This window comes from Streptomyces ficellus (assembly GCF_030406405.1).
Classification (GTDB): Bacteria; Actinomycetota; Actinomycetes; order Streptomycetales; family Streptomycetaceae; genus Streptomyces; species Streptomyces ficellus_B.
This window is the reverse complement of the sequence record NZ_JAUEPL010000008.1, coordinates 1-115,343: the sequence shown is the minus strand read 5'-3', so window position 1 is coordinate 115,343 and position 115,343 is coordinate 1. Positions and strand designations below refer to the sequence as shown.

Genomic DNA, 115,343 nt, shown 5'->3' with positions numbered 1-115,343 from the left:
ACCGACGACGCCCGTGAATCCGTCCGCGTTCGCCGCCTCGATCACCTTGCTGCTCGGGTCGACGATGACGATCTGGTCCTTCTTCAGGCCGGTGGCGCACAGCGTCTGGACCGCCGACCTGCCCTTCGTACCGAAGCCGATGATGACGGTGTGGTCGCGCAAGGTGGTCCTCCAGCGTTTCAGCCGCCACTCTTCGCGGGTGCGCTCGGTGAGGACCTCGAGAGTGGTACCGACCAGGATGATCAGGAACAGCACGCGCAGCGGTGTCACCAACAGCACATTGACGAGCCGGGCACTGTCGCTGTGCGGAACGATGTCGCCGTAGCCCGTGGTCGACAGGGTCACGGTCGCGTAGTAGATGGCGTCGAGGAAGTCGACTTCTTCGTCCGCGTTGTCGTGGTAGCCGGCGCGGTCGAGCATGACGATGAGGACGGTCAGTGCCAGCACGCCGAGGGCCATCAGCAACCGCTTGAGCACCTGCTGAAGGGGTCGCTGGACGATGGGGTTGGGGAGCCTGATGCGGCCGCCGACCACATGCTCCTCTGCATTGCGGGCCATGACGTCCTGGCCGGGAAGTTTCACGTGAAACACCCCTCGGTGGTCGGTGCCCAGGGCAGGTCCAGGATCTCCAGTTCGTCACCGGGCCCGGCGCCGCCCGGAGGGACGACCGCCAGCCCGTCCGCCGCCGCGATCCCGCGCAGCATGGCCGGGCCGTTGTAGTGCAGCGGTACGACGTGCGGGCCGCCGTGCACCACCGGCACGAGGCGGGTGTCGTACGGGTGGCCGTGCACCTCGTCGCGGACGGGGGCCCGGTAGGGCGCCGGGGCGCGGCGCCCCGCGAGGCCCCGCAGCAGGGGTTCCGCGAGGGTGAGGAGCCCGGAGACCGCGGCCAGCGGATTGCCGGGCAGTCCGACCAGGTGCTTGGCCGGGGTGAGCCGGGCCAGCAGCATCGGATGACCGGGGCGGACCTTCACGCCGTCGACCAGCAGTTCGGCGCCCGCCTTGTGCAGGACGGGGTGTACGTGATCGACCGGCCCGGAGGCGGTACCGCCGGTGGTGATCACCACGTCCGCCTCGGAGTCGCTCACCGCCGCGTAGAGCGCCTCGGCGTCGTCCCCGATGCGCCGGGTCACGGCGACGTCCGCGCCCAGGGCGCGCAGCCACGGCGCGAGCATCGGGCCGAGGGCGTCCCGGATGAGCCCGTCGTGCGGAAGTCCCGCCGTGAGCAGTTCGTCGCCGAGGACCAGAACCTCCACGCGGGGCGGTTCGACGGTGTGCAGCTCGTCGTACCCGGCGGCCGCGGCCAGTCCGAGGACGGCGGGCGTGACGGGCGTTCCGGCGGGCAGCAGCTGGTCACCGGACCGGCATTCCTGGCCGCGCGGCCGGATGTCCTGCCCGTGGGTCACCGCTCGCTGGGCGTGCAGATGGCCCGTGGTGTCCGTACGGGAGTGCTCGCTGCGGATCACGGCGGTGGCACCGGAGGGGATACGGGCGCCGGTGGCGATCCGTACCGCCTCGCCGTCCGGCAGCGGGGGCGTCTGCGCATGACCGGCCAGGACGGATTCGCTCTCGTGGACCTCCCACGGGCCGGGGCCCGCGACGGCCCACCCGTCCATGGCGGAGGTGTCGAACGGCGGCAGATCGGTGAGGGCGGCCAGCGGTTCGGCGAGCACACGGCCGAGCGCCTGGCCCAGCTCCACCCGCCGCGTCCGTGCCGGGCGACCCGCCCCGGCCCGCGCGGCGACGGAGCGGGCGTCGCCCCAGGGCGTGGCCCGGTGCGGCTCGGGCTTGCGGGCCGGCGGCCCGACCAGCGCGAGTGCTTCGTCGACGCCGTCGACCTCCGGATCCGTCATGGCGCGCCGGCCCCGCTCCCGGTACGCGGCCCGTCGCCGTCCCCTGCCTCGTTCGCCCAGCGGTCGGCGAGCGCGGCGGCCTTGCGGGCGGCGTCGGCGACGGCGTCCGCGACGGCCCCGGGGTTGCTCCCGGCGGCCTTGGCGGCCGCGTACCCGACCAGGAAGGTGGTGAGCGGTGCGGCCGGTCTCGCCACGCCGTGCGCGGCGTCGCGGGCCAGGTCGAGCAGGACGCCGGTGTCGACCTCCAGGTCGATACCGAGCTCGTCCTTGACTGCGGTGATCCATTCGTCCAGCACGTTCCCATGCTCTCTGATCCTGGCGCGGGCCGCGGCGATGTCTTCCCAGGTGTCGCAGTCGAAGGAGGCGAGGGGCCCGGCCGGTATCCGTACCAGGTTCAGCTCGTTCATGAGCAGCCGCAGCGGCAAGCCGATCAGATTGCCGTGCTCGGCCGCCAGCAGAGCGATCTCGCGGCGCAGTGGCTCGGTACGGTACGCGGCGACCAGCGGCTGGTCCCGCCCGTCGGGGTCCACGGACAGCACGCCCTCGGCGCTCGACCCCGCGAGCGCCTCGACCAACTTCCGTACGCTGCCGTCCCCGAGGAACGGCAGGTCGCCACTGAGGACGACCACGGTGTCGGCCTCCACATGCCGGAGCCCCGCGGAGAGCGCCGCGAGCGGCCCGCTCCCGGGCGGCTCCTCCCGCGCCCACACCACCGGCCGGGACGTGGCCCGCCGGCCGCCCACGACAACGGCGCGGTCGGCCTCCCGACAGGCCAGCAGCACCCGATCGAGCAGGGCCCGCCCGCCGACGCTCACCCCTGGTTTGTCCACCCCACCGAGCCGCTGGGCGGCACCCCCGGCGAGTACGACGACGTCAAATCGGGTCACCCCACCAGTATCCCCGGGCCCGCCCGCTCCCCCACGGCCGGGGCACCGGGGCACAGCCCGCCGCCGCCCCGGCGCGCTCCTACAGCGTGCGCAGCAGCACCGCCGGGTGCTCGACGCAGTCCGCCACGTACCGCAGGAAGCCGCCCGCCGTGCCTCCGTCGCACACCCGGTGGTCGAAGGTCAGCGACAGCTGGACGACCTGCCGGACGGCCAGCTCGCCCTGGTGCACCCACGGCTTGGGCACGATCCGCCCCACGCCGAGCATCGCCGCCTCGGGGTGGTTGATGATCGGCGTGGAGCCGTCGACCCCGAACACCCCGTAGTTGTTCAGGGTGAACGTCCCGCCGGTCAGGTCCGCCGGGGTCAGCGTCCCGGTCCGCGCGGCCTCCGTCAGCCGGGCGAACTCCGCCGTCAGGGACTCGGCCGTACGCGTGTGCGCGTCCCGGACGACGGGCACGACCAGGCCCCGGTCGGTCTGGGCGGCGAAGCCCATGTGCACCGCGGGCAGGCGCACGATTTCCCGCGCAACCGTGTCCACCGTGGAGTTGAGCTCCGGGTAGCGCGCGAGCGCGGCGGTGCAGATGCGGGCGAGCAGCGCCAGCAGGGAGATCTTGGGTCCCCCCGCCGCGTTCATCGCGGCACGCGCGGCCATCAGCTCGGTCGCGTCCGCGTCGACCCAGCACGTGGCGTCGGGGATCTCGTGCCGGCTGCGCGACAGCTTGTCCGCGACCGCGCCGCGTACGCCGCGCAGCGGCACGCGTTCCCCGGCGTGCTGCCCGGCGGCGGCTGGTGCCGTGACCGGCGCGGCAGCCGGTGCGGGAGCCGCCGCGGCTGCCGCCGCCCGCTCCACATCGGCCCGAAGGATCAGCCCATCGGGCCCGGAGCCCGGCAACTGCCGCAGATCGACACCCTTTTCGCGGGCGAGCTTGCGCACGAGCGGGGAGATGACCGGCACCGGCCCATCGGAAGGGGCGGCAGCCGCCGGCCTCGCCGTGGGCGCCGCCGCCGGCGCCACTGCCGACGCCGCTGCCGGTGACTCCCGCCGTACCCGGCGCCTCCGCGCCGCCGGGGCGCCCGTGCCATACCCCACAAGCACGTTCCCCGAGCCCTCGCCGGAAGAACCGGAAGAAGCAGCCGGCGCGGCAGCCGTCCCGGAAGCGGGCGCGGGGGCGGACGCGGATGCGGACGCAGGGGCGGAAGCGGACGCGGGCGGCGCCGACGCCGACGTTTCGCCGACCGCGACCGTCAACAGCGGGGCGCCGACCGGAAGTTCCGTGCCCTCCTCGCCGAACCGGGCGGTCACCACACCCCCGTACGGGCACGGCACCTCGACCATCGCCTTGGCCGTCTCCACCTCCACGACCGGCTGGTCGATGGCGACGACGTCCCCGACGTCCACCAGCCACCGCACGATCTCCGCCTCGGTGAGGCCCTCGCCGAGGTCCGGCAGTTTGAACTCCAGCACCTGGGCCATCAGCTCTCCGCCTCCCACTGCAGTCGCGCGACCGCGTCCAGCACCCGGTCGACGCCGGGCAGATGGTGCCGCTCCAGCATCGGCGGCGGGTAGGGGATGTCGAACCCGGACACCCGCAGCACGGGGGCCTCCAGGTGGTGGAAGCACCGCTCGGTGACCCGCGCGGCGATCTCCCCGCCCGGCCCGCCGAAGCCGGCCGACTCATGGACGACGACCGCGCGCCCCGTGCGCCGTACCGACGCGCAGACCGTCTCGTCGTCGAACGGCACCAGCGACCGCAGGTCGACCACCTCGAGCTCCCAGCCCTCCGCCCGCGCGGCCTCGGCGGCCTCCAGGCAGACCGGCAGGGACGGCCCGTAGGTGATGAGCGTCGCGCTGCGCCCGGCCCGCCGCACCACCGCGCGGCCGATCGGCTCAACGGCCTCGGGCCTGTCCGGTGACCAGTCGGCCTTCGACCAGTAGAGCCGCTTGGGCTCCAGGAAGACGACCGGGTCGTCGGAGGCGATGGCGGCCCGCAGCAGCCCGTACGCGTCGGCGACCGTCGCGGGCGTGACGACATGGAGCCCCGGAGTCGCCATGTAGTACGCCTCGGACGAGTCGCTGTGGTGCTCGACGCCGCCGATCCCGCCGCCGTAGGGCACGCGGACCACCAGCGGCATCGGCATCGCGCCCCGCGTCCGGTTCCGCATCCGCGAGACATGGCTGATCAGCTGCTCGAACGCCGGGTAGGCGAAGGCGTCGAACTGCATCTCGACGACCGGCCGCAGCCCGTACATCGCCATGCCGACGGCCGTGCCCAGGATGCCCGCCTCGGCGAGGGGGGTGTCCGTGCAGCGGTCCTCGCCGAACTCCTTGGCGAGTCCGTCGGTGACCCTGAAGACGCCACCGAGCGTGCCGACGTCCTCGCCCAGCACATGGACGGACGGGTCCTCGGCCATCGCGTCGCGCATCGCGCGCTGAAGCGCCTGCGCCATGGTGGCGGGCTTGGCTGCCACGGTGGTCATCGGCCGTCACCTTCCGCTTCCGCCGCCAGCTCGGCACGCAACTGCTCGGCCTGCTCGCGCAGTTGTGCCGTCTGCTCGGCGTACACGTGCGCGAAGAGGTCCATCGGGTCCAGTTCCGGATCCGCGTTCATGCGTTCGCGCAGCCGCGCGGCCATCGCCTCGGCGGCCTCGGCGGCCTGTCGTATGCCGGTCTCGTCGAGGAGGCCGCGCTCGGTCAGCTCCTGTTCCAGCAGCCGGATCGGGTCGTGTTCCCGCCATGCCTGGACCTCGCTGTCGCCGCGGTAGCGCGTCGCGTCGTCGGCGTTGGTGTGGGCCTCGATGCGGTAGGTCACCGCCTCCACGAGCGTCGGTCCGCCGCCCCTACGGGCCCGGGCCACCGCCTCGGAGAGCACATGGTGCACGGCGGCCGCGTCGTTGCCGTCGACGAGCCGGCCCGGCATTCCGTACCCGACGGCCTTGTGGGCCAGGGAGGGCGCCGCGGTCTGCTTGGCGAGCGGCACGGAGATGGCGAAGCCGTTGTTCTGTACGAGGAAGACGACCGGTGCCTGCCATACGGCCGCGAAGTTCAGCGCCTCGTGGAAGTCGCCCTCACTGGTGCCGCCGTCGCCGACCATGGCCAGTGCCACCACGTCATCGCCCTTGAGGCGGGCGGCGTGGGCCAGGCCCACGGCGTGCGGCAGCTGGGTGGCGAGCGGCGTGCACAGCGGCGCCACGCGGTGCTCGTGCGGGTCGTAGCCGGTGTGCCAGTCGCCGCGCAGCAGCGTCAGGGCCTGTACGGGGTCGAGGCCGCGAGCCACGGCGGCGAGCGTGTCGCGGTACGACGGGAAGAGCCAGTCCCGGTCCTCCAGCACCAGGGCGGCGGCGACCTCGCACGCCTCCTGGCCGGTGCTCGACGGGTACACCGCGAGCCTGCCCTGCTTGGTGAGGGCCGTCGCCTGCGCGTTGTACCGGCGGCCGCGCACCAGCTCGGCGTACAGCCGGCGCAGCAGCTCGGGTGAGAAACCGGCGGCGGCGTCCGTGCCCAGCACCCGGTACGGCTCGGGGTCCGGGAGCAGCGGTGCGGGGTCGGTGCGCGGCTTCCACGCCGGGGGCGGGGTGGGCCGGTAGGGCGCGGCACCGGGCAGCTCTTGGACCGTCATGACAGCACCTCCTCGTGGGGAGCGGGCATAAGACCCGAAGGGGGCGCGACTGTGACGCGCCTCACCTACCGATTGTTCGGTCGTGGCGGCATTTTGGCTACAGGCACCTTCAGCCTGTGGACAAACGGTTCTCCACAGCCTGGGATGGAGGCAGGTCGTCCATGGAGGAGAGGCGGGGGGACATGGCAGCTGAACAAATGGCCGACAGCGGGGACCAGCGGCCGGCGAGCGGCGAGCCCGATCCGGCGCCGCGCCCGCTCGACGCGATCGACCGCGACATCCTCCGCATCCTCCAAACGGATGGCCGCGCCTCGATACGCTCCGTGGCCGACCGGGTCCATGTCTCGCGCGCCAACGCCTACGCGCGGATCAACCGGCTCATCGAGGACGGGGTGATCCGCGGCTTCACGGCCCGGGTGAACCATGAGCGGGCGGGCCAGGGAGCCTCCGCGTACATCACCCTCAAGATCGTGCAGAACTCCTGGCGCACGGTGCGCGAGCAGCTGCAAGCGCTGCCGGGCGCGGCCCACATCGCCCTGGTCAGCGGCGATTTCGATGTGCTGCTGCTGGTCCACACGCCCGACAACCGCACGCTGCGCGAGCTGGTCCTGACCAAGCTCCAGTCGATTCCGGAGGTGCTCTCCACGCGCACGCTGCTCGTCTTCGAGGAGACGGACCTGAATCGCCGGGTCCTGACGGACGAGTTCTGACGGATGCTGACGGACGAGTTCCCACGGACGAGTTCCGACGGACGAGTTCCGACGGACGCGTCCTGACAGTGCCGGAGCGCGGCTGTCAGCGACTCGTGCGAAGCCCGTCGAAGGCCAGGTGGACGACGGTGTCGATGACCTGCTGACGCTCGCCGTCCCCGCCGGGCTGGGGCCGGTACCACTCGACAAGCGAGTTGATCATGCCGAACAGCAGCCGGGTGGCCAGCCGTATGTCCACGTCGTCACGGAGGTCGCCGTCCGCGGCGGCCGCCTTCAGCAGGTCGGCGACCCGGTGGTCGAACTCGCGGCGCCGCTCCAGCGCCCACCGCTCGGTCGTCGTATTGCCGCGTACGCGCAGCAGCAGGGTCACGTACGGCAGCTCGTCCATCAGCACCTCGACGGTGCGCCGGGTGACGTACTCGACCCGCTCGATCGCCCGTCCGCGCGCGGCTCCGGGCTCGTCGAGCACCGCGAAGAGCCCGTCGAGCGCCCGGCTGACGGCGCGCCGCAGCAGTTCCTCCTTGCCCGCGACGTGGTGGTAGATCGAGGATTTGGAGATACCGGCCGCCTTGGAGAGGTGCTCCATGGAGGTGCCGTCGTAGCCGCGCTCGTTGAAGACGCGGACGGCGACGGAGAGCAGCGTCTCGGGCGTGTACGTATCACGCTTGGCGGTGGTCATCGGCTGTCCTGGTCCTTCATCGCGGCCCTCTCCTCGTACCCACGGCGGACGACGCCGAGGCAGGGGGCATATCGGCCGGTCGGGTGGAGCACGTGCATCTGGGCGAGGAACTCGGACACGTACGTGTAGCCGAGCAGGGCACCCCACTCCAGGGGACCGGCGGGATAGTTGACGCCGAGGCGCATGGCCGTGTCGACATCCTCGGCGGAGGCGATACCGCGCTCGACGGCGTCCACGGCGAGGTCGACGATCATGGCGACCGTCCGGGCGACGATCATGCCGGGGACGTCGCCGATCACCGTGACGTCCTTGCCGAGCGCCTGGAAGAGGCCGATGGCCTCCCTGAGGGTGTCGGACGAGGTGGCCGGGGCGGTGGCGAGGGCGATCCGGGTGGCGGTCGTGTAGTCGTGGGCGAGGTCGAAGTAGATGTCCCCGCCGCGCCCGCCGCAGAGGACGTCACCGTCGGCGAGCCGGAGCTCGCCGCCACCGGGCAGGGTGAGGTGCCGGCCGTGCTTCCTGCGGCGGACCTTGATGCCGGCACCCTCGATCATGCGGACGAGCGGTTCGGCGTGGCCCAGGTGTCCATGGACGGTGACCGCCTCGGGCGCGGGTGCGGGCTCTTCGGTACGGGGGCGGGGACGCTCGGCGCCTTCGGTGTACGCGTACCAGCCCTGGCCCGTCTTGCGGCCCAGGCGCCCGGACTCGACCAGGCGCCGCTGGGCGAGCGACGGGGTGAACTTCGGGTCCTGGTGGAACGCCTCCCAGACGGACCGGGTGACGGCCTCGTTGACGTCCTGTCCGATCAGGTCGGTCAGCTCGAAGGGGCCCATCGCGAAGCCGCCGCACTCGCGCAGGACGGCGTCGATGGTGGCCGGGTCGGCCGCCCTCTCCTCGTACAGCCGCAGCGCCTCGGCGTAGAAGGGGCGGGCGATGCGGTTGACGAGGAAGCCGGGGGTGTCGGCGCAGCGCACCGGTGTCTTGCCCCATGCCTTGGCGGTGGCGTACGCGCGCGTGGCGGCGGTTTCGTCGGTGGCGAAGCCGCTGACCACCTCGACCAGCGGGAGCAGCGGGGCGGGGTTGAAGAAGTGCAGGCCGACGAAGCGGCCGGGCAGCCGCAGGGCCCCGGCGATGGCGGTGACGGAGAGGGAGGAGGTGTTGGTGGCGAGCAGACAGTCGTCGGTGACGATCTTCTCCAGGTCGGCGAACAGCTCCCGCTTGGCCGTGAGCTGCTCGGCGATCGCCTCGACGACGAGGGCGGCGTCGGCGAGGGCGTCGAGGCTGTCCGCCGCGTGCAGGCGTGCGGCGGCCGCGTCCCGCTCCTCGGCCGCCAGGCGGCCCTTCTCGACCAGCCGGTCGAGCCGCCCGGTGATGGTGGCGGCGGCCTGCTGGGCACGGCCGGGCGCGGCGTCGTAGAGGCGCACGGGGTGGCCGGCGACCAGGGCGACCTGGGCGATGCCCTGGCCCATGGTGCCGGTACCGACGACGGCGACGGTACGGCTCCGCTCGATGGCCTGGTTGTCGGTCATGACAGTGATCCTCCCCGATGAGTTGTCCACAGGTTCGGGAGGCCCCCTTGTCCCGACCGATCGTTCGGTTACTCTAGCCCTGTCCGCCTGTCCCTGCCCAGCTCGACGAGGAGTTGGTCCGTCATGGCCGCCGCTCAGCTCACCACCGACCACCTGTCCCAGAAGCACCGGCCCACGCTGGACCAAGCCCTTGAGGCGATCCGCACCCGGGCCTACTGGTCCCCGCACCCCGAGCACCCCAAGGCGTACGGGGAGAACGGCTCGCTGAGCGCCGCCGACGGCCTCGAAGCACACAAGGCCACCCTCGGCACCCGCTTCGAGCTGGACCAGCCCGGCACGGACGGCTGGACGGGCGGCGAGGTGTCGCCGTACGGGCCGGAGCTGGGCGTGGAGTATCCGCACGCCGACCTGGATGTGCTGCTGCCCGCGATGCGGGCCGGGCTGGCGGCCTGGCGGGACGCCGGCCCCGAGACCCGCGCGCTGGTCTGCCTGGAGATCCTGGCGCGGATCAGCGCCCGCACGCATGAGTTCGCGCACGCGGTGATGCACACCAGCGGGCAGGCGTTCATGATGGCGTTCCAGGCGGGCGGGCCCCACGCGCAGGACCGCGGCCTGGAGGCGGTGGCGTACGCGTACGCCGAGCAGGTGCGCACGCCCCTGGTCGCCGACTGGTCCAAGCCGCAGGGCAAGCGGGACCCGCTGGAGCTGCGCAAGACGTTCACTCCGGTGGGACGCGGCATCTCCCTGCTGATCGGCTGCAACACCTTCCCGACCTGGAACGGCTACCCGGGCCTGTTCGCCTCCCTGGCGACCGGTAACCCCGTCCTGGTCAAGCCGCACCCGCGAGCCGTCCTCCCCCTGGCCCTGACGGTACGGGTGGCCCGTGAGGTGCTCGCGGAGGCGGGCTTCGACCCGAATCTGGTCGCGCTGGCCGCCGAGCGGCCGGGCGAGGGCATCGCCAAGGACCTCGCGCTCCGCCCCGAGATCCGGATCATCGACTACACCGGCTCCACCTCGTTCGGCGACTGGCTGGAGGCCAACGCCCGCCAGGCGCAGGTCTACACGGAGAAGGCAGGGGTCAACACCGTCGTCATCGACTCCACGGACGACTACAAGGGGATGCTGTCGAACCTGGCCTTCTCCCTGTCCCTGTACAGCGGCCAGATGTGCACCACGCCCCAGAACCTCCTCATCCCGCGCGACGGCATCACGACGGAGGCCGGGCCCAAGACGTACGACGAGGTGGTCGCCGACCTGGCGGCGGCGGTGAGCGGCCTGCTGGGCGACGACGCCCGGGCGAACGCCCTGCTGGGCGCCATCGTCAACCCGGATGTGAAGGCCCGCCTGGAAGCGGCCGCCGGTCTCGGCGAGGTCGCGCTGCCCTCGCGCGAGGTCGCCAACCCCGACTTCCCGGACGCCGTCGTCCGTACGCCCGTCATCGTCAAGCTCGACGGCTCCAAGCCGGATGCCGAGGCGGCGTACATGTCGGAGTGCTTCGGCCCGGTCGCCTTCGCCGTCTCCGTCGACTCGACCGCCGACGCGCTGGAGCTGCTGCGGCGCACGGTGCGGGAGAAGGGTGCGATGACGGTCGGCGCGTACACGATCTCGCAGGAGGTCGAGCGGGCGGTCGAGGAGGTCTGCCTGGAGGAGTCGGCGCAGCTCTCGCTGAACCTGACGGGCGGGGTGTATGTGAACCAGACGGCGGCGTTCTCCGACTTCCACGGCTCCGGCGGCAACCCGGCGGCGAACGCCGCGCTGTGCGACGGCGCGTTCGTGGCCAACCGCTTCCGGGTGGTGGAAGTCCGCCGCCAGGCGTAAGAGGCCGCTGCGGTCAGGGAGTGGGGCCGGTGATCTCCGCGTACCGCTGCACCCAGGCGTGCATGGCGATCGCCGCGGCGGCACCCGCGTTGATCGAGCGGGTCGAGCCGAACTGGGCGATCGAGCAGACCATCGACGCGTGCGTGCGGGCCTCTTCCGTGAGGCCCGGCCCCTCCTGCCCGAACAGCAGCACACAGCGGCGCGGCAGCTCGGTCCGCTCCAGGGGCACGGCCCCGGGGAGGTTGTCGATCCCGATGATCGGCACCCCCTCGGAGGCCGCCCAGGCGGTCAGCGCCTCGGTGTCCGGGTGGTGGCGCACATGCTGGTACCGGTCGGTGACCATCGCACCGCGCCGGTTCCAGCGTTTGCGGCCCACGATGTGGACCTCCTTGGCCAGGAAGGCGTTGGCGGTCCGTACGACGGAACCGATGTTGAAATCGTGGCCCCAGTTCTCGACGGCGACATGGAAGTCATGGCGCCGGGTGTCCAGGTCGGCGACGATCGCCTCGCGCGTCCAGTACCGGTACCGGTCGACGACATTGCGCCGGTCCCCGCCGGCGAGCAGCTCGGGGTCGTACCGCTCGTCCTCCGGCCACGGCCGGGGGTGCGGGCCGACCCCGATCTCGGGGCCGTATCCGTCGTCGTACTGAAGCGGCTCGTCCACAGGGGCGGCCGTCCGGGTCTCGCTGGTCACCCCACGAGAGTACGGGGGGTCCGGTCCTCGGGGACGGGCCGCTGCTCCGGCACCGTCCCGGTGCGCGGCAGCAGCCGCTCACGGACGCGGCGCACACGGCCACCCAGCCAGACGAGGAAGACCGTCGGCAGGAAGACGGCATCGGCGGCGATCATCGCGAGCGAGAAGAACGGCAGCCCGAGCAGCAGCGCGATGCCCGCGTGCTCCAGCATCATCACCACGAGCAGAACGTTCTTGACCCGCCGGTTGAACAGGGTGAACGGGAAGGCCACCTGCACGATGACCGTGCCGTACGTCAGGAGCATGACCATCACGCCGCTCGCGGCGAGTATGTCCGACAGGGCCGGCCAGGGGGTGAAGTACTCCAGGTTGAGCGGGTAGTACAGCGCGGTGCCGTCCTGCCACCGCGAGCCCTGGACCTTGTACCAGCCGGCGGTGGCGTAGATCAGACATACCTCGGCCATGATCACGACGAGCGTGGCGTTGTGTACGAGGTTGGCGAGGACGTCGAGCAGGACGCGCGGCTGGTCGGGCGCGTACCGGCACACCAGCCACCACAGCCCCTGCGCCGCCCACAGCAGCCACAGCAGCACCAGCAGCCATGTCTCGCCGGTCCTGTCGATGAACAGGGTCGCCGCTACGAGCCCGGGCGCGACCGCCACCCACAGCATCGGCCCGACCACGTCACGCTGGGCGCCGGAGCGCGCCGCACGGCGGGCGTCCAGGGACCAGACCTGGCCGCAGCGGGTCAGGACCAGGTAGATGGCCATCAGGTGGATGACGTTGTCGCCGCCGTCACCCATGAAGATGGAGCGGTTCTGCAGTGACAGCACACCCACCATGAAGAGCACCGACATGGTGCGCGTGCGCCAGCCGACCAGCAGCATGACGCCGGACAGCACGGCGACGGCGTACACGATCTCGAACCAGAGGGTGCTGTCCGACCACATCAGCACCGTGAATGAGTGGTTGTTGGCGATGAGCTGCTGCGCCATGTCCCAGGACCAGGGGCCGTGGGGTCCGTACATCTCATGGCGGTGGGGAAATTCGCGCAGCAGGAAGAGCAGCCAGGCGGCAGCGAACCCGATGCGTACGACGGCGGCCTGGTACGGGCCGAGGGCCGTGGCGGTGACGCGCTGGATGGCGCGGGCGAGCCGGCGGTCGACGGGCTCGGCGACGGGGGAGTCGGGGGTGCGTGCCGTCGGGTTCACTTCGCCGCCTCCGTACGGCCGCCGCTGACGCCGATGGGCAGGTCCGCGGCGGTCACGGTCCACCAGGGAAGCACGCGGTAATAGGGCCGGGTATCGGTCTTCTCGTCGCTCCAGGCAGGAGCCTGGACGCCCTGGGTGGCGGAGCGCAGCTGTATCCGCTCGATCTTCCCGCCGAACCGGTGCTCTTCGAGCCGGAGCATGGCGATGCGGCGGATGTAGAGCTCCGAGAGCCGGCCGCGCAGCCCGTTGGGGCGGTTGTCGTCGGTGTGCGAGTTCACGTAGAAGTCCCAGCCGCGGCGCAGTTCGTTCTGGTTCACGTGGCTGGGGAGGGGGTTGCCACGGATCGCTTCGGCGTCGTCGGCCGAGAGGTCGATCCAGCCGGTGGTCCGGCGCGCGCCATCGGCGCCGACGACTTGGGCGCGGACGTGGACGGCGATGTTCTGCTGGAGCGGGTTGGGCGCGAAGAGCTTCCAGTTCTGCTCGAACTCGGGGAAGACCCAGTCGTCCACCGCCTTGCCGTGCTGCTTGGTCAGCGTGTTCGAGGGCGCGACGTGCAGAAACACCATGGCGAGGTGGACACAGGCGAGGACCCCGACGACGGCGAGCGAGACGGCGGCCACGACCTGGTACGGCAGCGACAGCGCGGCTATGCCGCCGCGGCCGGACCCCCCAGCGGCCCCGGAGGCCTCGGAACCCTCGGCCGAGTCGGCCGACTCGGAGGCCTCGGACGCCTCGGACGACTCGGACGCCTCGGACGGGGGCGAGACCGGGGCCCCCGGCAGCGCTCGGTCGGCCCCCTCACCGCGCGCCGAACCCCACGCGGCCGCAGCACGCCGCCGGGGGACGGAACCGGACGCGGGGGCGGACGCCGGGTTGGTGCCGGACCCGGGCGCGGGCGCGGAGGCGGGCGCCGAGGCCGGACCGGGCCCCGGCTTGACGTCCGCACCGGGCTCCGGCTTGACGTCTGCACCGGGCTCCGAGGCCGGCGACGTCACCCGATTGGCGTCACGGCCGACTGCGGGCCCTGGGACGGTGGCCGGCGGGGTGGCGGCCAGAGGATTCGCCGGGCCCGTGGCGGCGGCTTCCGTGTCGCTGGGGCGCTCGGCGCGCCCGCCGCCCTCCCTGTCGTACGAGTCCATCCCGCCCCGTTCCCGTCCCCATTGATCCACCGGAGTTATCCACAGGGTTGACACCATACGGGCCGCCGACTCACCATTGAAGTCATTCAACCGAACGATCGGTCGGTAGGGGGCCCGATGACGGCAGTGACTGCGGAAACGCAGGAGGCCAATGAGGCGTACGAGGCGGCGTTCGACGCGGCCGTCGCCGCCGACGAGCGGATCGAGCCGCGCGACTGGATGCCTGAGGCGTACCGCGCCACGCTCGTCCGGCAGATCGCCCAGCACGCCCACTCCGAGATCATCGGCATGCAGCCCGAGGCGAACTGGATCACCCGCGCGCCCTCGCTGCGCCGCAAGGCGATCCTGATGGCCAAGGTGCAGGACGAGGCGGGGCACGGGCTGTATCTCTACAGCGCCGCCGAAACCCTCGGCACCGGCCGTGACGAGCTGCTCGACAAGCTCCACACCGGCCGCCAGAAGTACTCGTCGATCTTCAACTACCCCACGCTCACCTGGGCCGACGTCGGCGCCATCGGCTGGCTCGTGGACGGCGCCGCGATCACCAACCAAGTGCCGCTGTGCCGCTGCTCCTACGGTCCGTACGCCCGCGCGATGGTCCGCATCTGCAAGGAGGAGTCCTTCCACCAGCGCCAGGGGTACGAGTCGCTGCTCGCCCTCTCGCGCGGCACACCCGAGCAGCACGCGATGGCCCAGGACGCGGTGAACCGCTGGTGGTGGCCGTCGCTGATGATGTTCGGCCCGCCGGACGACGAGTCGGCGCACTCGGCGCAGTCCATGGCCTGGAAGATCAAGCGGCACTCCAATGACGAGCTGCGTCAGCGCTTCGTCGACATATGCGTCCCGCAGGCGGAGACCCTGGGCCTCACCCTCCCCGACCCGGACCTGCGGTGGAACGAGGAACGCGGGCACTACGACTTCGGCCCGATCGACTGGACCGAGTTCTGGGAGGTCCTCAAGGGCAACGGTCCCTGCAACGAACAACGCATCACCCAGCGCCGGCGCGCACATGAAGAAGGCGCCTGGGTCAGGGAGGCCGCGGCGGCGTACGCGGCCAAGCACGGGGAGGCGACGGCATGACGAGCAGCGACTGGCCGCTGTGGGAGGTGTTCGTGCGCTCGCGGCGCGGGCTGTCCCACACGCACGCGGGAAGCCTGCACGCACCGGACGCCCAGATGGCACTGCGCAACGCCCGTGACCTCTACACGCGGCGCAACGAGGGCGTCTCCATCTGGGTGGTGCCGTCCGTCGCCGTCACCGCCTCGTCGCCCGACGAGCGGGACCCGTTCTTCGAGTCGGCCGCCGACAAGCCCTACCGGCACCCGACCTTCTACGAGATCCCGGAGGGGGTGCAGCACCTGTGACATCCACGGTGAACGCCGCGGCACTGGCCCTCGGCGACGACGCGCTGGTGCTGTCGCACCGGCTGGGCGAGTGGGCAGGCCACGCGCCTGTCCTGGAGGAGGAGGTCGCGCTCGCCAACATCGCGCTCGACCTGCTCGGCCAGGCCCGGGTGCTGCTGTCCATGGTCGGCGACGAGGACGAGCTGGCCTATCTGCGCGAGGAGCGGGCCTTCCGCAACGTCCAGCTGGTGGAGCAGCCGAACGGCGACTTCGCCCACACCATCGCCCGCCAGCTGTACTTCTCCACCTATCAGCGGCTGCTGTACGGACGGCTGGCGGCCACGGGCGACGGTGACTTCGCGGGGCTGGCGGCGAAGGCCGTCAAGGAGGTCGCCTACCACCAGGACCACGCCGAGCAGTGGACGCTGCGGCTCGGTGACGGCACGGCCGAGAGCCATGAGCGGATGCGGCGGGCCTGCGCCGCGCTGTGGCGGTTCACCGGCGAGCTGTTCCAGCCGGTGGAGGGCCTGGACGTCGACTGGCGGGAACTGGAGGCCGACTGGCTGGCGTCGGTGACGGCGGTCCTGGAGCGGGCGACGATCACCGTGCCGGACGGCCCGCGGACCGGCGCGTGGAGCGCGGGTGCGGGACGGCAGGGCCTGCACACCGAGTCGTTCGGCCGGATGCTCGCCGAGATGCAGCATCTGCACCGCAGCCACCCGGGGGCGACATGGTGACCGGGGCGACGGCCATGACGCCGCTCGAGGAGGAGCTGAGCCGGCTGGCCGGCTCGGTCCCCGACCCCGAGCTGCCCGTACTGACGCTGGAGGAGCTCGGTGTGCTGCGCGGTGTGCACGTCCTCTCTTCCGGCCGCGTGGAGGTGGAGCTGACCCCCACGTACACCGGATGCCCCGCCATCGAGGCCATGTCCTCGGACATCGAGCGGGTGCTGCGCGAGCACGGCGTCGCCGAGGTATCGGTCGTCACGGTCCTCTCCCCTGCCTGGTCGACCGACGACATCAGCGCGGAAGGGCGCCGCAAGCTCGCCGAGTTCGGCATAGCGCCGCCCCGCCCGCAGGGCGGCACGGGGCCGGTGCCGGTCACGCTGGCCATTCGCTGCCCGCGCTGCGGCTCGACCGACACCGAGCTGCTGAGCCGGTTCTCCTCCACCGCCTGCAAGGCGCTGCGCCGCTGCACCTCTTGCCGTGAACCGTTCGACCACTTCAAGGAGTTGTAGATGTTCCATCCGCTCCGGGTGAGCGAGGTCGAGCGGCTCACGGACGACTCGGTCGCCGTCACCTTCGCGGTGCCGCCCGACCTGCACGCCGCCTTCCGCCACACCCCCGGTCAGCACCTCACTCTGCGCCGGACCACGACGGACGGCGAAGAGATCCGGCGTACGTACTCGATCTGCTCCCCCGCCACCCCCGAGGGCGAGGCGCCGGTGCTGCGGGTGGGCATCCGGCTGGTGGAGGGCGGCGAGTTCTCGACGTACGCGCTCAAGGAGCTCGCGGTCGGCGACACCGTCGAGGTCATGGAGCCGATGGGCCGCTTTGTGCTGGCGCCGCGCGCCGGGCACTTCGCGGCGATCGTGGGCGGCAGTGGGGTCACCCCCGTGCTGTCGATCGCCTCGACGCTGCTCGCCCGGGAACCGGAGTCCCGGTTCTGTCTGATACGCAGCGACCGCACCGCGGCCTCCACGATGTTCCTGGACGAGGTCGCCGATCTGAAGGACCGCTTCCCCGACCGCTTCCAGCTGGTCACCGTGCTGTCCCGGGAGGAGCAGCAGGCCGGGCTGCCGTCCGGCCGGCTCGACCAGGCACGGCTGACCGGACTGCTGCCCCAGCTGCTTCCGGTCGACGAGGTGGACGGGTGGTATCTGTGCGGGCCCTTCGGGCTGGTGCGGGGTGCCGAACGTGCGCTGCGCGGGCTCGGTGTGGAGCGCAACCGTATCCACCAGGAGATCTTCCACGTGGACGACGGCTCGGCGGCCGCCGCCGTCCGCGCGGCCGCGGTGCCCGCCCACGCCACGCTCACCGCGACGCTGGACGGCCGGTCCGGCACCTGGCCGGTGCGGGAGGCGGAATCACTGCTGGAGACAGTGCTGCGCGCCCGCGCGGATGCCCCCTACGCGTGCAAGGGCGGCGTCTGCGGGACCTGCCGTGCGTTCCTGGTCCGCGGCGAGGTCCGGATGGACCGCAACTACGCCCTGGAGAGCGAGGAGACGGACGCGGGGTACGTCCTGGCGTGCCAATCGCACCCGGTGACACCGGAAGTGGAGCTGGACTTCGACCGCTGACGATCCGTCAGCGGGTGGCAGGTCGCTGTGGACGGCACACGGCGCACGGCGGAGGGCCGTGCGTTGCTCGCCCTGGGGCCACGCGTCCGGAGGGGGCCGGGCCGTCCCCACAAGTAACTCACCCTCGCCGAAGCACTCGCCGAGGGTGAGGCAGCCTCTGGGCTGAGCGGGCCGTTACAGGACGACAGCCGGGCTGCCGTTGTCGGTGACCATGGGCCGTCCGGCGCCTTCCCAGGCGAGCATGCCGCCGTCCACGTTCACCGCGTCGATGCCCTGCTGCACCAGGTACTGGGTCACCTGCGCCGACCGGCCGCCGACCCGGCACATCACATAGGCGGTCCGTCCGCCCGAGACCGCCTCGGTCACCTCACCGAACCGCGCCACGAAGTCGCTCATCGGCACGTGCAGCGCGCCCTCGACATGCCCGGCCGCCCACTCGTCGTCCTCGCGGACGTCCAGCACCAGTCCGTCCGCCGGCACCGACGCGGCGTCCACCGTGGGCAGCGGTGCGAAGTTCATGGGTCAGGCCTTCTCTCGTCCGTAGGAGGTTCACTTCCGAACCTACTGCACCAGCGCGGCCAGCTCCGCCTCACGCTCGGCGACCTGAGCGAGCAGCTGCTCGGCGATCTCGTCCAGCAGCCGGTCCGGATCGTCCGGCGCCATCCGCAGCATCGCGCCGATCGCGCTCTCCTCCAGCTCGCGCGCCACCACGGTGAGCAGTTCCTTGCGCTGCGCCAGCCATTCCAGCCGGGCGTAGAGCTCCTCGCTCGCACTCCGCTCGGGAGCCGCCGGCGCCGGCCCGGCCGCCCACTCCTCGGACAGCTCGCGCAGCAGCGCCTCGTCCCCTCGCCCGTACGCGGCGTTGACCCGCGTGATGAACTCCTCGCGCCGCTTCCGCTCCGTCTCCTCCCGCGCGAGGTCCGGGTGCGCCTTACGGGCCAGCTCGCGGTAGAGCTTGCGCGCCTCATCGCTCGGCCGGACCCGCTTGGGCGGCTGCACCGGCCGGTCGGTGAGCATCGCGGCGGCCTCGGCGGACAGGCCGTCGGAGTCGATCCAGTCGTCGAAGAGCTCCTCGACGCCCGGCATGGGCATCACCAGCGCCCGCGCCTCGCGGGCCCTGCGGACATCCTCCGGATCGCCGGTCCGGGCAGCCCTCGCCTCCGCGATCAGCGCGTCGAGCTCGTCCAGCCGCGAGTACATCGGGCCGAGCTTCTGGTGGTGCAGCCGGGAGAAGTTCTCCACCTCCACCCGGAAGGTCTCGACGGCGATCTCGAACTCGATCAGTGCCTGTTCCGCCGCGAGCACCGCCCGCTCCAGCCGCGCCTCGGGCCGCTCACCCTGCGCGTTCCCACCGGCCGCAGCACCGGCCGCATCGGCGGCACCCGCCGCACCGGCGGGAGCCTCGGCGGCGTCGTCCGGCACGTCGGAGGCAGCGTGGGCGGAACTGGCGCCCGGGTCACCGGTCACGTATCCGTTCCCGCCGGTCACGCCATCGGTCACGTCGTCGCTGGGGGTCGTCACCCGACCAGCGTACGGGCGTCGGGCCCTCCCCTGTCACACGCCCAGCTCGGCGGCTATGCGCCCGCTCCTGACCGCCGCGACCAGATCCGCGTGATCCGCTTCCGTCCGGTCCGCGTACGCCACGGCGAACCGCGCCACCGCCTCGTCCAGCTCATCGCCCTTGCCGCAGTACCCGGCGATCAGCCTGGGATCGGCGCTGTGGGCGTGGGCCCGCGCCAGCAGCGCCCCGGTCATCCGCCCGTAGTCGTCGATCTGGTCGGCCGAGAGCGCCGCCGGGTCCACGCTGCCCTTGCGGTTGCGGAACTGCCGCACTTGATACGGCCTGCCCTCGACCGTCGTCCAGCCCAGCAGGCTGTCGCTGACGACCTGCATGCGCTTCTGCCCCGAGACCACACGCCGCCCCTCGTGCGCCACCTCCGCCACAGGGAAGCCCACGCGCGGCAGGTACGGCACCAGCGCCGAGGGCCGCGCCTCCTTGACCTGCAACACGAGCGGCTCGCTCCGGTGATCGAGCAGCAGCACCACATACGAACGCGTCCCCACGCTGCCGGTGCCCACCACCCGGAACGCCACGTCCTGGATCGCGTACCGCGCGAGCAGCGGAAGCCGGTCCTCCGGCAGCGTTTCCGTGTACGCGCCGAGCGAGGCGGCGACCGCCGCGGCCTCGGCGTCCGGCACCCGGCGCAGCACCGGCGGAGCGTCCACGAACCGCCGTCCGCCGCACGGGCACTCCTCCGTGGCCTTGGCGGCGAACCGGGCACTGGTGTTGTTCCGCGCCTTCTCCGAGACCCGCTCCAGCGTGCCGACCAGATCCCGGGCGTCCGTGTGCGAGACCAGTTCCTCGTCGGCGATGGCGTTCCACGCGTCCAGCACCGGCATCCTGGCGAGCAGCCGCATGGTCCGCCGGTAGGCGCCCACCGTGCCGAAGGCCGCGGCCCGGCACACGTCCTCGTCCGCGCCCGCCTCCCGCCCGGCGAGCACCAGTGAGGTCGCGAGCCGCTTGACGTCCCACTCCCAGGGGCCGACCACGGTCTCGTCGAAGTCGTTCAGGTCGATGACGAGCCCACCGCGCGCGTCGCCGTACAGCCCGAAGTTGGCCGCGTGCGCGTCGCCGCATATCTGCGCGCCCACCCCCGTGACCGGCGTACCCGCCAGGTCGTGCGCCATCAGCCCCGCCGCACCGCGCAGGAACGCGAACGGCGTGGCGGCCATCCTGCCCACCCGTATCGGCGCCAGCGCGGCCACCCGGCCCCGGCTCGACTCCTCCACCGCCCGCACGGCGTCCGGCCGCCCCGCCGCGAGCTCCAGCCGCCCGTGCGACGACCGGGGCACACGCCCTCGCAACGCCTTGCCGCGCTCCTTGGGGGACGCCTCGGCGGAGCCCGCCGCCCCACGGTCCACGACGGCGAACCCGGGCACGACCGGTATGCGCCCGCTACCGCACGTCCCGCGCTGCGCCGGCACCGCCGTCCGGATCTCACCCATGAGCCCCCCATTCCCCGCCACACCGATGGCCGCCGGCGAGCAGCCGTCAACCGCCCCTGACGGTACCTCCGCAGCCCGCCACCCGTCCCGGCCTGTGGATAACCGACCCCTGTGGATAACCGACCGCGACATGACCCGGCGCACCCGCGGTACCCGTACCGGCGACGACACGACGGAGGTGACCCACACATGCCAGGCGGACGCGAGGAGTCGGTCGACACCATTCAGCGCGAGCTGACGGCCTTCGCCCGCCGCGCCCGCGCGGCGGCCGCGCGGCTCCACCCCGAGCTGTCGTTCGTCTCGTACGCCCTGCTGTCGCACATCGACGAGCGGCACGGCTGCCGGGCCACGGACCTCGCGACCCACTACATGCTCGACAAGTCGACCGTCAGCCGCCAGGTCGCCGCCCTCGAAAAGCTGGGCCTGGTCGAGCGCCGCCCCGACCCGGCGGACCACCGCGTCCACGTACTGCACCCCACGGAGGCCGGCACCCGCGCCCTGTCCGCCACCCACGCCAGCCGCCGCGCCGCCTACCAGGAGCGCCTCGCCGACTGGTCCACCGAGGACCTCGCCCGCTTCGCCGCCTACCTCCTGCGCTACAACCGCAACACCTGACACACCGCGGTCGGGGCTGGACCGACCGGCGGCGATGGTGCTCCGGCTCAATGTTCCCCTGGGGTCGCGCCACGCCCTGACATCGCGTCACTCGCCTGAGGCAGGCAGCCCGGCCGATGTGGCGGCCACCGGGCAACACGCGCCGCCGCTCCCTGAGAGCTTCCTCACACAGTGGGGCCGGACCCGGCCCCAGAAGGACCCCCGAAGGACACGGAAGGACACGGACACAGAAGAACGGGTGGCATCGTGATCGATGCCACCCGTTCTCGGTGGTGCGCGAGGGGGGAGTTGAACCCCCACGCCCTTTCGGGCACTGGAACCTGAATCCAGCGCGTCTGCCTATTCCGCCACCCGCGCATTGGGTGTTGCCGCTTGGTTTCCCTCACCGTTTCCGGTGGGAGCCCCTGGCGACATCTGAAGATTAGCACGCCGCCGGAGGTGGATTCACATCCGTTTGTTTCGGGGATCCGGAGGCGAACGAAGGGGGGAGAAGGGGAAGGAGGGGGGAGCCCCAGGAAGGCGGGGAGGCGCCCGAGGAAGGCGGAAGGAGGGGAGGAGGTGTCGGCCGCCATGGACCGGACACACGACGCACACGCCACCCACCCCGCCCGCAGACCACCCGCCACCCCGCCCGGCACCCCGCGTTCCCCCACCCCCACCAACCACCCGACACCCCGTACACCCCACCCGCCACCCCGCCCGGCAACCCCCGCTCACCCCACCCCCACCAACCCCCCCGGCACCCCCGCTCACCCACCCCCACCAACCACCCGCCCACCCCCTCAACCGGAACAGGGAACGGACTCGCGTCGTACCCACTCCTCCAAGGTGCGCCTCTGGTGCGGGACACTGTCTGGAGGGCGGCTCTACGATCCCTGTGAGAGGTGACACTCGTCCACAGGGCAGAGAAGGGGAACCAGCCGATTTCCCGACGCGTGGATACGATCAGTAAGCAGTACCAGGACGGCAACGACGGAGGAGGTGCCCCATGGGAGTCCTGAAGCGTTTCGAGCAGCGTCTCGAAGGTCTGGTCAACGGCACCTTCGCCAAGGTTTTCAAGTCCGAGGTCCAGCCCGTCGAGATCGCGGGTGCCCTTCAGCGCGAGTGCGACAACAACGCCTCGATCTGGAACCGCGACCGTACGGTCGTCCCCAATGACTTCATCGTGGAGCTGAGCGCGCCGGACCACGAGCGCCTCAGCCCCTACTCGGGCCAGCTCGGCGACGAGCTCGCGGGCCTGGTCCGCGACTACGCCAAGCAGCAGCGGTACACGTTCATGGGCCCCATCAAGGTCCACCTGGAAAAGGCGGACGACCTCGACACGGGGTTGTACCGGGTGCGCAGCCGCACGCTCGCGTCGAGTACGTCACAGTCCGCGGAGCCGTCCCAGGGCCCGGCCGGCCTCGGTGCGGCGGGCCGCCCCGGCGGCTATGGCTACCCTCCCCCCGCGTACGGGGCGGGCACCCCCGGCGGCGTCCCTCCGATGCCGGCGGCCCCGCCGCCCGGTATGGCGCCCGGCACGAACCGTCCGCCCGCAGCGAGCCGGCCACCGGCCGCCGCGGGCCCCCTGTCCGGCGCCCAGGTGCGCCGCTGGATCGAGATCAACGGCACCCGCCACCAGATCTCCCGCCCGACGCTGGTGCTGGGCCGCAGCACCGAAGCCGACGTGCGGATCGACGACCCCGGCGTATCACGCCGCCACTGCGAGATCCGGACCGGAACGCCCTCGACGATCCAGGATCTGGGGTCCACCAACGGCATCGTGGTGGACGGGCAGCACACCACCCGCGCTACGCTCCGCGACGGCTCGCGGATCGTCGTGGGCAGTACCACCATCGTTTACCGGCAAGCCGAAGGGTGAAGCGGGGGCAATGTCAGAGCTGACCCTCACGGTCATGCGGTTGGGTTTCCTCGCCGTACTGTGGCTGTTCGTCATCGTGGCCGTACAGGTCATCCGCAGCGACCTCTTCGGTACGCGCGTCACGCAGCGCGGTTCGCGCCGCGACGCCGCACGGCCGCAGCAGGTCGCCCGGCAGACCGCCGCGCCACCGCAGCAGCGCCAGCAGTCCGGCCGTCAGCGCCGCGGGGCACCGACCAAACTGGTCGTCACCGAGGGCACCCTCACGGGCACCACGGTCGCCCTCCAGGGCCAGACGATCACCCTGGGCCGCGCGCACGACTCCACGATCGTGCTGGACGACGACTACGCCTCCAGCAGGCATGCCAGGATCTACCCGGACCGTGACGGCCAGTGGATCGTCGAGGATCTCGGGTCCACCAACGGCACGTATCTCGACCGGACCCGACTCACCACCCCGACACCGATTCCGCTGGGCGCGCCGATCCGCATCGGCAAGACCGTCATCGAGCTGCGGAAGTAGTACGACAATGAGCGAGCGGAGCGAGCGAGCCGCAGCGGTGCCCTCAGGTGACCGGCACAGGCTCCCGACCGGAGGGTGGGCAGTGTGGCTCGAGACCGGCTGTACCCGGAGGCGTCGGAGTCGACAGGGCAGGTGCGCATGAGTCTGTCACTGCGTTTCGCCGCCGGATCGCACAAGGGCATGATCCGCGAGGGCAACGAGGACTCCGGATACGCCGGTCCCCGCCTGCTCGCGATCGCCGACGGCATGGGAGGCCAGGCCGCCGGTGAGGTGGCCTCCTCCGAGGTGATCTCCACGCTCGTCACGCTCGACGACGACGTACCCGGCTCCGACCTGCTCACCTCGCTCGGTACGGCGGTCCAGCGCGCCAACGACCAGCTGCGGATGATGGTCGAGGAGGACCCGCAGCTCGAAGGCATGGGGACCACCCTGACCGCGCTGCTGTGGACGGGCCAGCGACTGGGCCTGGTCCACGTCGGCGACTCCCGCGCGTACCTGCTGCGCGACGGCGTACTGACGCAGATCACCCAGGACCACACCTGGGTGCAGCGGCTGGTCGACGAGGGCCGCATCACCGAGGAAGAGGCCACCACCCACCCGCAGCGCTCGCTCCTCATGCGCGCGCTGGGCAGCGGCGACCACGTCGAGCCGGACCTGTCCATCCGTGAGGTCCGGGCCGGCGACCGGTATCTGATCTGCTCCGACGGCCTGTCCGGCGTCGTCTCCCACCAGACGATGGAGGAGACCCTCGCCAGCTACCACGGCCCCCAGGAGACCGTCCAGGAGCTGATCCAGCTCGCGCTGCGCGGCGGCGGCCCCGACAACATCACCGTGATCGTCGCGGACGTCCTCGACGTCGACGGCGGCGACACCCTGGCCGGGCAGCTCAGCGACACCCCCGTCATCGTGGGCGCGGTCGCCGAGAACCAGACGCAGCTGAACGACGGCGGCGCCATGGAGACCCCCGCGGGGCGCGCCGCCGGTCTCGGCCGGCAGGCACCGCGGCCGCCCGGCGGCGGCTTCGGCCCGCCCGGCAGCGGCGACGACCTCGGGTACGGCGGGATGCCGCCGCAGGGCGGCTTCGGGGCGTACAGCGACGAGGACTTCACCAAGCCCCGTACCGGCCGCACATGGCTGAAGAGATCCTTCTTCATCGTCCTCGCCCTGGCCGTGGTGGGCGGCGCGCTCTACGGCGGTTACCGCTGGACGCAGACGCAGTACTACGTCGGCCCCAAGGACGAGCACGTCGCCCTCTACCGCGGCATCAGCCAGAAGCTGGCGTGGGTCTCGCTCTCGGAGGTGGAGAAGGACCACCCCGAGATCGAACTCAAGTACCTCCCCGACTACCAGCGCAAGCAGGTCGAGGAGACCATCGCCGGCGGCAGCCTCGGCAAGGCCCAGGACAAGATCGACGAGCTGGCCGCCCAGGCGTCCGCCTGCAAGAAGCAGGAGGAGCGCCGCCAGGCGGCCGACCGCGCGAGCGCACCGCCTCCTGCCGACAGCCAGGCCGCCGGTCCCCCCGGCACCCCGACCGAACCCACGCCCACCGCCACCGCAGCCGCTCCCACTCCGGGCCCCACCCTCTCGGAGGAGGAGCAGAAGCTGGCCTCGAACTGCGGCAAGCAGTAAGCACCCGTAGGGGGGCCTTTCACCACCATGAGCGTTGTCACCAACACGACCACCATCGGCGCGATCGATCTGCCGAGCCGCCGCAACACCGAGCTGGCGCTGCTCGGCTTCGCCGTCGCCATCCCGGTCTTCGCCTACCTCAATGTCGGCCTCGCCCTCGACGGCGAGGTCCCGGCGGGCATGCTGGGCTACGGCATCGGGCTGGGCCTGCTGGCCGGCATCGCGCACCTGCTGGTGCGGAGGTTCGCGAAGTACGCCGACCCGATCCTGCTGCCGCTGGCAACGCTGCTCAACGGCCTGGGACTGGTGCTGATCTGGCGCCTGGACCAGTCGCCGCGCATCATCTCCCGGTACGCCACCTTCAGCCCCGACGCGCCCAAGCAGCTGATGTACTCGGCGATCGGCGTCGCGCTGTTCCTGCTGGTGCTGATCTTCCTGAAGGACCACCGCGTCCTTCAGCGGTACACATACATCTCCATGGTGGCGGCGATCATCCTGCTGCTGCTTCCCCTGGTCCCGGGTCTCGGCTCGGACGTCTTCGGCGCCAAGATCTGGATCAAGGTCGGTCCGTTCTCCATCCAGCCCGGTGAGTTCGCCAAGATCGTCATCGCGGTGTTCTTCTCGGGTTACCTGATGGTCAAGCGGGACGCCCTCGCCCTGGCCAGCCGCCGCTTCATGGGGCTCTACCTGCCCCGGGGCCGTGACCTCGGCCCGATCCTCACCATCTGGGCCGTCAGCCTGCTCATCCTGGTCTTCGAGAACGACCTCGGTACGTCGCTGCTGTTCTTCGGCATGTTCGTGATCATGCTGTACGTGGCCACCGAGCGGACCAGCTGGATCATCATGGGTCTGCTGATGGCCGTGGGCGGCGCGGTCGTCGTCGGCTCGTTCGCCACCCACGTCCAGTCCCGCGTCGCCGCGTGGCTCGACCCCTTCGGGTGTCTCAAGACGGCCCCCGAGGGCTCCAACATGGCCGCCGCCTGTGACCAGATGTCCCAGGTGCTGATGTCCTTCGGCTCCGGCGGCACCCTCGGCACCGGTCTGGGCCAGGGCAATTCCGACCTGATCGGCTTCGCCGCCAACTCCGACTTCATCTTCGCGACCGTCGGCGAGGAGCTCGGGCTGGCCGGTGTCATGGCCTTCCTGCTCCTGTACGGCCTGATCGTCGAGCGGGGCATCCGCACCGCGCTCGCCGCCCGCGACCCGTTCGGCAAGCTGCTGGCGACCGGCCTGTCCGGGGCCTTCGCCCTCCAGATCTTCGTCGTCGCCGGCGGCGTCATGGGCCTCATCCCGCTGACCGGTATGACCATGCCGTTCCTCGCGTACGGCGGTTCCTCCGTGATCGCCAACTGGGCGCTGATCGCCATCCTGCTCCGGATCAGCGACACCGCCCGCCGTCCCGCGCCGGCTCCCGCCCCGTCCCCCGACGCCGAGATGACCCAGGTGGTCCGACCGTGAACAAGCCCCTGCGCCATATCGCGATCTTCTGCGGCCTGCTGGTGCTGGCCCTGCTGATCAGGGACAACTGGATCCAGTACGTCCGCGCCGGCGAGCTCAGCTCGCACGAGCGCAACAAGCGGGTCACGATCGAGCGGTACGCCAATGTGCGCGGCAACATCATCGTCGACGGCAAGCCGATCACCGGCTCCGTCGACTCCAAGGACCCGTACTACAAGTACAAGCGCACCTACGTCGACGGCCCGATGTGGGCGCCGGTGACGGGTTACGCCTCGCAGGCGTTCGACGCCAACCAGCTGGAGAAGCTCCACGACGGCATCCTCACCGGCAACGACGACCGGCTCTTCTTCGACCGCACCCTGTCGATGTTCACCGGCGAGAAGAAGAAGGGCGGTGACGTGATCACCACCCTCAGCGGTGCCGCGCAGAAGGCCGCCTTCGAGAAGCTCGGCGACAAGAAGGGCGCCGTCGCCGCCATCGAGCCGTCGACCGGCAAGATCCTCGCGCTGGCGTCGACCCCTTCGTACGACCCGTCTTCCTTCGCCGGCTACCACGACAAGGACGCCAAGGCCTGGCAGGCGCTGGAGAAGGACAAGGACAAGCCGAAGCTGAACCGCGCGCTGCGCGAGATCTACCCGCCCGGCTCCACGTTCAAGGTGCTCACCGCCGCCGCCGCGCTGGAGTACGGCAAGGTCACCGACATCAACGCGCCGACCGATACGCCCGAGCCGTACATCCTGCCCCACACCCGCACACCCATGGTCAACCATGCCCCGGGCTGCGAGAACGCCACCCTGAACCGGGCGCTGGAGGTGTCCTGCAACTCGGTCTTCGCCAAGCTCGGTGACGAGGTCGGCCGCGACAACATGGTGAAGATGGCCGAGAAGTTCGGTTTCAACAACGCCGAGATCGACACCCCGGTCCGCGCCTCCATGTCGGTCTACGACCGCGACATGGACCGTCCGCAGAACGCGCTGTCCTCCATCGGCCAGTACAACACCGCCACCACCCCCCTCCAGATGGCCATGGTCGCCGCGGCCATCGCCAACGACGGCAAGCTGATGAAGCCGTACATGGTGGAGGAGCTGCGCTCGCCGGACCTCGACGTGCTGGAGAAGCACGAGCCGGAGGAGATGAGCCGCCCGATGTCCCCGGAGACGGCGCAGCTGGTGCAGCAGATGATGGAGAACGTCGTCGAGAAAGGCACCGGCGGCAAGGCCAGGATCGACGGCGTGAAAGTCGGCGGCAAGACCGGTACGGCTCAGCACGGCGAGCTGAACAAGGCCCGCCCCTACGCCTGGTTCATCTCGTACGCCAAGACCGACAGCGGCTCCCCGGTCGCCGTCGCCGTGGTCGTCGAGGACTCCGACGCCACCCGTGACGACATCAGCGGTGGCGGCCTGGCCGGACCGATCGCACGCGATGTGATGAAGGCGGTACTCGACAGCAAGAAGTGACGGCCGTGGCTGTGTACCGGTCGCGTATCAGGTGGCGGTCGCGGTCTGATCGGCTTCCCGTGGCCGGTAGCGTATGCCCGAACAGCACACCGCCGGACCACACAGAGGGGTGCGGTCGGGACTGACGGAGAGGGCTGGAACAGTTATGGAAGAGCCGCGTCGCCTCGGCGGCCGGTACGAGCTGGGCTCGGTGCTCGGCCGCGGTGGCATGGCGGAGGTCTACCTCGCGCACGACACCCGGCTCGGCCGCACCGTCGCCGTGAAGACGCTGCGGGCCGACCTCGCCCGCGACCCGTCCTTCCAGGCCCGGTTCCGCCGTGAGGCCCAGTCGGCCGCCTCGCTCAACCACCCGGCGATCGTCGCGGTCTACGACACCGGCGAGGACTACGTCGACAACATCTCCATCCCGTACATCGTGATGGAGTACGTCGACGGGTCCACCCTGCGTGAGCTGCTGCACTCCGGGCGCAAGCTGCTGCCCGAGCGGACGCTGGAGATGACCGTCGGCATCCTCCAGGCGCTGGAGTACTCGCACCGGGCGGGCATCGTCCACCGCGACATCAAGCCGGCGAACGTCATGTTGACGCGCACCGGTCAGGTCAAGGTCATGGACTTCGGCATCGCGCGTGCCATGGGCGACGCGGGCATGACCATGACGCAGACGGCGGCCGTGATCGGCACCGCCCAGTACCTCTCCCCGGAGCAGGCCAAGGGCGAGCAGGTCGACGCCCGCTCCGACCTGTACTCCACCGGCTGCCTGCTGTACGAGCTCCTCACCGTCCGTCCCCCCTTCGTCGGCGACTCCCCGGTGGCCGTGGCCTATCAGCACGTACGGGAAGAGCCGCAGCCGCCCAGCAACTTCGACCCCGAGATCACGCCCGAGATGGACGCGATCGTCCTGAAGGCGCTGGTCAAGGACCCGGACTACCGCTACCAGTCGGCCGACGAGATGCGTGCCGACATCGAGGCGTGCCTCGACGGCCAGCCGGTCGCCGCGACGGCGGCGATGAGCGCGGCCGGGTACGGGGGGTACGCCCCGGACGACCAGCCGACCACCGCGATGCACCAGGCGTCCCCGGCCGGGCAGACGTCGATGCTGCCGCCGATGAACCCGGACGACGGCGGGTACGGCTACGACGACCGTCCGGACCGCCGCCGGCAGAAGAAGTCGAACATCTCGACGATCCTGCTGATCCTGGCGGGCATCCTGGTGCTGGTCGGGGCCATCCTGATCGGCAAGTCGGTCTTCGGCGCCAACGACGACCCCCCGGCCACGGTCGACGTACCGAAGCTGGTCGGCAAGAACATGGCCGAGGCCAAGGACATCGCCAAGGAACTCGGCGTGCTGGTCGCGCAGGCCGGCACGGAGCGGTGCGACCAGCCGAAGAACACCATCTGCAGCCAGACTCCCGAGTCCGGGACGATGAAGGAGGGCGAGACCGTCTCGGTCAAGGTCTCCGAGGGTGCTCCGAAGGTCGAGGTGCCCAATGTGATGGAGCAGTCCGAGGAGACGGCGACGGCGTCCCTGAAGGACAAGGGCTTCGAGGTCAAGGTCGAGTACAAGGAGTCCGACAAGGACCCCGGCGAGGTCATCGAGCAGAACCCGTCGGCCGGCACCGAGGCCGAGAAGGGCACCGAGGTCACCATCACGGTGTCCAAGCAGGAGCAGCAGACCGTGGCGCCGGTCGTCGGTTCGCAGTTCGACGCCGCCAAGCAGCAGCTGGAGACGCTCGAATTCAAGGTCACCAGGGTCGACGTCGACTCGGACCAGCCCGCCGGCACCGTCATCGAGCAGAACCCGGCAGGCAACTCCAAGGCCCCCAAGGGCAGCGAGGTCACCCTGAAGGTCTCCAAGGGCCCGCAGCAGCAGGTGCCGGTGCCCAACCTGTTCGGCCAGCCCCTCGGCCAGGCCAAGCAGCTGCTCGCCCAGTCCGGTCTCCAGCTCGGCAACGTCGACGGCCCGAACGACGACAATGCCCGCGTCATCGAGCAGGACCCGGCGGCCAACACCCCGGTGCAGCCGAACCAGCCGGTCAATGTGAAGACCTTCGGCGGCAACGGCGGCGGTGGCGACGGGAACGGCAACGGCAACAACGGCGACGGTGACAACGACGGCGGCTTCTTCGGCGGCCCGTCCGGGATCGCCTTCCGCCAGGAGAACGACTGACCGGACCCAGGACCGTACGTACGGCAAAGGCCCCGGCGCCCTGTGAGGGTGCCGGGGCCTTTGCCTGTGGTGGCCTACTGAGCGGCGAGCTCGGCCGGGGGCGTGCGCTCGGCGTCGACCTTCTCCATGCGCTCCAGCTCGCCCCACACGATGAAGCGGTAGTCCGAGGTGTACATCGGCGTGCAGGTCGTCAGCGTGATGTAACGGCCCGGCTTGGTCCTGCCGGATTCCTTCGGGACCGGCTTGAGGACGTCCACGTTGTACTTCGACGTCTCCGGCAGCGTCTTGTAGACCTTGTAGACGTACCAGGTGTCCTTGGTCTCGAAGACGATCGCGTCGCCGTTCTTCAGCTTGTGGATGTTGTGGAACTTCGCCCCGTGCCCGTCGCGGTGCGCGGCCAGCGTGAAGTTGCCCTGCTTGTCGGCGGGGAGCGCGGACTTGACCGGCTCGGTGTAGTAGCCGGCGACGCCGTTGTTGAGGGTCGCGGGGTCGGTGCCCTTCTTGACCAGCACCTCGCCGTTCTTCATCGCCGGTACGTGGAGGAAGCCGATGCCGTCCTTGGTGTCGAGGGCTCCCGGGCCGGACGCCGCCCAGTGGTCGCGCACCTCGTTGCCCTGTTTGTCGGCCTCGCGGTCGGCCAGGACGTTGGTCCACCACAGCGAGTAGACGACGAAGAGGCCCATGAGCACCCCAGCGGTGATCAACAGCTCGCCGAAGACACTGATGACGCCGGCGATCCGGCTGCGCGCACGTGCCACTACATCTGTCCCGTCTGGAAGTCGCTAGCCTACGAGCGCGTCCGGTTTCCCCTTGCTGCGCGGGCGTTCGTCGACCATCTTGCCCCACACGATCATGCGATAGGTACTGGTGAACTCGGGCGTGCAGGTCGTCAGGGTGATGTACCTGCCCGGCCTGGTGAAACCGGAGCCCTCCGGCACCGGCTGGATCACCGAGACGTTCGAGGGCGGGGTCTGCTCCAGGATGCTCGCCATCTCGTACGTGTAGTACGCGTCCTGTGTCTCGACGACGATCGGGTCGCCCGGCTGAAGCTGGTTGATGTAGCGGAACGGCTCCCCGTGGGTGTTGCGGTGGCCGGCGACCGCGAAGTTGCCCTGCTTGTCGGAGGGCATCGCCGTCTTGAGCTGCCCCTCCGCGTAGTGGCCGACCATGCCGCGGTCGAGGACCTTCGACTTGTCGATGCCCTCGGCGATCGGTACGACGACGTCCAGCTTGGGGATGTACATGATCGCGAAGCCCTGGCCGGGCTCGAACGCGCCCGGCTTGCGGCCCTCCGCCCAGGCGTCCTCGATGCCCTGCTTCGCCTTGTCGGCCTCCAGGCCGGCCTGGACGTTGGTCCACCACAGCTGGTACGTGACGAAGAGCAGCATCACGACGCCGAAGGTGATGAAGAGCTCGCCGACGACACGGCTGGCGACGACGCCGACGCTGTCCTTGCGGGCCCGGGCGGCGCGCCGGGCCTCGACGCGCGTGAGCGGCCTGCCGGGGCCGGGGGACGCCGCCGGCTGCGGGGTGGCGGGTGCGGTTCCGCGGCGACGGCCGCGCGCCTTGGCGGCCTTGCGACGCTCGGCCCGGCCGCCGGTCGGCCGCTCGGGTGCGGGTGCGGGTGCGGGTGCGCTTATTCGGGGGGTGACGTCCTCGGTGCGCAGCGCCATCGTCTCGTCGGCGGGTGCGTACGCGTAGCCGGGTCCGTACGCGTTGCCTTCTCCGTACGCGTTGCCGGGTCCGGGTCCGTACGCGTTGCCTTGTCCGTACTCCTGGGCAGGCGCTTTTGGCTCCGGCGGGTCGGTCGCCCGGAACCAGGGCGAACCCTGCTCGCCCTCCCCCGCCCCCGCGTCGTGCTCCGGGCGCACGGCGGTCACGCGACGGCCTTGCCCACCACCGGCGCGAGGCCTGCCGACCGGCCTACCGCTCCGGTGTCGCCGCACTGCTCCAGCCAGTTGGCGAGCATCAGGTGCCCGTGCTCGGTGAGCACCGACTCGGGGTGGAACTGCACGCCCTCCACGGCGAAGTCACGGTGGCGCAGCCCCATGATGATGCCGTCCTCGGTGCGCGCGGTGACCTCCAGCACGTCCGGAAGGTCCGCCGGCTCGGCGGCCAGCGAGTGGTAGCGGGTCGCGGTGAACGGCGACGGCAGTCCGGTGAAGACGCCCCGCCCCTCGTGCACGACCGGTGAGGTCTTGCCGTGCAGCAGCTCGGGGGCGCGGTCCACGACACCGCCGTACGCCACCGCCATCGACTGCATGCCCAGGCACACGCCGAAGACCGGGACGCCGGTGTCGGCGCAGTGCCGCACCATGTCGACGCAGACCCCGGCCTCCTCGGGCGTACCCGGACCGGGCGAGAGCAGGACGCCGTCGAAGCCGTCCTGGGCGTGGCTCAGCTCGACCTGGTCGTTGCGCCGGACCTCGCACTCGGCACCGAGCTGGTACAGGTACTGGACCAGGTTGAAGACGAAGCTGTCGTAGTTGTCAACGACGAGGATGCGTGCGCTCACTGACCGTCCACCGTCACATCGTTGAACGGAAGCAGAGGTTCCGCCCAGGGGAACACGTACTGGAAGAGCACATAGACCACCGCGAGGACCAGCACGAGCGAGATGAGTGCCCGCATCCACGCGTTGCCCGGCAGATGCCGCCAGATCCAGCCGTACATGACGTCTGCTGGTCCTTCCGTCGTCCCTCGAATGCCCTTCGATACCGCACCAGAGTACGGGGCGACGCACCCGCGGTGGGTCAGCTGTGGAAAGCCGGGGGCTTGCCCTGCGTCACAGCGCGCGTGGCGGCCGGCAGAGGCGGTCCCCCGCCGTCGCGCTAGCCGACGGGCTCCGCGTAGTGGAGGTCCACTGTGCCGGAGTAACCCGGCAGCGTCAGCGCGTCGTGCTCGTGGACTTTCCAGCCGAGCCCGTACGCCTTCACGTACAGCAGGTAGTTCTGGATCGCGGTCGAGTCGTTCAGCGCCCGCTGGAGCTTCCCGGTGTCACCGACGGCGGTGATCTTGTACGGCGGCGAGTAGACGCGGCCCTGGAGGATCAGGGTGTTGCCGACGCAGCGGACCGCGCTGGTGGAGATCAGCCGCTGGTCCATGACCCGGATGCCCTTGGCGCCACCCTTCCACAGGGCGTTGACGACGGCCTGGAGGTCTTGCTGGTGAATGACCAGGTCATTGGCCTGCGGTTCGGGGTAGCCGGGGGCGGCCCTGGCGTCGGGCGGGGCGTCGTTGAGGGTGACGGTCAGGCCCTGGCCGGCGACCTTCGTGGTGCCGGCGGCCTTCTCCAGGGCGCCGAGCTTGGCGTCCTCGGCCTTGGTGGAGCCGTCGTCGCGGCGGGCGAGGGCGTCGACCTGGTCGCGTACGGCCGCGGTGGACTCATCGAGCAGGCCGTTTCTGTGGCTGCGCTCTCGGATGAGGTCGGAGAGCTTCAGCAGCGAGGCGTCCGTACGGATGTTGGTGCCCCTGGCGGTGTTGAAGCTGGTGACGAAGATCAGGCCGGCGAGGGCGAAGACGGCAGCGGTGAGCAACCGGACGGGCCGCCAGTTCCTGCGCCCGGCCGGCTCCGGGGGAGAGTCGGCTGAATTGCTCAACGTACCCTTATCTCCTTCAGCGCCGCGGAAGCACTACGCTAACGGACGCCCGGGTGAGGCAGTGGTCCCCCTCGTCTCAGCCCGGCGCCAGCCACAGTTCCCTGCGCGGTAACGCAGCGCATCGACAGGAGAGTCCCTCGTGCCGAAGTCACGTATCCGCAAGAAGGCCGACTTCACGCCGCCGCCGGCCGCGAAGCAGGCGACCAGCATCAAGCTGACCAACCGCAGTTGGGTCGCTCCGGTGATGCTGGCCCTCTTCGCCATCGGACTCGCCTGGATCGTCGTCTTCTACGTCACCGACGGCTCCCTGCCCATCCAGTCGCTCTCGAACTGGAACATCGTGGTCGGCTTCGGCTTCATCGCCGGCGGCTTCGGCGTCTCCACACAGTGGAAGTAGGCAGGTGAGGCGGGGCAGGCGGCGGTGAACGCCGTCAAGCCCTGCCCTGAGTTATCCACAGAGTTGTGCACAAGGCCGTGGAAAGGTCAGACGATCTGTGGATAACTCGCATCGGGTTGACGCCGATGTGACTGCGCCCGGCCCCGTGCCGTGAGGCGGAACGCCCCTCACCCTTCCTGGAAAAGCCCAGGTCAGAGGCGATGGGCACAGGTGTTCCACACTTCATGCGCAAGATCGGACACGTGCTGTGGACAATGTTGGGGACAATCGTCGCTCAGCTGAGCGTGACCGTCCTCAGAACCACAGTCAACAGGGACAGTCCGAGCATCAGACCACAGGCCGCCCACTGCACCAGCGCCCGCCGCTCGCGCGGCCCGTTGACCATCGCGTACGAGATGATCAGGCCGGCGATCAGCCCGCCGATGTGCGCCTGCCAGGCGATGTTCTGCCAGCCGAAGGTGATCACCAGGTTGACCACGACCAGCGCCATCACGGGCCGCATGTCGCGGTTGAGCCTGCGTACGAGGACGACGGTGGCGCCCAGCAGTCCGTAGATGGCACCCGACGCACCGAGCGAGCCCTGGTTCTCCGGGGCGAGCAGGTAGGTGAAGGCGCTGCCGGCCAGCCCGGAGACCAGGTAGAGCGTCAGATAGCGCAGCCGGCCGAGCTCCGCCTCCAGGGCGCCGCCGAGCAGCCACAGCAGCAGCATGTTCCCGGCGATGTGCCCGATCCGCTCGTGCAGGAACATCGAGGTCACCAGGCGGTACCACTCACCGTCCACCACTCCGACGACCCGGCCGAGGTCGGGATCGAAGGCGAGCCCGATCAGCTTCATCTCGTCGATGAGACGCGGATTGAGCATCCCGAGGAGGAAGACGAGCAGGTTCATGCCGATGAGGATGGTGGTCACCAGGTGCGGGTCACCGGCCGTGATCCTGCCGCCGGCGATCGTCCGCGGCTGATTGGCGGTGCGCGAGTGACCGGTGCCGGATCCCCCGCGTACACACTCCGGGCACTGGAAGCCGACCGACGCGTCCACCATGCAGTCGGTGCAGATCGGCCGCTCGCAGCGCGTGCAGCGCACACCCGTCTCCACGCCGGGATGGCGATAGCAGCCCGGCACCTGCGCCTGCTCCATGGGGATCCCCTCGTTGTGCTGCGCGCGATCTGCGCGTCCGTACGTATGACGCCCCGTCCATCCTTACGGACGGACGGGGCGGAATGGTTCCCCTGTGGATAACGGGAGGGCAAGGCGGAAGGCCGGGGGTTGGAAGCCGGGTGCCGGAAGCCGGGTGTCGGAAGCCGGGTGTCGGAAGCCGGGTGTCGGGTCCCGGAAGCCGGAGGCCGGAAGCCGGGTGCCGGAGGCCGGGTCCCGGAGGCCGGAAGCCGGGTGCCGGAAGCCGGAAGCCGGAGGCCGGAAGCCGGGTCCCGGAAGCCGGAGGCCGGAAAGCCGGAGGCCGGGTGTCGGGGTGCCGGGTGCCGCGGTCAGCTCTTGCGCGACTCGATCTCGACGGTCTCGATGACCACGTCCTCGACGGGGCGGTCGGTGCGCGGGTTGGTCCGGGTGCTCGCGATCTCGTCCACGACCTTCTTGCCGGCCTCGTTGGCCACCTCGCCGAAGATGGTGTGCTTGCCGGTCAGCCAGGTGGTGGGGGCGACGGTGATGAAGAACTGCGAGCCGTTGGTGCCCGGGCCGGCGTTCGCCATGGCCAGCAGGTACGGCTTGTTGAAGGACAGTTCCGGGTGGATCTCGTCACCGAACTCGTAGCCCGGGCCACCGGTGCCGTTGCCCAGCGGGTCGCCACCCTGGATCATGAAGCCGCTGATGACGCGGTGGAAGACCGTGCCGTCGTAGAGACGGTCGGTGGACTTCTTGCCCGTCGCCGGGTGCGTCCACTCGCGCTCGCCCTTGGCGAGCTCGACGAAGTTCCTGACCGTCTTGGGCGCGTGGTCCGGGAAGAGCCGGATCTCGATGTCGCCGCGATTGGTCTTCAGGGTGGCGTAAAGCTGCTCGGCCACGAGGTGCCTTCCGTAAGTCTGCTCTGACGTGGACCGATCCTCGCACGGAAGAGCCCGCCGGGAATCGAGGTGGGCCGGTGCTCGCCGAAGCGGCGCACGACCGGGCGAACGAGGAAGGGTCATGCGGGTCCCGCCGTGGGTACTGGTACCGCATTGCCCCGGATGCCCCGGCCCGCATGCCGACGGGGACACCGGCAGGCATGATTCCGAAAAGGACGGAAAAGCGAATACCGACCCCGCCACCGAGGAGGAGGATCCCGTGACCCGCAAGGACAGCGTGCGCGCCGCGACCAGTTCGGCCAAGGACAGCGTGCGACACGCCGCGGAAGTGGTGGCGCCCTACGCCGGAACGGCAAAGGACACGGCCACGCGCTATGCGCACGAGGCACGTGTCAGGGTCGCGCCGACGGTCTCCAAGGCCGCTCATCAGGCGCGTACGCAGGCACGTGTTCAGTACGACACGCGTGTCGCGCCGCTTGTGCCGCCGAAGGTCGACGAAGCCGCGCATCGCGCCGCGGTCCGGACCCGGAAGGCCGCACGGCAGGCGGCGGAGTACACCGTGCCGCGTGTGGAGCAGGCGGTGGCCGCCGCTCAACCCGTACGGGAAGAGGCCATGGCCCGCTCCGTCGCCACGCTGGCCGCGCTGCGCGGACAGGTGACGGCCAAGGACATTCGCAAGATCGTCAGGAAGCACGAGCGCCGGGCCAGGGCCGGACGCCTCGCCAAGGGGCTGGCGCTCTTCGGGATTCTGGCCGGTGGCGCCTTCGCCGCCTGGAAGTGGTGGGACAAGCAGGCCAACCCTGACTGGCTGGTCGAGCCCCCGGCTCCCACCGAGGTCTCCGAGCGCACTCCGCTCACCTCCGTCGACGGCACTGGTCCCGCTTCGCTCGACCCCGAAGTGGAGGCCAAGCAGGCCGAGGCCGAGGCCGACGCGGATGCCGAGGCCGGATCCGGATCGGGCATGGACACGGGCACGGGCACGGACGACGAGCGCCGGTAGGGCGGTAGGCCGGTTGAGCAGGGGGTGCCGGGTCGCCGTCAGGCGGTGAGGGCGAGGTCCAGGTCCAGGTCCGTCGTGGCCGTGGTCGCGAATCCCAGGGCGGGGACGTGACGCACGGAGGGCGACGCGCCATGGGCCTCGGCCCGGATGCGCTGCTTGATCGTGGGCGGAAGGGACCGTTCCCGTACCGCCGCCGCGTGCACCGGCTCCGCAGGGGCGTGGGGTCGGCGGGTGCGCACGGCCTGCCCCTGTACGGCGGTCGCGGTGATCTGTACGGCGGTCGCGGCCGTCGTGGCGGTCGCGGTGCGCTTCAGGCCCAGGGCGGCGAGGACCGCGGAGAGAAGAGAGAAGACTGCGGTCCAGAACTGCGTGACCTTGACGGCGGCCATGGCCCCTCGCTTTCGCTTTCGGGTTGAGCGATCTACATACCTTTCTCATGATGTGTACGCATCTTGGGATTCCCCGGAGCGACGCCACCGCTTCGCAGATCTTCAGATGAACACCACTCGTCCGGAGCAAGGCCCCGGTTGCCCTCCCGCTGCGCTGCTACGCGGCGGCCTCCGGGAAGTAGCGCGTGAACGGGTCGGGGCTGACGCCCATCACGTCTCCGAAGGGCGTGGCCAGGTAGTGGATGAGCAGCCCGAGGAAGATCGCCAGGACGACCATGCCCATGGCCATCATCAGCGGACTGCGCCCGATACCGAAGGCCAACCGAGAGCAGCGCCCCCACCACCGGCCCGGCCCACAGCACCGGAGACAGCGACTCCTGGGAAACCGCCGCACGGCCCCGGCGGGCGTCATCCAGCGTGCTGAGCTGCCCGAGCTTATCGAGAGCCGCCCCTTCCTGGGACGGGGTCGCGTCCGCGGGGCCGCGGCCACCGCCGCAAACTGCCGCACCAGGGTCCAGCCGGGCTCGGCCAGTTGCTCGCGCCGACTCAGCTTCGGCCATTCGCCCTGCACCACATGGACGGCGTAGCGCCGGGCCACATCCCGATCCCGCTGCGTCAAGATTTTGAAACAGATTCCGAAACCGACCACCCGCTCAACACCCGTCGAGCCTCCTGAATTCACGTGGTCGTGGGGGGCTCACAAGGAAAAGACAGCCCAGCTGTCGCTGAGGCAGATGGCGCGGCCGGTGCCGTCGGCATTGGCGACGACGGCACGGATGGCGTGGAAGGTGGACCGGGCGGCGCTGGCGGTGCTGCTGGCAGGCCAGGTGATGGTCGGCGTATGCCACATGGACGTGGAGGTGGAGGGGTACGACGAGCCGGAGGTCCAGGACCGGTCGGAGGCGGCCGAGATCGGAGCGGCGCGGTCGAAGGCACCAGGATGGACAGCGCCCCGGCCAGGTACGGGGATTTGCCCTGGCCGGGGCTGTTTGTGGGGTAAGTGGGCCGAGCCCTCAGAGAATGTTCAGGTCGATCTGCGACGACATCGCCAGGTAGCCCGCGTCGTTCGGGTGGAGGCCGTCCTCGGGGACGTACCCGGGACGGGAGCGGGTAGGGGTGCCCGGGTCGGCCAGAGTACGGTCGGCGTCCACCACGGCGTCGTACTCGCCGCTGGTGCGGATCCAGTGGTTCAGCTTCTGGCGGACCCGCTCGCCACGGTCGTCGGTGAAGGGGAACACCGCGCCCATCAGGGGCAGCACCGTGACGCCGATGGCCTTGACGCCGTACTCGTGGGCGAGCCGGATGAGCCGGCGGTGACCGGCGATGAGCTCTTGGGCCGTCACGGGCCTGTGGTTGGCCATGCACATGTCGCCCACCGCCGCGGTGGCGATGTCGTTGCCGCCGAGGTGGATGAAGACGGTGCTGACGCCGGTACGGGAGCGCAGTTCCTTCTCGAAGCGAGAGGTGCCCTTGGGGCCGTAGCAGGGCGAGTCGTGCAGCAGACTGTTGCCGGCGAGGCTCGCGTTGACCATGCCGCGCGGGCTGTGGGAGGCGACAAGGCGCTCCACGAGCTTGTCGGAGAACCGGCCGTCGGTCCCGGGGCGGGTGCCCACGCCGTCGAAGAGCGAGTCGCCGAAGACCATGAGGGCCGACGGCGCCCCTCCGGCGGGCGGCTCGGCGGAGACGTCCACGGCGGTCAGGTAGTACCAGGCGGGGTGGCGGACCTGTCGAAGGATTCCGAGGCGGTGCTCCACAGGTGGTCGCCCGGTGCGCGGTAGGACGTCGCCGTGGTGAAGCGGTGCACCGTGGCCCGCCCGGTGGGGGCGGCGAAGCGCAGGCTCACCACCAGCTCCTCCCGGTGGGTCGTGGGCAGGGGGACCTCGTCGGTGGTGATGTCCTTGCCGACGGGGACGGTGGTGGCGGGCGAGCCGCCGAACGTGAGGGGGAGCAGGGTGCCGGGCCTCGCCTTGGCCCCGCCGTCCGACCTGGCGACGGTCGCACCGGCGATCTTCAGGGGCCGGGTGCCGTAGGCGTTGGAGAGGCGGACTCGCAGTTTCGGTCCGCCGACGCTGAGCCGGACGACCTGCCGCAGGGTCTCCTCACCGAAGCCCGACTCGGACCAGTTGCCCTCGGGCTCGGAGGGGTCCGCGTGTGCCGGTTGTACGGCCGCTCCCCACGAAGCCGTCCACGGGGCGGCGGCGCGGGAGGACGATGTGGTCCTGGTTTCCGACGAGGCGCCGAAGGGCACGCACGCCGCGGTCATGGCCGCGAGTGCCATCAGAAGGAGTCCATGGATTCCCCACCACCGATGCGACGGTCGCATGTGTTCCACTCCTGACTGAGCTGTAGTGATGCGCTGTATGGATCACCCCCGTTCCACCCGGTGTCCGGCGTCGCGCGACAGGCGTGTCAGCGCCCCCGGGGCGACCGGGACGCCATTCCCCCGCCGTCGTACCCGGAGCCCCGCGCGTCGCTCCTGGCGAAGTACGTCGCCACGGACACCAGGAACCGGTTGGCGGAGTAGAGCTCCGCCAGTTCGTTCTCCAGTTCCGCGATCCGGCGCTCGGCCGGCCCAGCGGTGGCCGTCTGCTCCTGCTGCTCGTCGGTCATCGCGTTCGGTCCTCCCTCACGGCCTTCAGTCGCGGCTGAAACGGCGCAGCACACTCGTCATCAAGACCACGGTGAGCAGGGCCATCGAAACCAGGACCGTCATCACGGGCTGTACGTCGGCCATGTCGCTGCCCGCACGCAGCGCGCCCATGTAGTCGAAGACGGGCAGGCCGTTGGCGACCGTGTACCAGAGCGGGAGGTACACCGCCTGGAAGAGCCGGTGCGTGCGGCTGAGCGTGCCCAGGGTCAGCGCCAGGGAGGGGATGAACAGCGCGCCGCCGATCCAGGCGGCCACACCCATCCATTCCGCTGCCAGCACCATGCGTACGAGGGGACCGGCACCGACCACGGCGGTGAGCGCGAGGCCCGCGGCCCACTCGGCGACGATCCTGCGGCGTACGGAGGGGTAGGCGCCCAGCATGCCTTCGACGCCGTGCTCGTGGCGCTGGGTGCCGAGGCGGGACCAGATCAGCACCGGCCAGATCCAGGCCAGCGGCAGCATGACCCGGATGACACCGTCGAGCGGTGCGGAGAGCCCGGCCACCAGGATCGTCGCGGCACCCAGCCACCACCACCAGCGCACGCCCTGGAGCAGCACCCTGACCTCGCCGACCCACATGCGCAGCCCGACGGAGCCCGGCTCGGGAGGGGTGCGCAGCACGGCGGCGACGTTCGGCCGGCCGGGGTCGCCCCGGTGCGTCGTCGCGTCGATGACGACCGGCTGGATCACGCTCGTGGAGTCGCCCTCCGTGGTGGCGCGCGGCGCACCCGGAAGCAGTCCCTGGCCCTGCATGACACGCGCGGGATCGAAGCGGCCGAACCACAGGGCCGGCAGCAGGGCGATGACCAGCGCGATCAGGACGGTGGCCAGGCGGCCGAGGACATAGCTCGCGGTCGGGGTGAAGCCGTCCCAGGTGAACAGCCCGAGCGGCTTGTCGAGATAGGTCAGGCCAAGGCTGAACTCCCCGGTGGCGTCCACTCCCTGCGAGACCATGTCGGCGTGCATCGCCTTGACGACGCTGTTGACGCCGATGCCGTCCAGTGGCAGACCGGGTCCCTGCCCGGCCGTGGCGATGACCAGCCAGACGCAGAACCACACCACGTTGCCCAGACCCGTGCGCAGCAGGGGAAGGCTTTCGAAGAGCAGGGCGACCGCCGCCGTCATGGCCACGAGGGGCAACGCGATCAGCAGGAAGGGCTGCCAGAGGGCGATCAGGTCCACCTGGCTGGACTCGCCGCGCGCCAGTTGCATGACGAACGCGGTCAGAGCGAGAGTCCCGAGCATCGAGGTCAGCAGCATCAGGTTGCTGATGAACTTGCCGGCCATGTACGCCGTGCTGCGCAGCGGTGTGGCGGCGAGCAACTGTCCCACCCGTGTACTGCGGTCGCGCTCGATGGAGTTGCGCACGACATAGAAGCCGCCCAGGGTGATCCAGAGTCCGCTGGCCAGCGCCGTCACCATGCCGACGTACGCGCTGTTGTAGATGCCGCGGTGATCGCCGACCTGCATGATCATCCACTTGGCGTCCGGACTGGGCACCGCCACGTAGCCGAGGGCGACGCTCACTGTTGGGTGTCTCCCGGCGCAGGGAGAACAGGTCGTTGCACCAGGCGGTGATATCGCTGGAGGCCGCGCAAAGGTCCTGTTAGGCGCTGGTGGCGGCCAGGGCCTCGGGGATTTCTGTGCGGCAGGCGACTTCGACGAGGTCGTACATGAACATGCCGTTGGCTTTGCGTCGCAGCGCTCGCGCGTACCGCCGTCCGGATCGCCCGCAGCCACTGCTCCCATTCCTGGGGGCTCTGCGGCTGCTGGTCGGCGTGCAGGAGAAGACTTCCGCAGAGCGGGCCCCGGCCGTGCTGCGCCTCTCCGTTATGGGCGCAAGTTCGATTTGCGGGTCTTGGGGGGCGGTGGTCAGCGGTCGGTGCGGCCGTGTTCCTGGACCAGGATGGCGGCCTGGACTCGGGAGCGGAGGCCGAGTTTGGCCAGGATGTGGGAGACGTGGGACTTCACGGTGGCCTCGGTGATGTAGAGGCGGTGGGCGATCTGCTGGTTGGAGAGGCCTTCGCCGAGGCAGTCGAGGACGTCGCGCTCGCGGTCGGTGAGCTGGCCGAGGCCTTCGGGGTTGGGCTGGACCGCGTTGCTCGTGCCGGCGAAGTGGGCCATCACGCGGCGGGTGACCTGGGGGGCCAGTACGCCGTCGCCCTGGGCGACCAGGTGGATCGCCTCGACCAGGCGCAGGGCCTCGATCGACTTGATGAGGAATCCGGCGGCGCCGGCCTGGAGGGCGGCGTAGACGTACTCGTCGAGGTCGAAGGTGGTCAGTACCAGGACCTGGCACACGTTCTCCTGGACGAGGACACGGGTGGCCGCGATGCCGCCCCCGCCCGGCATCCGGACGTCCATCAGAACCACGTCGGGACGGAGTTGGCGGGCCATGCTTATCGCGGTCGTGCCGTCGACGGCCTGGCCGACCACCTCGATGCCGCCTGCCCGTTCCAGTACGAGGACCAGACCTGCCCGGACCGCGGCGTGGTCGTCGGCCACCAGGACCTTGATGCTCATGAGTGCTTGTGTTCCTTCTCTGGCCCCAGGGGGAGCTTCGCGTGTACCCGCCAGCAGCCGCCGTCGGGTTCTGCCGAGACCGTTCCGCCGATCGCCGCCGCCCGTTCGCGCATGTTGAGCAGGCCGGTGCCCGTTCCGGGGAGTACGGGATTCCTGGTGCCTGCCAACTTGCTGGTCACCTCCACGTGCAGGTCGCCGTCCTCGGCGCGCACCGCGACCCAGGCGCGGGACCCGGCGGCGTGCTTGGCCGCGTTGGTCAGCGCCTCCTGCACGATCCGGTAAGCGGCGAGGTCCACCGACGCGGGGATGCCGGGGGGCAGGTCTACGGGAGGGTCGGTGGGGGTGGTGGGGGTGGTGGGGGTGGTGGTTGGGGTGGGGGTCAGGGTTACTTCCAGGCCGGTGGCGCGGGCGGAGTCGAGAAGGACGTGCAGTTCGGCCAGGCGGGCCGGGGAGTCCTGGGGCAGCTGCTGCTCGTCCGCGTTCTGGCCGCGCAGCAGCTCGATCATCGCGCGCATCTCGGTGAGGGCCTCGACGCTGTTCTTCCGTATGGAACGCAGCACCGTGCTCACGGCCGGGCCGTCGCTCGCCATCGATCCCACCGCGTCCGACTGGATGGCGATCGCGGACAGATGCCCGGCGATCACGTCGTGCAGGTCCCTGGCCATCCGCGCCCGCTCCTCCGACACCGCGGTGCGGCGGTCGAGTTCGGCGATCCTGGCCTGTTGCTTCGCGCGGGTGCGCTCCGCCTCCGCCACCTCGCGTTCCTGACGTACCGTCATCGCCCACCAGACCGGCACAAAGACGATCGTCAGCATCAACAGGATGAGCAGTACGACCACTTGCCAGTCGTGCACAGACCAGAGCAGCCCTGTGGTGATCAGCACGACCAGAGCGATGACCGTACGGATGAGGGTGCGGCTCGCGCGCCGGGAGGCGTGCAGGGTGGCGCTGTAGAGCAGTTCGGAGACCACGAGCAGCATCGAGATGCTGAATCCCATCAGCACGTCGACCACGCAGCAGAGCAGGCCCGCGCCCAGGGCGGGGAGCGGCAGGTGCCTGCGGACCAGCACGGCGAGACACGCGCAGAAGAGCGGGATCAGCCGCCAGGCAATCGGCAGGTTCCACAGGGCGAGCGTGTGCACGTCCCTGAAGAAGGGATACCACCCGGCGACGTAGAGGAACGTGCCCAGCGCGAACAGTCCCACGGCCGGCAGGACGTCCCTCCGGTCGGGGGGAAAGCTCCGGCCCCGCAGGAATCCAAGACCCACCATGAATTCATAAAATCACATCTGGTCAACGGAGTTGGCGCGGAATCGACTGCTCCGAAGGTATCTCCATCGAAGGTGGGAGAGTGCTCCGTGCGCCCCTTCGAAGTGTTGAGGTCCGCTCCTACCAAGCGCCGAAGACAGGGGGCCGCGCGCGCCGCGAGGCTGGGGTGATGAAACAGCAACCAGGGAGTGGGGCCGAGACCGCGGCCCCGGCACAGTTACAGGTACCGGAGCCAGGTCGCCGGACGGGAGGGGCTGCGGGGAGCGCGACGGGCGCCGGGGCCGCCGGCCGTCGTATTGAGGTTCTGGACATCTTGCGCGGTGTGGCGATCATCGGCACTCTCGGGACGAACATCTGGTTGTTCACCCATCCGCTGGGACCGCCCAGTCTCTTCTTCCGGATGCCGGGGGCGGACTCGGCGGGCGGCGCGGTGGAGGTCGCGCTGCGGTACCTGTCGAACGGGAAGTTCCTGGCGCTGCTCACCGTCCTGTTCGGCGTCGGGCTGGAACTCCAGTATCAGTCGGCCAAGCGGCGCGGGAGGCCGTGGCCCGGCTGGTACCTGTGGCGCGCGGCGCTGCTGTTCGCCGAGGGCGCGCTGCACTTCGTCCTGGTCTTCGAGTTCGACGCGCTCATCGGGTACGCGTTCACCTCGCTGATCGTCGTCTACCTGGTGGGGCGGAGCGAGCGCTGTGTGTGCGCCTGGGTAATCGCCATGGGCGCCCTCCACCTGCTGCTGGTCGCCGCCCTCAGTTACGCGGTGATCGCCACCGGCACCGGGTCGGGCTCCGTCGGCACGATGGGCAAGGCCGACATTTACGCGGTGGGGGGTTACGGGGAGCAGATCGCGCTGCGGCTGGACCGGTTCCTGCTGTACCGCCTGGAGGCATTCTTCGTGATCCCGATGGGAGTGGTGCTCTTCCTGCTCGGCTCCCGGCTGCTGCGGGCCGGGGCGTTCGAGCGGAGCGAGCGCGGGGCCCGCGTCCGCCGCCGGCTGATGGTGGTTGGGCTCGGCGTCGGCGCTCCGCTGAACCTGCTGACCGCGTTCGGCGGGCCGCACTGGTTCGTGGTGGACCGGTACCTGCTGCCGCCGCTGGTCGCCCTCGGCCTGCTGGGGCTGGTCACCACGCTGGTGCACCGGATGACCGGTGAGCACGGTGTACTGCGGCGCGGCGTGACGGCGGTGGGCCGCAGCGCCCTGTCCTGCTACGTGTTCCAGAACCTGGTGGCGGCCGCACTCTGTTACGGCTGGGGGCTGGGGCTCGCCACCGAACTCGACTGGGCACGGCCGTGGTGGCCGGTGCTCGCCTGGGCCGCGATCGTCAGCTCGTTCCTGGTGCTGTCGACGCTGTGGATGCGCAGGTTCAGCCGGGGTCCGTTGGAACTCGTGTGGAACTGGGCCTACTTGGCGCCCCAACGACTGGGCCGTGCTGGGTAGGTGCCCGCTCGATCCGGGAAAGGGGGCGGCGGCGCCCGCATCAGCTCCGGGCACCGCCGCCTCCGATTCCCGTCGGGCGCTCTCCGTCGGACGTTTCCCGTCGGACGATCTCTGTCGAATCGGATTCTTCAACGTCCTGCTCGGGAACGTGGTTCACCGGGTTCAGGGTGCGCGCAGTTCCACGGTGCGCAGTTGCGGGGACGCGGCTATCTCGCTCTCGCAGAACCGGCCCTTGGTGAGCTGCCCCTTGGCGTACAGCTCGGTCTGGTCGGCGTAGTGGGGCGAGGTCGGATCGCCCGACTGCGAGGACGCGAGCAGCCGTGCGACGTCCGGGCACTCACCTTCGGTGAACGAGACGACCTGGATCAGGCTCGCGCCGTAGTCGACGCCCCCGTACCCCTTGCCCTCCTCCCACTTGTGGCCCTGGACGTTGATCAGGCCCAGTGCGTTGGGGCCGCCGTGCGTGGGCAGTTTGCGTCCGCCGCGCACCACGTACTGGTGCTCGCCCAGCGGTGCGTCGGGCGCGATGCCGAGCCGGTTCAGCTCCGCGACGGCGTCGCCGAGGGCCGCCGCCACCGCGGGGTGGGCGGTGTCGAGGTCCCGGGGGGTGTTCACCGGGTCGTTCCGGTCGAAGGGGGTGCGCCACGGCGCCGCGCCGCGCCCCAGCAGCTTGGTCCAGAAGCGGCTGAAGAGCAGCGCCCCACGGCTGTTGGGGGTGAACCGCCTGTCCCACTCGGCCAGCGCCCGGCAGGCCGGTTGTACCTCGACGGGGCCGCCGGCGGCCGGGGCCTTGCCGCCGGGGAGCGCGGCGCACATCCGTGCCGTGTCGGTGGCCGCCAGTTCCGCAATCTTGCTGCGGTCGGCGAACAGCAGATCCTGCATGTTGCGGCGGGTGAACCCCTTCCCGGTCAGACCGTCGGTGCCGGCGATGCGCTCCTGAAGGGCGGTGAGGGTCATCCGGGTGCGGGGGGTGCGTTCCGTACCGACGCTGCCGACGACGCGCGGGTAACCGGTCAGCGGGGCCTGCAGGTTGGACAGCCAGGCGCTGTCGTTGGAGTTGGACGCGTAGTCGTCGCGGTAGTGCGCGGGCAGCTTTCCGGGGCCGAGCAGACCGGGTACGACCGCGTCGGCGCTGTTCCCCCAGGCGCAGCCGGTCTGGGCGCCGTCCAGGACGGAGAGCCCGGTGTCCTGGAAGATCGCCCGGCCGAGCTCGGTGTTGCAGCGGGCCGCGAGTTCGTCGGTGAGGTGCGGGGCGACCTGCACTCCGGAGAAGAGGGTCCGGCCGCCCCTGTCGGCGGCCACCGTGTTGACCCACGGTATGCCCTGGGTGCGGACGAGAGCGTCCTGCACGTCCTTGGTGCTCTGGGCCCTGTTGAGGTCGAACCAGGTGTTCAGGCCGCGCAGATTGCCGGTGTTGCCGTCCCGCAGGGCGTACGCCGCGTCCGCCGTCCAGCCGGTGGGCAGCCCGAAGGCGGCGCCCAGCACCGGGCCGTACCGCGTGGACCACAGCGTCCGCTCGACGGTGGAGAGCGTGCCGTCGGCGGCGCGCACCCGGACGGCGACCATGCGCGAGGTCATCCGCTCCGGCCTGCCGTCGACGAGGTGGCTCGTCGGGTCGCCCGGAACCGGCTTGAGCTGGTAGAGCCCCAGCGGTACGGCGGCGGAGACGGTGTGACTCCAGGCGACGTTCTGAGTGTGGCCCGAACGGATCAGCGGCACCCCCGGCAGTCCCCCGCCGGACGCGTTCAGTTTGCCCGGGACGGTCAGCTGGACCTCCCACAGCCGCATCGCGCCCGTCCAGGCGAAGTGCGGGTTGCTCAGCAGCAGGCCGCGGCCGTTCTCGGTGTACCGGGTGCCGACAGCGAACGCGTTGCTGCCCATGCCTTCGCCGCCGAGCGCCTCGGTCACCGACCGCACAGTCGCCGCGCGGTCTCTGAGCACCGGGGTGCGCCGTGCGGTGCCGGTGGAGGGCGCCGCGGACGCCGGCGGGGCCGCGGAGACGATCGCGTCAATGACCCGGCCGGCGCCGCCCGAGGTGCTCAGCGCGTGGAACTGGCGGTAGACGTCGATCTCCTTGATGGGCCGCAGCCAGGGGGCGCCCTTGCAGGACGGGTCGGTGACGCCGTTCGGTCCGGTCTCCGCGAGGTACCGGTTGTAGCCGCCGACGTAGCCGCGCACGATGTCCCGCACCTCGGCCCGCGGTCCGACCGGGGCCGGCTCAGCGAGCGCCTTCTCCACCACCTTGGAGTCGTTGACCTGCTGGAAGTAGAGGTCGCTGTGGAGGTTGGAGCGGGCCGGGCCGTACGCGTTGGTCGGTCCCTCGGCTCCGCGGTGCAGCGAACGCTGCGCGGCCACCGTGAGGTAGGTGTCCGCGAGCACGCAGATGTTGTCCTTCGCGACCGCGTAGCCGTAGCCGTAGCCGAGGCCGGTGAAGTCGTCCGCCTTGATGTGCGGCACTCCGTACTCGGTGTAGCGGATCGTGGCGGCCGGCCCCCCGGCGGCTTCGGCCCGCACGGTCGTGTCGGCGGTTCCAGCCGCGGCGGCGGGCAGCGTGCCCGCCGCGAGTCCGCAGGTCACCAGCAGGGCGGCCCAACGGAACAGCTGGGCATGCCGGTTGGTGTACTTCATCTCTCCCCCATGAGTCTTTCTCCGCCCGTACGCGCCTCGCGCGTACGGGCCTTATCCGTAGGCGCCCTGGGCGCCCGCTCTGCTCGGCGGTTCGGCCGCGAGGCCCCTGACCGGGTCGGTGCGGTCGTCGACGAGGCCCTGGTAGGCGGCGAGAGTCCGGTAGAGCGGACTGTCGCGCAGCAGCGACTCGTGGGTGCCGACGGCCGCGACGCCGCCGCCGTCGAGCACGATGATCTGGTCGCTGTCCACGACGGTCGCCAGCCGGTGGGCGACCATGACCGTGGTGGTTCCGATGCCGCAGGAGCTGAGCAGCCGCTGGAGGCTCCACTCGGTCTCCGCGTCGACGCTCGACGTCGGCTCGTCCAGCAGCAGCAGTTCGTGGTCGTGCAGCAGTGCCCGCGCCCACGCCAGACGCTGGCGCTGGCCGCCGGACAGTACGACGCCCGCGTCGCCGAGGTCCCGGTCCAGGCCGTCGGGGTGGTCGAGCAGAGCTCCGAGTTCAACGTCCCGCAACGCCGAGCGCAGCGCGTCCTCGGAGGCGTCGGGAGCGCCCAGTCGCAGGTTCTCGCGCAGCGAACCCGCGAAGACGGGAGCGTCCTGCTCGACCATGGAGAGCCGGGCGCGCAGGCTCTCGTGCGACATCTCCCTGATGTCCTGCCCGTCCACCCGGATCGTTCCGCTGCCGGGTTCGTAGAAGCGGGCGATCAGCGCCAGGATCGTGGACTTGCCGCCGCCGGACGGACCCACGACGGCCGTGCGCGAACCCCGGGGCACCGTGAAGCTGGTTCCGCTCAGTACGGGCGGGCCGCCGAAGTAGCGGAAGCCGACGTCACGGAACTCCACCAGGGGGTGGGGGCCGGGATCGTCGGTAATCACCGCGGGCGCGGTCCGTAACCTCCCGCCGGCAAGGGCGGCTCGCGCTTCCGATGCGTTTTCCGCCGCGCGGGCGGCTTCCGCCGCCTCCTGCTCCGTCGGGATGCTCAGCACCTCCGCCGAGCGGTCGATGGCGGCCAGCCCGACCTGCACCGTGGTGATCGCCCGGGACGCCTGGTTGAGCGGCAGCACCACGCTGAACAGGTAGAGCAGGAAGGCGACCAGGTCGCCCAGGGCCATGCTGCCCTCGGAGACCCGGTAGCCGCCGACGAGCAGCACCATGAAGATGGCGATCTGGATCGAGGTGGTGACGGCCGGCTGGACGACCGCCTCGCGCCGGGACAGCTGGAGCCCGGCCCGGTAGGCGTCGTCGGCACGGCTCGCCACCCGCGCGTACTCCCGCTCGGTCGCATCGAAGACCCGGATGGTCCGTACGCCGTGCAGGGCCCGCTCGAACTCCGCGGTCATCCGGCCGACGTGTTCCTGGGCGGTGCGGCTGATGCGGCGCAGGGACGACATCAGCGCCCACAGGGCGACGGCGGCCAGCAGCACCGAGGACAGCGTGACGGCCAGCAGCAGGGGGTCGATGAACGCCAGCACGACGACGGATCCCGCGCCCAGCAGGACGGCCGAAATGATGTCGAAGACGCCGTTGCTGATCACCGAGCGCAGCAGCGACGTGTCGGTGCTGAGCCTCGAGATCAGGTCGCCGAGCCGACGGCGGTCGTATTCCACGACGGGCAGTCGCAGCAGCCGCCTGATCAGCGCCTGCCGGGTGTCGACGACGGTGCTCTCCGCGAGCCGCTTGAGGAGGTAGACCTGTACGCCGGTGAAGACCGCCTCGCTCAGGGTGACCGCGGCCAGCAGCAGCACCGGGGCGAGCAGCGCCCGCTCCGCCCCCGCGCCCTCCACGATGTCCCGTACGATCAGCGGCTGCAGCAGCGGGAAGACCGGGGCGAGCAGCGAGGTCAGGCAGCCGAGCACGACCAGGCGGCGCCGGCCATTGCCCCGCTCCCAGGTCAGCGCCCACAGGGTGCGCAGCCCCGGGCCGGGCTCGGCCGCCCGCTTCACCGAGGACCCGCGGGCGCCGCGCAGGCGCGGATCTCCTCGTCGGACGCGACGCCGGTGACCGGCGGCCAGTCGTCCGCCGAGCACCGCACGCGCACCACGGCGACCCGGCCCTCCGCCGCCGCCGACATCGCCGCGCGCAGGGCCTCCGCCGTGTCGGCGGGCTTGGCCACCGTCCACGTCAGGACACCGCCGTCGAACTCGGGACGGGCGGGGTCGTCGGCCGTGAACAGGTGCGGTGGTCCGTCGAGGTTGTCGACCATGCGCTGGAGCCAGCCGTAGCCGCCGTTGTCGAGGATGACGTACGTGAGGCCGATCCGCTCCCGAAGCAGGGTCGGCAGTTCGACCCGCAGAAGGTCGAAGGCGCCGTCGCCCACGATCGCCACGACCGGCGCCTCGGGTGCGGCCAGTTTGGCCCCCGCCGCCGCGGCGGCCCCGTACCCGAGGGTCGTCTGCTCGGACGGTACGACGCTGCGCGTTCCCGCGGGCAGTCGCAGGACCGGGTACAGGTAGGACCAGATGTCCATGAGGCCGTTCTCGTGGACGACCACCGCCCGCTCGGGCAGTGCGCGGGAGATCTCCCGCACGACGGCCTTCACCCGGACCTGGTCGTCGGGCAGTTCGGGGTGCGCGGGAAGCGCGGCCCAGGCCTCCAGGTCACGGCGGACCGCCGTGATCCGGCACGTCCAGCCGCCGTCGGCCGGGCGCGTGGGCCCGGTCTCCCGGCCGGCGCCGGCCGCTCCGGTGCCGAGCGCGTCGGCCCAGTGGTGGGCGGTGGCGGCCGCGTCACCGTGGACGAGCGGGCCCGGCCAGTCGTACGAGAACTCGTCCGCGTCGACGTTGACCTGGCAGACCGGCACTCCCTGCGGCAGCCCCTCGGTGGCCGTCTCCTCCAGGCGGGATCCGAGCGTCACGACGAGGTCGCAGTCGTCGAGCAGGGTCCGCACCGGCGGCTGGGCGTAGAGGCCGGCCAGCCCGCAGAACAGGGGGTGCGACTCGGCGACCGAGCCGCGTCCGCTCGCGGTCACCAGCAGGGCGGCGCCCAGTGCCTCGGCGAGCCGTTCCGCGGCTCCCGGCACCCGAGCCCCGCGCAGTCCGCCGCCCGCGAGCACCACTGGCCGCTTCGCACCGGAGACCTCGGCGGGCGGCTCGGGAGCCGTGTACCGGGCGGGCAGCGGCGGCCGGGAGTCCAGCAGATGCTCCACGACCTCGAACCGCTGCTCCAGGAAACCGTCGGGTATCTCCAGGAAGACCGGTCCGCGCGGAGCCTCCCGCACTAGGGCCGCCGCCCGGCGCAGCGCGGGCAGCAGGCGGTCGGGGTGCGTGACCCGCCCCGCCCACTTCGTCACCGGGGCGGCGAGCGCGAGCGCGGGCGCGTCCTGGAAGGTGCGGGCGCCCTCGGACTCGACGGCGGTCCCGCCCGCCAGCAGCAGTACGGGGCTGCAGCCGGTCGCCGCCTCCAGCAGACCGCCGACGGCATTGGCGACGGCGGGGCCCTTGCCCACCACGCACACGCCGGTCCGTCCGGAGGTCACGGCGTAACCGGATGCCATGTGGACGGCCAGCCGCTGGTCGCGGCACCACACCAGGCGGATTCCGGCGCGCTCGAAGGCGGACACGACGAGCACGTCGTCGCCGGGCAGGCCGAACACGGTGTCCACGCCCTGCCGGGCGAGGAACTCCGCCACCAGGTCCCAGGTGCCGTCGAACGCCCGGGAAGCCGGGGCGGCGTCAGGAACAGCGGCAACCGGGACGACGGCGTCCGGGGTACGGGGCCTTTGCTGGTCGTTCATGCGTTACCGCCAGAAGTGTCGAGGAATTGCCAGTGCGGTCCGAAGGGGCGGGGCGTTCCGTCGAGCAGCGTGCGCTGGAGACCGCTCAGGACCATGCGGCGGGGCCGGTTCGCCTCCAGCCGCAGCCGGCGGGCCGCGAGGTCCGAGCCTGGCCGCCCCAGCACCACCCGCATCGCCTGGAGGGTGCGCGGCGACACCTGGGACAGAGCCCCCACCGTCTCGTACATCAGGGTGCTGCCCATCTCGTCCAGCCAGCTCCTGCCCTCGGACTCGCCCCAGCGCCGGACCGCGAAGTTGTACGTGTTGAAGGAGCCGTCCGCGGCGTCCTCACCGGTGCTCCTGAGGTCGTCCTCCAGATCGATGAACGACATCAAGGGGGACAGCAGCGTGCTCAGTTCACGCGCCCAGGGGCGGCCCGTCAGAGCGGCGGCCACGCCCAGGAACGCCTTGAGGTCGGAACACCGCAGCCGGACCGCACGCGCCAGGTCGTCCTTGTCGAAGGTGTCGGCGGAGGCGAGGAGCCGGGTCTCCAGCTCGAAGTAGTCGGCCAGTTCCTCAAGCCGGTCGTGGACCGTGCCGTCGAACAGTTCCAGCCCCTCAAGCACCAGCCGGAACTGCTGCAGCCACTGCCGTCCGGGCTTCTGCGCTCCGGCGAGCTGGTGGGCCTCGTACGCCCAGTCCGCCTCGTAGACGACCGCCCACAGGTGGTGGAACAGCGGTGCAACCAGGACTCGGTCGGCGTCATCGTAGCCGAGCGCGCGGAACGCCGGCGCGAGCGAGCGGTAGACCTTGGCGCCCTTGATGTCGGCGGCCAGCGAGGTATGCGGCTCCTGCCAGGCGGGGCCGGTGGCGCCCTTGGCCCGGCCCTGGGCCAGGAGGGCCAGGGCGGGTACGCGGGCGGGCTCCAGTAGCCCGCCGAGGAGTGCGTGCCGCATCTAGCGCGCCACCCCGCACAGCCTGTGGGTTTCTTCGGCGACCTGTACGAACCACGGGGTGAACGCGGCTGCGCCCGGCCCGCGCAGCTCGCGCAGGACGTCCTCCAGCGGCCGCCAGGCCACCTCGGAGACCTCGGCGGGGTCGACGGCCGGGGGGTCGCCCTCGTAGTCGCCGACCAGTACGTGGTCGTACTCGTGCTCGACGTAGCCGGTGCCCGGGTCCTCGGCCCGGTAGCGGAACGCGTCGCCCGTCCGCAGGGTGTCGACGCGGATGCCGAGCTCCTCGACCAGCCGGCCCCGTGCCGCTTCCAGCGGCGTCTGGCCCGGGGCGGGGTGCCCGCAGCAGGTGTTGGACCACAGCCCGGGGAACCGCCGTTTGGTCGCGGACCGCCGCTGGAGCAGCACCTCGGCACGCTCGTTGACCAGCATGACGGAGAACGCGCGGTGCAGGAGTCCCGCGGTGCCGAAGTGCGCCTCGTGCACGGTCGTGTGACCGACGGACCGGCCTTCGGGATCGACGAGCTCGACCCGCAGCCGCTCCCGGCTCTCCTGGATCACGGTGGCTGGGCTGGGCACTGGTTGTTCCTCACTTCTCACTTCGTTGTACGCCGACGGGGGATCGGGTAAGTCCGCGCGACCGGTCGCCATTTCAGGGGCCGGCGATGTGGTAGCCGCCGTCCGCCCACACGACGGACCCCGTCGTCACGGGCATCCAGTCCGACAGGACCGCGCAGCAGGTCCGCGCGACCGCGGCGGCGTCCTTGTCGTCCCAGCCCAGCGGCGCCCCCTTGTCCCAGTAGGCCGAGTCGAAGCCGGGGATCGAGGTGGCGGCGACGGTGCGCAGCGGCCCCGACGCGACCACGTTCACGCGGATGCTGCGCGGCCCGAACTGCTGCGCCAGGTAACGGGACACCGACTCCAGGGCCGCCTTGGAGACGCCCATCCAGTTGTATCCCTCCCAGGCGCGCTGGCCGTCGAAGTCCAGCCCGAGAACCGAGGCTCCGGGGGCCAGCAGGTCCCGGCAGGCGTGCGTCAGCGAGGCGAGCGAGTACGCCGACACCTCCAGCGCACGGGACACGTCCGGCCAGGGCACGGCGGCGAAGTCCTCGTCGAAGCAGCCCGGCGGGCCGAAGGCAATGGAGTGCACGACGCCGTCCAGGCCGTCCGCGTGCGCTGCCACCAGCTCGGGCAGCCGGGCCAGGTGCTCCCTGTTGGCGACGTCGAGCTCGATCACCGGCACCGGTCCGGGAAGCCGGGCACAGACACGTTTGACCAGCGACACGCGCCCGTACGCGGTGGCGATGACCTGCGCGCCGGCCAACTGGGCCTGCTCGGCGATGTGGTAGGCGATCGAGTTGGGCGTGAGGATGCCGGTGACCAGCAGCCGTTTCCCGGCCAGCAGTCCGCTCCCCACCCCGGTCCCGCGTACGGACCCCGCCCCGTTGTCGTTCGTCGTCTCAGACACCCATGCTCACCCCACCGTCGACCGGAATGACCGCCCCGGTGATGTACCGGGCCTCCTCGCTGGCCAAGTACGTGATAAGAGAACCGACTTCGGTTACCGTCCCGGCACGCCGCAGCGGCACGGTCTCGATGAACTCCTGCCGCACCTTCTCGGGAAACTCCCGGCCCATGTCCGTGTCGACGAGCCCGGGGAGGATCACGTTCACCGTGGTGCCCTTGCGGGCCAGTTCTCGGGCGAGGGTACGGGCGAGCCCGATCAGCCCCGACTTGCTCGCCGCGTAGTTGCCCTGGCCGATACCGCCGAGCAGCGCGGCGGTGCTGGAGCAGAAGATGACGCGGCCGCGCCGGGACCGCAGCAGCGGGCGGATGCTCGCCTTCACGGGGTAGAAGGCACCCATCAGATTGGTCTGGACGACGGTGGTGAACTCCTCGACCGTCATCCGCGACAGCAGGTTGTCCCGGGTGATGCCGGCGTTCACCACAAGGACGTCAAGACCGCCCAGTTCCCCGACGGCGGTGGCCATCGCCCGCTCCACGTCCTGGGCGTCGCCGACGTCGCAGGCCAGCGACAGGGCACCGGGGACCGGCGCACCGGAGACGCTGAGCGATACGACCGTGTCGCCGTGCTCGACGAACCGGTCGACCACCTCGCGCCCGATGCCGCGCGTACCGCCGGTAACGATCACCTTCCGCGCGGTGGGACCCGCTGCCGCGCCGGAGCCCGTGGCTTCGGGAACGTCTGCCCCCGCCGGGCTCAGCACGCCTTCACCACCAGCGCGGCGTTGTGCCCGCCGAAGCCGAACGAGTTGGACATGACCACCCGCAGCCGGTGCTCCTGCGCCTGGTGCGCGACGAAGTTCATCTCGGGGAACTCCGGGTCGTCGCAGTTGATCGTGGGCGGCGCCCAGCCGGTCTCCAAGGCCTTGACGCAAGCGATCAGCTCGACGGCGCCGGCCGCCCCGATCATGTGGCCGGTGGTCGACTTGGTGGAACTGACCGGGATCTGCCGGGCCCGCTCGCCCAGTTCGGCCTGGATGGCGAAGGTTTCGGTGCGGTCGTTGAGCTGCGTGCTCGTGCCGTGCGCGTTGATGTAGTCGATCTCGGCTGGCTCGACCCGGGCCGCGGCCAGCGCCCGTCGCATCGCGAACCGCGCGCCGAGCCCCTCGGGGTGCGGTGCGGTGATGTGGTGGGCGTCGCTCGCCGCGCCGTATCCCGCGAGCTCCGCCAGGGGCGTGGCCCCGCGCCACCGCACGCTCTCGGCCGACTCCAGGACGACCGCGCCCGCGCCCGAGGAGAGCACGAAGCCGTCCCGCCCCCGGTCGAAGGGGCGGCTGGCCGCGGTGGGGTTGTCGTTGTAGTTGGCGGTCAGCGCGCGGGTCGCCGCGGTGAGCGCGAGGTCCTTGCCGCTCATGGAGTCCTCGGCGCCGATCGCCACCACGATGTCCGCGTCGCCCCGCTCGATGAGACGGTGCGCCTCGCCGACGACGACGGTGCCCGAAGCGCAGGCCGCGGACACGGCGAACGACTCGCCCATGGCGCCCAGTTCCATCGACAGGTAGGCGGTCACGATGTCGATCGACGCGTACGCCGACAGATGGGGGCGGACCGCTCTGGCGCCCTTGGCGTCGAAAACCCGGACCCCTTCGGCGTCCAGCTTGGTGGTGCCGTACCCGGAGCCGACCAGGACGGAGATCCGCTCGGGCGGGCAGGCCCCGGGCTTCACGCCCGCCTGTTCCAGCGCCTGGTGGGCGGCGGCGACCGCGTACCGCGCGTACGGGTCCATCCTGCGCACCTCGGTGCGCGGCATGTGGTCGGTCGGCTCGAAGTTCTTGATCTCACCGCCGATGGTGACCGGGCAGTTGCCTGGGTCGAAGCTGGCGAGGGACGCGATGCCGCTGCGGCCCTCCACCATGCCACTCCACGTCTCGGCCACCGTGTTGCCCAGCGGTGTGACGGCACCGATGCCGGTCACGTACGAACCCATTGCTGCTTCCTTTCTCACCGACGGCGGCCGCCGGTCACCGATGCGCTCCGTTGTTTACGGGCCGCTGTGGTCAGCCGCCCGGCTCCGGCCCCCAGGCCGTTCCCGTACTCGGCCACCGCCTTGGAGATGAGCAGGGGCTGTGGGAAGCGCCGTCCGTGCTGCGCCGCGTAGCCGGCCCGGACGCCGCTGCCGCCGAACGGTTTGTTGCCGTTGTCGATCTCGATGAGCGTCGAGTCGACGCTCACCATGTGCCGTTCGCGCAGGAACTCCACCAGGTCGCCGGCCGCACCGTAGACCGAGGCCCCGAACGCCCGTTCCAGGAAGGGCTTGGTGTTCAGCACCCGCTTCAGCGTGGCCTCGTCGTCGTACACGACGAGGTTGAAGACGGGTGCGAACTGCTCGGCCACGTCCAAGGGTTCGTCCGCCTCCCAGACCAGCACGGTCGGCAGGAGGTGAGACCGGGTGACGTCGACGACGCCACCGCGGTGGATGCGGCGCCGGTTGGCGATCAGGTAGCGGGTGACCTGCTGCAGCACGTTCGGGTCGTGGATGCTGCCGTAGTCGGTGCCGCTGTCGCCGATCTCGCCGAACCTCAGCGCCCCGACGCGGCGGGACAGCGCCTCGCGGAACTCCTCGGCCACCGCGCGCTGCACGAAGTAGAGGTCCGGGGCCAGGCAGTCCTGTCCGGAGTTGAGCATCCGCACCCTGGCTCCGTCTGCGGCCGCCTTCTCCACGTCCGCCTTGCCGGTGATGATGAACGGGTTGACGCCCTGGCCGAAGAAGAGGAAGAGCTGCTCGTCGCCCAGGCTGACCCGCAGTTCCTCGGCGTTCTCGTACCGGCCGGTGAAGACGACCGTGCCGGCGTTGCCGCGGATGGCGTCGGCGTACTCGCCCTGGGTGCCGGTGAACGCGGTGACGTCCAGGCCGTGGACGGGGGCCAGCATCTCGTGCAGCCGCAGCGTCACGTCCGCGCACCGCGACGAGGGGCGGAAGCTGATCCGCTCGGTGAAGAGCGCGGGCACCAGCAGGTACAGGGCGTACGAGTAGAGCACCACGTTGGACGGCATGAAGACCCAGGAGGCGGGCACCCTCGGCGGCCGGTGCAGCGCGTACTCGGCGGCCGCGCCACGCAGGGTGGCGACAAATCCGTCGATCTCGATCTCGGCGGCCTGCCGGTCGGTGATTTCGCCAAGTACCTTGACGAAACGTTCCTTCTCGGCGTGTACGTAGTCCGCGGTCCTGGCCAGCGCCGCAAGGGTGTCGGTCAGCCGCCGGTCGGACCTGAAGGGCTCCCCTAGCAGGCGCGGGGCGCTCAGCCGCTGCGCGGTGGCCGCCTCCGCGAAGTTCTGGACCCGGCCGACGTCCACCTTGCCGAAACCGTTCAGCGGCAGCTCGTCCACGACGAAGACGTGGTCGGGCGTCTCGTACGCGGCCAGGTGCGCGCTGATCTCCCGCCGCCAGTGCGCGTGCGTGTTGCGGCCGGGGTCCGCGACGACGGTGACCAGCCGCTGGCCTCGCTCCGCGTCGTCGACCACCGCGCAGACGTTGGTCACGCCCTCGTCGGTGAGCCGGCGCTGCACCTCGGCCGGATAGACAGTGAACCCGCCCCGGGACAGGGCGGACCGGCGGCCCAGCACGGTCAGGTTCCCGTCGGCGCCGACCGAGGCTATGTCCTCGGTGTGCTGCCAGCCCCGCTCCGCGAACACGGTCCGGCCCTCGGCGTCCAAGCCGCCCACGTACTGGTCGGGAGTGCGCACCAGCAGCTCGCCGACCTTGCCCGGGAGCACAGGTGCTCCCGCCGCGTCGACGACGCGCACCTCGACGCCCGGCAGGGCCTCGACCACCTCGGGCCTGTCCGGCCAGGCGTGCGCCACGTTGCCCAGCTCGGTCGACCCGTACCCGTCGAGCAGCTGACGGCCGCTGGCCCGGTGGAAGCTCTCGGCGAGCCGCCCTTCGAGGGGACCGCCGCCCACGCACCACATCCGTACCGCGGACAGGTCGTCAAGCAGCGCGGGGTTGCGGGCGGCGAGGCCCAGTATCGCCCGGTAGGTGCGCGGGGGCGCGTCGACGACGGTGGCCCGGTGGCGTTTGCCCAGCCGCAGCGCCTCCGACAGGTGCTCGGGCGGCACCACGAGCAGCCCGGTGCCGGCGATCCAGCTGAGCAGTGCCACGGACAGGCCGTACTGATGGGTCATCGGCAGCAGCGGCAGCAGGACGTCGTCCGGCGTGTACTGGACGCGTTCCGCGGTGCGTACGCAGTTGTCGATGAAGGACCCGCCGGACTTGACGACGGCGCGCGGCGCCCCGGTCGTCCCGGAGGACAGCAGAATCAGGCCATCTTCGCGCCGGCGCCAGGCAGCGGTCCGGAAGTCGGGGAGTTCTGCAGCGCCGCCCGCCTCGGCGGAGGTGACGGTTCCGGGGCCGTGGTCCCACAGGTCGCGCAGCGCGATCGCCCCCGGCACCTCCTTGACCAGGTCTCCCTGGAGCACGGTGTGCCCGGCCCGCAGGCCGGCCAGGCCGCCGGGGCGGCGGAGCTGCGCCCTGTCGAGGACGACAAGCGACACGTCCGAGGCGATCAGACTCAGTACGGCCGCGTGGAACTCGATGGTGTTGTCGCCACTGAGGACGACCCGGTCCCCGGCCCGGACCCCGCGATCGTGCAGGGCACGCCGCATGATCTTGATTCCGTGGCCGAGCGCGAGTTGGCTGATTGCAGCCCGTCGCGCGACGACAGATGGTGTTTCCCCCGGTACGGAGGGCATCAGATCTCCCCGTTGTCCTCAGTCTTACGGTATTCGTGTCGTGCGGTGCCCGTGTCTGGCGATGTCCGTGCCCGGCGGTGTCCGGGAGGAACGGGAGAGGGGCGCGGCGCACAGCTCGCGCCGCGCCCCTCGTCGCGGACCTCGTGGGTCCGCGGTGGCACCTCAACAACGCCGCGTTCAGCAGCTGTTGCTGATGGTGCTGCCAAGCGCCTCGGCGGACTCCGCCGGGGCCTCCAGGCCCTGCAGCTCGATGATCGACATGTTCGTACCTCCCTTCGGGCGTATCAGGTGGCGGCGATGGACGCCACGGCCGGCTCGCGCACCCGTCTCCGGGTGACGCGCGGACGGGAAGGCAGCATTCAGCAGGAGTTGCTGATGGTGCTGCCAAGCGCCTCGGCGGACTCCGCCGGGGCCTCCAGGCCCTGCAGCTCGATGATCGACATGTTCGTACCTCCCTTCCAGGTGTCGGGCCGGTGGATCCGGCCGGTGGATCAGGTGCCGTGTCCCGCGAGCCCCAGCAAGGCTCGACCGGGCCTCAGAGAGGCTCGATCCCCAGGAACGGCAAGCTTTTGAGGCCGCGGTCGCGGACCGCGGTCAGGGCGAGGACCAGCCCTGCGGCGCCGGTGGCAAGGTCCGCGGAGAACCGCACCCCGCCGCTGCCCGGCACGCGGGGTCCCGTGTCGCGTTGCACCAGGTGCAGCGGCAGCGCGTCCAGGTGCTGGGAGATCGCCTCGTCCGCGGCGTCCAGATGGCGCTCCAGAGCGACCATGGCCAGCAGCGCGCCGGACCGGCCGGAGAAGACCCCGACGTCGGCCATCAGCCGCACCCGGGCCCCGGCCACCAGCCGGGGAACCTCGGCGAGCAGGCCGGCGTCGTCCCGATGCCGCAGCACCGCGTCCGCGCCGAGCGCTACCCCTAGGCCGCCGGTGGCGAGGTACGGCAGGCGCCGCTTACCGTCCACCACCTGGAGGGTGCCGCGGTCGTCGGCGGTGCACCGTGCCAGGTCCCGGCCGACCGCCGCACGGGCGAGGTCGAGCCAGCCGGGGTCCGCGGTGGCCTCGTACATCCGGGCGAGGAACACCGCCGCCCCGCTCCAGCCGCGCAGCAGGCCCGCGGGCAGCGCCTCGGTGTGCGGACTCGGGAAGAGCTCGTCGCGGAGGCGCTCCGCGGCGCGCAGCGCCAGCGCACCGGTCTCCTCGTCGCCCAGCAGCGGGCCGAGCGCGAGCGCGGCCAGCCCCATCCCGGCGAGTCCGGAGAACAGCGAGGGGTCGGTCGTGCGGTCCAGGTCGCGCCGCAGCGGAGCGAGTTGCTCCCGGGCGGCCTCGTGGTCGCCGCGCAGCGCCCAGTACCAGGCGACGCCGGTCGCTCCGTCCCACAGTCCCGGTGACGCGAGAGCCGCGTCCCTGGACCGGGGGAAGGTCCGCAGCCACTGCTCGTGCGCGGCCGAAGGCTCATTCCCCGCCTGCTGCAGCGCCCACAGGACGCCGGCCGCGCCGTGCGCCAGGCTCGCGGGGCCGGCGGTGTTCAGGTATTGGTCGGGGTCGCCGGGGAAGAGCCGGTCGGTCCTGGCGGGGTCTGCCGTCGCGGCGAGCGAGGCGGCCAGGGACGCGAGGAGCGCGTCCGGGCCTTGCGGGTCGTCCCCGGCGATGGACCGGCCGGCCCCGGCGGTGTCGCCCGCTCCGTCACGGGCGCCGTGCTCACCGGGTGCGGTCGCGTCCGCCGCACCGGGCAGTCCCATGGTCCGCAGCGTCGCGTCGAAGTGGTCCGCCGGCAGGCCGAACCAGTCAACCGCGGCCGCGGCGTGCCGTACGGCCTTGCCCGCGTCCAGTACGTACACCGGCGCCAGCGGCATGTACAGCCACAGCCGCAGCACGGCTAGCGCGTACCGGTCGCGGGACCGGGCCGTGCCGGTCTTCGGCGCGAAGCCCGGGTAGGCCAGCGGCGGCGTCGTCTCGTCGTCGAGGCCGGTCGCCATCTCGAAGTCCAGCAGCCGCACCGTGAGGTCGTCGGCCACCAGGATGTTCCCGGGGTGCAGGTCGCGGTGGGCCAGCCCGTGCGAGTGGACCTCGCCGATCGCAGCGGCGACCCGCTCCAGCATCTGCTGCGCCTGCTCGCGGTAGGCGGCGACGGCGTCGGCCGTCGGGGCGTGCCCGATGAACGGGTGATGGGTGGCCACCCAGCTCTGCAGGTTCATCCCCTCGGCCTTCTCCAGCGCGAGGTAGTGGTGCTCCCAGTACCGGAAGGAGCCTAGGAGCTCCGGTACGGCGGCCACGTCGGAGAGCCGGGTGAGCATCTCGGCCTCGTAGCGTGCCCGGTCGACGGCGTCGAGGCCGGTCCGGTCGGCGCCGGCGTGCTGCCTGGCCTCCTTGAGAACGACCTCGCGCCCTGTTTCGTTCTCCCGGGCGGCGTAGACGCCGCCTCCGTTGGAGAACTGCAACGCACGCTCCACCGCGAACGGAAACGGCTCGCTCGACTCGGGTGTGCGCAGAGCGTTCTGAATCTCGACGGGGGGCGAGACCCAGGACGGCAGTCGGAAAGGTACCGACCGCGGATCGGGGACCGGCTCACCTTCGGGACCGGCCATCGCGAGTACGCGTCTGCCGTCCGGGGTGTAGGTGTACCGGCTGGTGAAGGCGCCGTAGCGCACGTACACCGGGCTGTCGTCGTGCAGTCGGCGGTCGCTGAGGATGTAGGGGCCGTCCTGACCCGCCAGCAGTCCGTGCAGCGCGTCGAGGGCCGGGAGGAGCGCGTCCTCGTCGGGGTAGAGCGCGAGGAACTTGCCGCTCACGGTGCGCGGGGCGAACTTCAGGTTGTACGCCTGCAAAGTGGACCTACGGGACAGGAACTTGAAGCTGATCCCGTGCTCGAAGCAGTACGCCGAGACGGTTTCCAGCACGGCGACGGCGTTCTCCGCACGTGCGGACACGTGGATCTTCCAGCCCTGCTCCGGCAGCTGTGCGCCGGTACATCGCAGGTGGCACCAGGGCCCATGGTGCTTTCTGATCCAGTTCCCCCGCTCGGGAACCAGCGCCGCGAAGTCCTCGTCGTCCGCCGGGCGCCAGCGCTCCGGAGGTTCGAAGTACTCGGGGTCCGCCACCGAGAAGAGCTCTCCCGCCTCACGCATCGTCGCCTCCCTCAGCGGTTGTCACGGACTTCACGGTCTCCAGAGGTGCCGGTGCGACGTCCGTCAGCAGGTCGTCGACGTCCATCGACGTCCGGCCGCCCTGGGCGATGTAGTCCCAGAGCATGTGGTGCGCGCGGGCCTTGTCCGTCTCGGGAACGGTCGGCAGGTACTTCATGCCGGCCAGGTGTTCCGTCTTCTTCAGCTCGGCCTCGTACTCGGAGCGCAGCATCGACCACACGGTCGCGTCGTGGTAACGCCCGTCCAGGTAGTAGAAGTTGCGCAGGATTCCTTCGAGGACGAAGTTTCCCCGGATGAGCGGGGGAATGGTGTGGACGTTGAAGGCGCCGGTGGTCAGCTGGACGCGCCGGGCGTCGTAGGTCATGAAGAGGAGGTCGATCAGCCGGACGATCGCCTCGCCGCCGTAGGCGCTCTTCCAGCGGTCGGCGTCGCCGACGATGATGGCTATCTCGTACGACTGGTGGCTTCCGCGCTGCCGCCAGTTGACGAAACCGAGCGGCTCGCCGGAGGTGTCGTCGATCATCCGGAAAGTGACGCTGCCGGAGTGGTGGGCGGCCCGGATTTCTTCGGGACTCGCCATTTCACGTGCGTCACCGGTGAGTGCGGAACCCGGTGAGTCGGGTGCCAGCCACCGCACGATCAGTTCAAAATCGTCCGCCTCCGGCGGGCGCAGACTGATGAATCTCCCCTGCACCTTTTCTCTCCCCCCAAAATGAACCCGAAGCACGCCGAAAAAACAGATCGGAAAGACGAGGGACCACCGGCCGCGGCCACCGCATCCTGCTGCTCACTCATTCACCCGGCCCTCCGGTGATTTCTTCCGGCGAGACGAGTGAAAAACTAGATCGGCTCAACTTTTTCGTCAAGGCGCGCCGGAGAAGTCGAATACGCGCACAGGTCGAACGCGCGGCAGAAGTCGAACAGGGTGGAAGTCGAACGCCTTCTGTGCAGTCGGCGAACCGCGCCACTGTCGCCGGTTCCCTTTGTCCGTCCGGTCCGCAGCGCAGTAACCTCCGCGCCATGACGGGAAATGGACACGCATTAGCACCGGTATCGCTGGCATTCGTGGGCGCGGGCCCCAGAACGACCGGCGTCCTGGAGCGCATCGCCGCCAATTTCGCCGAGGTGTGGCCCCGCGGAGCGCTGCGGATCGATGTAGTCGATCCCTTTCCGCCCGGTGGCGGCCGGGTGTGGCGGCCCGATCAGGCGGCACACATGCTGATGAACTCCCGGGCCGCAGACGTCACCATGTTCACCGACGAAAGCATCGAGTGCGCGGGGCCGATCACGCCGGGGCCGACGCTCGCCGACTGGGCCGCCGGGTACGGCGGGCGGGAGATCTCCGCACCGGATCTCGCCGCCGAGGCGCGGTCCCTCACACCGGACTCCTTCCCCAGCCGCCGGTTCGCCGGCGAGTACCTGCGGTGGTGTTTCCGCAGAGCCCTCGCGGCCCTCCACGAGGGCGTGGCGGTGCACGACCACCGCGCCGCGGCCGTCGCCCTGACGGAGAGCGCCGACGGTCGCCAACGCCTCGCGCTCTCCGACGGAAGCGCGGTCGTCGCGGACGTCGTGGTGCTCGCCCAGGGGAACATCGACGGCAGCCCGGACCCGGAACAGCGGGCCCGCGCGGCCTTCGCGGGACGGCACCGCGGGACGTACCTGCCGCCTTCCTGCACGGCGGACATCGACCTCTCCGGTCTCCCGCCGGGGGCCGACGTCCTGGTGTCCGGCTTCGGTCTGGCCTTCGTCGACCTGATGTCCCTGCTGACCGAGGAGCGGGGCGGCAGGTTCGTACGGCAGACCGGCGGCGAGCTGGCCTACCGGCCTTCGGGTGCCGAGCCCGTCCTGTGGGTCGGCTCCCGCCGAGGCGTCCCCCACCTGCCCAAACAAGGTCTCGCACTGCTCGGTGCCGACCCCGGGCCGCCCCGCTTCGCCACGGTCGAGGCCTTCAGGGCGGCCGGCGCCGCCGCGGACCTGTGGTCCCTGACGGCCAAGGAGTTCGGCTGGGGCTACTACCAGGAGCTGTTCACCGCGCACCCGGAGCGGACCGCGAGGTCCTGGCCGGAGTTCGCGAGGTCCTACGAGAAGCTCGACTGGGACAGCGCCGCGCTGCACGCGCTGGTCGAGGAGTCCGTGGCGCCGGCCGACCGCCTGGACCTGGAGGTGCTCCAGCGGCCCCTGGCCGGCCTGCGCTTCGCCTCGGAGCGCGAACTGGGGGCGTGGATGCTCCCTTACGTACGGGCCACCGTCGATCGGGTGACGCTGCCCGGGCACAGTGCGTGGGCGGGCGGCGCGCGGTCCCTGTTCACGGCGGGCAATCAGCTGGCCGAGCTGCTGGTCTCGTACGGCGGCGAGCTCGATCCGAAGGCCACGGCGGCGATCGAGCGGATATCGGAGTTCAACAGCTTCTTCTCGTCGGGGCCGCCGCCGTTCCGGCTGGAACAGCTCCTCGCCCTGTTCCGGGCCGGGACGGTCCGCTTCCTCGGCGCCGGCACCCGGGTCCGCACGGACGAGTCGGCGGGCGTCTTCGTCGCGTCGTCCGGCTCCCTCGCCGTGGAGCGCCGTGCCCGGCACTTCGTCGAAGCGCGGCTGGCCGCGCCGGATGTGCTCGGGGGAGGCGACCTGCTGCTCAGCGCGATGGTCGCGGGAGGCCAGGCGCAGACGCGCGGCGTGGCGTACGCGCAGAACGTGCTCCGGCTTGTGGCCCAGGACGGCGACTACCGCGTTCCCGACCGCTCGGGACGGCCGCATCCGCGGCGGTACGCGCTCGGGGCCTTCGCCACCGGAGGCAGTCTGGGCTCCTTCTCGGTGCCGGGGACGAATTCACCGTTCTTCCGGCAGAACGACGAGGTGGGGCGCCGGCTGCTCAGGCAACTCCGCGCCCTGGCACAGCAGCGGCCGGCTCCGGCGGCGACCGTGCCACGGCCCTCCGCGGAACCGGCCGCAAAAATCGGCCCGGCCCCCGGAACGTCGTCATGACGACCGGGAGCCGGACCGCTCGCTACTTGCTGCCGACGACGGACTTGTAGAGGCCGTACACGACCTCCAGCCCCCCGAGTGCCATTAATACGACGCCCAGCTTGGTCAGCGTGACGACCGGCGTTTCGACATCGCCGGTGAACCTCCAGAGCACCAAGCCGATGATGAAGGTGATTACTCCGGCGACCACGGCTTTGAAACCTGAACTCATCTCGCATCCTTTCCTTCCCGCTCTTGACCTGAATCGCGGCACCGCGAAGACTGTTGCCGCGCCAGCGACTATAGGCGAACAAATGCCTGGGAATAAACCCGAGGCACTTCCTCCGACTAATACTTCATCCGCCTACTTGCCCATCTCCTGCTTCTCCACCATCCACTTCTCATCCGCCTGTTTCTCCATCCGTTTCCGAATCCAATTCCCCCGGGGGCCGACGTGGTCACACTGCAGGAAATAGCCGAGTGGTATCAGGAGCGGGCCGGGCAGCACTGCGGCCACAGCGACTGGTTCGAGATCACCCAGCCGGACGTCAACGCGTTCGCCGATGTCACCCGCGACTGGCAGGACATCCATGTGGACCCCGGCCGGGCGGCCGACGGGCCGTACGGCACACCGGTGGCCCACGGGTTCCTGGTCCTGTCCCTCGTGACCTACCTGACGGACAGCCTGCTGGACCTCGACTGGTCCGCCTCGGGCCTGAACCAGCGGCTCGACCGGGTACGGTTCCGCGCCCCGGCCGAGGTCGGGTGCAGGCTGCGGGCCGGGGTGGGCATAGTCGGCGCGCGTACCAGGCCGCGCGGCTTCCTGGAACTGGTGCTGTCGATCAGCATCGAGAAGGAGGACGGGGCCGTCGTGTGCAGCGCGGAGCAGACCCGGCTCTACCTGGCCCGCCCCGACGCCCGGTTGCCCCGGTTCCCGGCGCTCACCGCGCCCGTGCCGGACGCCCGTGCCTGACACAGCGCGGCCGGGCGGCCGTTCCCGCACACCGTGACCGGCGCGGGCGCCGGGCGGGTGCTCACGAAGCGGGTGCTCAGTCGACCTCGGCCGCGCTCTCCACCAGGGCCTGCCTCGCCCGGAGCTGCTCGGCGAAATCCCGCCACAGACCGGCGTTCTTCCTGGCTATCTCCACTATTAAGTTGGCCTGGTGCGGCGGAAGTCTGTCGATGAACTGGCTCCATTCCTGCGGGGAGATGACCCGGGACTCCACCCAGCGCAGGAAGTCCCGGCCCGCGGCGCTGAACCGCAGCGACGGGTCCTTGCGCAGCCGCTCCAGCGTCTCGGAGACGACGGACTCCGACGCGTGAGCCTCCTGCCGCGCAACGGTGCCCGCGCCGCGGCCGGCGTCCTCTTCACGGCTGCCGGCCCGGGCGGACCCGGCGCGTTGTGGCCGCTCCTCGGCCGCGGCCGCCATCATCTTCCGCTGCCGCGGGGGCACCGGGTCCTCCCCGCGCTTGATCCGCGCGCGGACGTCCCAGACGGTGGAGATGGAGATGCCGGCCTCCTGCGCAATCAGCCGTAGCGGCATTTCGGGGTTGCGGAGGAGCAGCTTGTGGGCGTGCAGCCTGCCCGCGGCGCCGTCCAGCGGCCGGACCCGGCCGTCCTTGCCCACTCGGCTGTTCGACTGCGGACCCTCCTCGGTCGAACTCCTGCGCACCCCGGCGACGGTCTTGGCGGTCAGTCCGACGGCCTCCGCGATGGCCCGGTCCGACCAGTGCGGATGAGTGCCGATGATGCGCCGGGCGGCCGAGGTGCGCTCGGCGATCCGGAGCGGCAGCCCGTGGGTGATGTTCGACCGGACGGCGAAGACGAACGCGTCCCTCGCGTCCCCGTCGAAGAACCGGACGCCGATCTCCTCGTCCCCGCGCAGCAGCGCGGCGTGCACCCGGTGCGTCCCGTCGATGACGCGCATGGTGGCACGGTGCACGACGATGGGCGGTAACGCGGTACCGGTCTCCGCGAGGAGACGTACGTGCTCCTCGCTGATGCGCGTCAGTCGTGGCGAATCGGCCGTCCGGAGTGCTCGGACGGGGACCTTTTCCACAGGAGGCTCGGGGAGCCGGGACCCCGCAGCGGCTTCCGGTGCCTCCTGGATACATGCGGTGGAACTGTCGTGAACCGGGCTCCCCATGGCCTCTCCCCCGTGTGGTCCTCGTTCCTCTGCTCTGTACCGGCATCCTTCCATCACTTCACGTACACCACATCCTACGAAAGGGGGAGAGCAGGAGTAGACAAACGGCTTAGCCACGGCCCGGGTTGCACCGTCCGGCCACGGCACACCGGGTGCCCGCTGGCCTTCCGTTCGGGCACAGCCTTATGGCGCCTACTGCTATTCGCGCCCGGCACGCTCAGCTCGGCGTTCGGGGCGGCGACCGCCCGTCGCTTGCCGTCGACACGCGCGGGTCAGTGACCCGCCGGGCGCCCCAGCCGGTCAGTCACGGCCCATGCGCAGAGCCGCCGACCCGTGTCGAGCTTGAACCCACGACCTCTTCGTCCTGCCTGGGCTCGATCAAAATCACCATCGGGCCACCGTGGGCCTGGGTCTCCACCGTCTCGTTCACGAACTTCTTCGACCTGACACGCACGGCATGCGGCTGGTGCTGATCGCGGCCATGCCAGCCGGCCTGGTGATGGCCGTCGCCCTGCCCGAGGCAATCGACGGCCGGGTCACCGTGTTCTCATCGCTTACTTGGCCGTGCAAAACGGTTGGCAGCCCTCCATCGTCCTCTTACTCGGCGACCACCGGCTGGCCCGGGAGTGCTCCCGGACCTTTGCCTGGATGCTGCGCTCCGCAGCGCCCCAGACAGGCGGCATCTTCGTGCACGGATAGGGCCCGCACCGGGCTGTGGGCCTTGGCCGTCACTGCCGAGTACAGCGCGTCCTGCCGCTCGGTGAAGTATTCGCCGAGCCTCAGCGAAGCCTCAGGCCGCCCCCTGCTTCCGAGCCACCATCCCGTCTGAGCCTAGGAGAGCCACGGGAGAGCGATGCCTGGCAGCAAACCCCGAGGTACCCGGGAATCTCGGGCCTCTGACCGCCTCTCGTCAACACCATCGCGTTGACGTATCAACACAGAAAATCGGGACAAAAAGACCCCCTGCCTGCATTTTTGCAGGTCAGAGGGGTCTGCGATGTGGAGCCTAGGGGAGTCGAACCCCTGACATCTGCCATGCAAAGACAGCGCTCTACCAACTGAGCTAAGGCCCCGGGACTGCCGCCGAGCGGCGGGTGTCGCAGACCAGAGTACCGGGTGCCGGGGGGTGCCCCGCAAAAGGTTTGGGGCTCCCGGTCGACGACCACGCTCCGTAAGATGCTGGGCGAGGTTCGCAGCAGCGAACCGAAGCGATGGGGAGACGCAATGGATGCAGCGCAGCAGGAAGCGACCGCGAGAGCCAGAGAGCTTCAGCGCAGTTGGTACGGGGAGCCGCTGGGGGCGCTCTTTCGTAGGCTCATCGACGATCTGGGCCTGAACCAGGCCCGGCTCGCGGCGGTGCTCGGGCTGTCGGCTCCGATGCTTTCCCAGCTGATGAGCGGCCAGCGCGCCAAGATCGGCAACCCGGCCGTGGTCCAGCGCGTCCAGGCCCTGCAGGAGCTGGCCGGGCAGGTCGCCGACGGCAGTGTGAGCGCCGCCGAGGCCACCGACCGGATGGACGAGATCAAGAAGTCCCAGGGCGGCTCGGTGCTCACCAGCACCAGCCAGACGACCGCCAGCTCGGGCGCGCCGACCGTACGCCGCGTGGTCCGCGAGATCCAGTCGCTGCTCCGCTCGGTCGCGGCCGCCGGTGACATCATCGACGCCGCCGACACCCTCGCCCCCACCCACCCGGAACTGGCAGAGTTCCTCCGGGTGTACGGCGCCGGGCGCACCGCGGACGCGGTCGCCCACTACGAGTCGCATCAGAGCTGACCGCGGCAGGACGCCGTGGCAGGGAACGGGGAGCGGGCGCAGCGCAATGGGTGAGGTCTTCGCCGGCCGGTACGTGCTGGTCGACCCGATCGGACGGGGCGGCGTCGGCGCCGTCTGGCGTGCCTGGGACAACCGCCGCCGGCGCTATGTCGCGGCCAAGGTCCTCCAGCAGAGCGACGCGCACACCTTGCTGCGCTTCGTACGCGAGCAGGCCCTGAGGATCGACCACCCGCATGTCCTGGCCCCGGCCAGCTGGGCGGCGGACGACGACAAGGTGCTGTTCACCATGGATCTGGTGAGCGGCGGGTCGCTGGCCCATGTCATCGGTGACTACGGCCCGCTGCCTCCCCGGTTCGTCTGCGCCCTGCTCGACCAGTTGCTGTCCGGACTCGCCGCGGTGCACGCGGAGGGGGTGGTGCACCGCGACATCAAGCCGGCCAACATCCTGCTGGAGGCGACCGGGACCGGGCGGCCGCACCTGCGGCTGTCCGACTTCGGCATCTCCATGCGCAAGGGCGAGCCCCGGCTGACCGAGACCAACTATGTGGTGGGTACGCCCGGTTACTTCGCGCCCGAGCAGATGATGGGCGCGGAGCCCGACTTCCCGGCCGACCTGTTCGCGGTCGGCCTGGTCGCGCTGTATCTGCTGCGCGGTCAGAAACCCGACGCACAGGCGCTGATCGAGCACTTCGCGACGTACGGCACGCCGGGGGCCCCCGAGGGCGTCCCCGAGCCGCTGTGGCAGGTGCTCGCGGGTTTGCTCCAGCCGGATCCGGGGGCCCGGTTCCGTACGGCCACGGGCGCGCGCAAGGCGCTGACGTCGGCGGTGGAATTGCTGCCGGCCGCGCCGGAGGGCGAGGAGCCGGTGGAGGTCTTCGACCAGATCGGGCCGCTCCCGGCCGGTTTCGGTCCCGAGGGTCCGCTGACGCCGCCCGCCGCGCCGCCCACCCCGCTGCCCGCTCCGCCTTCCGTACCCGACCGGCAGCCGCCTGCGCCGCCGGCCCCACCGGAGACGGGCGGCTTCCACCTCGCCCCGCCCCTGCCGCACCCGGCGCCCCTGCCCCACCCGGCGCAGCCCCCCGCCGCCGCTTCCGTACCCGCTTCCGTACCCGCGCACGCGGCGCCGACCGCCGGGGTGCAACACGATCCCGCTGCCTCGACCCGGCACTACACCGCCCACGCCCCGCACGTTCCTGCGCAAGCCCTGGGCCACGTGCCCGCGCGGAAGCTGCCGGGACCGCCTCCCAAGGTGACGGTCCCGGTGCTGATCGTGGCCCTGCTGTGTTTCGCGGTCGGGATCTGGGCGCTCACCCAGGCCTGACCGCGCCCCGATGCCCGCCCGCCGTCACCAGGCGGCGGGCGGTCCGTACCGCGTCGGCCCCGTCTCCGTCGCGGCAGCGGCACCCGTGCCCGCACCCGCACCCGCACCCGTCGCCGAAGCCGCCCTCGCCGCGCTCCGACGCGCCAGCAGGGTCCACGCCACCAGTCCGAGCACCAGTACCGAACCTGCGCCGATCCCGGCAGCGGCGACCAACCGCATCGTGCCGCTCTTCGCCGCCTCGGGACCGCTCTGCCCGTTCGCCGCCGCCTCCTGGTCCGCCTCCGTGACGGCGAAGATGCCGGCCTGACCGTCGTAGGCCGGGGCCGCCGCCGGGGTGCCCTCCACGTTGATCCGCAGCGTCAGACCGTACGGCTTGCGCCCGAACTCCTCCCCGACCTCCGGGTTCAGGCTGACCCGCAGGTAGTACCAGCCCGCGAACCGCGTGTTCACGAACTTGGAGCCGGAGTCGAAACGGTTCTCGTACTTCACCGGTGGCAGCGGTTCCAGTGCGGCGGACTTCTGCTTCCCGTCGTAGGAGACCGAGTCGCTGCTGCTCACCACCCCCTGCACGGGGTTGAACAGCGTGACGGCGAGCGCGCTGCCCACGAAGCCGTTGCCGGACGAGCTGCCCAGGTCGGCGCTGGCGAAGAGCTGCTGCCCCCAGTTGACCGGAACCCGGTAGAAGCGCGACCGACCGGGCTCGATCCGGTCCGTCCACTCGCCCTCGGTGAGGCCGGTCGCGTCGAAGAAGCTGGTGCCGCCGGCCCGCTCCCGTGGTCCGCCGGCCGGCGCGGGAGGCGAGGCACTGGCCCACTCCTCGGGGGCCGCGGTCGGGCCCTCGGTCTTGAGCTTGGGCTCCAGCTCGTGGCGGATCTCCAGGTCCCAAGCCTCGGGGGAGGAGGTGGCCTTGCTGTCGCGCTCGACGACGACGTAGTACGGACCGGCGTCCTGGCAGAAGGAGCTGTCCCTGTTCATCGTCCGGTGCGCATAGGCAGCCACCGGGCGGGCGAAATCGGCAGAGCCGAAACGCGCGTCGTTGGCGCTGCAGTTGAAGCCGTTCCGGTCCTGGAGGGACACCTTCAGACTGTCGGACCTGTCCACCGTGCTGTCCGCCTCGGGCACGGCGACGGCCGAGACATACGCGTTGGTCTTCGCGTCCAGGTCGAGGCGGTAGATGCGCTTGGCGCCGCCCGTGATCGCGTCCCGGTACACCGCGCCCGCGTCCAGCCGTGGTGCGTCGCTGGTGGTCGCCGCCCCGGTGATCGGCTTGATGCCGTCGGCGAAGGCGTACGCCCCGCCCGACCCGCCACCGGTTGCCCCGCCCGCCCCGGCACCGGTCGCCTCGTCCGCCGACGCCCCGCCCGGCAGTGTCGCCACCGCGCACAGCGCCGTCACCACCGCCGGCGCCACCATCCGGCCGATCCGTCCTCCCTTGCCGCACCGCCTCTTCACGCGCATTCCCCCTGACCGAGACCAGTCAATTTTGCCCTCGCAAGCTAGCGATTTGCGTACGTGAACTCAAGGGACTCACTGTCACGGTCCGGCAACAGAAAGAAGCGCCTGGAGAAAATCGAGCCGGGAGAAAGGCGGAAAAGGCAGCGGGCAGCAGAGAACCCCGGCCGCGTTTCAGCGACCGGGGTCCGTAGGCAGACGTGCTTGCGTCTCAGACACCGGAACCTGCGGGCACGGAGTCGGTCGCCTCCGTCCACAGATCCTGCTCGGCGCGGTCCGCCTGGATCTGGCGGTACACGAGGAGCCCGCCGATGGCGGCCAGTGCGACCAGGAGAAGCTTCTTCACCGCGCGACCTCGTCTTTCCTTGACGTAGGAGACCTTCTTGGCGCCCGACTATACACACCGACCGATACCGATCGGTGACCTACGTCCCGGCCGGCCGACTCGCCGGCCGACTCGCCGTAGGACTCCGTAGGACTCCGGTAGGAGTCCTCGCCGTATGGCCCCCCGTACGAAGACACCGGCACAAAGCCATCCGCACAAAGCATCGGCGCAAAGGCATCGGCCCAAAGGCATCGGCGCAAAGCGATCGGCCCGGGCGGATAATCTCCGTCCGGGCCGATCGTCACTGTGGGGCTAACAGGATTTGAACCTGTGGCCTCATCCTTATCAGGGATGCGCTCTAACCAACTGAGCTATAGCCCCTCCGCGCTGCGCGCTGACCTCTGAAGATTAGCGCACGGAGCGGCGAGTACCCAAATCGCCGGGGCCGGGGCCCCTATGGGTCCTACTCGTCCTCGGCCAGCGTGAGCTCGACACCGCCCACGAAGCCGGCCGACAGGTTGTAGATGAAGGCACCCAGGGTCGCCAGGGCCGTGGCGAGCACCACGTCGATGACCGCGATCACCGACGTGAAGATCAGCACGCGCGGCAGCGACAGGAACGACTGCAGATCGAAGCCGTTGCTCTCGTTGGAGCCGGTGGCCTCGCTGATCGTTCCGCCGACGGTCGAGAAGACGCCCATCGCGTCCATGACCATCCACAGCACCGCCGCCGCCACCACCGTGCAGATGCCCAGCGCGATGGAGAGCAGGAAGCTGACCTTCATCACCGACCACGGATCGGCCTTCGCCACCCGCAGCCGTGCCTTGCGCGTACGCGGCGTCGTCTTCGCGCCCGTACGGGGCCGGCGGACCGTCCCCGTGGCGCTGCCGCCGCCGCCCTGAGCGGCGTACGCCTGCGGCGGGTGGTAGGGCTGCGCCGTCTGCTTCCCGGCCGCGGGCCGTTCGTCGGGCAGCGGCCCGTCGTCGTAGGTGGTCACCGTGTCCCCCTGGGAGTCCGTGGCAGGGCCACGGGCGCCGCTCGTTCCAGAAGCGGCCGATCCGGCGCCCGTGGCTCCACTCACGCTCTACTCCTCGTGCTCCCCGGCCGAGGGCTCCGTGCCCTCGACTGCCTCGGCCGCGGCGCCGCTCGCTGCGGCGGCCTCGGTCCGTTCGGTACCTTCGGTCGCTTCGACCGTGTCCGTCCCGGTCGCTGCTACCTCGTCGGTCGCTTCGAGCTCGTCGGCCCCTTCGACCGCCTCGGCCTCGCGACCGGCCTCGGCGTTGCGAGCGATACCGACGACGGCATCGCGCTTGCCCAGGTTGATCAGTTGGACGCCCATGGTGTCACGGCCCGTCTCCCTGACTTCGTTGACTCGCGTACGAATCACACCACCGGACAGCGTGATGGCGAGGATCTCGTCGTTCTCCTCCACCACCAGCGCGCCGACGAGCGAGCCGCGGTCCTCCACGATCTTGGCAGCCTTGATGCCGAGGCCGCCACGACCCTGGACGCGGTACTCGTCGACACGGGTGCGCTTCGCGTACCCGCCGTCCGTCGCGGTGAAGACGAACGTACCGGGCCGGACCACATTCATCGAGAGCAGCTCGTCGCCTTCCCGGAAACTCATCCCCTTGACGCCGGACGTGGCACGCCCCATCGGACGCAGTGCCTCGTCCGTCGCGGTGAACCGGATCGACTGCGCCTTCCTGCTGATGAGCAGCAGGTCGTCGTCGGCCGACACCAGCTCGGCGCCGATCAGCTCGTCGTCGCTGCCGTCCGGAGTCTCCCGGAGGTTGATCGCGATGACACCACCGGAGCGCGGCGAGTCGTAGTCCTTCAGCGCGGTCTTCTTCACCAGACCGCCCTTGGTGGCGAGCACCAGGTAGGGCGCCGCCTCGTAGTCGCGGATGGCGAGGATCTCGGCGATCTGCTCGTCCGGCTGGAAGGCCAGCAGGTTGGCGACGTGCTGGCCGCGCGCGTCGCGGCCGGCGTCCGGCAGTTCGTACGCCTTGGCGCGGTAGACCCGGCCCTTGTTGGTGAAGAACAGCAGCCAGTGGTGCGTGGTGGAGACGAAGAAGTGGTCGACGATGTCGTCTTCCTTCAGCTTCGTGCCCCGCACGCCCTTGCCGCCGCGCTTCTGCGAGCGGTAGTCGTCCGTCTTCGTACGCTTCACATAGCCGCCACGCGTGATCGTGACGACGATGTCCTCCTCGGCGATCAGGTCCTCCATGGACATGTCGCCGTCGAAGGGCACCAGCTTGGAGCGGCGGTCGTCGCCGTACTTCTCGACGAGCGCGGCCAGCTCCTCGCTGACGATCTGGCGCTGGCGGGATTCCGACGCCAGGATCTGGTTGTACTCGTTGATCTTCGCCTGGAGCTCGTCGTGCTCGGCGACGATCTTCTGGCGCTCCAGGGCGGCGAGCCGGCGCAGCTGCATCTCAAGGATGGCGTTGGCCTGGATCTCGTCGATCTCCAGCAGGCCCATCAGGCCCTCGCGCGCCACCTCGACCGTGTCGCTGCGCCGGATCAGCGCGATGACCTCGTCGATCGCGTCCAGCGCCTTGAGCAGACCGCGCAGGATGTGTGCCCGCTCCTCCGCCTTGCGCAGGCGGAAGCGCGTACGGCGGACGATGACCTCGATCTGGTGCGTCACCCAGTGACGGATGAACGCGTCCAGCGAGAGCGTGCGCGGCACGCCGTCGACGAGCGCCAGCATGTTGGCGCCGAAGTTCGTCTGGAGGTCGGTGTGCTTGTAGAGGTTGTTGAGGACGACCTTGGCGACCGCGTCCCGCTTCAGCACGATGACGAGCCGCTGGCCGGTACGGGAGCTGGTCTCGTCGCGGACGTCCGCGATGCCGCCGATCTTGCCGTCCTTGACGAGGTCGGCGATCTTCTGCGCGAGGTTGTCCGGGTTGACCTGGTAGGGCAGCTCGGTGACCACCAGGCACTGGCGGTTCTGGATCTCCTCGACCTCGACGACCGCGCGCATCGTGATGGAGCCGCGCCCCGTGCGGTACGCCTCCTCGATGCCCTTGCGGCCGACGACCAGCGCGCCGGACGGGAAGTCCGGGCCCTTGATCCGCTCGATGAGCGCGTCGAGCAGCTCCTCGTGCGTGGCCTCGGGGTGCTCCAGCGCCCACTGGGCACCGGCGGCGACCTCGCGCAGGTTGTGCGGCGGGATGTTGGTCGCCATACCGACCGCGATGCCGGCCGAGCCGTTCACCAGCAGGTTGGGGAAGCGCGCCGGCAGGACGGTGGGCTCCTGGTTACGGCCGTCGTAGTTGTCCTGGAAGTCGACGGTCTCCTCGTCGATGTCCCGGAGCATCTCCATGGCCAGCGGCATCATCTTGCACTCGGTGTACCGCATGGCGGCGGCCGGGTCGTTGCCCGGGGAACCGAAGTTGCCGTTGGAGTCCACGAGCGGCATACGCATCGACCACGGCTGGGCCAGGCGGACCAGGGCGTCGTAGATCGAGGTGTCGCCGTGCGGGTGGTACGTACCCATGACGTCACCGACGACGCGGGCGCACTTGTAGAAGCCCTTCTCGGGCCGGTAGCCCCCGTCGTACATCGCGTACAGCACGCGGCGGTGGACGGGCTTGAGGCCGTCCCGCACGTCGGGCAGGGCTCGCGACACGATGACGGACATCGCGTAGTCCAGGTACGAGCGCTGCATCTCGGTCTCGAGCCCGACAGGCTCGACACGCAGGCCCACGCCGGGAACGGCGGGCTCCTCTTCGGGCATCACCACGGGGGTGTTCTCGTCGGCCATTGCTGGTCTTCAGTCCTTTCGTACGGTCAGCTGAGACCGACTCAGATGTCGAGGAAGCGGACGTCCTTGGCGTTGCGCTGGATGAACGAGCGCCGCGCCTCCACGTCCTCACCCATCAGCACCGAGAACAGGTCGTCGGCCTGGGCCGCGTCGTCCAGCGTGACCTGGCCGAGCACCCGGTGGTCCTGGTCCATGGTGGTGATGCGCAGTTCCTCGGCGTTCATCTCGCCCAGACCCTTGAAGCGCTGGATGGAGTCCTCGCGGATGCGCTTGCCGTTCTGCTTGCCGAGCTCGACGAGCGCGTCGCGCTCGCGGTCCGAGTACGCGTACTCGAAGTCGTCCCGGCCCCACTTGATCTTGTACAGCGGCGGGCGGGAGAGGTAAACGTGCCCCGCCTCCACCAGCGGCCGCATGAAGCGGAAGAGGAAGGTCAGCAGCAGGGTGTTGATGTGCTGACCGTCGACGTCGGCGTCCGCCATCAGGATGATCTTGTGATAGCGGAGCTTCTCGATGTCGAAGTCCTCGTGCACACCGGTGCCGAAGGCCGAGATCAGCGCCTGGACCTCGGTGTTCTGAAGGATCTTGTCGATCCGGGCCTTCTCGACGTTCAGGATCTTGCCGCGGATGGGCAGGATGGCCTGGTACTCCGGGTTACGGCCGGACTTCGCCGAGCCGCCCGCGGAGTCACCCTCGACGATGAAGATCTCGCACTTGGTCGGGTCGTTCGACTGGCAGTCGGACAGCTTGCCCGGCAGCGAGGCACTCTCCAGCAGACCCTTGCGGCGGGTCAGGTCGCGCGCCTTGCGGGCGGCGACGCGGGCGGTGGCGGCCTGGATGGCCTTGCGGATGATGTCCGCCGCCTCGTTGGGGTTGCGGTCGAACCAGTCGTTCAGGTGCTCATGGACGACCTTCTGCACGAAGGTCTTCGCCTCGGTGTTGCCCAGCTTCGTCTTGGTCTGGCCCTCGAACTGCGGCTCACCGAGCTTGACCGAGATGATCGCCGTCAGACCCTCGCGGACGTCCTCACCGGTGAGGTTGTCGTCCTTCTCGCGCAGCAGCTTCTTGTCGCGCGCGTAGCGGTTGACGAGACCGGTCAGCGCGGCGCGGAAGCCCTCCTCGTGCGTACCACCCTCGTGCGTGTGGATGGTGTTCGCGAAGGAGTAGACACCCTCGGTGTACTGGGAGTTCCACTGCATCGCGATCTCGACCGAGAGCATCCGCTCCTTGTCCTCGGCCTCGACCGAGATGACGGTGGGGTGGATGAGCTCGCCCTTGCGCGAGTTCAGGTACTTCACGAAGTCGACGATGCCGCCTTCGTAGTGGTACGAGACGGTCCTGGCCGGCGCCTCCCTCGCCGTCTCCGCGGCGTCGGGGTCGTCGGCGTTCATGGTCGCCTTGGCGGACTCGCGCTCGTCGGTCAGGGAGATGCGCAGGCCCTTGTTGAGGAAGGCCATCTCCTGGAAGCGGCGCGAGAGCGTCTCGAAGGAGTAGTCGGTCGTCTCGAAGATGTCCGGGTCGGCCCAGAACGTCACCGACGTACCCGAGTCCTCGACCCGCTCGTGCCTGGCGAGCGGGGCGGTGGGCACGCCGAGTTTGTAGTCCTGGGTCCAGCGGTAGCCGTCGCGCTTGATCTCGACGGAGACCCGGGAGGACAGCGCGTTCACCACGGACACGCCGACGCCGTGCAGACCGCCGGAGACGGCGTAACCGCCGCCGCCGAACTTGCCGCCGGCGTGCAGGACGGTCAGGACGACCTCGACGGCGGGCTTCTTCTCGACGGGGTGCATGTCAACGGGGATACCTCGCCCGTTGTCCACGACCTTGACGCCGCCGTCCGCGAGGATGGTGACGTCGATGGTGTCCGCGTGCCCGGCCAGGGCCTCGTCGACGGAGTTGTCGACGACCTCGTACACCAAGTGGTGAAGGCCACGCTCACCGGTGGAGCCGATGTACATGCCGGGCCGCTTGCGGACCGCGTCCAGACCCTCGAGGACGGTGATCGCGCTGGCGTCATACGACGAGGTGACCTCGCCGTTCTCGCCGGCGGCAGTGGACAGAGTGTTCTCGTTGGGGTTGCCGGAATCGGCCACGAAGCGCCCTTTCTGGCACAGCACAAGCCGTCTCTCCGGGCATCCGGGAGCGGCTGCGTCGCTCGACATGTTCCGCAGTGGGCGGGATTACCTACCAGTCTACCGGTAGCTCTGACACTAATGGGGGTTTGCCGGTACCTGAGTCCGCATGTGCCGCCCTGAACCGGAGCCGACCGACTCCCCATATCCGGGAAGGGGCTCCAAGAGGCTCACGCCGCCACTCAGCGCTTCGGCCTGTCAACCTCCAGCAACGGTGACGACCACCTCATCCACCCCTCGCGCCCCGCGCGACCGAGCCACCCCGAAGGGCACCCTGTTGCCTCCCCGTTTGTGTCCCCGCGCACGTGTGTCTTCGCGCACGCGCACGCGTAGGCGCGCGTGGGCGGGGTGCGGGCGGGGGTGCGGGTGCGGGGAGGGATGGAGTGGGGGGAGCATGGTCGCGATGCCCACCCATGCCAGGCGCGGGAGCGTGGGCGCGGCGCGGGGCCCGGGGGCGGAGTGCCCGGTTGGGGAAGGGGCAGGGTGGGGGGCGAACCGCCGTGGGCACTTGGGGCACCAGGGGCACCACGGGCAGGGGCACCGCTGGCACCGCGAGCACCAAGCGCACCGCGGCACCACGGGCGCGCGCCCGGCCAAGCAGACGGGCCCACCCGGCCAGAGCCCCGCCCTTGATCGCGTCAGCCGTACGTGTCGCCGGGCCCCGTACTCCCCGGTGCCCGCAACGGCCCGTACCCCCGGCGCGGCCCGCCCGGCCCCAGCACCTTGATCACCCGGACGGTGCCCTGCCCCAGGTCCTCGTTCAGGCGGGCCACCAGCCGCGGGGCCAGCAGCCGCAGCTGCGTCGCCCACGCCGTGGAGTCGCACTGCACCGTGAGCACCCGCTCCTGCGGGTCCTCGTCGTACCGCAGCGGTACGCAGTGCTTCGCCAGGTCCTCGCCCACGATCTGCGGCCACCGCCCCATCACGCCGCCCACCGCGGCCGGGGTCTCCCACCCGCGCTCGGTGATCAGCCGGTTGATCGCGGCGCCGAGCGGCAGCGGATCACGCCCGTCCGCCCGCGCACCCGAGCGCAGCCCGCCGCCGCGCTTGGCCTGCTTCTTCTGTGCGGCGGCAGCGCCCCGCGCCTTCGCCTGCTCCTTCGCCGCGCGCAGCGCGACCCGCGCCAGGTCGACACCCGACGCCTCAGGCACCGCCGGAACGGAGTGCACCGACGGCCCCGCCGGCATGGAGTGCCCCGACGGTCCCGAGGACACCGAAGGCCCTGGCGACACCGAAGGCCCCAAAGGTCCCGCTGGCCCCATCGGCCCCGAGGACCCCAAGGGCCCCGGCATACGATCCGCCGTCACAGCCGCTCCACCGACCCCTCCGACACCTCGTACCGCACCCCCGCCAGCACCCCCGGCACATCGTCGTCAACCGCCGCCGTCACCAGCACCTGCTCACCCGGCGCGACCAGCTCCGCCAGCCGCTCCCGGCGCCGCGCGTCCAGCTCGGCGAAGACGTCGTCAAGGACGAGCACCGGCTCGTTGCCCTCCGACCGCAGCAGATCGTACGAGGCGAGCCGCAGCGCCAAGGCGTAGGACCAGGACTCCCCGTGGCTCGCGTACCCCTTTGCGGGCAGCTCGCCGAGCTTGAGCACCAGATCGTCGCGGTGCGGGCCCACCAGCGTCACGCCCCGCTCGATCTCCTGCTTCCGCACCTCCGCCAGCGCGCCGAGCAGCCCCTCGTACAGCGCCTCCCGCCCATGCACACCCGCGGCCACCGGCCCCCGGTACTCCAGGCCCACCGGCCCGCCCCCGGGCGCCAGCTGGTCGTACGCCTTGTCGGCCAGCGGCTGCAACGTGGCGACCAGATCCAGCCGCTGCGCCAGCAGCTCCGCGCCGGCCCGCGCCAGGTGCTGGTCCCACACGTCGAGCGTGGACAGGTCCATGGAACGGCCGCCGTGCCGCCGCGCCATGGCCGCCGACTTCAGCAGCGTGTTGCGCTGCCTGAGCACCCGCTCGTAGTCGGACCGCACGCCCGCCATCCGTGGCGAGCGGGCCGTGACGAGCTCGTCCAGGAAGCGCCGCCGCTCCCCCGGATCACCCTTGACCAGCGCCAGGTCCTCCGGCGCGAACAGCACCGTCCGTACGATCCCCAGCACATCGCGCGGCCTGACCTGCGACGACCTGTTGATACGGGCCCGGTTCGCGCGCCCGGGGTTGAGCTCCAGCTCGACCAGCTGTGACCGCTCCCCCTGCCGGACCGCCGCCCGGATGATCGCGCGCTCGGCGCCCATGCGTACCAGCGGGGCGTCGGACGACACGCGGTGGCTGCCCAGCGTCGCCAGGTAGCCGACCGCCTCGACCAGGTTGGTCTTGCCCTGCCCGTTCGCGCCGATGAACACACTGACGCCCGGATCGAGCGGGACCTCGACCCGGGCGTACGAGCGGAAGTCGGCCAGCGACAAATGCGTGACGTGCATGATGTGCGCCGACCTTCCCCCGGCATGCCGTGCACCGCCGGGTGCACAGCCTGTGGATCTACTTCTTGGACTCGCCCGCGGACTCGACCGCGTGGCCGCCGAACTGGTTGCGCAGCGCGGCGATCATCTTCATCTGCGGCGAGTCGTCCTGCCGGGACGCGAACCGCGCGAACAGCGACGCGGTGATCGCCGGCAGCGGGACCGCGTTGTCGATGGCGGCTTCCACGGTCCACCGGCCCTCGCCGGAGTCCTGTGCGTAACCGCGCAGCCGCTCCAGGTGCTCGTCCTCGTCCAGTGCGTTGACGGCCAGGTCGAGCAGCCAGGAACGGATGACCGTGCCCTCCTGCCAGGAGCGGAAGACCTCGCGTACGTCGGTGACGGAGTCGACGGCCTCCAGCAGCTCCCAGCCCTCGGCGTACGCCTGCATCATGGCGTACTCGATGCCGTTGTGGACCATCTTCGCGAAGTGGCCCGCGCCGACCTTGCCGGCGTGGACGGAGCCGAACTCGCCCTCCGGCTTGAGCGCGTCGAAGATCGGCTGGACCTTCGCGACGTTCTCGGCGTCGCCGCCGTACATCAGCGCGTAGCCGTTCTCCAGGCCCCACACGCCGCCGGAGACGCCGCAGTCGACGAAGCCGATGCCCTTCTCGCCCAGCTCGGCGGCGTGCTTCTCGTCGTCGGTCCAGCGGGAATTCCCGCCGTCGACGACGACGTCACCGGGGGAGAGCAGCTCGGCCAGCTCGTCGATCGTGGACTGGGTCGCGGCACCGGCCGGGACCATGACCCAGACGACGCGGGGGCCCTTGAGCTTGCCCACAAGCTCTTCGAGGCTGTGGACATCGGCGACGTCCGGGTTGCGGTCGTATCCGATGACGGTGTGGCCAGCGCGGCGGATGCGCTCGCGCATGTTGCCGCCCATCTTGCCGAGGCCGACGAGACCGAGCTCCATCAGAGATTCCTCAATCGTTGTGTGCCGTGTTCGTACCCGCGTCCGAGACTACGCCCGGACGCGGGCGCACACCTGTGGGGTCAGGCGCTCATCAGGCGCCCCGCCCTGGAAGCCGTCAAGGCGTCAAGGTGTCATCCCGCCAAGGAGCGTCTGGGCGTCAGCCGCTGAGACGCACCGGCATGATCAGGTACTTGTACGCCTCGTCCGCCTCCGCGTCGACCGCCGGCTTGCCGCTCAGCAGCGCGGGCTTGGTGGAGGTGGTGAAGGAGAGCTGGGCGACCGGGGAGTCGATCGCGCTCAGGCCGTCCAGCAGGAAGGTCGGGTTGAAGGCGATCGAGATGTCGTCGCCCTCCAGCTGGGCGTCGACCCGCTCCACAGCCTGTGCGTCGTCGCTGGAACCGGCCTCCAGGATGAGGACGCCCTGCTCGAAGGTGAGCCGGACCGGCGTGTTCCGCTCGGCCACCAGCGCCACACGCTTGACGGCCTCTACGAACGGCGCGGTCTCGATCACCGCGACGGAGTTGAACTCGGTCGGGAAGAGCGTCCGGTACTTCGGGAGGTCGCCCTCGAGCAGGCGGGTGGTGGTGCGCCGCCCCGCGCCCTCGAAGCCGATCAGGCCCTCGCCCTTGCCCGAACCCGACAGCGCCAGCGTGACCGTGTCGCCGTTCGTCAGCGCCTTGGCGGTGTCCAGCAGCGTCTTGGCGGGCACCAGGGCGACCGCCGAGGCGTCCGGGGACTCCGGCTTCCACAGGAACTCGCGCACCGCGAAGCGGTAGCGGTCGGTGGACGCCAGCGTCACCGTGTCGCCCTCGATCTCGATGCGTACGCCGGTGAGGACGGGCAGCGTGTCGTCGCGGCCCGCCGCGATGGCGACCTGCGCGGCGGCGGAGGCGAACACCTCGCCGGGCACGGTGCCGGTCGCGGTCGGCATCTCCGGCAGCGCCGGGTACTCCTCCACAGGCAGTGTGTGGAGGGTGAAGCGGGAGGAACCGCAGACCACCGTCGCCCGTACACCGTCTGTGGAAATCTCCACCGGGCGGTTGGGGAGGGCGCGGCAGATGTCGGCGAGGAGGCGGCCGGAGACGAGGACCGTGCCGTCCTCCTCCACCTCGGCCTCGACCGAGACCCGCGCGGAGACCTCGTAGTCGAAGCTGGAGAAGCTCAGCGCGCCGTCCTCGGCCTTCAGCAGAAGGCCCGCGAGTACGGGCGCCGGCGGACGGGCCGGGAGGCTACGGGCCACCCAGGCCACCGCCTCCGCGAGTACATCGCGCTCCACCCGGATCTTCACCGGAACCGCCTCCTGCTGTTGCTGGCTCTTCGTCGACTGCGGGAACCAGTCTGACGCACACCACCGACACTCGGTGCGGCTCGGGGTCAAGTCGCGACAAGAGGCAGCGGACGCTCCGGGCCCGAGTTGTGCACAGGCCCCACTTCGAAGCGAATTCCCCGGTAACTATGAGTGGGAGTAGTAGTAGGGCCTGTGGAAACCGTGGATAACGCCATCCATCCAGGTCAGACCAGGTTTTTTGTCCACCGCGCCTGTGGGCGGCGCCCGTGGACAACCGCCCCTTTCTGTGGACGCGCGAAAGTTCTGCACACCCGATGCACAGCCCACAGGTACTTCTCCCCAGTGCCGTCCCCAGTTTTACCCAGCTTCCCCACAGCCCAACCGACCCCCTTGGTGTGACCGCTTTCACTCGGCGCGGTGAGCCCGGGCGTTTCGTTGCCGAACAGTGGACAGCCGTGTGGAGAAGCTGTGGACCACGGAGCCGCGCCTGTGGGCTGCCGGTGGACAACGATGATCGCCGCCTGTGGACAGAGAGTGCGTCCACAGGCTGTGGAGCACGGTCGGCCACAAATCCACAAGGCGCTGACCTGGGGAGACGGTGTCCACACATCCCACCCTGTGGATGCGATCGGGACAACTCCGCAGTCCCCAGGCTGTGGATCGAGGATCGCCCCCAGATCTGTGGAGAACCGGGTGACAGCCCGATGTATTCGAACAGCGCGAGGTGGCGCCGGTGGGACTCCGAGGGCAAACGCGGGACCACGACGCGCTACGACCCCGCCACGGCGCGACCCACGACGGGACAACGGGCGCGGGCAACGGGCGCGGGCAACGGGCGCGGATGGCGGATGGGCGACACCGGATGCGGGCACCTGGTGCGGGCATCGCATGCGGACAACCCACGCGGACAACGGCGAAGGGCGCCCCCGGACGGTGTCCCAGGGCGCCCTTGAAGGCTCGCGTCAGCCGTTCTTGATGCGGTTCGTCAGCTCCGTCACCTGGTTGTAGATGGAACGCCGCTCCGCCATCAGCGCCCGGATCTTCCGGTCCGCGTGCATCACCGTCGTATGGTCACGGCCGCCGAACTGGGCGCCGATCTTCGGCAGTGACAGGTCGGTCAGCTCCCGGCACAGGTACATCGCGATCTGCCGGGCCGTCACCAGCACGCGGCTCCGCGACGAGCCGCACAGGTCCTCCACCGTCAGCCCGAAGTAGTCGGCGGTCGCCGCCATGATCGCGCCGGCCGTGATCTCCGGGGCCGCGTCCTCGCCGCCGGGGATGAGGTCCTTCAGCACGCCCTCGGTCAGGACCAGGTCGACCGGCTGCCGATTGAGGCTGGCGAACGCCGTCACCCGGATCAGCGCCCCCTCCAGCTCACGGATGTTGCGCGAGATGCGGGAGGCGATGAACTCCAGGACCTCCGGCGGGGCGTTCAGCTGCTCCTGCACCGCCTTCTTACGGAGGATCGCGATCCGCGTCTCCAGCTCGGGCGGCTGTACGTCGGTGGTCAGGCCCCACTCGAAGCGGTTGCGCAGCCGGTCCTCCAGGGTCATCAGCTGCTTGGGCGGCCGGTCCGAGGAGAGCACGATCTGCTTGTTGGCGTTGTGGAGCGTATTGAAGGTGTGGAAGAACTCCTCCTGCGTCGACTCCTTGCTCGCCAGGAACTGGATGTCGTCGACCAGCAGGATGTCCACGTCCCGGTACCGCTTGCGGAAGGTGTCACCCTTGCCGTCGCGGATCGAGTTGATGAACTCGTTGGTGAACTCCTCCGAGCTCACGTACCGCACGCGCGTTCCGGGGTACAGGCTGCGCGCGTAGTGCCCGATCGCGTGCAGCAGGTGCGTCTTGCCGAGGCCCGACTCCCCATAGATGAAGAGGGGGTTGTACGCCTTGGCCGGGGCCTCCGCGACCGCGACGGCGGCCGCGTGCGCGAATCGGTTGGACGACCCGATGACGAACGTGTCGAAGAGGTACTTGGGATTCAGCCGTGCGTGCGGCTCACCGGGGCGCCCCGATCCGGCACCGCCCTGGGGCCCCGCTCCGGTGCCCGTGCCGGGAGCGCCGCCGCCCGCCCGGTGCCGGCCCTGCGGCTCGGAAAGGTCATGCCGGTCGCCGCGCTGCTGATCGTAGGGAGAAGGGTCGGACGTCTGCGGGCCCCGGTAGTCGCGGTGCGGCTGCTGCGGGCGGGCCGTCGCGTACGGGTCGCGCTCCTGGTAGCCACCGAGGCGCTGCTGCTGCCAGGACAGGTCCTCCTGGGTACGCGGCCACGCACCGGGTTCGGGGCGCTGCTGCTGGTAGTCCGGGTAGGCGGGGCGCACGGTCGGCAGCCCGTCGTCGGGCATGGGGCGGTGCCCGTAACCGCCGTCGTACTTGTCGTACGGCTCGTTCTGCTGGCGCTCGTCGTAGCGCGGCTGGTGCTGTTGCTGCTGACGGCCGGGGGGCGCCGATGGCGCGGGCGCGTCTCCGGCGGAGTCGTCGACGGTGATCGCGATCCGGATGGGGCGGCCGCACTCGCGGCTGAGCGTGTCGCTGATCAGCGGGGCGAGCCGGCCCTCCAGTACGCGCTTGCCCCATTCATTGGGGACGGCGAGCAGAGCCGTGTCCGCGACCAGGGCCAGCGGCTGGCAGCGCTCGATCCACTGCTTGTCCTTCGGCTCGATGCCCTGCTGGCCGTCGCCGAGGAGCTGCTCGAGCACTCGTGGCCATACTGCGGCAAGATCAGCAGGTACATCGGCCACAGGGCACGCTCTCTCACAGGTCCCACGAATGTGTGGTTCTCGGGACGGGATGGGAAGGACAGGCAGGAAAGGAATCCGGGTCCGGCCACGGTAGTCGCGGCGGCTCGCGTGGTTCAAGTCGTTGTCCACAGCCTGTGCATAGTGGAGCCCGGCACGGCACCGGTTTGACCGGATGGCGTAGCCGCGCGTACCGTAACCAGGTCGAGTTGTCGATGGCTGCTGCCGCCTGCCTCCGATGGGCAAAGATCATGGTCAGTGATCGTGAAGCGGTGCACTCGGGCGTATTGCGAGCTACTCGTGGGCGCACGGTGACAGCCAGGCGATGTCCCGCCACCACACGAAAAACTTCTGGAGCCCCCGAGTGAGCAAGCGCACCTTCCAGCCGAACAACCGTCGTCGCGCGAAGACCCACGGTTTCCGCCTGCGCATGCGTACCCGTGCCGGTCGCGCCATCCTGGCGAACCGCCGCAGCAAGGGTCGCGCCAACCTGTCCGCCTGATCGCTTTAACAGGTCATGACGTGCTGCCTACCGAGAATCGGCTGAGGCGGCGCGAGGACTTCGCGACCGCGGTACGCCGAGGACGCCGGGCCGGCCGCCCGCTCCTCGTCGTCCATCTGCGAAGCGGTGCAACGGACCCGCACGCGTCCGGGGAGAGCGCTCCCCCGACACGTGCGGGTTTCGTCGTCAGCAAGGCGGTGGGCGGCGCGGTCGTGCGTAACCAGGTGAAGCGCAGGCTGCGCCACCTGATGCGTGACCGGCTGCCTTCGCTGCCCCCCGGTAGCCTGGTTGTAGTACGGGCGCTGCCCGGAGCGGGCGACGCCGACCATGCACAGCTGGCCCGAGACCTGGATGCCGCCCTTCAGCGGTTGCTGGGAGGGGGCGCGCGATGAAGTACCCGCTGCTGGCTCTCATCAAGCTGTACCAGTGGACGATCAGCCCGCTGCTCGGCCCCGTCTGCCGGTACTACCCGTCGTGTTCCCACTACGGATTTACGGCCATCGACCGGCATGGCGCGGTGAAGGGCACGGCGCTGACCGCCTGGCGCATCCTGCGGTGCAACCCGTGGTCGCCGGGCGGCGTGGACCACGTGCCCCCGCGCAAGCGCCCTCGGTGGCACGAAATGCTGCGCGACGCACTGCGCGGCGGCAAGGGCGGGCACTCCGCCGAGACGAGCCCGGCCGCAGAGACCTCGCCCAATGCTCAAGGAGCCTGATTAGTGGACACGATTGCCAGTCTGTTCAGCTTCATCACCACGCCCGTCTCGTGGATCATCGTCCAGTTCCACAAGCTGTACGGGGCGGTCTTCGGCCCGGACACGGGCTGGGCCTGGGGCCTTTCCATCGTGTCCCTGGTGGTGCTGATCCGGATCTGTCTGATCCCGCTCTTCGTGAAGCAGATCAAGTCGACCCGGAACATGCAGGCGCTCCAGCCGAAGATGAAGGCGATCCAGGAGCGCTACAAGAACGACAAACAGCGTCAGTCCGAAGAGATGATGAAGCTGTACAAGGAGACGGGTACCAACCCGCTCTCCTCGTGCCTTCCCATCCTGGCGCAGTCGCCGTTCTTCTTCGCCCTGTACCACGTACTGAGCAAGATCGCCTCGGGTGACACGATCGGCGTCCTCAACCAGAACCTGGTGAACAGCGCCCGTGAGGCTCACATCTTCGGGGCCCCGATCGCCGCGAAGTTCATGGACGACCCAGGCAAGGTCCAGGCGCTCAACGCCTCGCTGGTGGATGTCCGCATCGTCACCGCGATCATGATCATCCTGATGTCGCTGTCGCAGTTCTTCACGCAGCGCCAGCTGATGCAGAAGAACGTCGACCTGACGGTGAAGACGCCGTACATGCAGCAGCAGAAGATGCTCATGTACATCTTCCCGGTGATCTTCGCCGTGATGGGTATCAACTTCCCGGTCGGTGTCCTCGTCTACTGGCTGACCACCAACGTGTGGACCATGGGCCAGCAGATGTACGTGATCAACCAGAACCCGACGCCCGGCAGCAAGGCCCAGGACCACTACCTGCAGCGCCTGCTGAAGAGCATCACCGCGCACGGCGAGGTGCGTGGCCGCCGTCGCCGTAGTGTCCTCCAGGCGATCGTGGCCAAGGGGCCGGACCGCAACGAGAACGAGCGGCGCTTCATCGGCGCTCTGGCCAAGGCCGGGTTCTCGCCTCAGGCCGATGGCACCGTCGCGAAGGTCGACCCCACCACCGCCGAGGCGGAGAGCGCCGCGGCGGCCCGTCGCCAGCAGCCCAAGCGCCAGCCCAAGGCGAAGCGTCAGGCCGGGGGCGCTCAGCAGTCCACGGCGAAGACCTCCCTGGAAAAGGCGGACGAGCCCGAGGACGCCAAGCCCAAGCAGCCGGCCAAGTCCGCCGGCGGTTCCGCACGCCAAGCCAAGTCCGGACAGCGCAAGGGCCAGCAGCGGCCCAAGCACCCGTCGTCCAAGAAGTAAGAAGGAGTCCATCCGTGACGGAAGGCACCACCTCCGCCGCTGAGGCTGGCGACACCCTCACCCGCCTGGAGCAGGAGGGCGAGATCGCGGCTGACTACCTCGAGGGTCTGCTCGACATCGCCGATCTCGACGGCGACATCGACATGGACGTCGAGGCGGACCGCGCCGCCGTCTCGATCATCAGCGACTCGGGCAGCCGGGACCTGCAGAAGCTCGTGGGCCGGGACGGCGAGGTGCTGGAGGCCCTCCAGGAGCTGACGCGTCTCGCGGTGCACCGGGAGACAGGAGACCGCAGCCGGCTGATGCTGGACATCGCCGGTTTCCGGGCGAAGAAGCGCACCGAGCTCGCCGAGCTCGGTGCCAAGGCCGCGGACGAGGTGAAGTCCACCGGTGAGCCGGTGCGGCTGGACCCGATGACCCCGTTCGAGCGCAAGGTCGTGCACGACGCGGTGGCCGCCGCCGGTCTGCGCAGCGAGTCCGAGGGCGAGGAGCCGCAGCGCTTCGTCGTCGTGCTCCCTGCCTGAGTCCCATCGTTGTGTCGGCCCCGTCTGTTCGCAGGCGGGGCCGATCTTTGTCAGCCAGATAATCACTGATCACTGGTAGTCCGCACCCAGTGCGGTAACGCGGTACGGAAGGACGGTCCCCGTGACGGAGGCAGAAGAGCTTCCCCATGCGCCTCAAGAGGCGCGGACGGTTTTCGGCGAGTTCTTCCCGGAAGCTGTCCGGTACGCGGAGCTCCTCGCGGACGCGGGGGTCAAGCGCGGCCTGATCGGCCCCCGTGAGGTACCGCGGCTGTGGGAGCGTCACCTGCTGAACTGCGCGGTGCTCTCCGAGGTCGTACCCGAAGGGGTCACGGTCTGCGATGTGGGCTCAGGAGCCGGCCTGCCCGGTATCCCGCTGGCGCTGGTCCGCCCCGATCTGAAGATCACCCTCCTTGAGCCACTGCTGCGCCGTACGAATTTTCTTCAGGAAGTCGTGGAGTTGCTGGGCCTCGACCATGTGACCGTGGTCCGTGGACGGGCCGAAGAGGTCCTGGGGAAGCTGCCACCCGTGCATGTCGTGACGGCGCGTGCCGTCGCCCCGCTGGACCGACTGGCGGGCTGGGGCGTGCCCCTGCTGCGTCCGTACGGAGAGATGCTCGCGCTCAAGGGTGACACGGCCGAGGAGGAGCTCCAGGGGGCCCGGGCCGCACTGAGCAAGCTGGGCGTCGTGGAAACCTCGGTGCTGCATGTGGGCGAAGGCATCGTTGATCCTCCGTCGACCGTCGTGCGGGTGGAGGTCGGCGAGAGCCCCGGCGGAGTGAGGTTCGCCGCCAAGCGGGCCAAGGCAGCCAGGCCGTCCCGCCGTCGTCGCTGACGCCTGGTTGATCCTCATACGTACGCATTTCGGAGTGTCGTGACGCCCTGGCCCTGTGGCGAGTGCATCAATGTTTCACGTGAAACGTCGCTCACTGCTGCAGGGAATCATCAGCCGCGGCCGCGCGGCTGCCACACCACGCGACCGTAAGCAGCCCACGAGGGTTACGGAGTTGTCCACAAAGGTGGAGTTCTCCACAGAACCACGGGCCTCGCTGGTTCACGACCCCGAAAGCATGGCAGGCTCTGTTCATCGCGAGCCTGAAGCCGAGGAGAGTGAATCCTTGCGGTCCGACGCCAACATCGCGGGACCGATGACCGATCCGGTCCCCGGTCCCCGCACCGAATCGGCGGGGGAGGATGTTTCACGTGAAACACCGCCCCCGATGGACGACACCCCCATTGGTCGATCTGCCCAACTGGCGGTGGAGGCTCTGGGCCGTGCAGGCGAGGGGCTCCCTCGTCCTGAGCAGACCCGCATCATGGTGGTCGCCAACCAGAAGGGCGGAGTGGGCAAAACGACCACGACGGTCAACCTTGCTGCTTCGCTGGCACTGCATGGTGCCCGGGTGCTGGTCATTGACCTGGACCCGCAGGGCAATGCCTCCACGGCGCTCGGCATCGACCACCATGCCGAAGTCCCCTCGATCTATGACGTCCTGATCGACAGCAAGCCGCTCTCCGATGTGGTCCAGCCAGTCCCGGATGTCGAAGGACTCTTCTGCGCCCCGGCCACCATCGATCTCGCCGGTGCGGAGATCGAGCTGGTGTCACTGGTCGCTCGGGAGAGCCGACTCCAGCGCGCCATCCAGGCGTACGAGCAGCCGCTGGACTACATCCTCATCGACTGCCCGCCGTCGCTCGGTCTGCTGACCGTCAACGCCCTGGTGGCCGGTGCGGAGGTACTCATCCCGATCCAGTGCGAGTACTACGCACTGGAGGGGCTGGGCCAGCTGTTGAGGAACGTCGACCTGGTGCGCGGTCACCTGAACCCGACCCTGCATGTGTCGACGATCCTGCTCACCATGTACGACGGCCGCACCAGGCTCGCCTCGCAGGTGGCCGAAGAGGTCCGCAGTCACTTCGGTGACGAGGTGCTGAAGACGAGCATCCCGCGTTCCGTCCGTATCTCGGAGGCTCCGAGCTACGGCCAGACCGTGCTCACCTACGATCCCGGTTCCAGTGGCTCGCTCTCGTACCTCGAAGCGGCCCGCGAGATCGCCCTGCGGGGAGTCGGTATTCACTACGACGCCCAGCACGCCCATGTGGGCAGCCAGAACAACCAGCACAGCATGTCGGAGGGGATCCAGTGAGCGAGCGACGTAGAGGATTGGGGCGTGGGCTGGGTGCGCTGATCCCCGCGGCTCCCCAGGAGCGGCCGGCGGCGGCCGTGGTGGGGACGGGGTCGACCTCCCCGGGGGCGATTCCCTCCCTGACGGCCGAGCGAGGGGTGGCGGCCGCGAAGGTGGCGACTCTGCCGCAGAGCGCAGCGCCCGTGGACAGCGAGGTTCCGGCCCCCGAGCCGGACATGGTGACAGAGGCTGAGACCCCGGCCGGTGCCCACTTCGCCGAGCTGCCGCTGGATGCCATCACGCCCAACCCGCGCCAGCCGCGTGAGGTGTTCGACGAGGACGCGCTCGCCGAGCTGGTCACCTCCATCAAGGAAGTCGGGTTGCTTCAGCCCGTCGTCGTGCGGCAGCTTGGCCCCGAGCGCTATGAGCTCATCATGGGCGAGCGCCGCTGGCGGGCCTGCCGTGAGGCGGGGCTGGAGCGGATCCCCGCGATCGTCCGTGCCACCGAGGACGACAAGCTCCTGCTGGACGCCCTGCTGGAGAACCTGCACCGGGCCCAGCTGAATCCGCTGGAAGAGGCCGCGGCCTACGACCAGCTCCTGAAGGACTTCAACTGCACGCATGACCAGCTGGCCGACCGCATCGGGCGTTCGCGTCCGCAGGTCTCCAACACGCTGCGCCTGCTGCGGCTGTCGCCGCCCGTCCAGCGCAGGGTCGCCGCCGGTGTGCTGTCGGCCGGGCACGCGCGGGCCCTGCTCTCGGTGGAGGACCCCGAGACCCAGGACAAGCTGGCGTACCGCATCGTGGCCGAGGGGCTCTCGGTCCGGGCGGTGGAAGAGATCGTGACGCTGATGGGCTCGGAACCCAGCAGCACGCCCAAGGCAAAGGGGCCCCGAGCCGGTACCCGGGTCTCACCGGCGCTCTCCGAGCTTGCTTCCCGGCTCTCCGACCGCTTTGAGACGCGGGTGAAGGTCGACCTGGGCCAGAAGAAGGGCAAGATCGTCGTGGAGTTCGCCTCGATGGAAGATCTGGAGCGGATTCTCGGCACCCTGGCTCCGGGCGAGAAGCGGGTGCTGGAAATGGGCCTCTCGGACCAGGACGACGAGGGCTGATCCTCCTCCGCACGTCGGGGCGCAAGGCTCTGAGGGCGGGCCGTGGTCCGGTATTCACCGAAACACGGTCCGCCCTTTGGCCTCTTCCCGTATGCGCGTCATCACCCGATCGATACGATGCGTTCTGGTATGCGCATCCGCCTGATCCACCGTGGAGGGAGAGCCAGGCATGCGAGAGGTGAGCCGCAGCCAACTGGTGACAGCAGGACTGGGACTCGGTGCGGTAGGCGGGTTCATCGGCAGCCTGCTCCGGGAACGGAGCGCGCTGTCAGCCGCTCGTGGAGCGGCCGGCGAAGGAAGTGAGGAGCAGCCTTCATGGGGCGTCGGCTCGTACCGCTCACGTTGGACAACCTTCCGGATCTCCCCAAACGCTGCCGTGCGTGCGTCTTCTGGGAACTTGATCCGGTCAGTGGAGAAGCCGCAGTAAAGGCGGGCACCCCCGAGCTGGAAAAGGAAGCCTGGATCTCCGCCGTACTGCTGGACTGGGGCTCCTGCGGCCGCGTGGTCTACGTGGACGAGGTGCCCGTGGGATTCGTGCTCTACGCGCCGCCCGCTTATGTGCCGCGCTCGACGGCGTTCCCCACGAGTCCGGTCTCGCCGGATGCCGTTCAGCTCATGACGGCATGGATCATGCCGGGTTACCAGGGGCAGGGTCTTGGCCGGGTGATGGTGCAGACGGTGGCGAAGGACCTGCTGCGCCGGGGCTTCAAGGCGATCGAGGCGTTTGGCGACGCCCGGTGGAAGGAGCCCGCCTGTGTGCTCCCGGCAGACCATCTGCTGGCCGTGGGCTTCAAGACCGTGCGTCCGCACCCGACCTATCCCCGGCTCCGACTGGAACTGCGAACGACGCTCTCCTGGAAGGAAGACGTCGAGCTCGCACTCGATCGCCTGCTGGGTGCCGTACAGAAGGAACCCGTGCTGCGCCCGCTCTAGGGCAGCACCTGCCTGAGGAAGCCGAAGCCGAAGCCGAAAGCTGGAAGCTGGACAGCGAAACGCCGAGCGGCCCATCCCTGATTGGGATGGGCCGCTCATGTTTCACGTGAAACGGTGGCGTCAGGCCTTGGCAATCTCGTCACCGAGGTAGGGCTCGAGGTCGCGGACGATCGCGGCCTTCGGCTTGGCGCCGACGATGGTCTTGGCGACCTCGCCGTTCTGGTACACGTTCAGCGTCGGGATCGACATGACGCCGTACTTCGCAGCCGTGGTCGGGTTCTCATCGATGTTGAGCTTGACGACCTTGATCTGGTCGCCGTGCTCGGTGGCGATGGCCTCCAGCGACGGAGCGATCTGACGGCAGGGACCGCACCAGGCAGCCCAGAAGTCCACCAGGACAGGCTTGTCGCTCTTGAGGACGACCTCCTCGAAGGTGTCGTCGGTAACGTTCTCCAGGGCGCCGGCCACGGCGGCCTCCTTAACTTTCGCGGGGTGTGGGGTGGGGAATGGAGAGATCAGACCGCAGGAGTCTTCTCCGGCTCGGCGGTCTTCTCGCTGTCCGCAAGCGCGGCCAGGTAGCGCTCGGCGTCCAGGGCGGCGGAGCAGCCCGTACCGGCGGCCGTGATGGCCTGGCGGTAGGTGTGGTCCACGACATCACCGGCACCGAAGACACCAGTGATGTTGGTACGCGTGGAAGGGGCCTCCACCTTGAGGTAGCCCTCGTCGTCCAGCTCCAGCTGGCCCTTGAACAGCTCGGTGCGCGGGTCGTGGCCCACGGCGATGAACAAACCAGTGACCGGCAGCTCGGAGGTTTCACCCGACTTGGTGTTGCGCAGGGTCAGACCCGTGAGCTTCTGCTCCCCGTGAATCGCGGCGACCTCGCTGTCCCAGGCGAACTTGATCTTGGGGTCGGCGAAGGCACGCTGCTGCATGGCCTTGGAAGCCCGCAGGGTGTCCCGGCGGTGGACGATGGTGACGGACTTGGCGAACCGGGAGAGGAAGGTCGCCTCCTCCATGGCGGTGTCACCGCCACCCACCACGGCGATGTCCTGGTCCTTGAAGAAGAAGCCATCGCAGGTGGCACACCACGAGACGCCCCGACCCGACAGCGCGTCCTCGTTCGGCAGACCCAGCTTGCGGTGCTGCGAGCCGGTCGTCACAATCACGGCCTTGGCACGGTGCACGGTGCCGGCCGTGTCGGTCACCGTCTTGATGTCACCGGCCAGGTCGACCGCGACCACATCGTCCGGGACCAGCTCGGCGCCGAAGCGCTCGGCCTGGGCCCGCATGTTGTCCATGAGGTCGGGGCCCATGATGCCGTCACGGAAGCCGGGGAAGTTCTCCACGTCGGTCGTGTTCATCAACGCTCCACCGGCGGTGACGGCACCTTCGAAGACCAGCGGCTTCAGTGAGGCTCGCGCCGTATACAGCGCAGCCGTGTAGCCGGCGGGCCCGGAACCGATGATGATCACGTTACGGACGTCGCTCACGGGTTTCTTCCTCGTCTCTGCAGACTGCCTACTGCCTACGGGGGCCGGGTCAGGACTCTCACCCCACCCAACGGATCCTACGGGGCCCGCATTCCCGAGGCGGCCGAGCGGCACGAAGGCGTGAGTCAGGGACGAGGGTAGGCGTGCGTCAGCAGGACGTCAGCCTTGGCGCCCTGTGCCTTGCTGATGCAGGACGCGTCAACCACGTATGCCTGCACATGCGAGGGATCCGTCGGGTGCGGCATGACCACCAGATAAGCCTGTCGTCCCTCGTATGTGCCCGGCTGCGCGGCGAGAGCCTGGTCACTGCGGCCGGTCCCCGCCTGGATGCACGACGGGACCGTCACGTCCTCCGAGAACATCGTCGAGGGGCTGGACTGGTTATCCAGGGAGCGGGACCGCGGCGGGGTCTTGTCCGGACCGGTGCCTTCTTCGGCGGTGAGCAGTGACTCGACACGGTCCTCGACAGCCATGCCGGAGAACATCGTGTCGCGTGCGGTGCTGCTGGTTGTGTCGGGCTTCTTTGAGCCTGCCGTGTCATTCATGGAAGGCTGCGCCGCCTGGAAGAGAAGAACGCTCACTCCCACGGCCGCGGCGCCCAGGACCGCGCCCAGCACCGCGTGACGGCGCCGACGCCGTGCAGGGCGGCCGCGCCCCGGGCCGGTGGCCGCACGCGGACGACCGGCGGGCCGGTCGGCGTGAACAGGCTCGGGCACTACAGACGCGGACGCTGTTTCACGTGAAACATGCTCCGTCTCTGCGGGGGCGGTGGCGTCCAGGAGCGCTTCGGCGGCCAAGGCCGCGTCAATGCGCTCGGCGATGTCGGTCGGCATCCGGGCAGGGCCCGGCAGGGTGCCCAGCAGCCCACGGATCTCCTCCAGGGAGGTCCGGACGTCGGCACAGAGTGCGCAGCCGTCCACATGCGCCCGAACGTGGGCGGTACGGGACGGCGAGAGGAGCCCCTCGGTGAGGTCGGAGATCTCCGAGACGTCCGGGTGCTGAGTCGTGTCGGTTGTGGATGTCACGCGCGCCCACCTCCGCCCTTCACAGCAGCAGGATCACTTGGTCCTGCGTCCCTTGGTCCCGACACCGGTGGGACGGATGTCCCCGGCGTCCGGTTCCTTCCCCTGTCGAGGCTGCCCTTATCCACGGTGTCACCGCGCAGATGAGTGAGCATCGGAAGCAAGCGGGCCCGGCCGCGTGCGCAGCGGCTCTTGACGGTTCCCGTCGGTACGTCGAGGACGCGTGCCGCCTCGGCGACGGGATAGCCCTGCATGTCCACCAGGACGAGCGCGGCGCGCTGGTCGGCGGGGAGCTTGGCCAGTGCGGCCAGCAGCTCGCGGTGGAGATCCTGCCGCTCGGCCGGGGCCTCCGCCGACTCATGAGGCTCCAGGAGCTGTTCCAGCCGTTCGGTGTCGTCGACGGGCGATGTCTTGCGGGAGGCGACTTTGCGGGCTCGGTCGAGGCAGGCGTTCACGGTGATGCGGTGCAGCCACGTGGTGACGGCGGACTGGCCACGGAAGGTGTGGGCGGCCCGGAAGGCGGAGACGAGAGCGTCCTGGACGGCGTCGGCGGCCTCTTCCCGATCCCCCAGTGTGCGCAGCGCGACAGCCCAGAGCCGGTCGCGATGGCGGCGTACCAGCTCACCGAAAGCGTCTGGATCTCCGGCGACGTGACGCGTCAGGAGTTCCTGGTCGCTCGCGCTGCCCCGCTCGGCATCGTCCAACGGTGAGCCCCCTCCCTGTGCCGTCAGGTGGTGACCTTGACGTTAGTGATCCTGCCGCGGAAGTAGCCGTCGTTGCCCGAGGGCAAGTTCGTCAGCCAGACCAGAACGTACCGTGTCGTCACCGGTTTCCCGGGCTTCAGGGCCACCTCTGTTCCGCTGCCCGTGGCGGCCTCCGTGAAGCCTTGGAGGCTCGTCGGCGCCGCAGTGGCATCCGCCGAGGCGGTTCTGAGTTCCACCGACGTCTCACCCAGGAACGACACCTCGACCGCGCCGACGGGCTGGGCCTTGCCCAGATCCAGCACAATGCCGACGCCAGGCTTCAGGTTCCCCAGGTTCGCTCCCCTGTAGCCGTCCGTCGGCCAGTAGGTGCTGGGATCGTCGTCGTAGGCGTTCCCTATTTCCCAGGGCTTCTCCTGGCCATCCGTGCCGAGGGGGTCGAAGTCATGGGCGTCTTCGATGGCGATCGGCTTGCCGGGCTCGTACGCCTTCTTGTCCTCGTCCGGGGCGTTCTGCGGTGCCACCGGGGTTTCCTGCTTGGACTCCCGGTCGAGCAGCTTGTCGGCGACCTGCCAGCTGCCCAGGCCCAGGGCGGCGATCAGGAGCGCCGAGACGGTCCACTTGAGGGCCTTGCCCGTGCGGCTCTGCAGCGGAGGCGGCGGGATCGGTGACGGCTGAGTGACCCCGGTGCTGGGGCGCGAGTGGGGCCGGCCGTAGGTGCCCTGCTGGTAGGTGGTGCGCTGGTACTCGGGCGGGGTGGGGAAGTCCGGCTCCGGCGGGCGGATGCGGGGCATCGCCGCTACTGCCTTGGCCAGCTCGTCCGGGGTGGTGCAGGGGGGCTCCTGGCGGGAGGCCGTCGCGCCGTCGTTGGCCAGGGCGCGCATGGCGATCTCGGACAGCCCGCGGTGGACCCCGGCCCGTACCTGGTCCGGTGGGATCAGCCCGACGCCCTTGGGGAGGCCCGACAGACCGTGCGCGTCGTTCTCGTACGGCCAGCGCTGCGTGAGCGCCGCGTACAGCAGAGCGCCGATCGCCTCGGTGTCGGTGCGCTGAGGACGCTCGGCGCTGATACCACGGAGCGCGGCGTTCACGGCGAGGCCGCGGATCCTGTACTGGCCTGTGGAACTGCGCAGGACGGCGCTCGGGGTGAGCCGCAGATGGGCCAGGCCCTCCCGGTGGGCGGCGGCCATGGCCTGGGAGACCTGGCTGACGAGCTGGTAGGCGTCGTGTGCTTCGAGCGGGCCGGCCGCGAGCAACGCGGTGAGCTCGGTGGCGTCCGGCAGCCACTCGTGGACGACGTAGACGAGGTCGTTCTCCTCGACCGCGTCCAGGACCTGGACGAAACGGGGGTCGCCGAGGAGCGCCGAGGAACGTGCGGCGGCGAGCACCGAGCGGGCCCTCGGGTGGTGCGCGGGGAGGATATGGACCCCGACGGCCCGGCGCAGTTTCTCGTCCACGGCACGCCAGCTGCTGAAGCCGTCCAGACGGGTGACGCACTCCTCAAGCCGGTAGCGTCTGGCGAGCTTGTGGCCACTGTGCAGCTCGGGCGTCGTGATGACGGGCTGCTCGCCGGCCCGTCCCCCGCCGTCGCTGTCCTGGGCGGACCTGTCCGCCGCGTCCTGCGCTTCCGCCACCCCGTCGGTCGCGGCCGTGTCCGCCTTCGCGGTCAGCGGGTCGTCACCGCTGTTGTCGGCCACGTCGACGGCGGCCGTGCTACGTTCCGCCACCGTCGTTCCTGCCTCCCCATCCGATGCGCCATGTCCAACAGCCATGCCAATTGTGCCCACAGTCCGGCGCTATGCACGACACGCGGCTGCCCACGATGGTTGTGCGAGGCCCACGCCGACTAGCGTCCGAGACGGCCGCGAACCATGCCGACCATGGCGTTGAGCTCCTCGATCCGCATCTTGCGCGCCCCGACGTAGAAGGTCCCCAGCAGCACGATGCCGCCGCCGATCAGCGCCACGAGCGAGCCCAGGGCGCCCCCGTCCAGCACGTGGAGGAGGCCGAAGCCCGCAGCGCCGCCGAGGACGGCCGCGGGAACGGAGGCCATGCACAGCCGGGCGTAGGTGCGTACGACGTGTGCGCCGTCCAGGTCGCCGCCCAACCGGTTGCGCAGCCGCCTCCAGGCGACGCCGACACCGACGGCGTACGCGAGGCCGTAGGAGGCGGCCATGCCGGTGACGGCCCACTCGGCCGGCAGCAGGATGTAGCACGCGGCGGACGCCGCCGCGTTGACGGCGGCCACGATGACCGTGTTGTAGAAGGGCGTGCGGGTGTCCTCGTACGCGTAGAAACCGCGCAGCACGACGTACTGCACCGAGTAGGGGATCAGGCCGAGGCCGAACGCCATCAGCATGAAGCCCATGCCCCGGGCGGCCTCCGGGCCGCTGGAGGCGTACAGCAGGGTGCACATCGGGACGCCGAGCGCCAGGAAGGTGAAGGCGACGGGGACGATGGCGACGGCCGAGTTGCGCAGGCCCTGCGAGATGTCGTCGCGGACGGCGCCCGGGTCGTTGTCGTGCGCGGCGCGGGAGATGCGCGGCAGCAGCGCGGCCATGACCGAGACGGTGATGATGGCCTGCGGCATGCCCCAGATGAGCTGGGCGTTGGAGTACGCAAGGAAGCCGGCGCCGTCCTTGCCGGAGGCCTTGCCGGCCGCCGTGGCGAGCTGGGTGACGACGACGACGCCGGCCTGGTTGGCGAGGACGAACAGGACGGTCCACTTGGCCAGCTTGACCGTCTTGCCCAGGCCGTGGCCCTTCCAGTCGAACCGCGGACGGAAACGGAAGCCCGCCTCGCGCAGGTACGGAATCATCGCCAGCGCCTGGACCACCAGGCCCAGCAGGGTGCCGATGCCGAGCAGCCGGATGCCCTCGTCCGGGATGGTCGTGACGCCCATGTTCGATTCGCCGGAAGCGCCGTAGACCCAGATGAACATGCCGAACGTGAAGATCACGACGACGTTGTTCAGGACCGGGGTCCACATCATCGCGCCGAACCGGCCACGGGCGTTCAGGATCTGCCCCATGACCACATGGACGCCCATGAAGAAGATCGTGGGCAGGCAGAAGCGCGCGAAGGTGACGGCGACGCTGTTGGCGGCCGCGTCATCCGCGATCGTGCCCGACATCGCGCGGATCAGCAGCGGTGCCCCGAACACGGCGATGGTGACGATCACGCCCAGCGCGACCATCACCAGGGTCAGCAGCCGGTTGGCGTACGCCTCGCCGCCGTCCTCGTCGTCCTTCATGGAGCGGACGAGCTGCGGCACGAAGACCGAGTTCAGGCCGCCGCCGACGGTCAGGATGTAGATCATCGTCGGGAGGGTGGCCGCGACGGTGTAGGTGTCACCGAGCAGCGCGGCACCCAGCGCGCCGGTGATCACCAGGCTGCGTACGAAGCCGGTGAGCCGGGACACGAGTGTGCCGGCCGCCATCACGGCACTCGACTTCAGCACACCCGAGGCACGGCCGCCGGACTTCTTGGGGACCGACGCCGCCACGGGAGCGGGCTCCGGCTCCTGGGTGGCGGGCGGCTGCCCGTGGCCCTGCTGGTCGCGGTAGAGGTGCGCGAACGCGTCCGGCTCGGGCTGTTCCTCGGCGGCGTGGGTGACGAGGTCGTCGACACCGGTGAACTGAACGGTCCTGGCGTCGTCCCCGTAGGGGAGGTGGCGCGAGGGGCCGTCGGGCTCGGGCGGCGGGGTCTGGGCCCAGATGCGCGGGTCCGGGGCGTACTGCGGAGCGGCGGGCTGCTGGTAGAGCGGCTGCGGCTCTTCGTAGGTGCCGGGCGGGGGCGGAGGGTGCGCGGCGCGGTCGTAGAGCGCCTCGCCCACCGGGTCCTGGGCGGAGATGTCCTGGGCCTCGTACGGATCCTGCTCGTAGGCGTGCTGGACGTACGGATCGGGGGTGGGCGGCGCTGCGGGTGGCGGGACGTGACCTGCCGCGGGGGGCGTCGCGCCGGAAGGCGCGCTGCCGCCGCCCGCGCCTTGGCCGCGGTCACCGTCGTACGGCGCGTTCATGGTTTACCCCACCTCATCGTCCCCGGCCGACCGGCCACGACATCGCTCAACGGTCCACTTTCTCACCCTGGCCCGACGGGTCGGCGCTTTGCCGTCCGGTGTCCGGTGTCAGGTCACTCGGCTGCTCCGGATCGTCGCTCGCCTCCGGGGCGGTCTCCGTGTCGGCCTCCGCCTCGGTCTCGCGCTCCGCGGCACGCTTGCGCTGGGTGTACATCCTGATGCCGGCGAGCGCGAGCAGCAGGAAGCCGCCGGCGATCACCAGCATCACCGTGGGGGTGATCTCGGAGACCTTGACCGTGAAGTTCATGGGCTTGCCGTACGGCCTGCCGTCCTCGGTGTACAGCTGCGCCGTCATCGGGACCGGGCCGTTGGCGTTGGCGGAGGCGGTGAACTTCACCGACTGGCTGTGGCCGCCGTCGATCCTGACAGGCTGCTCGGCGACGGGGCTGTCCCCGTTCAGCTTCAGACGCGTCGGTTTCGTGGACGTCAGCCGCAGCACCAGGTGATCGACGCCCTGCAGCAGCTGATTCTGCACCGTGACCGGGATGGTCGCGCTGCGTCCCGAGAGCGTCAGGTCGGACTTCTCGATCAGTTGCACCTCGGTGGTGAGGTCCTTCAGATGCGCGAGCACTCCCTGCCGATAGGTCGTGGCCGGCTGGGAGCGGCCGCGCCAGGACGTCGACATCTCCCGGTTGATCGCGTTGCCGAAGGGGGTCACGACCCGGTACGCCGCGGTGAGGATGACCTTGAAGTTGTCCAGGGTCTCCTGCGTGGTCCGCATGTCGTGGAACGCCTGGACGGGCAGTTCCCGCTTGCGCAGCTTCGCCGGGTACGCGCGGGCGCGCGGCACCTGTGTCGTGGCACGGTCGTCGGGCTCGGCCGCCGCCGCGGCGATCAGGTCACTGGGCTGTGTCCAGCGCTGCGCCGACAGGGCGCGCAGCGCGCTCGCCATCGACTGGGCCTGCGCGGTGGTCGGCATGCGCTGGGGAGCAATCACGATGCTGCGCAGTTTGCTCGGCTGCTGCTGGGTGACAGCCAGCGTGTGCGCCAGGAACTGCTGGACGGCCAGGGTCGAGTCACCGGCCCCCGTCATGTCGCCCTGGAAGGCGGTGGACAAGGACGCGTCACTGACGACGGCGGTCGTGCCGCCGCCGATGGGCCGCGCCGCGTTGGGCGTGTAGGGCAGCTCGTCACGGACGCTGTCGCTGCGGGCGATCACCTTGTCGGCGCCGGCAGAGGTGGCGATGTCGACGATCGACGGATCGATCGCCCCGTCCACCGGCCAGGCGAAGTCGACGGACGGTTTCACATGGAGGATGGTTTCGACCGTGGTCTCGGCGACCTCGGTGGCCGGCTGGAGGTGGCTGAGCGAACCGGAGACGTGCTTGCCGCGGTGGGCGAGCGACGCCAGGTCGGGGTCCGCGTACGGCAGGGCGATCACCTTGCGGCCCTGCACCGCCTTGTCCAGAGCGCTCAGCCACTGCCTCGCCACCGCCTGGTTCTTGCCGGTGACCCGCTCCGTACCGTCCTTCACCTGGTAGTTCCGGGTCATCGCGTCGACGGTGGCGAGCAGGTCCGGGTCGACGACCCAGGTGACGGGAAGCTCGGCTCCCAGCGCGACGAGCTGCTCCAGCCGCCCGCCGGGGGCGAGCTCCGCGGCCAGGGCGTCATCCTCGAACACCGGGGTCTGCTGATCGTCCGAGCCGGTCTCCGCGGACAGATGCGTCGAGGAGATCAGCGGCCAGAGATAGGTGACCTGCGTCTTCTTCTCGGTCGCCTCGGGCTGCCACGGCAGGAAGGTCCGTTCAATGCCCAGTACCTGGGTGTACGGGTTGCTGGGTGTCCGTCCCGACAGGGAGACCCCGAGCTGGTAGACGCCGTCGTCGTCGAGGCTCAGCTTCTCGACGGGCACGGCGATGCTGAAGTCCTCGCTGATTCCAGCGGCCAGCTTCGGGATCTTGGCGGTGTACGTACCGCCCAGCGCCGCGCCGTCATTGCCCGGGGCGAAGCCGGTGCGCTTGGACGCCGCATCGATCTCCCCCCGGCTGGACAGCCGTGACCCGACACGTACGTCGACCTGCGCCGCGCTGATCGTTTCCTTGCCCTCATTGGTCACCGTGCCGCTGATCGTGAGGGTGTCCCCCTCCACCGGCGCGGCGGGCGTGAGCGTGTCCAGGGACACATCGACGGAGCGGGCCCCGGCCGCCTTCTCCGCCGCCTGCGCGGGAGAGGCCGAGGGAACGTGGAGCAGGCCCGCCAGGAGCGGCACACCGGCGATGACGGAGGCCGTACGCCGTAGCCACCGCCGGGCAGGAGAGGGACTCGTGCCCTGGAAGTCTGCCGCCTCGGCCACGCGCTCGCCCGTCCCTCGTCGTCTGTTGCCGTTGGTGGTTCGTCGGTTTCTGCGTCCACGCATGGTAACGAGGCGCGCCCGGGCTAAGTGCCGCGGACTGCTCCACATGATCGGAGGAACGGGGGGCGCGGGCCACCTGAAAACCGGGACGCTGCGCCGGGTCGGGGCACGTACCCTTTTCTGTTGTGCCGAACGCCAATGAAGACAACCCGACTGCACTGAGCCAGGTGCAACGCCGCGCGGTCAGTGAACTACTGCGCGTGTCCCCCGTCGCCGATGATCTCGCCCGCCGGTTCCAGGAGGCAGGGTTCAGCCTCGCCCTCGTCGGTGGCTCGGTACGGGACGCGCTGCTCGGCCGGCTCGGCAATGACCTGGACTTCACCACCGACGCCCGCCCCGAGGACGTTCTGAAGATCGTCCGGCCGTGGGCGGACTCGGTGTGGGACGTCGGCATCGCCTTTGGCACCGTGGGTTCTCAGAAGGCCGCCCGTGTGGGAGACGCTGATCAGGTCTTTCAGATCGAGATCACGACGTACCGCTCCGAGGCCTACGACAGGACCTCGCGCAAGCCGGAAGTCTCCTATGGCGACTCCATCGAGGAGGACCTGGTCCGCCGTGACTTCACGGTCAACGCGATGGCCGTCGCACTGCCGGAGAAGGAGTTCATCGACCCCCACGGCGGTCTTGAGGACCTCGCCGAGCGGGTCCTGCGGACCCCCGGCACGCCGGAGGAGTCCTTCTCCGACGACCCGCTGCGCATGATGCGCGCCGCCCGGTTCGCCGCGCAGCTCGGCTTCGAGGTCGCCCCCGAGGTCGTGGACGCGATGAAGCGGATGGCCGAGCGGATCGACATCGTCTCCGCGGAGCGGGTGCGCGACGAACTCAACAAGCTGATCCTCTCCGCGCACCCGCGCAAGGGGCTGGGGCTGCTGGTCGACACCGGTCTTGCCCAGCGCGTGCTGCCCGAGCTTCCCGCGCTCCGGCTGGAGAGCGATGAGCACCACCGGCACAAGGACGTCTACGAGCACTCGCTGACCGTCCTGGAGCAGGCCATCGACCTCGAAGAGGACGGCCCGGACCTGGTCCTGCGGCTGGCCGCGCTGCTCCATGACATCGGCAAGCCGCGTACACGGCGCTTCGAGCCGGACGGGCGCGTCTCCTTCCACCACCACGAGGTGGTGGGCGCGAAGATGACCAAGAAGCGCCTGACCGCCCTCAAGTACTCCAACGAGATCGTCAAGGACGTGGCGCGCCTGGTGGAGCTGCACCTGCGCTTCCACGGCTACGGCACGGGCGAATGGACGGACTCTGCCGTACGCCGCTATGTACGCGACGCCGGCCCTCTGCTGACGCGCCTGCACAAGCTGACCCGCTCCGACTGCACAACGCGGAACAAGCGCAAGGCGAGCACCCTGTCACGCGCCTACGACGGGCTGGAAGAGCGCATCGCACAGCTCCAGGAGAAGGAGGAGCTGGACGCGATCCGGCCCGACCTCGACGGCAACCAGATCCAGGAAGTCCTCGGGATCCGCCCGGGACCGGCGGTCGGGCAGGCGTACAAGTTCCTGCTGGAGCTACGACTGGAGAACGGGCCGATGGAGTACGACGACGCCGTCGCGGCTCTCAAGGAGTGGTGGGCCACCCAGGGCTGACCGCGACCGGGAGCGTGTGTTTCACGTGAAACATGACTCGCGACGGAAGCGCGATGGGGCGATGTTTCACGTGAAACATCGCCCCATCGCCGCGTTCGTACCTCTATGGCAAAGCCTTCGTGCGCGTCCAGCGCAGCAGCAGGACGGCTACGCCCGCATAGAGGACGGCGACCATCCCTACCAGCGGAACCGACCGGCCGTCCGGGGGAAGCATCAGCGCGGCGACGCCGGCAGCGGCGACGAAAGCCGCGTTGTACAAGACGTCATAGAGCGAGAAGACCCGGCCTCGGTAGGAGTCGTCCACCGACGTCTGAACCACCGTGTCCGTGGCGATCTTTGTGCCCTGGGTGGTGAGGCCGAGCACAAAGGCGGCGACAAGGATCGGTACGGGAGCGAAGGGCAGCCCCAGTGATGGTTCCAGTACGGCCGCAGATGCCGCGCACGCCACCATCCAGCCGCCCTGCCCCAGCCGCTGGACCGCCCACGGCGAGAGGACCGCGGCGGCGAAGAACCCCGCCCCGGAGATGCCAACGGCCAGCCCGAGGAACGCCAGGCCCTCCTTCTCCGTGGAGCTCCAGGCGTACCGGCTCAGCATCAGCACCATCACGGTGAGCGCCCCGTAGCAGAAGCGCATCGCGGTCATCGCGGTGAGCGCCCGGGCCGCCGCCCGCCGCTCGGCGAGATGGCGCAGCCCGCTCAGCAGCCCACGGGCCGTTGAGACCAGGGCGGCCCCCAGCCGCGGCTGCACCACCTCCGGGTCGGGCCCGAGGAGGCCGCGCGCCATCCGCAGCGAGGCGAGCGCGGAGCAGAGGTAGAGCGCCGCACCCAGCAGTACCACCGCCGCGTCGGAATCGGCGACCACGAGGCGTACGGCGAAGGCCAGTCCGCCGCCGGCGGTCGCGGCGAGGGTCCCGGCGGTGGGCGACAGGGAGTTGGCGACCACGAGCCGGTCCGCGTCGACGACACGGGGCAGCGCTGCGGACAGCCCTGCCAGGACGAACCGGTTGACGGCCGTGACGGAGAGAGCGGAGGCGTAGAAGAGCCAGTCCGGCACGGAGGCGAGGATCAGGATCGCTGTGCCGGCGGCGAGCAGGGCCCGCAGGAGATTCCCGTACAGGAAGACCTGGCGGCGCTGCCAGCGGTCCAGCAGGACACCCGCGAACGGGCCGACGGCCGAGTACGGCAGCAGCAACACCGCCATGGCGGAGGCGATCGCGGCCGGCGAGGCCTGTTTCTCGGGGGAGAAGACGACGTACGTGGCGAGCGCGACCTGATAGACCCCGTCGGCGCACTGGGAGAGCAGTCGTACAGCGAGCAGGCGGCGGAAGTTCGTCAGGCGCAGGAGTACGCGCAGATCACGTACGACAGGCATGGCAGCAAGGGTCACATACGTCGAAGGCCCCCGGGCAGACGCCACGGGGACCTTCGACAGGGTGGGGCAGAGCCTTAGCGCTCGACCTCGCCCCTGATGAACTTCTCGACGTTCTCACGGGCCTGGTCGTCGAAGAACTGGACCGGCGGGGACTTCATGAAGTACGAGGACGCGGAGAGGATCGGGCCACCGATGCCGCGGTCCTTGGCGATCTTCGCGGCGCGCAGGGCGTCGATGATGACACCCGCCGAGTTCGGGGAGTCCCAGACCTCGAGCTTGTACTCCAGGTTCAGCGGGACGTCACCGAAGGCGCGGCCCTCGAGGCGGACGTACGCCCACTTGCGGTCGTCCAGCCAGGCCACGTAGTCGGAGGGGCCGATGTGGACGTTGTTCTCGCCCATGTCCCGGTCGGGGATCTGGGAGGTCACGGCCTGCGTCTTGGAGATCTTCTTGGACTCCAGACGCTCGCGCTCGAGCATGTTCTTGAAGTCCATGTTGCCGCCGACGTTCAGCTGCATCGTGCGGTCCAGGATGACGCCCCGGTCCTCGAACAGCTTCGCCATGACGCGGTGCGTGATGGTGGCGCCGACCTGGGACTTGATGTCGTCACCGACGATCGGGACACCGGCCTCGGTGAACTTGTCCGCCCACTCCTTGGTGCCGGCGATGAAGACCGGGAGGGCGTTGACGAAGGCCACCTTGGCGTCGATGGCGCACTGGGCGTAGAACTTCGCCGCGTCCTCGGAGCCGACCGGCAGGTAGCAGACGAGCACGTCGACCTGCTTGTCCTTGAGGACCTGCACCACGTCGACCGGGGTCTCGGCGGACTCCTCGATGGTCTGGCGGTAGTACTTGCCGAGGCCGTCCAGGGTGTGGCCGCGCTGGACGGTCACGCCCGTCGACGGTACGTCGCAGATCTTGATGGTGTTGTTCTCGCTGGCGCCGATGGCGTCCGCGAGGTCCAGGCCGACCTTCTTCGCGTCCACGTCGAAGGCGGCCACGAACTCGACGTCCCGGACGTGGTAGTCGCCGAACTGCACGTGCATCAGACCCGGCACCTTGGCGGCCGGGTCGGCGTCCTTGTAGTACTCGACGCCCTGCACCAGCGAGGCGGCGCAGTTGCCCACGCCGACGATGGCTACGCGAACCGAACCCATTCCGGTTGCTCCCTGTGTTGATCTTCGAAACCCTGCAGGTCGCAGGGCCTCACTTGGCGGTGTCGTCGGACGGATCCGGCCGGGTGCTGCCCCCGTGCCGGGGCAGGCCGCCCGTCTCTCCAGATGTGTGGTCCTGCTGAGCGGAGCCCTCGGGGGCCTCATCGGCCTTCGGGGCCTCGGGGCCGGATCGTCGCTGATCCCGCCCCGCCCGCTCGCTCTCGATGAGCTCGTTCAGCCAGCGCACCTCGCGCTCCACGGACTCCATGCCGTGCCGCTGCAGCTCAAGCGTGTAGTCGTCCAGGCGCTCGCGCGTCCGGGCCAGGGAGGCGCGCATCTTCTCCAGGCGCTCCTCCAGGCGGCTGCGCCGGCCTTCCAGCACTCGCATCCGCACCTCGCGCTCGGTCTGGCCGAAGAAGGCGAAACGGGCGGCGAAGTGCTCGTCCTCCCAGGAATCCGGGCCGGTGTGGGACAGGAGCTCCTCGAAGTGCTCCTTACCTTCCGCCGTCAGCCGGTAGACGATCTTGGCGCGGCGCCCCGCGAGCGAGGCGGCGAGGGCGTCCTCGGGGGCGCTGCCCGGTTCCTCGACCAACCAGCCGTTTGCGACCAGCGTTTTGAGGCAGGGGTACAGGGTCCCGTAACTGAAGGCCCGGAAGATCCCCAGCGAAGTGTTGAGCCGCTTACGCAGCTCGTATCCGTGCATCGGAGCTTCGCGGAGCAGGCCGAGGACGGCGAACTCGAGGATGCCGGAGCGTCTGCTCATCCCTCTCCTCCTCCACCGTCGCCGTTGCCTATGCCGTGCTGATGTATCGAGTCGATACATCCCGACGATAGAACGGCCCGTCAGTCCCGACAAGGGGGGCTAGGGTGAGCGGCGTCACATACTCAATTCGCAGTAAACGACTTGCCTGATTTGGGATGAACTTCGGTCCTCGGTGGTTTTTGACCGTGCGTAGTCTGTGCGGCATGCACATCAGTGGGAACCACGCGACGCCCGACGGCGTCCTCGTCCTGAGTGCATGGCGGATGAGCCCGAGCCAGGGCTGGTCCGTATCCATTTCGGGGGGACCGGAACTCAGCTGCCGCTTCCAGGCGTACTCGCCTGCCCGAGGAGTAGTCGTTCGATGAGCGAGCACCGTCGCAAACCGCCGCAGCCGCAGGGTGGCGGACGTGCCGCGGCCAGGCGAGCCGCCCAGCAGCCCTCAGGCCGCCGGGCGGCTCAGGCACGAGGAACCAGTGCAGGATCTCCCTCCGAGTCGTACGGCGGCGAGGAGCGTGTGTACGGCGGCCGCGCCGAGGCCCGTCGAGCCGCCCAGCGCGGTGGCGGACGCCGGCGCGGGGCTGAGGGCCCCGGGGGCGGCCGCCGGGGCGGCGGCTACAACGGTGGCCCCGGCGGCCGCGGTGCTCGCCCGGGCAAGCAGCGCTTGATCGACTACCCGCGGTACGACAAGTACGGGTGGCGCCGCTGGGTGCCGTCCTGGAAGCTCGCCACGGGGTTGTTCCTCGGGTTCATGGCCTCGCTGATGGGCGCGGCGACGATCGCGTACGCCATGGTCGAGCTGCCGGACCAGGCCAAGGCGGCCAAGGCGGAGAACAACGTCTACTACTGGGAAGACGGCACGCAGATGGCCGCCACCGGTGGTGAGGTCAACCGGCAGATCCTGGACATCAAGCAGATTCCCCAGGACATGCAGGACGCCGTCATCTCGGCCGAGAACAAGACGTTCGAGACCGACAAGGGCATCGACCCCATGGGCATCGGGCGTGCCGTGTTCAACATGGCGATGGGTGAGCAGACCCAGGGTGGTTCCACCATCACCCAGCAGTTCGTGAAGAACGCCATGCTGGAGGACCAGAGCCAGACCGTGAGCCGGAAGCTCAAGGAGCTCTTCATCTCCATGAAGGCCGGCACGGAGATGGAGAAGTCCGAGGTCATGGCGGGCTATCTGAACACCTCCTACTACGGGCGCGGCGCCTATGGCATCCAGGCCGCGGCGCGCACGTACTACGAGAAGGACGCCGAGAAACTCAACGCCAGCGAGTGCGCGTTCCTCGCGGCGTTGCTGAAGGGCGCCACCTACTACGACCCCGCGGGCGCGACGGAGATCGACCCCAGGGCCACGCAGGCGGCGAACACGGCGGCGGCCACCCTGCGGTGGAAGTGGATCCTCGACGAGATGGTCAAGGACAAGCGCCTCGACGCCTCGGAGCGGGCCAAGTACACCAAGTTCCCGATGCCCAGGCCGCCGAAGAAGGAGGCGCGGCTCGGCGGCCAGATCGGTTACCTGGTGGACCTGGCCAAGGCGTACTTCATCAACAACAACGAGCAGGGCATCACGGCCAAGAAGCTCAGCCAGGGCGGCTACGAGATCTACACGACCTTCGACAAGGACAAGGTCAACGACCTTCAGGAAGCGGTCAAGAAGGTCGAGAGCGCCAACATCGACCCCGCAAAGCGGCCGGAGACCGACACCCACGTCCAGTTCGGCGGGGCCTCGGTGGACCCCAAGACCGGCGCGATCGTCGCCATCTACGGCGGCTCCGACGCCACCAAGCACTTCACCAACAACGCCGACCAGACCGGTGCCCAGGTCGGTTCGACGTTCAAGCCGTTCGTGCTGGCCGCCGCGATGGATCAGGGCGTACGAGACCCCCGGGGCGAGCCCGTGCAGGGGCCCGATCAGCGCAGGCAGATCGATCCCGACAAGACGTTCTACAGCGGCAAGAACAAGCTCAAGATCAAGAAGTACGACGGCAGCGTCTGGCATGACGAGAACGGCAAGGAGTGGCTCCAGGTCAACGACGGCGACAAGGACTACGGGGACATCAACCTCCGCGAGGCGATGATCCACTCGGCCAACTCGCCCTTCGTCCAGCTGGGCATGGACGTCGGCATCGAGGAGGTCAGGCAGGCGGCGATCTCCGCCGGCCTGCGCAAGGAGAGCCTCGTCGGGGCGAATGTGCCGTCCTTCTCGATCGGTATCTCGGACCCCAGTGCCATCCGTATGGCAGGCGCCTACGCGACCTTCGCCGCCAATGGCGAGCAGCGCGATCCGTACTCGGTGAAGCTGGTCAAGAGGCGTGGCGAGGTCATCTACGAGCACGAGGTCAAGACCAGGCGGGCCTTCTCCACCGCGATCGCCAGCAATGTCACGGACGTGCTGAGGGACGTCGTGGAACACCCCGAGGGCACGGGCAACAACGCGGCCATCCCGGGCCGTCAGGTCGCCGGTAAGACGGGTACGACGGACGGCAACAAGTCCGCCTGGTTCGTCGGCTACACGCCGCAGCTGGCCACGGCCATCGACATGTACCGAATGGACGACAACGCGGCGAACAAGAACCGTCAGTTCCTGAAGATGTTCGGCACGGGCGGTCAGAAGAAGATCCACGGTTCGTCGTTCCCGTCCGAGATCTGGCAGAAGTACATGTCGACGACGCTCAAGGGCGAGAAGGTCATTCCGTTCCCGGAGCCCGAGAAGCTGGACGCCGACTCCGTGTACGGCGGCGGCGCCGCGAGCCCGGAGCCCACGCCGTCGGACACGCCCTCGCAGACGCCGTCCCAGACGCCGTCCCAGACCCCGTCGCAGACGCCGTCGCAGTCGCCGAGCCCGGCTCCGGAGCCCTCGTGCGGCCCGTTCGACTGGGACTGCAACACCGACACCGGCGGCCAGAACGCCGGCCAGGACGGCGGCACCGACACCGGCGGAACCGATACGGGCGGTATGGACGAGGGCGCCACGACCGGCGACGTCACCACCACCCCGTCCCCGCCCACCGGGGGCAATGCCAACGGGGGCAACGGCAACGGTGGCGCCGGCGGCAACGGAGGCTGGTTCGGCGGAACGGAGGGCTAGCGCCCGGCGCCGCCACACCGAAAGGCCGATACGCCTGAGGGCCGTCGCACCCATACGTACGTCTGTTGCGTACGGCTGGTGCGACGGCCCTCGGCGTTATCCACAGGCCGCACGGGTCCACAGTCCCGTACGGCAGGATGTCCCCATGCCGAGCCCACAGAAGACGACGAGCGCGCACGAGTACGGGCCCGTCGTGCCCCCGACCCGGCGCGACGAGGTCGCAGCCGCGGGCAGTGAGCTGATCGGGGGACCCATCGGCCGCTGGGCGCGGCCCGGCGGCAGCGCGCTCACGCCCGTACGGGTCGTCGCCCTCGTCGCGATCGGGATGTTCGCGCTCGGCATGGTGCAGAAGCTGCCCTGTTACAACTGGGCGTGGTTCCGTGGCACCAGCTCGCAGTACACCCACGCCTGCTACTCCGACATTCCGCACCTGTTCATCGGGCGCGGCTTCGCCGACGGGCTGATCCCGTACTTCGACCGGCTCAGCGGGGACATGGAGTACCTCGAATACCCGGTGCTGACCGGGTTGTTCATGCAGGTCGCCTCCTGGCTGTCGTCGCCCTTCGACGGCGGCATGCAGTATCGCGAGCAGATGTACTGGATGGTCAACGCGGGCATGCTGATGGTCTGCACCGTCGTCCTCGTCGTCTGCGTCGCTCGTACGCACCGGCGCCGCCCCTGGGACGCCCTGCTGGTCGCCCTGGCGCCCGCGCTCGCGCTGACCGCGACCATCAACTGGGACCTGCTCGCCGTCGCCCTGACCGCAGCCGCCATGCTGATGTGGTCGCGTGGCCGGGCCCTGGCCTTCGGGCTCCTCCTGGGGCTCGCCACAGCCGCCAAGCTCTACCCCGTGCTGCTGCTGGGCCCACTGCTGGTGCTGTGCTGGCGGGCCTGGAAGTGGCGGGCGTTCGGGACGGCGCTGCTGGGCACGGCCGGTTCCTGGCTCGTGGTGAACGTGCCGGTGATGCTGCTGGCGCCGGAGGGGTGGAAGAAGTTCTACACGTTCAGCCAGGAGAGGTCCGTGGACTTCGGGTCCTTCTGGCTGATCATCACGCAGCGCACCGGCGAGAACATCGAGGTCAGCGCGGTCAACACATACGCCATCCTGCTGATGCTGATCGCCTGTGCCGGTATCGCGGCCCTGGGTCTCATGGCGCCGCGGCGGCCGCGGTTCGCGCAGCTCGCGTTCCTGGTGGTGGCCGCGTTCATCCTCACCAACAAGGTCTACTCACCGCAGTACGTCCTGTGGCTCATCCCGCTCGCCGCCCTCGCCCGCCCCCGCTGGCGGGACTTCCTGATCTGGCAGGGCTGCGAGGTCATGTACTTCCTCGGGATCTGGATGTATCTGGCGTACACCACGAGCGGCAACAAGCAGGGGCTGCCGACGGAGGGATACCAGTTCGCGATCGCCCTGCACCTGGCCGGAACGCTGTTCCTGTGCGCCATGATCGTGTGGGACGCGCTGCTGCCCGAGCGGGACGTCGTACGGCGCGATGGGATGGACGACCCGTCCGGAGGCGTGCTGGACGGCGCCAAGGACGTCTTCGTCGTGGGGCAGGCCGCGCACCCGCCCCAGCACGCCGCTCACACGGCCCAGCGGCCGCGTGTGGAGTGGGGCGCCGCTGGGGCGCCCCGGGAGTGACCCCGTGCCCTGAAGGGCCTTGAGCGACCCTTAGCGCTCGACCAGACGGTCGAACTGGGTCGTGGTGTGCCGCAGGTGGGCGACCAGCTCGTCGCCGACCCTCGGCTCCTGGGCGTCGGAGGGAACGAACAGGATCGACACCTGCATGTGCGGCGGCTCGGCGAACCAGCGCTGCTTGCCCGCCCATACGAACGGCGAAAGGTTCCGGTTCACCGTCGCCAGGCCCGCGCGGGCCACGCCCTTGGCGCGAGGCATCACGCCGTGCATGGCCTTCGGGGCCTCCAGGCCGACCCCGTGGGACGTGCCGCCGGCGACGACGACCAGCCAGCCGTCCGATGCCGCCTTCTGCTGGCGGTAGCCGAAACGGTCACCCTTGGAGACGCGTGTGACGTCCAGGACCGCGCCCCGGTACTGGGTCGCCTCGTGGTCGCCGAGCCACAGCCGCGTACCGATCCGCGCCCGGAACCGGGTCTGGGGGAACTGCTGCTGGAGCCGGGCCTGCTCCTCGGCCCGCAGATGACTGACGAACATGGTGTGCAGCGGCAGCCGGGCGGCGCGCAGCCGGTCCATCCAGCCGATGACCTCCTCGACGGCGTCGGTGCCATCCGTGCGGTCCAGCGGGAGGTGCAGCGCGAAGCCCTCCAGACGTACGTCCTCGATGGCGGCGTGCAGCTGGCCGAGCTCCTGCTCGACGATGCCGTGCCGCTTCATCGAGCTCATGCACTCGATGACGACCCGGGCGCCGACGAGGGCGTGCACGCCGTCCACGGACGACACCGAGCGGATCACCCGGTCGGGCAGCGGAACCGGTTCCTCACCCCGCCGGAACGGGGTGAGGACCAGCAGGTCGCCGCTGAACCAGTCCTTGATGCGGGCCGCCTCGTACGTCGTGCCGACGGCCAGCATGTCCGAGCCGAAGCGGGACGTCTCCTCGGCGAGCCGCTCATGACCGAAGCCGTAGCCGTTGCCCTTGCAGACCGGGACCAGGCCCGGGAACTGGTCGATCACGGACTTCTGGTGCGCCCGCCAACGAGCGGTGTCGACGTAGAGGGAGAGCGCCATGGCCGGCCCGGAACCTTTCTGGTGGCTGCGGTGTATCGAACGTATGAGGTGCTTGTTGAACCGAATGATGTCGGAACGGTCAGCGGCGCGACATGTAGATGTCGAGCGCCTTGTGCAGCAGCTTGTTCAGCGGGAAGTCCCACTCACCGATGTACTCGACGGCCTCACCGCCCGTGCCCACCTTGAACTGGATCAGGCCGAAGAGGTGGTCGGTCTCGTCGAGGGAGTCGGAGATGCCGCGCAGGTCGTAGACGGTCGCGCCCATGGCGTACGCGTCGCGCAGCATCCGCCACTGCATCGCGTTCGAGGGCCGGACCTCGCGGCCGATGTTGTCCGAGGCGCCGTAGGAGTACCAGACGTGCCCGCCGACCACGAGCATCGTGGCCGCCGACAGGTTCACGCCGTTGTGACGCGCGAAGTACAGCCGCATGCGGTTGGGGTCCTCGTTGTTCAGGACGGTCCACATGCGCTGGAAGTACGACAGCGGGCGCGGCCGGAAGCGGTCGCGGACGGCCGTGATCTCGTACAGCCGCTGCCACTCGGCCAGGTCCTCGTAGCCGCCCTGGACGACCTCGACCCCGGCCTTCTCGGCCTTCTTGATGTTGCGGCGCCACAGCTGGTTGAAGCCCTTGAGGACATCGTCCAGCGACCGGTTGGCCAGCGGCACCTGGAAGACATAGCGGGGCTGTACGTCACCGAAGCCGGCGCCGCCGTCCTCGCCCTGCTGCCAGCCCATCTTGCGCAGCCGGTCGGACACCTCGAAGGCACGCGGCTCGATGTGCGTCGCCTCGACGTCGCGCAGGCGCTTGACGTCCGGGTCCTGGATTCCGGCCTTGATGGCGGCCGCGTCCCAGCGCCGGATGACGACCGGCGGGCCCATCTTCACGGAGAAGGCGCCCTGCTCCTTGAGGTGCGCCAGCATCGGCTGCAGCCAGTCGTCGAGGTTCGGGGCGTACCAGTTGATCACCGGTCCCTCGGGAAGATACGCGAGGTACCGCTTGATCTTGGGGAGCTGGCGGTAAAGCACCAGGCCGGCGCCGACGAGTTCGCCGCTCTTGTCGAACCAGCCCAGGTTCTCCGAACGCCACTCCGTCTTCACATCAGCCCATGCGGGGACCTGGCAGTGACTCGCCGACGGCAGGCTCTGGATGTACGCCAGATGCTGCTCTCGGCTGATGGTCCTCAGGGTCAGGCTCATGCGGGGCGCTCCTCGGCAGGTGTGTCCCCATGGGTACAGGGGCTCCGGCTCTCGCGCCGAAGCCTACTGGCACCGGGGAGCGCCCCGACTGGCCGTACGCCAGGTGGGCCTAACCGAGGACGCCGCCGAAGAGGCCGCCGTGCGCCATTCCGAGACCGAAACCGATCGCCGAGGCGCCCAGGCCGATGATCAGCAGGGTGCGCTCACGTGTCGTCTCCGAGATGTACTGGCCGTAGGCGCCCGTGACGATGCCCACCAGGCCCGCCCACGAACTGATCAGGTGGAGGTTCTCGAACTGCGCCGTGATGAAGGCGAGCAGGCCCAGCACCAGGGTCACTGCCATCAGCGTGTCCTGGAGCGGATGGGGCTTGCCGTCCGTGGCGAAGAGGGACGAGGAGGGATGACGGTGGAATACCTGGGCCATGAGGCACCTCCTGGCTCTGCCGGAAGGCGGCGCATGGTAGCGCCGCACACACCCGATGTGTACAGATTGCGGCCTCTGGCCACGGGATTTCAACCGGAAGCCGGTGTGCGGGTACTCTGTACGGTCTGCACCGGTGTCTGCCCATGCCCAGAACAAGGCCCTCCTTCGCTGAGGGCGATTGTCAGTGGCGGCGGATACCGTTGCTCACGCATCACGACCCTCCTGCCACGGAACGACCGTGGCCGCTGAGTCCAAAGGAGGTGGGTTCCACATGCGTCACTACGAGGTGATGGTCATCCTCGACCCCGATCTCGAGGAGCGCGCTGTCTCCCCGCTGATCGAGAACTTCCTCTCCGTCGTCCGTGAGGGCAACGGAAAGGTGGAGAAGGTCGACACCTGGGGCCGTCGTCGTCTCGCTTACGAGATCAAGAAGAAGCCCGAGGGCATCTACTCGGTCATCGACCTGCAGGCCGAGCCTGCGGTCGTCAAGGAGCTCGACCGCCAGATGAACCTGAACGAGTCGGTCCTCCGGACCAAGGTCCTCCGTCCCG

Annotated in this window: 99 protein-coding genes and 3 tRNA genes (1 of these 102 running past the window's edge); 34 read left to right on the top strand and 68 right to left on the bottom strand. The window is 70.1% G+C overall.

Annotated elements, in window-relative coordinates:
• The 6 genes from QWM81_RS08760 to pdhA all read right to left on the bottom strand — a co-directional run.
• Nucleotides 1-558, bottom strand: partial view of a potassium channel family protein gene (locus QWM81_RS08760; RefSeq protein ID WP_290111144.1) — the 5' portion only. Its footprint begins 504 nt before the window's first position; the window shows 558 of its 1,062 coding nt (coding positions 1-558); the start codon lies at nt 556-558; its stop codon lies off the left edge, out of view.
• Between the two features lie 20 nt (nt 559-578).
• The gene (locus QWM81_RS08755; RefSeq protein ID WP_353938286.1) at nt 579-1,853 is read right to left on the bottom strand and encodes a molybdopterin molybdotransferase MoeA; all 1,275 of its coding nucleotides are present in this window, start codon (nt 1,851-1,853) and stop codon (nt 579-581) included.
• Nucleotides 1,850-2,740, bottom strand: coding sequence for an NTP transferase domain-containing protein (locus QWM81_RS08750; protein ID WP_290111143.1), 891 nt, complete (start codon nt 2,738-2,740; stop codon nt 1,850-1,852). Before QWM81_RS08750 ends, QWM81_RS08755 begins: the two co-directional genes overlap by 4 nt.
• Before the next feature lie 79 nt (nt 2,741-2,819).
• The gene (locus QWM81_RS08745) at nt 2,820-4,214 is read right to left on the bottom strand and encodes a dihydrolipoamide acetyltransferase family protein (protein ID WP_290111141.1); all 1,395 of its coding nucleotides are present in this window, start codon (nt 4,212-4,214) and stop codon (nt 2,820-2,822) included.
• Complete coding sequence (locus tag QWM81_RS08740) at nt 4,214-5,218, bottom strand: alpha-ketoacid dehydrogenase subunit beta (protein ID WP_290111140.1); 1,005 nt, start codon at nt 5,216-5,218, stop codon at nt 4,214-4,216. Before QWM81_RS08740 ends, QWM81_RS08745 begins: the two co-directional genes overlap by 1 nt.
• Nucleotides 5,215-6,357, bottom strand: a complete 1,143-nt coding sequence (gene pdhA, locus QWM81_RS08735) for a pyruvate dehydrogenase (acetyl-transferring) E1 component subunit alpha (RefSeq protein ID WP_290111139.1) — start codon at nt 6,355-6,357, stop codon at nt 5,215-5,217. The genes QWM81_RS08740 and pdhA overlap by 4 nt, the downstream gene beginning before the upstream one ends.
• Nucleotides 6,358-6,539: 182 nt before the next feature.
• Between pdhA and QWM81_RS08730 the strand changes: the two genes are divergently transcribed.
• Entirely contained in the window at nt 6,540-7,067 is a 528-nt protein-coding gene (locus QWM81_RS08730) for an Lrp/AsnC family transcriptional regulator (protein ID WP_435372343.1), read from the top strand.
• Between the two features lie 85 nt (nt 7,068-7,152).
• Here the strand turns inward: QWM81_RS08730 and QWM81_RS08725 are convergent, their stop codons facing one another.
• Together QWM81_RS08725 and QWM81_RS08720 are read right to left on the bottom strand one after the other, a co-directional pair.
• Complete coding sequence (locus QWM81_RS08725) at nt 7,153-7,746, bottom strand: TetR/AcrR family transcriptional regulator (protein WP_290111138.1); 594 nt, start codon at nt 7,744-7,746, stop codon at nt 7,153-7,155.
• Nucleotides 7,743-9,272 (bottom strand): 3-hydroxyacyl-CoA dehydrogenase, encoded by a 1,530-nt coding sequence (locus QWM81_RS08720; protein WP_290111137.1) that lies wholly within the window; start codon nt 9,270-9,272, stop codon nt 7,743-7,745. Before QWM81_RS08720 ends, QWM81_RS08725 begins: the two co-directional genes overlap by 4 nt.
• 123 nt (nt 9,273-9,395) lie before the next feature.
• On the opposite strand from QWM81_RS08720, the gene paaN reads away from it, so the two are divergent.
• Complete coding sequence (paaN, locus tag QWM81_RS08715; RefSeq protein WP_290111135.1) at nt 9,396-11,090, top strand: phenylacetic acid degradation protein PaaN; 1,695 nt, start codon at nt 9,396-9,398, stop codon at nt 11,088-11,090.
• A gap of 13 nt (nt 11,091-11,103) precedes the next feature.
• Here the strand turns inward: paaN and QWM81_RS08710 are convergent, their stop codons facing one another.
• The 3 genes from QWM81_RS08710 to QWM81_RS08700 are packed head-to-tail and all read right to left on the bottom strand — an operon-like array spanning nt 11,104 to nt 14,134.
• A complete protein-coding gene (locus QWM81_RS08710) occupies nt 11,104-11,784 on the bottom strand; it encodes a TrmH family RNA methyltransferase (RefSeq protein ID WP_290111133.1) in 681 nt (226 codons plus the stop codon).
• The gene (locus tag QWM81_RS08705; RefSeq protein ID WP_290111131.1) at nt 11,781-12,995 is read right to left on the bottom strand and encodes an HTTM domain-containing protein; all 1,215 of its coding nucleotides are present in this window, start codon (nt 12,993-12,995) and stop codon (nt 11,781-11,783) included. The genes QWM81_RS08710 and QWM81_RS08705 overlap by 4 nt, the downstream gene beginning before the upstream one ends.
• Entirely contained in the window at nt 12,992-14,134 is a 1,143-nt protein-coding gene (locus QWM81_RS08700) for a DUF5819 family protein (protein ID WP_435372342.1), read from the bottom strand. Before QWM81_RS08700 ends, QWM81_RS08705 begins: the two co-directional genes overlap by 4 nt.
• Before the next feature lie 117 nt (nt 14,135-14,251).
• On the opposite strand from QWM81_RS08700, the gene paaA reads away from it, so the two are divergent.
• From paaA to QWM81_RS08675, 5 genes are read left to right on the top strand one after another with little or no spacing between them, the layout of a single operon-like run.
• Entirely contained in the window at nt 14,252-15,214 is a 963-nt protein-coding gene (paaA, locus tag QWM81_RS08695) for a 1,2-phenylacetyl-CoA epoxidase subunit PaaA (protein ID WP_290111130.1), read from the top strand.
• Entirely contained in the window at nt 15,211-15,498 is a 288-nt protein-coding gene (gene paaB / locus QWM81_RS08690; protein WP_290111129.1) for a 1,2-phenylacetyl-CoA epoxidase subunit PaaB, read from the top strand. The genes paaA and paaB overlap by 4 nt, the downstream gene beginning before the upstream one ends.
• On the top strand, nt 15,495-16,214 hold the full coding sequence (paaC, locus tag QWM81_RS08685; protein ID WP_290111128.1) for a 1,2-phenylacetyl-CoA epoxidase subunit PaaC: 720 nt from the start codon (nt 15,495-15,497) through the stop codon (nt 16,212-16,214). Before paaB ends, paaC begins: the two co-directional genes overlap by 4 nt.
• Entirely contained in the window at nt 16,208-16,714 is a 507-nt protein-coding gene (gene paaD / locus QWM81_RS08680) for a 1,2-phenylacetyl-CoA epoxidase subunit PaaD (protein ID WP_290111127.1), read from the top strand. The genes paaC and paaD overlap by 7 nt, the downstream gene beginning before the upstream one ends.
• A complete protein-coding gene (locus tag QWM81_RS08675) occupies nt 16,715-17,776 on the top strand; it encodes a 2Fe-2S iron-sulfur cluster-binding protein (protein ID WP_290111126.1) in 1,062 nt (353 codons plus the stop codon).
• Between the two features lie 174 nt (nt 17,777-17,950).
• Here the strand turns inward: QWM81_RS08675 and QWM81_RS08670 are convergent, their stop codons facing one another.
• The 3 genes from QWM81_RS08670 to QWM81_RS08660 form a co-directional block, all read right to left on the bottom strand.
• Nucleotides 17,951-18,295: a rhodanese-like domain-containing protein gene (locus tag QWM81_RS08670; protein ID WP_290111125.1), complete on the bottom strand. Its 345-nt coding sequence runs from the start codon at nt 18,293-18,295 to the stop codon at nt 17,951-17,953.
• 42 nt (nt 18,296-18,337) lie between these two features.
• Entirely contained in the window at nt 18,338-19,198 is an 861-nt protein-coding gene (locus QWM81_RS08665; protein WP_435372344.1) for a hypothetical protein, read from the bottom strand.
• Between the two features lie 132 nt (nt 19,199-19,330).
• Complete coding sequence (locus QWM81_RS08660; protein WP_290111124.1) at nt 19,331-20,782, bottom strand: DUF2252 domain-containing protein; 1,452 nt, start codon at nt 20,780-20,782, stop codon at nt 19,331-19,333.
• Between the two features lie 189 nt (nt 20,783-20,971).
• On the opposite strand from QWM81_RS08660, the gene QWM81_RS08655 reads away from it, so the two are divergent.
• A complete protein-coding gene (locus tag QWM81_RS08655; RefSeq protein ID WP_290111122.1) occupies nt 20,972-21,397 on the top strand; it encodes a MarR family winged helix-turn-helix transcriptional regulator in 426 nt (141 codons plus the stop codon).
• Nucleotides 21,398-21,667: 270 nt separating this feature from the next.
• Here QWM81_RS08655 and QWM81_RS08650 read toward each other — a convergent pair.
• Nucleotides 21,668-21,754: transfer RNA gene (locus tag QWM81_RS08650), tRNA-Leu, on the bottom strand.
• Between the two features lie 631 nt (nt 21,755-22,385).
• Between QWM81_RS08650 and QWM81_RS08645 the strand changes: the two genes are divergently transcribed.
• From QWM81_RS08645 to pknB, 6 genes are all read left to right on the top strand, one after another.
• Nucleotides 22,386-23,258 (top strand): FHA domain-containing protein, encoded by an 873-nt coding sequence (locus QWM81_RS08645; protein WP_290111120.1) that lies wholly within the window; start codon nt 22,386-22,388, stop codon nt 23,256-23,258.
• 10 nt (nt 23,259-23,268) lie between these two features.
• The gene (locus QWM81_RS08640) at nt 23,269-23,778 is read left to right on the top strand and encodes an FHA domain-containing protein FhaB/FipA (RefSeq protein ID WP_290111119.1); all 510 of its coding nucleotides are present in this window, start codon (nt 23,269-23,271) and stop codon (nt 23,776-23,778) included.
• 138 nt (nt 23,779-23,916) lie between these two features.
• On the top strand, nt 23,917-25,407 hold the full coding sequence (locus QWM81_RS08635; protein WP_290111118.1) for a Stp1/IreP family PP2C-type Ser/Thr phosphatase: 1,491 nt from the start codon (nt 23,917-23,919) through the stop codon (nt 25,405-25,407).
• Nucleotides 25,408-25,434: 27 nt separating this feature from the next.
• Nucleotides 25,435-26,865 carry an FtsW/RodA/SpoVE family cell cycle protein gene (locus QWM81_RS08630; RefSeq protein ID WP_290111117.1) on the top strand — a complete coding sequence of 477 codons (1,431 nt, stop codon included), beginning with the start codon at nt 25,435-25,437 and terminating at the stop codon, nt 26,863-26,865.
• Nucleotides 26,862-28,322, top strand: a complete 1,461-nt coding sequence (locus QWM81_RS08625) for a peptidoglycan D,D-transpeptidase FtsI family protein (protein WP_290111116.1) — start codon at nt 26,862-26,864, stop codon at nt 28,320-28,322. Before QWM81_RS08630 ends, QWM81_RS08625 begins: the two co-directional genes overlap by 4 nt.
• Before the next feature lie 145 nt (nt 28,323-28,467).
• Nucleotides 28,468-30,489, top strand: a complete 2,022-nt coding sequence (gene pknB / locus QWM81_RS08620) for a Stk1 family PASTA domain-containing Ser/Thr kinase (protein WP_290111115.1) — start codon at nt 28,468-28,470, stop codon at nt 30,487-30,489.
• Nucleotides 30,490-30,563: 74 nt separating this feature from the next.
• On the opposite strand, the gene QWM81_RS08615 is transcribed toward pknB, so the two are convergent.
• The 5 genes from QWM81_RS08615 to QWM81_RS08595 all read right to left on the bottom strand — a co-directional run bounded on the left by QWM81_RS08615 (nt 30,564) and on the right by QWM81_RS08595 (nt 34,088).
• Nucleotides 30,564-31,247 carry a class E sortase gene (locus tag QWM81_RS08615; RefSeq protein WP_290111114.1) on the bottom strand — a complete coding sequence of 228 codons (684 nt, stop codon included), beginning with the start codon at nt 31,245-31,247 and terminating at the stop codon, nt 30,564-30,566.
• A 24-nt stretch (nt 31,248-31,271) separates the two neighbouring features.
• Entirely contained in the window at nt 31,272-32,369 is a 1,098-nt protein-coding gene (locus QWM81_RS08610; RefSeq protein ID WP_435372341.1) for a class E sortase, read from the bottom strand.
• Nucleotides 32,366-33,004: an aminodeoxychorismate/anthranilate synthase component II gene (locus tag QWM81_RS08605; protein WP_290111113.1), complete on the bottom strand. Its 639-nt coding sequence runs from the start codon at nt 33,002-33,004 to the stop codon at nt 32,366-32,368. Before QWM81_RS08605 ends, QWM81_RS08610 begins: the two co-directional genes overlap by 4 nt.
• Nucleotides 33,001-33,162 (bottom strand): hypothetical protein, encoded by a 162-nt coding sequence (locus QWM81_RS08600; RefSeq protein ID WP_290111112.1) that lies wholly within the window; start codon nt 33,160-33,162, stop codon nt 33,001-33,003. Before QWM81_RS08600 ends, QWM81_RS08605 begins: the two co-directional genes overlap by 4 nt.
• Before the next feature lie 158 nt (nt 33,163-33,320).
• Nucleotides 33,321-34,088, bottom strand: a complete 768-nt coding sequence (locus QWM81_RS08595) for a DUF881 domain-containing protein (RefSeq protein WP_290111111.1) — start codon at nt 34,086-34,088, stop codon at nt 33,321-33,323.
• 139 nt (nt 34,089-34,227) lie between these two features.
• Here QWM81_RS08595 and crgA point away from each other — a divergent pair, with 139 nt between their 5' ends.
• Nucleotides 34,228-34,485, top strand: coding sequence for a cell division protein CrgA (gene crgA, locus QWM81_RS08590; RefSeq protein WP_290111110.1), 258 nt, complete (start codon nt 34,228-34,230; stop codon nt 34,483-34,485).
• A gap of 274 nt (nt 34,486-34,759) precedes the next feature.
• Here the strand turns inward: crgA and QWM81_RS08585 are convergent, their stop codons facing one another.
• Nucleotides 34,760-35,623, bottom strand: a complete 864-nt coding sequence (locus QWM81_RS08585) for a rhomboid family intramembrane serine protease (RefSeq protein ID WP_290111109.1) — start codon at nt 35,621-35,623, stop codon at nt 34,760-34,762.
• Between the two features lie 347 nt (nt 35,624-35,970).
• Nucleotides 35,971-36,504 (bottom strand): peptidylprolyl isomerase, encoded by a 534-nt coding sequence (locus QWM81_RS08580; protein ID WP_290111107.1) that lies wholly within the window; start codon nt 36,502-36,504, stop codon nt 35,971-35,973.
• A 259-nt stretch (nt 36,505-36,763) separates the two neighbouring features.
• Here QWM81_RS08580 and QWM81_RS08575 point away from each other — a divergent pair, with 259 nt between their 5' ends.
• Nucleotides 36,764-37,504: a DUF5324 family protein gene (locus tag QWM81_RS08575; RefSeq protein WP_290111199.1), complete on the top strand. Its 741-nt coding sequence runs from the start codon at nt 36,764-36,766 to the stop codon at nt 37,502-37,504.
• 38 nt (nt 37,505-37,542) lie between these two features.
• Here QWM81_RS08575 and QWM81_RS08570 read toward each other — a convergent pair whose 3' ends face one another.
• The 8 genes from QWM81_RS08570 to QWM81_RS08535 form a co-directional block, all read right to left on the bottom strand.
• Entirely contained in the window at nt 37,543-37,893 is a 351-nt protein-coding gene (locus tag QWM81_RS08570; protein ID WP_290111106.1) for a DUF6344 domain-containing protein, read from the bottom strand.
• A gap of 157 nt (nt 37,894-38,050) precedes the next feature.
• Nucleotides 38,051-38,215, bottom strand: coding sequence for a hypothetical protein (locus QWM81_RS08565; RefSeq protein WP_290111105.1), 165 nt, complete (start codon nt 38,213-38,215; stop codon nt 38,051-38,053).
• A 691-nt stretch (nt 38,216-38,906) separates the two neighbouring features.
• Nucleotides 38,907-39,647, bottom strand: a complete 741-nt coding sequence (locus tag QWM81_RS08560; RefSeq protein WP_290111104.1) for a GDSL-type esterase/lipase family protein — start codon at nt 39,645-39,647, stop codon at nt 38,907-38,909.
• Complete coding sequence (locus tag QWM81_RS08555; protein ID WP_290111103.1) at nt 39,590-40,171, bottom strand: hypothetical protein; 582 nt, start codon at nt 40,169-40,171, stop codon at nt 39,590-39,592. Before QWM81_RS08555 ends, QWM81_RS08560 begins: the two co-directional genes overlap by 58 nt.
• A gap of 131 nt (nt 40,172-40,302) precedes the next feature.
• Complete coding sequence (locus QWM81_RS08550; RefSeq protein WP_290111102.1) at nt 40,303-40,503, bottom strand: hypothetical protein; 201 nt, start codon at nt 40,501-40,503, stop codon at nt 40,303-40,305.
• A gap of 25 nt (nt 40,504-40,528) precedes the next feature.
• A complete protein-coding gene (locus QWM81_RS08545) occupies nt 40,529-42,070 on the bottom strand; it encodes an ABC transporter permease (RefSeq protein WP_290111101.1) in 1,542 nt (513 codons plus the stop codon).
• 345 nt (nt 42,071-42,415) lie between these two features.
• Nucleotides 42,416-43,066: a response regulator gene (locus tag QWM81_RS08540; protein WP_290111100.1), complete on the bottom strand. Its 651-nt coding sequence runs from the start codon at nt 43,064-43,066 to the stop codon at nt 42,416-42,418.
• Nucleotides 43,063-44,337, bottom strand: a complete 1,275-nt coding sequence (locus QWM81_RS08535) for a sensor histidine kinase (protein ID WP_290111099.1) — start codon at nt 44,335-44,337, stop codon at nt 43,063-43,065. Before QWM81_RS08535 ends, QWM81_RS08540 begins: the two co-directional genes overlap by 4 nt.
• 320 nt (nt 44,338-44,657) lie before the next feature.
• On the opposite strand from QWM81_RS08535, the gene QWM81_RS08530 reads away from it, so the two are divergent.
• Nucleotides 44,658-45,770, top strand: coding sequence for a DUF418 domain-containing protein (locus tag QWM81_RS08530; protein ID WP_290111098.1), 1,113 nt, complete (start codon nt 44,658-44,660; stop codon nt 45,768-45,770).
• Nucleotides 45,771-45,932: 162 nt separating this feature from the next.
• Here the strand turns inward: QWM81_RS08530 and QWM81_RS08525 are convergent, their stop codons facing one another.
• From QWM81_RS08525 to QWM81_RS08475, 11 genes are all read right to left on the bottom strand, one after another.
• The gene (locus QWM81_RS08525; RefSeq protein WP_290111097.1) at nt 45,933-48,398 is read right to left on the bottom strand and encodes a penicillin acylase family protein; all 2,466 of its coding nucleotides are present in this window, start codon (nt 48,396-48,398) and stop codon (nt 45,933-45,935) included.
• A gap of 51 nt (nt 48,399-48,449) precedes the next feature.
• Complete coding sequence (locus QWM81_RS08520) at nt 48,450-50,342, bottom strand: ABC transporter ATP-binding protein (protein ID WP_290111095.1); 1,893 nt, start codon at nt 50,340-50,342, stop codon at nt 48,450-48,452.
• Nucleotides 50,339-52,132 carry a thiamine pyrophosphate-binding protein gene (locus tag QWM81_RS08515; RefSeq protein WP_290111094.1) on the bottom strand — a complete coding sequence of 598 codons (1,794 nt, stop codon included), beginning with the start codon at nt 52,130-52,132 and terminating at the stop codon, nt 50,339-50,341. Before QWM81_RS08515 ends, QWM81_RS08520 begins: the two co-directional genes overlap by 4 nt.
• Nucleotides 52,129-53,067, bottom strand: coding sequence for a hypothetical protein (locus QWM81_RS08510; protein WP_290111093.1), 939 nt, complete (start codon nt 53,065-53,067; stop codon nt 52,129-52,131). Before QWM81_RS08510 ends, QWM81_RS08515 begins: the two co-directional genes overlap by 4 nt.
• A complete protein-coding gene (gene idi, locus QWM81_RS08505; RefSeq protein WP_290111092.1) occupies nt 53,068-53,643 on the bottom strand; it encodes an isopentenyl-diphosphate Delta-isomerase in 576 nt (191 codons plus the stop codon). It lies immediately after the preceding gene.
• A gap of 73 nt (nt 53,644-53,716) precedes the next feature.
• Nucleotides 53,717-54,532, bottom strand: a complete 816-nt coding sequence (gene fabI / locus QWM81_RS08500) for an enoyl-ACP reductase FabI (RefSeq protein ID WP_290111091.1) — start codon at nt 54,530-54,532, stop codon at nt 53,717-53,719.
• A complete protein-coding gene (locus QWM81_RS08495; RefSeq protein ID WP_290111090.1) occupies nt 54,525-55,217 on the bottom strand; it encodes an SDR family oxidoreductase in 693 nt (230 codons plus the stop codon). Before QWM81_RS08495 ends, fabI begins: the two co-directional genes overlap by 8 nt.
• 68 nt (nt 55,218-55,285) lie before the next feature.
• The gene (locus tag QWM81_RS08490; RefSeq protein ID WP_290111089.1) at nt 55,286-56,515 is read right to left on the bottom strand and encodes a beta-ketoacyl-[acyl-carrier-protein] synthase family protein; all 1,230 of its coding nucleotides are present in this window, start codon (nt 56,513-56,515) and stop codon (nt 55,286-55,288) included.
• Between the two features lie 14 nt (nt 56,516-56,529).
• On the bottom strand, nt 56,530-59,190 hold the full coding sequence (locus QWM81_RS08485; protein WP_290111088.1) for an aldehyde dehydrogenase family protein: 2,661 nt from the start codon (nt 59,188-59,190) through the stop codon (nt 56,530-56,532).
• Between the two features lie 622 nt (nt 59,191-59,812).
• Nucleotides 59,813-62,401 (bottom strand): class III lanthionine synthetase LanKC, encoded by a 2,589-nt coding sequence (gene lanKC, locus QWM81_RS08480; RefSeq protein WP_290111087.1) that lies wholly within the window; start codon nt 62,399-62,401, stop codon nt 59,813-59,815.
• On the bottom strand, nt 62,394-63,113 hold the full coding sequence (locus QWM81_RS08475) for a GNAT family N-acetyltransferase (RefSeq protein ID WP_353938285.1): 720 nt from the start codon (nt 63,111-63,113) through the stop codon (nt 62,394-62,396). The genes lanKC and QWM81_RS08475 overlap by 8 nt, the downstream gene beginning before the upstream one ends.
• 326 nt (nt 63,114-63,439) lie before the next feature.
• Between QWM81_RS08475 and QWM81_RS08470 the strand changes: the two genes are divergently transcribed.
• Complete coding sequence (locus tag QWM81_RS08470) at nt 63,440-65,398, top strand: FAD/NAD(P)-binding protein (RefSeq protein WP_290111085.1); 1,959 nt, start codon at nt 63,440-63,442, stop codon at nt 65,396-65,398.
• A 22-nt stretch (nt 65,399-65,420) separates the two neighbouring features.
• Here the strand turns inward: QWM81_RS08470 and QWM81_RS08465 are convergent, their stop codons facing one another.
• Complete coding sequence (locus tag QWM81_RS08465; protein ID WP_290111084.1) at nt 65,421-65,609, bottom strand: DUF5708 family protein; 189 nt, start codon at nt 65,607-65,609, stop codon at nt 65,421-65,423.
• Between the two features lie 222 nt (nt 65,610-65,831).
• Between QWM81_RS08465 and QWM81_RS08460 the strand changes: the two genes are divergently transcribed.
• Complete coding sequence (locus QWM81_RS08460) at nt 65,832-66,350, top strand: MaoC/PaaZ C-terminal domain-containing protein (protein ID WP_290111083.1); 519 nt, start codon at nt 65,832-65,834, stop codon at nt 66,348-66,350.
• A 76-nt stretch (nt 66,351-66,426) separates the two neighbouring features.
• Here the strand turns inward: QWM81_RS08460 and QWM81_RS08455 are convergent, their stop codons facing one another.
• Nucleotides 66,427-67,305 (bottom strand): winged helix-turn-helix domain-containing protein, encoded by an 879-nt coding sequence (locus tag QWM81_RS08455; RefSeq protein ID WP_493660865.1) that lies wholly within the window; start codon nt 67,303-67,305, stop codon nt 66,427-66,429.
• A 1,219-nt stretch (nt 67,306-68,524) separates the two neighbouring features.
• Nucleotides 68,525-68,597: transfer RNA gene (locus QWM81_RS08450), tRNA-Ala, on the bottom strand.
• 151 nt (nt 68,598-68,748) lie between these two features.
• Between QWM81_RS08450 and QWM81_RS08445 the strand changes: the two genes are divergently transcribed.
• Together QWM81_RS08445 and QWM81_RS08440 are read left to right on the top strand one after the other, a co-directional pair.
• A complete protein-coding gene (locus tag QWM81_RS08445) occupies nt 68,749-69,297 on the top strand; it encodes a helix-turn-helix domain-containing protein (RefSeq protein ID WP_290111081.1) in 549 nt (182 codons plus the stop codon).
• A 46-nt stretch (nt 69,298-69,343) separates the two neighbouring features.
• Nucleotides 69,344-70,618: a serine/threonine-protein kinase gene (locus QWM81_RS08440; protein WP_290111080.1), complete on the top strand. Its 1,275-nt coding sequence runs from the start codon at nt 69,344-69,346 to the stop codon at nt 70,616-70,618.
• 24 nt (nt 70,619-70,642) lie between these two features.
• Here the strand turns inward: QWM81_RS08440 and QWM81_RS08435 are convergent, their stop codons facing one another.
• The 11 genes from QWM81_RS08435 to dnaA form a co-directional block, all read right to left on the bottom strand.
• On the bottom strand, nt 70,643-72,076 hold the full coding sequence (locus QWM81_RS08435; RefSeq protein ID WP_290111079.1) for a hypothetical protein: 1,434 nt from the start codon (nt 72,074-72,076) through the stop codon (nt 70,643-70,645).
• 205 nt (nt 72,077-72,281) lie between these two features.
• Complete coding sequence (locus QWM81_RS08430) at nt 72,282-72,416, bottom strand: DLW-39 family protein (RefSeq protein ID WP_003958712.1); 135 nt, start codon at nt 72,414-72,416, stop codon at nt 72,282-72,284.
• Nucleotides 72,417-72,702: 286 nt separating this feature from the next.
• A tRNA-Ile gene (locus tag QWM81_RS08425) sits at nt 72,703-72,776 on the bottom strand.
• An 82-nt stretch (nt 72,777-72,858) separates the two neighbouring features.
• Nucleotides 72,859-73,476: a DUF3566 domain-containing protein gene (locus tag QWM81_RS08420; RefSeq protein ID WP_290111078.1), complete on the bottom strand. Its 618-nt coding sequence runs from the start codon at nt 73,474-73,476 to the stop codon at nt 72,859-72,861.
• A 3-nt stretch (nt 73,477-73,479) separates the two neighbouring features.
• Nucleotides 73,480-76,167 carry a DNA gyrase subunit A gene (gene gyrA / locus QWM81_RS08415; RefSeq protein ID WP_290111077.1) on the bottom strand — a complete coding sequence of 896 codons (2,688 nt, stop codon included), beginning with the start codon at nt 76,165-76,167 and terminating at the stop codon, nt 73,480-73,482.
• 41 nt (nt 76,168-76,208) lie between these two features.
• The gene (gene gyrB, locus QWM81_RS08410; protein WP_290111198.1) at nt 76,209-78,281 is read right to left on the bottom strand and encodes a DNA topoisomerase (ATP-hydrolyzing) subunit B; all 2,073 of its coding nucleotides are present in this window, start codon (nt 78,279-78,281) and stop codon (nt 76,209-76,211) included.
• 653 nt (nt 78,282-78,934) lie between these two features.
• Nucleotides 78,935-79,483 carry a DciA family protein gene (locus tag QWM81_RS08405; RefSeq protein WP_290111076.1) on the bottom strand — a complete coding sequence of 183 codons (549 nt, stop codon included), beginning with the start codon at nt 79,481-79,483 and terminating at the stop codon, nt 78,935-78,937.
• 116 nt (nt 79,484-79,599) lie between these two features.
• Nucleotides 79,600-80,721: a DNA replication/repair protein RecF gene (recF, locus tag QWM81_RS08400; RefSeq protein WP_290111074.1), complete on the bottom strand. Its 1,122-nt coding sequence runs from the start codon at nt 80,719-80,721 to the stop codon at nt 79,600-79,602.
• A 58-nt stretch (nt 80,722-80,779) separates the two neighbouring features.
• Complete coding sequence (gene gnd / locus QWM81_RS08395; RefSeq protein WP_290111073.1) at nt 80,780-81,670, bottom strand: phosphogluconate dehydrogenase (NAD(+)-dependent, decarboxylating); 891 nt, start codon at nt 81,668-81,670, stop codon at nt 80,780-80,782.
• 157 nt (nt 81,671-81,827) lie between these two features.
• The gene (dnaN, locus tag QWM81_RS08390; RefSeq protein WP_290111072.1) at nt 81,828-82,958 is read right to left on the bottom strand and encodes a DNA polymerase III subunit beta; all 1,131 of its coding nucleotides are present in this window, start codon (nt 82,956-82,958) and stop codon (nt 81,828-81,830) included.
• A gap of 962 nt (nt 82,959-83,920) precedes the next feature.
• Entirely contained in the window at nt 83,921-85,696 is a 1,776-nt protein-coding gene (gene dnaA / locus QWM81_RS08385; protein WP_290111071.1) for a chromosomal replication initiator protein DnaA, read from the bottom strand.
• 361 nt (nt 85,697-86,057) lie between these two features.
• Between dnaA and rpmH the strand changes: the two genes are divergently transcribed.
• The 9 genes from rpmH to QWM81_RS08340 all read left to right on the top strand — a co-directional run bounded on the left by rpmH (nt 86,058) and on the right by QWM81_RS08340 (nt 92,844).
• Nucleotides 86,058-86,195, top strand: a complete 138-nt coding sequence (gene rpmH / locus QWM81_RS08380) for a 50S ribosomal protein L34 (RefSeq protein WP_018846094.1) — start codon at nt 86,058-86,060, stop codon at nt 86,193-86,195.
• Between the two features lie 20 nt (nt 86,196-86,215).
• Nucleotides 86,216-86,587 (top strand): ribonuclease P protein component, encoded by a 372-nt coding sequence (gene rnpA / locus QWM81_RS08375; protein ID WP_290111070.1) that lies wholly within the window; start codon nt 86,216-86,218, stop codon nt 86,585-86,587.
• Entirely contained in the window at nt 86,584-86,910 is a 327-nt protein-coding gene (yidD, locus tag QWM81_RS08370) for a membrane protein insertion efficiency factor YidD (RefSeq protein WP_290111069.1), read from the top strand. The genes rnpA and yidD overlap by 4 nt, the downstream gene beginning before the upstream one ends.
• 3 nt (nt 86,911-86,913) lie before the next feature.
• Complete coding sequence (gene yidC, locus QWM81_RS08365) at nt 86,914-88,152, top strand: membrane protein insertase YidC (protein WP_290111068.1); 1,239 nt, start codon at nt 86,914-86,916, stop codon at nt 88,150-88,152.
• Nucleotides 88,153-88,166: 14 nt separating this feature from the next.
• On the top strand, nt 88,167-88,676 hold the full coding sequence (locus QWM81_RS08360) for a Jag family protein (RefSeq protein ID WP_290111067.1): 510 nt from the start codon (nt 88,167-88,169) through the stop codon (nt 88,674-88,676).
• Nucleotides 88,677-88,797: 121 nt separating this feature from the next.
• A complete protein-coding gene (rsmG, locus tag QWM81_RS08355) occupies nt 88,798-89,508 on the top strand; it encodes a 16S rRNA (guanine(527)-N(7))-methyltransferase RsmG (RefSeq protein WP_290111066.1) in 711 nt (236 codons plus the stop codon).
• Nucleotides 89,509-89,743: 235 nt separating this feature from the next.
• Complete coding sequence (locus tag QWM81_RS08350) at nt 89,744-90,820, top strand: ParA family protein (protein ID WP_290111197.1); 1,077 nt, start codon at nt 89,744-89,746, stop codon at nt 90,818-90,820.
• Nucleotides 90,817-91,911, top strand: coding sequence for a ParB/RepB/Spo0J family partition protein (locus QWM81_RS08345; protein ID WP_290111064.1), 1,095 nt, complete (start codon nt 90,817-90,819; stop codon nt 91,909-91,911). Before QWM81_RS08350 ends, QWM81_RS08345 begins: the two co-directional genes overlap by 4 nt.
• A gap of 315 nt (nt 91,912-92,226) precedes the next feature.
• Nucleotides 92,227-92,844 carry a GNAT family N-acetyltransferase gene (locus tag QWM81_RS08340; protein WP_290111062.1) on the top strand — a complete coding sequence of 206 codons (618 nt, stop codon included), beginning with the start codon at nt 92,227-92,229 and terminating at the stop codon, nt 92,842-92,844.
• Nucleotides 92,845-92,964: 120 nt separating this feature from the next.
• Here QWM81_RS08340 and trxA read toward each other — a convergent pair whose 3' ends face one another.
• The 7 genes from trxA to QWM81_RS08305 all read right to left on the bottom strand — a co-directional run bounded on the left by trxA (nt 92,965) and on the right by QWM81_RS08305 (nt 102,431).
• Entirely contained in the window at nt 92,965-93,312 is a 348-nt protein-coding gene (trxA, locus tag QWM81_RS08335; protein WP_290111061.1) for a thioredoxin, read from the bottom strand.
• A gap of 47 nt (nt 93,313-93,359) precedes the next feature.
• Nucleotides 93,360-94,334 (bottom strand): thioredoxin-disulfide reductase, encoded by a 975-nt coding sequence (trxB, locus tag QWM81_RS08330; protein ID WP_290111060.1) that lies wholly within the window; start codon nt 94,332-94,334, stop codon nt 93,360-93,362.
• A 125-nt stretch (nt 94,335-94,459) separates the two neighbouring features.
• The gene (locus QWM81_RS08325) at nt 94,460-95,167 is read right to left on the bottom strand and encodes an RsmA family anti-sigma factor (RefSeq protein ID WP_353938284.1); all 708 of its coding nucleotides are present in this window, start codon (nt 95,165-95,167) and stop codon (nt 94,460-94,462) included.
• 188 nt (nt 95,168-95,355) lie between these two features.
• Nucleotides 95,356-96,060 (bottom strand): RNA polymerase sigma factor SigM, encoded by a 705-nt coding sequence (gene sigM / locus QWM81_RS08320; RefSeq protein ID WP_290111058.1) that lies wholly within the window; start codon nt 96,058-96,060, stop codon nt 95,356-95,358.
• 23 nt (nt 96,061-96,083) lie between these two features.
• A complete protein-coding gene (locus tag QWM81_RS08315) occupies nt 96,084-97,784 on the bottom strand; it encodes a protein kinase family protein (RefSeq protein ID WP_290111057.1) in 1,701 nt (566 codons plus the stop codon).
• Between the two features lie 119 nt (nt 97,785-97,903).
• Nucleotides 97,904-100,078, bottom strand: a complete 2,175-nt coding sequence (murJ, locus tag QWM81_RS08310; RefSeq protein ID WP_290111056.1) for a murein biosynthesis integral membrane protein MurJ — start codon at nt 100,076-100,078, stop codon at nt 97,904-97,906.
• A 46-nt stretch (nt 100,079-100,124) separates the two neighbouring features.
• The gene (locus QWM81_RS08305) at nt 100,125-102,431 is read right to left on the bottom strand and encodes a DUF6049 family protein (RefSeq protein ID WP_290111055.1); all 2,307 of its coding nucleotides are present in this window, start codon (nt 102,429-102,431) and stop codon (nt 100,125-100,127) included.
• 185 nt (nt 102,432-102,616) lie between these two features.
• On the opposite strand from QWM81_RS08305, the gene QWM81_RS08300 reads away from it, so the two are divergent.
• The gene (locus QWM81_RS08300; protein ID WP_290111053.1) at nt 102,617-104,083 is read left to right on the top strand and encodes a CCA tRNA nucleotidyltransferase; all 1,467 of its coding nucleotides are present in this window, start codon (nt 102,617-102,619) and stop codon (nt 104,081-104,083) included.
• A gap of 103 nt (nt 104,084-104,186) precedes the next feature.
• Here QWM81_RS08300 and QWM81_RS08295 read toward each other — a convergent pair whose 3' ends face one another.
• The 3 genes from QWM81_RS08295 to QWM81_RS08285 form a co-directional block, all read right to left on the bottom strand.
• The gene (locus QWM81_RS08295; RefSeq protein WP_290111052.1) at nt 104,187-105,455 is read right to left on the bottom strand and encodes an MFS transporter; all 1,269 of its coding nucleotides are present in this window, start codon (nt 105,453-105,455) and stop codon (nt 104,187-104,189) included.
• Between the two features lie 74 nt (nt 105,456-105,529).
• Entirely contained in the window at nt 105,530-106,612 is a 1,083-nt protein-coding gene (locus tag QWM81_RS08290) for an inositol-3-phosphate synthase (protein ID WP_290111051.1), read from the bottom strand.
• Nucleotides 106,613-106,661: 49 nt separating this feature from the next.
• Nucleotides 106,662-107,372: a PadR family transcriptional regulator gene (locus QWM81_RS08285; protein ID WP_290111049.1), complete on the bottom strand. Its 711-nt coding sequence runs from the start codon at nt 107,370-107,372 to the stop codon at nt 106,662-106,664.
• A 361-nt stretch (nt 107,373-107,733) separates the two neighbouring features.
• Between QWM81_RS08285 and QWM81_RS08280 the strand changes: the two genes are divergently transcribed.
• A complete protein-coding gene (locus QWM81_RS08280; RefSeq protein WP_290111048.1) occupies nt 107,734-110,466 on the top strand; it encodes a transglycosylase domain-containing protein in 2,733 nt (910 codons plus the stop codon).
• Nucleotides 110,467-110,611: 145 nt separating this feature from the next.
• Nucleotides 110,612-112,108, top strand: a complete 1,497-nt coding sequence (locus QWM81_RS08275; RefSeq protein WP_290111047.1) for a glycosyltransferase family 87 protein — start codon at nt 110,612-110,614, stop codon at nt 112,106-112,108.
• A gap of 30 nt (nt 112,109-112,138) precedes the next feature.
• Here the strand turns inward: QWM81_RS08275 and QWM81_RS08270 are convergent, their stop codons facing one another.
• The 3 genes from QWM81_RS08270 to QWM81_RS08260 all read right to left on the bottom strand — a co-directional run bounded on the left by QWM81_RS08270 (nt 112,139) and on the right by QWM81_RS08260 (nt 114,792).
• Nucleotides 112,139-113,170, bottom strand: coding sequence for an alanine racemase (locus QWM81_RS08270; RefSeq protein ID WP_290111046.1), 1,032 nt, complete (start codon nt 113,168-113,170; stop codon nt 112,139-112,141).
• A gap of 79 nt (nt 113,171-113,249) precedes the next feature.
• Nucleotides 113,250-114,368: a lipid II:glycine glycyltransferase FemX gene (locus tag QWM81_RS08265; protein WP_290111045.1), complete on the bottom strand. Its 1,119-nt coding sequence runs from the start codon at nt 114,366-114,368 to the stop codon at nt 113,250-113,252.
• 109 nt (nt 114,369-114,477) lie between these two features.
• Nucleotides 114,478-114,792, bottom strand: a complete 315-nt coding sequence (locus QWM81_RS08260) for a hypothetical protein (RefSeq protein ID WP_290111044.1) — start codon at nt 114,790-114,792, stop codon at nt 114,478-114,480.
• Between the two features lie 271 nt (nt 114,793-115,063).
• Between QWM81_RS08260 and rpsF the strand changes: the two genes are divergently transcribed.
• On the top strand, nt 115,064-115,343 hold a 280-nt coding region (rpsF, locus tag QWM81_RS08255; RefSeq protein ID WP_290111043.1), incomplete at its 3' end, for a 30S ribosomal protein S6.

Bases quoted from the DNA above. Each gene is read 5' to 3' on its own strand.
- QWM81_RS08755 (WP_353938286.1), bottom strand. From the start codon at position 1,853: ATGACGGATCCGGAGGTCGACGGCGTCGACGAAGCACTCGCGCTGGTC.
- QWM81_RS08745 (WP_290111141.1), bottom strand. From the start codon at position 4,214: ATGGCCCAGGTGCTGGAGTTCAAACTGCCGGACCTCGGCGAGGGCCTC.
- QWM81_RS08740 (WP_290111140.1), bottom strand. From the start codon at position 5,218: ATGACCACCGTGGCAGCCAAGCCCGCCACCATGGCGCAGGCGCTTCAG.
- pdhA (WP_290111139.1), bottom strand. From the start codon at position 6,357: ATGACGGTCCAAGAGCTGCCCGGTGCCGCGCCCTACCGGCCCACCCCG.
- QWM81_RS08730 (WP_435372343.1), top strand. From the start codon at position 6,540: ATGGCAGCTGAACAAATGGCCGACAGCGGGGACCAGCGGCCGGCGAGC.
- QWM81_RS08725 (WP_290111138.1), bottom strand. From the start codon at position 7,746: ATGACCACCGCCAAGCGTGATACGTACACGCCCGAGACGCTGCTCTCC.
- QWM81_RS08720 (WP_290111137.1), bottom strand. From the start codon at position 9,272: ATGACCGACAACCAGGCCATCGAGCGGAGCCGTACCGTCGCCGTCGTC.
- paaN (WP_290111135.1), top strand. From the start codon at position 9,396: ATGGCCGCCGCTCAGCTCACCACCGACCACCTGTCCCAGAAGCACCGG.
- QWM81_RS08700 (WP_435372342.1), bottom strand. From the start codon at position 14,134: ATGGACTCGTACGACAGGGAGGGCGGCGGGCGCGCCGAGCGCCCCAGC.
- paaA (WP_290111130.1), top strand. From the start codon at position 14,252: ATGACGGCAGTGACTGCGGAAACGCAGGAGGCCAATGAGGCGTACGAG.
- paaB (WP_290111129.1), top strand. From the start codon at position 15,211: ATGACGAGCAGCGACTGGCCGCTGTGGGAGGTGTTCGTGCGCTCGCGG.
- paaD (WP_290111127.1), top strand. From the start codon at position 16,208: ATGGTGACCGGGGCGACGGCCATGACGCCGCTCGAGGAGGAGCTGAGC.
- QWM81_RS08675 (WP_290111126.1), top strand. From the start codon at position 16,715: ATGTTCCATCCGCTCCGGGTGAGCGAGGTCGAGCGGCTCACGGACGAC.
- QWM81_RS08670 (WP_290111125.1), bottom strand. From the start codon at position 18,295: ATGAACTTCGCACCGCTGCCCACGGTGGACGCCGCGTCGGTGCCGGCG.
- QWM81_RS08660 (WP_290111124.1), bottom strand. From the start codon at position 20,782: ATGGGTGAGATCCGGACGGCGGTGCCGGCGCAGCGCGGGACGTGCGGT.
- QWM81_RS08655 (WP_290111122.1), top strand. From the start codon at position 20,972: ATGCCAGGCGGACGCGAGGAGTCGGTCGACACCATTCAGCGCGAGCTG.
- QWM81_RS08645 (WP_290111120.1), top strand. From the start codon at position 22,386: ATGGGAGTCCTGAAGCGTTTCGAGCAGCGTCTCGAAGGTCTGGTCAAC.
- QWM81_RS08640 (WP_290111119.1), top strand. From the start codon at position 23,269: ATGTCAGAGCTGACCCTCACGGTCATGCGGTTGGGTTTCCTCGCCGTA.
- QWM81_RS08635 (WP_290111118.1), top strand. From the start codon at position 23,917: ATGAGTCTGTCACTGCGTTTCGCCGCCGGATCGCACAAGGGCATGATC.
- QWM81_RS08630 (WP_290111117.1), top strand. From the start codon at position 25,435: ATGAGCGTTGTCACCAACACGACCACCATCGGCGCGATCGATCTGCCG.
- pknB (WP_290111115.1), top strand. From the start codon at position 28,468: ATGGAAGAGCCGCGTCGCCTCGGCGGCCGGTACGAGCTGGGCTCGGTG.
- QWM81_RS08600 (WP_290111112.1), bottom strand. From the start codon at position 33,162: ATGTACGGCTGGATCTGGCGGCATCTGCCGGGCAACGCGTGGATGCGG.
- QWM81_RS08585 (WP_290111109.1), bottom strand. From the start codon at position 35,623: ATGGAGCAGGCGCAGGTGCCGGGCTGCTATCGCCATCCCGGCGTGGAG.
- QWM81_RS08570 (WP_290111106.1), bottom strand. From the start codon at position 37,893: ATGGCCGCCGTCAAGGTCACGCAGTTCTGGACCGCAGTCTTCTCTCTT.
- QWM81_RS08555 (WP_290111103.1), bottom strand. From the start codon at position 40,171: ATGGCACTCGCGGCCATGACCGCGGCGTGCGTGCCCTTCGGCGCCTCG.
- QWM81_RS08550 (WP_290111102.1), bottom strand. From the start codon at position 40,503: ATGACCGACGAGCAGCAGGAGCAGACGGCCACCGCTGGGCCGGCCGAG.
- QWM81_RS08540 (WP_290111100.1), bottom strand. From the start codon at position 43,066: ATGAGCATCAAGGTCCTGGTGGCCGACGACCACGCCGCGGTCCGGGCA.
- QWM81_RS08535 (WP_290111099.1), bottom strand. From the start codon at position 44,337: ATGGTGGGTCTTGGATTCCTGCGGGGCCGGAGCTTTCCCCCCGACCGG.
- QWM81_RS08525 (WP_290111097.1), bottom strand. From the start codon at position 48,398: ATGAAGTACACCAACCGGCATGCCCAGCTGTTCCGTTGGGCCGCCCTG.
- QWM81_RS08515 (WP_290111094.1), bottom strand. From the start codon at position 52,132: ATGAACGACCAGCAAAGGCCCCGTACCCCGGACGCCGTCGTCCCGGTT.
- QWM81_RS08510 (WP_290111093.1), bottom strand. From the start codon at position 53,067: ATGCGGCACGCACTCCTCGGCGGGCTACTGGAGCCCGCCCGCGTACCC.
- QWM81_RS08490 (WP_290111089.1), bottom strand. From the start codon at position 56,515: ATGGGTTCGTACGTGACCGGCATCGGTGCCGTCACACCGCTGGGCAAC.
- QWM81_RS08485 (WP_290111088.1), bottom strand. From the start codon at position 59,190: ATGCGGCGTGCCCTGCACGATCGCGGGGTCCGGGCCGGGGACCGGGTC.
- lanKC (WP_290111087.1), bottom strand. From the start codon at position 62,401: ATGCGTGAGGCGGGAGAGCTCTTCTCGGTGGCGGACCCCGAGTACTTC.
- QWM81_RS08470 (WP_290111085.1), top strand. From the start codon at position 63,440: ATGACGGGAAATGGACACGCATTAGCACCGGTATCGCTGGCATTCGTG.
- QWM81_RS08465 (WP_290111084.1), bottom strand. From the start codon at position 65,609: ATGAGTTCAGGTTTCAAAGCCGTGGTCGCCGGAGTAATCACCTTCATC.
- QWM81_RS08455 (WP_493660865.1), bottom strand. From the start codon at position 67,305: ATGCGCGTCATCGACGGGACGCACCGGGTGCACGCCGCGCTGCTGCGC.
- QWM81_RS08445 (WP_290111081.1), top strand. From the start codon at position 68,749: ATGGATGCAGCGCAGCAGGAAGCGACCGCGAGAGCCAGAGAGCTTCAG.
- QWM81_RS08440 (WP_290111080.1), top strand. From the start codon at position 69,344: ATGGGTGAGGTCTTCGCCGGCCGGTACGTGCTGGTCGACCCGATCGGA.
- QWM81_RS08435 (WP_290111079.1), bottom strand. From the start codon at position 72,076: ATGCGCGTGAAGAGGCGGTGCGGCAAGGGAGGACGGATCGGCCGGATG.
- gyrA (WP_290111077.1), bottom strand. From the start codon at position 76,167: ATGGCCGACGAGAACACCCCCGTGGTGATGCCCGAAGAGGAGCCCGCC.
- QWM81_RS08405 (WP_290111076.1), bottom strand. From the start codon at position 79,483: ATGCCGGCGGGGCCGTCGGTGCACTCCGTTCCGGCGGTGCCTGAGGCG.
- recF (WP_290111074.1), bottom strand. From the start codon at position 80,721: ATGCACGTCACGCATTTGTCGCTGGCCGACTTCCGCTCGTACGCCCGG.
- gnd (WP_290111073.1), bottom strand. From the start codon at position 81,670: ATGGAGCTCGGTCTCGTCGGCCTCGGCAAGATGGGCGGCAACATGCGC.
- yidD (WP_290111069.1), top strand. From the start codon at position 86,584: ATGAAGTACCCGCTGCTGGCTCTCATCAAGCTGTACCAGTGGACGATC.
- QWM81_RS08350 (WP_290111197.1), top strand. From the start codon at position 89,744: ATGGCAGGCTCTGTTCATCGCGAGCCTGAAGCCGAGGAGAGTGAATCC.
- QWM81_RS08340 (WP_290111062.1), top strand. From the start codon at position 92,227: ATGGGGCGTCGGCTCGTACCGCTCACGTTGGACAACCTTCCGGATCTC.
- QWM81_RS08325 (WP_353938284.1), bottom strand. From the start codon at position 95,167: ATGCCGACCGACATCGCCGAGCGCATTGACGCGGCCTTGGCCGCCGAA.
- murJ (WP_290111056.1), bottom strand. From the start codon at position 100,078: ATGAACGCGCCGTACGACGGTGACCGCGGCCAAGGCGCGGGCGGCGGC.
- QWM81_RS08295 (WP_290111052.1), bottom strand. From the start codon at position 105,455: ATGCCTGTCGTACGTGATCTGCGCGTACTCCTGCGCCTGACGAACTTC.
- QWM81_RS08290 (WP_290111051.1), bottom strand. From the start codon at position 106,612: ATGGGTTCGGTTCGCGTAGCCATCGTCGGCGTGGGCAACTGCGCCGCC.
- QWM81_RS08285 (WP_290111049.1), bottom strand. From the start codon at position 107,372: ATGAGCAGACGCTCCGGCATCCTCGAGTTCGCCGTCCTCGGCCTGCTC.
- QWM81_RS08280 (WP_290111048.1), top strand. From the start codon at position 107,734: ATGAGCGAGCACCGTCGCAAACCGCCGCAGCCGCAGGGTGGCGGACGT.
- QWM81_RS08275 (WP_290111047.1), top strand. From the start codon at position 110,612: ATGCCGAGCCCACAGAAGACGACGAGCGCGCACGAGTACGGGCCCGTC.
- QWM81_RS08270 (WP_290111046.1), bottom strand. From the start codon at position 113,170: ATGGCGCTCTCCCTCTACGTCGACACCGCTCGTTGGCGGGCGCACCAG.
- QWM81_RS08265 (WP_290111045.1), bottom strand. From the start codon at position 114,368: ATGAGCCTGACCCTGAGGACCATCAGCCGAGAGCAGCATCTGGCGTAC.
- QWM81_RS08260 (WP_290111044.1), bottom strand. From the start codon at position 114,792: ATGGCCCAGGTATTCCACCGTCATCCCTCCTCGTCCCTCTTCGCCACG.